This is a genomic window from Tardiphaga alba (genome assembly GCF_018279705.1).
In the GTDB taxonomy this organism is placed as follows: Bacteria; Pseudomonadota; Alphaproteobacteria; order Rhizobiales; family Xanthobacteraceae; genus Tardiphaga; species Tardiphaga alba.
This window is the reverse complement of sequence record NZ_CP036498.1, coordinates 1,228,017-1,342,303: the sequence shown is the minus strand read 5'-3', so window position 1 is coordinate 1,342,303 and position 114,287 is coordinate 1,228,017. Positions and strand designations below refer to the sequence as shown.

The following is a 114,287-nucleotide window of genomic DNA, read 5'->3' as shown; positions in this document are numbered from 1 at the left end:
TCCGTTATCAGATCACTGGTATCGACGCCGAGCCGTCCGGCGGCCATGGCGAGGCTGCGCGACTTGTTCCAGTCATTGTCACGGATCAGCGGGAGAAACCGGTCACTTCGCGCGCGCAGGAGATCGCTGTCGAGCCGCGCCACGACGGCGCCGATCGCCACGGTGTAGATGGAGTTGGCGCCCCGCGCCGCCATCTCGTCCAGTAGCATGTCGAGCTGGTCGGCCGCGACATCGCGATTGCGGTCCAGCACATTGGTGATGAAGCTGAATTCCTGCACGCGCCGATCCTTCAGCAGGCGCACCAGTGTCGCGCGGTCGGCGGCATCGAGCGGCGGACAGCCGTTGCGGCGAAACTGGCAGGGCGCGCGCATGGCATGCATCGCCCATTCGCGCACCAGTTCGTTCTGATTGTCGGTCAGCGCCGCATCGCCGCGATCGAGCACTGCATTGACGCGCTCCGCCGGGCCGAGTGCCGCGGGCGGCGCGGGCTGCTTGAGCCCGATCACCCTGAATGCATAGGCGACGGGATCGAACGCATTGAGCGTGTGCTCGACACGCCTGAACACCGGCGCCCCCACACACATGCCATGACATGGCGCCAGCATCACGAATAGCGGCGTCGCCCAATAGGAGAACGTCACTTCCGTGTTGCGCGTGGCGAGCGACCAACCGGACGGCGCAACGGTGGAGACCTCCATCACCGTCACGCGCTTGACGCCGGTGAATATCGTCGTCAGATCCTGCGCGGGATTTTTCGGCTCGTCGAATGTCTGGATGCGCCGCGCGATGCGCAGTGGCAGCTGCTCGTCGCCGGCCTGTCTGGCCACGAAGCAGGTGCCGGTACTGATGGCATCCTTGCTCTGCTGCAGGACCGGCTGCCCATCGACGAATGTGCTCGGGCAACTGCTCTGCTGTTCGAGCACATAATCGAGCCGCTCCGGCCGCGGCGCGCCGATGGCCCGTTCCCGCGTCACGCGCACGAGATCCACCTGGCTGCTCAACAGCAGCGACTGGCACAGCTCATCGCATGGCGCGCGGTGGACCGGCGTGTTGTTGCCGATAGCGACTGACGGCTCGCCGAACAGCTCGACCTGGCGCGGCGGCGACGGCAGCACGCGCTCGACATCCCCGGCGCGCAGGCCCTGCATGTTATAGGTCGTGATCACGCGCACCGCCTGCGGCAGCACGATGCCGATGAGCGGCACCAGCAGCGCCGCAATCACGATCCTGCGTTTGTTACCGGGATTGCGCGAATAGCATTGCAACGCCGGCAGCGCGGCGAGGACGAAAAGCAGCAGCGTATTCGCATAGATGAGCGGATACGCCAGGCCCAGGCTGAACAGCAGAAGGAAAAGATAGACTGCCGGAAACAGACTGGTCAGCAGGCAGAAGCCGATCAGGATCGCGAGGAAGACCTTGAATTTTGCGCTCATGGCCCTGCTGCGATCCATGTCCGGTGCTGTTATCGACGTTTTTATCAGAGGTGCACAACGTCACAGTTAATGCGCTGACGAACCATCGGAGACGGTGAACGACGCATTGCCGTTTGCAGCGAAACCCCTACACGCTGCGCGCGCTCTGCTTCCGCTGAAGCAGCCAGATGGCGGCGGCCCATAGCAGTTGGATGGCCAAGAGCAGCGGCCACAGAAACCAGCCCCACAGCCAGGCGACATTCGGCATCGTCTGCTTGGCGCCCAGCGGGGGATCGACCCACAGCTCGACGCGTTCGCCGATCAGCGGCGGCGCGACCGCGGCGATGTCGAGTTTGACGGTGTTGGCGCCGCGCTGGAGCAGAAGCCCGTTTTGGTCGGGCGGCCAGCGCCACACACCCGGCCTGATGGCGAGGCTGGCGGTGAGGTCGCGGAATGCGATGCCCGGCCCGCCCCCGCTCGTCGGCATCGCCTCATAGGGCACAGGCGCGCCTGATGCCAGGGAGGCGAGAATGCGGATGGCAGCGCCGGGATTGTCGAAAGTCAGGCGACCTGTTGCGGTCCCGTCCGATCGCGTCGTCCAGGCGCCCAGCTCCGGCCTGCGCGCATGGTCGCCCTGGAAGACGAGCCGCATGCGCAAGCGATCCTCGGCGAGCCGGAACACGCTTACCTCAGCAGACGTACCGGGCTCGAGCTTGATGCTGATCTTCGCGGTGTGGCTCGCCACCGACCCGGCCCCGACATAGAGGGCCAAGAGCGCGGTGACACAGAGACAGATGAGCAGGGATCGTCGCATTGCAGGGCCTCTGATCGCCATTCTCGACTTGGAGGCTGCAATGCCTGCGCGGCGAATGCGTGCCGACGTCACGGTGGGTGACGCCGGAAGTTACGATCGGAGAGTTACCAGCCCATCACCAGCGACCCTCGAGATTGATCGAAGGTGATGGCCATGGATGCAACGCCTATGCTGCCGCACGTTCGTGCTTGGACTCCCTGATCTCCTCAATGATCTTTTTCGAGAAGGCTTCGAGATCGCCGGGATTGCGCGAGGTGACGATGCCGCTATCGACCACCACCGCCTTGTCCTCCCACTTGGCGCCGGCATTGATCACGTCGGTCTTGATGGAATGATAGGACGTCATCTTGCGGTTGCTGGCGATGCCGGCCTCGACCAGCAGCCACGGCGCATGACAGATCGCCGCGATGGGCTTGCCGGCGGCGTAGAACGCCTTGATCAAGGTGAGCGCATCCGCGTTGGCGCGCAGGAGATCCGGATTGATCTGGCCGCCCGGCAGCACCAGCGCGTCGTAATCGGCATCGGTGGTGCCCGCGAGCGCGGCATCGACCTTCACCGCCTGCCCCCAGTCATCGCCGGACCAGCCGCGGATCACGCCCGCTTCCGGCGAGACCACATGCACTTCGGCGCCGGCCTCGGTGAGGCGATCGCGCGGCACTTCCAGTTCGGACTGCTCGAAACCATTGGTGGCGAGAATACAAACGCGCTTGCCGTTCAGCTTCGCTGACATCAGGAACTCCCTTGCTATATGTGATGCAAGGGCAATGATGCGCGCGATGCATCGTTCCGGAGGAACCGGGACGACGACGGCGCATCATCCCGTCATGCGCCGGCAAGCTGCCGCTTCGTCATCACATGTGCGGCGATGATGATCCACGGGATCACCAGCTCCGGCACCAGATAGGTGATCCACAATGCGTGCGGCTCGGGCAGGCCGACCTTGCTGATCGACAGCACGCGGCCGAGACCGCCGACAAAGATCGTCGCCGCCATCAGGAAGATGAGCGTGTCATGGGCGCGAATGGTGGACGCCGCCCACAGCGCCATCACGCCCGACATCAGATAGATGCCGCCCATGAAGCGATGCACATTGTCGAGCCGCGGCATCGTCTCGGGCTGGCCCAGATACATCTGCAGCGATCCGCCCAATACGCCGATGGCGCCGACGAGAAACAGGCAGACCTGCACCACGCGCTGGCTGAGCAGCATCGGTTCGGTCGATGGCATGGCAATGTCCCCGATCTGGAAATGGGCGATGGCAATGCCGTGACGCTAGCGCGGGGCGGGATGCAATTAAAGGGTGTATCGCGAATACGAAAAAACGGCAGACCTTGCGGTCCGCCGTTCTGGTCGTGGGATGAGGTATCAGGCGCGCGCGCTGGCGACTTTTTTCGCGGCGCGGCGCGGCTTTGCGGCCGGTTCGCTCGGGGCGGCGGCTTCGCGCTTGAGGCGCTCGGCACGCAGCCGCTCCATATTGGAATACAGCGCAGCCTGGGCACGATCGTGCTCGGCCATGGCCTGTTCGGCGTCCTTCTGACGCATCAGGTTACGTTCAGCTCGCTCAATGGGAGTGAGCCTGTGAGGTACGGCTTGCTGATCTGTCATGGGAAGTTAACGCGCGGGGCGCCGATGGGTTCCCGCGCGAGAAGATGGTGCACTTAAGGCATCAACGCGCGGAACGATGCCTTCGTTCACGTCGGAAGGCGACATCTCGCAACGCACCTCAACTTACTGAAAATGCTATAATATTTTCCATACAGAGCGCGGCATCCTGCAATATTTTGTTGCGCAACATGACCAAAACCTGTAGTTTCACGGCAGATCGCTGGTCATAGGGCGTGCGCACAGCCAGCCCCGTCTGATGGCAACATCAGAACTGCCTGAACAGGCAGGTAGCCGAAAGGTGAGGAGGTTCGCCCCGAGGCATCTTCGGATGTCGAACAGGCCCGAAAGGGCCTGTCTCTTTTTTGAATGCAGTCTTGCTTCATCACGGCGTCTTGCGCTTGGAATCGTAGATGCGCGGTGGCCGCTTTCCCTGTTGGGTTAGTACAATCAAGTTCTTGAATCTCACCTCTCCATAGGTCGCTGCAGTTTTATCAGCTGACCTGATGAAAGCCGTTCTGACCCGCATACGAAACCGCGCCCGCTCGTCCCCTTTCAGCTTCTCCAATGTGAACACGATGATGTAGTGGCTGTTCGGCCCGACATTCAGCTTCACCACGAGGTTGCGATCGCCTTCGCCGAGCCAGACCTTCCCGTTCACAGCTCGTTCGAGACACGTCCAGATCTGCTTTGACGCGTGATAGCGCTGCTCGGAAAAACGTCCGTCCTTCCGCGTGCCGGGACTAAACACCGGCCTGGTGTCGCCGGGCTTTGCGTCTTCCGTGAAGCAATGATCGGTGAACTGGACGAGAATGCTGTGCTTGGTGCCTCCGGCCTCGACATGAATAATCTTCTCGTCGAGATGACGGAGATCATATGTCTGACCGCCAGCCGTGAAGTTTTCCCAACCCACCGCCCCGCCCTGTTCGTCTGTCCGACAGGTTAGCTAGCGGTAGAACAGAACGGAAGATCCGTGTCTGCCGCGGTGCAAACGAAAACGGCGGACCGTGAGACCCGCCGTTTTGTGAGTAGTTTGTGCACTTGAAGGTGGGCACGGCGCAGGGGCGCCTTTGCCCACCCTACGTTTAGTTATCCAGGAACGAGCGCAGCTTCCGCGACCGCGACGGGTGCTTCAGCTTGCGCAGTGCCTTGGCTTCGATCTGGCGGATACGTTCGCGCGTCACCGAGAACTGCTGGCCGACTTCTTCCAGCGTGTGGTCGGTGTTCATGCCGATGCCGAAGCGCATGCGCAGCACGCGCTCTTCGCGTGGCGTGAGCGAGGCGAGCACGCGCGTGGTGGTCTCGCGCAGGTTCGACTGGATCGCCGCATCGATCGGCAGCACCGCATTCTTGTCCTCGATGAAATCGCCGAGATGCGAGTCTTCCTCGTCACCCACCGGGGTTTCGAGCGACAGCGGCTCTTTTGCAATTTTCAGAACCTTGCGGACCTTCTCCAGCGGCATGCCGAGCTTTTCGGCGAGCTCTTCCGGGGTCGGTTCGCGGCCGATCTCGTTGAGCATCTGGCGCGAGGTGCGGACGATCTTGTTGATCGTCTCGATCATGTGCACCGGAATACGGATGGTGCGGGCCTGGTCGGCGATCGAGCGGGTGATCGCCTGACGGATCCACCAGGTGGCATAGGTCGAGAACTTGTAGCCGCGGCGGTATTCGAACTTATCGACCGCCTTCATCAAACCGATATTGCCTTCCTGGATGAGATCGAGGAACTGCAGACCACGGTTGGTGTATTTCTTGGCGATGGAGATCACGAGGCGGAGATTGGCCTCGACCATTTCCTTCTTGGCCTGGCGCGCTTCGCGCTCGCCCTTCTGCACGCCGTGCACGATCTTGCGGAATTCGCCGATCTCGAGGCCGGTCAGTGCGGCAAGCTGCTGGATCTCGCCGCGCAGCTCTTTGATGCGGTCCTTCTCGATGGCGACGAAGTTCTTCCAGCCTTTTGCGGAGAGCTTCGAGACGCGATTGAGCCAGCGCGGATCGAGCTCCGAACCCTGATAGTTGCGCAGGAAGTCTTCGCGGCCGACGCCGTGGCTGTCGCCGAGACGCATCAGGCGGCCTTCGAACGAGACGAGGCGCTTGTTGATGTCGTAGAGCTGCTCGACGAGTGAATCGATACGCGCCTGGTTGAGGCGCAGCGACTTCACCTCGACGACGATTTCGTCCTTGAGCTTCTTGTATTTGCGCTCCTGCGACGGCGACAGCGACGGCCCCTGCGACGAGCTTTCCAGCTGGTTCGCGATGTCCTGTTCCTGCAGCTTGCGCAGCTTCTTGTATTCGGATGCGATCTTGTCGAAGGTCTCGACCACCTTCGGCTTCAGTTCGGCCTCGATGGCGGCAAGCGACATCTGGTTTTCGAACTCGTCGTCGTCCATGTCGCCGTCGGCGGCGCCTTCGGACGTGCTCTCACCGGCAGGCTGCGCCGCGGGCTGCGGACGGCCGCCCTGGGCGGGACGGAACGGCGTCGCCTGTGCAGGCGCCGATGGCGGCGCGGCCACAGCGGTCTCGCCGCCGTCCTCGCCACCTTCGCTGTCGCCGGTCGGGCCTGCGATCAGGGCCGGGTTCACGCCGCCCTTGCCTTCGGGGCCGGCGTAAGTCGCTTCGAGATCGATGATGTCGCGGAGGAAGATCTTGCCTTCGGCAAGTTCGTCGCGCCAGATGATGATGGCCTGGAAGGTCAGCGGGCTTTCGCAGAGGCCTGCGATCATCGCCTCGCGGCCGGCCTCGATGCGCTTGGCGATGGCGATTTCGCCTTCGCGCGACAACAGCTCGACGGTGCCCATCTCGCGCAGATACATGCGCACGGGATCGTCGGTGCGCTCGCCCGGCTCCGACTTCTTGACTTCGGTGACGGCCTTGGAGGTGACTTCGACGAGTTCGTTGTCGGTCTCGTCGTCCTCTTCCTGCTTCTCCTCGTCATCGCTGTCGTCGTTCTCGGCGACATTGATGCCCATCTCGGAGAGCATCGACATGATGTCTTCGATCTGTTCGGGCGAAGTCTGATCGGACGGCAGCACTTCATTGAGCTGATCGAACGTCACGAAGCCGCGCTTCTTGGCGTTCTTGATCATCTTCTTGACGGCAGCGTCGGACAAATCCAGCAAAGGCGACGGCGCGTCTGCAGCATCCTTCTCGGGCGCATCAGCTGCCGCGTCTTTTTCCTTGTCCTTGGTCTGCAGCGTCTTTGCCTTGGTGGCCATTCAATGCTCCTGAAACGCGCTCACGCCGGGGGCGTGTCATTGCCCCGCCATCTCATCTCGTGCCGATCGACTTGCGTTACAAATGACGCACAAAGGGCGGCGCTGGTCTTTCGCCACCCTCATCGTCATACCCGGTTTGTCGAACTCGGCTATTCAATCTCTGCTCAAGGCTTTACCCGTGAAGGGCTTAAGCCCGGATTAACCCTGTTTGTGCCGCCAAACCATGGTTTTGGCGAGTCTTTTTGCCCTTGGCAACCGCTCCGTCCGCAGCAAATGTTGATCACTGGCTGCGCTGGAACCGGCCTGACAACTCGCCAAATCCTTCGATCAGCGCCTCGGTCCCGTCCACCTCGGCAAGCCGTGCCTTCACGTCGCGGAGCCAACCATAATGGGTTTCACTGGCCTCCGCGCCCAAAGCGAGCTCGGCATCCTTCAGCTCCCTAAGTAGTGAATGGTACTGGCGATGCAAGGCGACGAGCTGCATCCAGGTGGCCAAAACATCCTCGCGCGCAGCGCCGGGCTGCGAGGCCCACACCGCCTGGACCGTGATTGCCTGCTCAACCTTTTGTAATTGCTCGGAAAAACCGGCCTTTACCAGGTCTTCACGCATTTCCGCGCTTTGCTCGGCTTCATCACCATGATGATGCTCGTGGGCGAAGGCAGCGATGATCCCTGCACGCAGGCGGTGCATTTCCGGATGCGCCAGTTCGAGGGCCGCGACCTCCTCCAGCCGGTCGTGCAGCAGCCAGGGGTGGTTGATCAGGCTCTGCAGGATCAGCGCCTCGCGCCGCGAAATGGCGCTGCGCTGGCCGCGCATGATTGAGGACGTGGCGAGCTGCGAGCTGACGGCCTGATAGGGCCCGCGGCCCAGAACCTGGCTCGCGGTCGGCGACAGGCCGCGATTGCCGGCACTGATTCGCGGCACGAAGGGCTGTCGCGGGGCGCGCTGGAAGCTGCCCTGCTGGCCACTGCGGTTGTTGCCTCCCCCGCTGCGGGCACCGCCGCCGAACTGGCGGTACAAACGCTCGGCGAGATCCTGGCGGTAGTATTTCTTCACGACATCGTCGCGGATGCCGTTGGAGATCTCACCGATCCGCGCCTCCAGTGCCGCGCGGCGCTCGGGCGTCGTGAAATCGCCGGCAGCGATCTCGCGGGCCCAGATCAGATCCGACAGCGTACCGGCCGCCGCGATGACATCCTCGATGGCGCCGCGGCCGCCGGAGCGGGCCAGATCGTCGGGGTCCTGCCCTTCCGGCAGCAGCGCAAAGCGCAGGCTCTTGCCGGGCTTGAGATGCGGCAGCGCCAGCTCGGCCGCGCGCCATGCCGCCTTCTGGCCGGCGCGATCGCCGTCGAAGCAGAGGATGGGCTCGTCCACCATCTTCCAGAGCAGTTGCAGCTGGTTCTCGGTGAGCGCGGTGCCGAGCGGCGCGACAGCGCCGGCAAAGCCGACGCCGACCATGGCGATGACGTCCACATAGCCTTCGACCACCACGATGGGCGCACCATCATGGGCGGCTTTGCGGGCCATCGGGAAATTGTAGAGATTGTCGCCCTTGTGGAAGAGCGGCGTCTCCGGCGAATTCAGGTATTTCGCCGGCACGTCCTTCTTCAGCGCACGGCCGCCAAAGGCGATGATGCGGCCGCGGGCATCGCTGATGGGAAACATCACGCGATCCCGGAAGCGATCATACGGCACCGGGATATCGTCGCCACCGATCAGCATGCCGGTCTCGACCATGTCGGACACAGGAATGCCGGCGGCGCCGAGATGCTCCTTCAGCGCGAAGCGATCCTCCGGCGCGTAACCCATGCGGAACTGGAGCTGCGTCTGCGGGCCGATGCCGCGATCGGCGAGATAGCCGCGCGCCTGCGCACCATGGCGCGAGGTCAGCGTGTCCTGGAAGAACTTTGCCGCGATCTCCATGACGTCATGCAGCGTCTTGCGACGCTGCTCCTGCCGCGCGGCATCGGGCGTCGCGGCGGGCACTGCCAGGCCGGCCATGGAGGCGAGGCGTTCGACCGCTTCGGGGAAGCTGACGCCCTCGGTCTCCATCACGAAATCAAAAATGTTGCCGTGCTTGCCGGTGGAGAAGTCGTGGTAAAATTGCTTCTGGTCGTTCACCGTGAAGGACGGCGTCTTCTCCTGATGGAACGGCGACAGCCCTTTCCACTCCCGCCCGGCCCTCTTCAGCTTGACGCGCTTGCTCACGACTTCCGAAACCGGAAGCCGGGCGCGCAGTTCTTCGAGAAAGTGGGGCGTGAAACGCATGGTTGCCCATGCATATAGGCGATCATTGCCCAATTGGCATCTATTGGCGAATGGCAACCGCTATTCACAGGGCGATCGACCAAAAGCGCCCTTGAAATCGGCCAAGTTCCGGGCTCAACAGAGCCGATGTTCACGACGTTCCGAGGTGGCCAGACCGGCACGTGGCGGGTGCTCTCCGTCGCGCCCGTGCGCGGCGAGACGCTGCCGCTCATGCCCGCATTGTCCGTCACCCATGCGGACACCATCTCGCTGCCGCCGGCGCCATCGAGCAGTTCATGGCGCCTGATCGGCGTCGCCAGCCATGTCCGCTATGTGGAGCGGCTGGAGAAGATCGCCCTCAACAAGGCGCAGGCCGGCCTCGGCCGCCCCGAAGCGAGTTGCGCCGCGCTGATCCCGATCCGCAAGAACAGCGCGTGGTGGCTGATGAGCCAGAACGAACGGCGACGCATCTTCGAGGACAAGTCGCGCCACATCGCCGACAGCCTGAAATACCTTCCGGCCATCGCGCGGCAGCTTTACCATTCACGCGATCTCGGCGGCCCGTTCGATTTCCTCACCTGGTTCGAATACGCGCCGGCCCATGCGGAGCGGTTTGAGGAACTGGTTGCGATGCTGCGCGAGAGCGAGGAATGGCAGTTCGTGGAGCGCGAGGTCGATGTACGGCTGGTAAAGGTAGTTTGACGAAACGTATATATATCTGTATATACAAAACTCGCGCACCCAGCAATCAACTTTGAATGGCAATAATCTAGATATACGCCCTATAGTTTCTTCGTCGCTGGGGTTATGTGCGATGACGGAGAACCTTTCGTACTTGTTTGCGGACATTCACGACTTCGATTGGGATCCGAAGAAGCGCAAGACGAATCTGACCGATCACAAAATCGACTTTGAGGATGTGTGGCAGATTTTAGAGGGACCTATTTTCACACGGAGATCGGATCGACATGGCGAAGTCAGGTACCAAATCTTCGGTTATCTCGAAGAGCGAGAAATCGCCGTCGCCTGCGCGATCCGCGGCTCGCTCTGTTGGATCATCTCAGCGCGGCGTGCGCGGCGAGATGAACGAAGAAAATATTACACCAGTGTCTAGGTACTCGCCTCGAAAGGGCAAAACCGACTGGGCTGCTCTCGATGCAATGACCGATGAAGAAATCACCGAAGCCGTTCGCAGAGACCCTGACGCTGTGCCGCTCGACCTCGACTGGTCGGATGGCGTGGTCGTAATGCCGATGAAGAAAATTCCGATTTCCATCCGCATCGACGAAGACGTGCTCGCCTTTTTCAAGAACGATGGCGAGGGCTATCAGGGGCGCATGAACGCCGTGCTGCGCTCCTATATGAACCAGACCAAGCCCAAAAAGTGCGTCTGACCAGCGTCTCCATCAGCACGAACATCCGACCTGCATAGCTCCCATCCAGGATGGCGGCTTACGGTACGGCCGGGCATGGGCCATATCGGCTCAAACGCCTCCCGCCTGAAAGTCTCCATGCCCTCCCCTGCCGAACACGACGCCCCTGACCAAGGTCCCGGCGGCTGGCTGATCCTCGCTTTTGCCATCGCCTGCGGCGTCACCGTCGCGAACATCTATTACGCGCAGCCCTTGGTCGGGCCGATCAGCGAGAGTTTTGGCATCGATCTCTCCAGCGCCGGCGTGATGCTGACCATGGTGATGCTGGGCTACGTCGCGGGCCTCATCTTCCTCGTGCCGCTCGGCGATCTCGTCGAGAACAAGACGCTGATCCTGGTCACGCTGGGTGCGCTTATCGTCAGCCTGCTGATCGCGGCCGCGGCGCCATCGGCCGGGATTTTCATTGCGTCGACGCTGCTGGTCGGCCTTACGGCCACGGGCACGCAGATGATCATGCCTGTCGTGGCGCATCTCGCACCCGCCCATCAACGCGGCCATATCGTCGGAACCGTGATGAGTGGGCTGCTGTTCGGCATCCTGCTGTCGCGGCCACTGGCGACCATGGTCGCGGGCTCGTTCGGCTGGCGCGCGGTGTTCGTGATGTCGGCGGCGCTGATGTGCGGCGTGCTGGTGCTGATGGCGTTCGCGCTACCGCGCCGCAAGCCGGAGCACAGCCTGAACTATGCGACGCTGATCCGCTCGCTCGGCCGCCTGATGCTGACCACGCGGGTACTGCAGCAGCGCTCGGCCTATCAATGCCTGCTCTACGGATCGTTCAGCCTGTTCTGGACGGCGATGCCGCTGGTGCTGGAAGAGGCTCCGTTCTCCTTCGGCCATATCGCCATGTCGGCCTTCCTGCTGTCGGGCGCGGGCGGCGCGTTCATCGCGCCCTATGCCGGACGTCTCGCCGATCGCGGCCGCGGCGATCTCGTTACCGTCACGGCGATGACGCTGGTGCTGGTGAGTTTTGTCGTCACCTGGATCGGCGGCCATGCAAGCGGCGGCACGGCGATCGCTTTGTTCGTGATCGCCGGAATCCTGATCGATGCGGGCACGCAGGGCAATGTGGTGGCGGGGCAGCGCGCGATCTATGCACTGGCGGCGGAGACGCGCAGCCGGTTCAACGCGCTGTTCCTCGCCTGCGCATTCTTCGGCGGCGCCGTCGGATCGGCCTTCAGCGGCTTCGCGGTGGCGCGCGGCGGCACGACTATGATCGCGCTGATCGGCATCGGCACATCGCTGCTGGCGCTGGTGCTGTTCGGACTGGAAGTGGCGAGCCGGAAGAAGGCCTGATCGTCAGGGCGCGAGGAAGCGGCCGGATGCGATGCGCTTCGTCTCGATCACCGGGCGATTGTAGATATAGGTCCAGGCCTGCGTGACACTGCCATCGCCTGATGTCACGGGCAGCAGCTCGCGCAGATAGAGCTGCGGTTGCTCCTGCTCCGGGCCAATCCCCTCATAGTCGTCGAGCACCGCGAGCAAGGTGTCGGGATCGCGCATCCGGAACAGGTCGCCATAAACGACATCATCTTCGGCGATCGCATGCAGCAGGCCCGGATAATGCGCGATCATGTAGAGCCTGCCACGGCACGATGCTTCGCCGAGGAAATCAGCGCCAGCGGCCAGCCGTTTCGACATCGGATGATCGAAGCCGCGCATCAGCGTGCCATAGACGAAAATCAATTCCGACATGATGCCCTTCAAACCGTGAAACGCTTAACCCGCAAACAAATAATGCGGGATATTACCGTCAAATGTTGCTGCCCTGAACATTCAAATACCCGATCGCCACGCTATATTGTTTGGGGAATCATGATCGCGATCACGAGACATGCTGTTGGATCACGCTGCCGCCCCTGAACTCAATCTCGATACCGACGAGGTCGATCCCGTTCACGACGTGAATCCGGGTAGCACGTCACCCTTCCTCTTCACCTGCGACCATTACGGCCGCATCATCCCGCGCATACTCGGCGATCTCGGCCTGCCCAGGGATGAACTCACGCGCCATATCGCCTGGGATATCGGCATTGCCGGCGTCGCCGAGCGTGTCGCGGCGGCGATGAACGCGCATCTCATCGCCCAGCGCTATTCGCGCCTGGTGATCGATTGCAACCGGCCACCGAAAGCGGTCAGTTCGATCCCGCTGATCAGCGAAGCCACTACAATTCCCGGCAATGACGGCCTCACGCAGGAGGCCAAGGCACGCCGTCGCGCACTGTTCTTCGATCCCTATCACCGCCGCATCGACGAAGTGATCGACGCACGGCGCGCAGCCGGGCAACCGACGATCCTGGTGTCACTGCACAGTTTCACGCCCGTCTATGCCGGCATCAAGCGCCCCTGGCACATCGGCACGCTGTATCAGCATGATCGCAGACTGCCACCGCTGTTGCTGCAGCACCTGCGTGCCGAGGGCGATCTGGTGGTGGGCGACAACGAGCCTTATGCCGTCTCGGATGCCACCGACTACACGATCCCCGTGCATGGCGAGCGACGCGGCCTGGTGAATACCGGGATCGAGATCCGTCAGGACCTGATCACCGAGGAAAGCGGCCAGGCGGAATGGGCGGAGCGCCTGGTGCGAATTTTCACCGAGATCGAGGCGACGCTGGTGACACCGCGAGCGTCACATCTCTGATCACCACGCTTTGCTGTCACCGCGCCCGCGTCAGCGCGAGCCACACGCCGCCGCCGATCATGAAGCCGCCGGAGATGCGCGACAGCAGCCGTGTACGCCTGGCCGAAAAGAACTTTCGTGCGCGGCCGGCAGCGACGGCATAGACGACATCGGTCACACCTGCCGCCACCATGAAGGTCGCGCCGAGAATGCCGACCTGCAGAAAGTGGTTCTGCTCGAGATTGACGAATTGCGGGATGAAAGCCCCGAAGAACACCAGCACTTTCGGATTGCTGAGCAGCACGCCGAGCCCCTGCAGCAAGAAGCCGCCGCGTGGCGGAAGCGGCGGCGTATCGGTATCGATCCCCTCAATGGGCGCGCGGACGAGCTTGATGCCGAGCCAGACCAGATAGGCGGCGCCAATGAAGCGCACCCAGTCGAACCAATAGCCCATGGTAGCCATCATGGTGGTGAGGCCGAAGCCGACAATGGCGATGACGACGGCAAGACCGATCTGCGTGCCCGCGATCGTCACCAGCGCAGCGCGCGTGCCATAGCGCAGGCCATTGGCGATCACCAGCGTGACATTCGGGCCGGGCAGCAGCGCCAGCGCAATGCAGGCGACCACGAAAGTGAGATAGACTTGCAGGGACATGGGCGTTTCCGTGAGGCGTCTTCTTTGATGAAGCGTATCAGACCTCACAAGTGACGCAAAACGACCTTGCCGGATCGGCCGTCATTTGCTTGCCTGCGCGGATGGCCGAAAGGATGGATGCGATGATCGATACCGCCAAATTCAAACCCGCCATCGTCTACACAATCTATATCGCGTCGACCCCGGAGAAAGTCTGGCAGGCGCTGACATCGGCGGAATTCAGCCGCGCCTATTTCCACGGGTTCGATGTCGTGGTCGAGGACAAGATCGGCGGGGCGTTTCGCGTGCTGATGCCGGATGGCTCGCTGCATATCGGTGGCGAAGTGATCGCGTATGATCCGCCGCGCACGCTCACTGTGACCTTCGATCTGAATTGGCCCGGCCTTGTCGACGCGCTCGGATCGACGCTGGTGACCTACGAGATCGAACAGGCCGGCGAAGCCGTGAAGCTCACGCTCACGCAATCGCAGGACCGCGAACTCAGTGACGACATCCTGTCCGGCGGACGCACCGGCTGGCCGGCGATCCTGTCGAACCTCAAGAGCCTGCTGGAAACCGGCAAGATCGCGAAGATCAAGATGGCGCCGCCGGAGCGCATGCTTGCGGCACTGAAGGCACTGGGGATCAAGCTGCCGGGCGCATGAAGTCGGCGGCCGCACATCCATTCTAAACAAGGCGATCCATCGACCAAGCACCTTGAATTTCACGCCCCGGCATGGTCTTCAGGCGTCTGTTCGGAACGGCGCGATGCGCCTTGCATACCCTTTGCCTACCCCTTGGCTCCCCCTTGGTAGAAGTGATCCATGGCCCGCAGGTTTTCCTCCGCCTATCAGTCGGAGCCGATGTCTATCCTGGCGCTGTGGGCCCGGCGGCTGGCGGTGTTTTCCGCCGTGGCGGCGGTGGTCTCGATCATCATCGTGCGGTTCGGGTTCCTCGAGGTGAAGCCGGCGCTGATGACGTTTGTCGGCGCGCTCGGCCTGGCCGGCCTGTCGATCCTGGTGGCGCTCGCCGGCTTTGCGGCGATCTGGCACAACGGCTCGCGCGGCATGAGCGCCATCCTGGTGGCGCTGCTGCTGGATGCGGTGATCCTCGCTTATCCCGGTTACCTCGCCTGGCAGTATAACAAGCTGCCGAAGATCCACGACATCAGCACCGACCCGATCGATCCGCCGCGCTTCGAGGCGCTGGCGCGGCTGCGCAGCGGAGACGGCACCAATTCCGCCGTCTATGCCGGCCTGTATTCCGCCGAGCAGCAGCGCATCGCGTACCCCGATATCGAGCCCATCGAACTCGAAGTGCCGGTGCAACGCGCCTATGAGGTGACGCTGGCGCTGGTCAACAAGCGCAAGTGGCTGGTGATCGACGAGCGCGCACCGCTGCCGCCGCGCCGAATGGGCCGCATCGAGGCGGTGGCGCGCACGCCGATCATGGGGTTTCGCGAAGACGTCTCGATCCGCTTCGTGGCGGATGGCGAAGGCTCGCGCGTCGATATCCGCTCATCCTCTCGCTATTTCGAAGGCGATTTCGGCAGCAACGCATCGCGCGTGGCGAAGCTGATCGAGGATATCAATACGGCCGTGGACAATGCACCGAAGCAGAAGGCAACCCCGGCGGCAAAGGGGGCGGTGAAGGGGAAGAAGTAGGCGGGGACGTTGCCAAATACCGCTAGCCAATCTAAACAAACAATCTTAGATTGCATTGATGGGGAAGGCTGCGCGGAACGAATTGAAGAAGCTGAAGGCCGGATGGTTTAATTCGGTATCGGTTGGGCTTATATCTGTTGGAGCGGTGGGGCCAATGGTTGCGCGTCTTATTGGAGCCCTCTCCTCTGCCACCGATGTTTCTGTGGTCTCGCTAATTGCGTTGGTTTGCCTGATCGGCAGCATCCTGTTTCATTTGGCCGGAAGGGCCGAAATCAGGGAGTTGGAAGATTGACGCTCCTCGACATCGCCGTAATTCTTTGGCCGCTGATTTGTACGATTCTGATGATCGCAATCGTGCGCTATGAATCTCCCAAACTGCGCGCCGAAACCGCCCGCGCGCGTGAGGCTGAACGAAAAGCCCGCGACCCGGCGCCTCACGCCACGCGATAGCTTCCGCCGATCACCGGATCGCCTTCCGTCAGCACCACGCCACGGGCAACCAGATCTTCCAGATGCGCGAGCACGGAATAGCCGGCAGCGCCTGAGAGGCGTGGATCGAGCCCGATATAGATCGCGCGCACGATGGTCGGGATATCGGCCTCGCCCTTGGCAAGCCGATGCAGGATCGAGGCCTCGCGGGCCTTGCGGTGGCGGATCAGGAAACGGACGAAGCGCTGGGCATCGGGAATGTCCGGGCCGTGGCCGGAGAAATACAGATCCTCGGGCCGCGCGGCGAGTTTCTCCAGCGAGGCCATGTAATCGATCATCGAGCCGTCGGGCGGCGCGACGATGGAGGTGGACCAGCCCATCACGTGATCGGCGACGAACAGATAGTTCTTTTCACGCCAGGAGAATGCCATGTGATTGGCGGTGTGGCCCGGCGTCGCCACGCCCTCCAGCGCCCAGCCATCGCCTTCGATGACGTCGCCGTCGCGCACCAGCACATCCGGCCTGAAGTCACGGTCGGCGCCGGATTCCGGCGAATGCTTCTCGCTCTCGAAACGCGGGCGCGAGGCGCGGTGCGGGCCTTCCGCATAAACGGTGGCGCCGGTGGCGGCCTTGATGCGTTTGGTGTTCGGCGAGTGGTCGCTATGGGTGTGAGTGACGATGATATGCGTCACAGTCTCGCCCTTCACCGCATCGAGCAGCGCCTGCGCATGCGCTTCATTGTCCGGACCGGGATCGATGATCGCGACATTGCCGGTGCCGACGATGTAGCTGTTGGTGCCGGTGAAGGTGAAAGGCGACGGATTGTTGCAGAGGACGCGGCGGACGCCGGGACGCACATGATCGACGACGCCGGGCTGCAGCGGATAGGTGCGGTTGAACGGGATGTCGTCGTTGTCGCTGCTGTCCTTGGCGCTCATGGTCGGTCCTTCCCAGGCGTGTTGTTGCCTTGATGACTAGCAAGACAATGCGCGAAAGCAAACGGTGCAGAAACGCGCCTGCCATGCGCTGAGTATCGCGATGGTACTCTTGTTTTCCCTCCCCCTGGCGGGGTCTGGCGGACGAATTCGTCCGCCATAGGTGGCCGGCCCACTTGGGACGGTCGGGTGGGGGTGCCCCACGGTATGACGTCACGTGGTGCACCCCCACCCGGCGCTACGCGCCACCCTCCCCACAAGGGGGAGGGACACCACAGGCAGCTGCGCAAAGTTACGTGCGCGCAAAAACAGAAATGCCCGGCGCAAGGCCGGGCATTTCGCAAAGCTAACAGAACTTCCGCTCAGCCGAATGCCTGGATGCCGGTGATGGCACGGCCGAGGATCAACGCGTGGACGTCATGCGTGCCCTCATAGGTGTTCACGGTTTCCAAGTTCTGCGCGTGGCGCATGACCTGATATTCGATCTGGATGCCGTTGCCGCCATGCATGTCGCGGGCGACGCGAGCGATGTCGAGGGCCTTGCCGCAATTGTTGCGCTTCACCACCGAGATCATGTCCGGATGGAAATTGCCCTCATCCATCAGGCGGCCGACGCGCAAGCTGCCCTGCAGGCCGAGCGAGATCTCGGTGAGCATGTCGGCGAGCTTCTTCTGCACCAGCTGGGTGGCGGCGAGCGGACGGTTGAACTGCTTGCGGTCCAGCGTGTACTGGCGGGCGCGGGCCATGCAGTCCTCGGCAGCGCCGAGCACGCCCCACGAGATGCCGTAGCGGGCGCGGTTGAGGCAACCGAACGGGCCCTTGAGGCCGGACACGTTGGGCAGCAGGTTCTCTTCCGGAACGATCACGCCATCCATGACGATTTCGCCGGTGATCGAGGCGCGCAAGCTGAGCTTGCCGCCAATCTTCGGCGCCGACAGGCCCTTCATGCCCTTTTCGAGCACGAAGCCGCGGATCTGGTTGTCATGGGCGGCGGACTTCGCCCACACCACGAACACGTCGGCGATCGGGGCGTTCGAGATCCACATCTTCGAGCCGGTCAGCTTGTAGCCGTCCGACACCTTCTCGGCGCGGGTCTTCATGCCGCCGGGATCGGAACCGGCATCGGGCTCGGTCAGGCCGAAGCAGCCGACCCACTCGCCAGTGGCGAGCTTGGGCAGATACTTCTTGCGCTGCTCTTCGCTGCCGTAAGCGTAGATCGGATACATCACCAGTGACGACTGTACCGAGTTCATCGAGCGGTAGCCGGAGTCGACGCGCTCGATTTCACGGGCGATCAGGCCGTAGGCGACATAGCTGGCATTGGCGCAGCCATAGTCTTCCGGCAGCGTCACGCCGATCAGGCCGAGCTCGCCCATCTCGTTGAAGATCTCACGGTCGGTGTGCTCGTTGAGATAAGCATTGGTGACGCGCGGCAGCAGCTTGTCCTGGGCATAAGCGCGCGCGGTGTCGCGGATCATGCGCTCGTCTTCGGTGAGCTGCCCATCGAGCAGGAACGCATCGTCCCACTGAAAATTCGCAGCGGGCTTGTCCTTACCCTTAACGCTCATCGAAGTCCCTTTCACATCGTGATTGATCGGACGCGCGGGCTTTTTGTTTCCTTGCCGGCGCGTGATGTCTCTCACACGAGCCAAAGCCGCCGGAGCGGCTTTGGCCTATGCGGAATGCGGCATTTTAGGTCTTGGACCTTTAGCCTTCAAGCTGTTCGTTGCAGGCGATCTCGATGCCGAAACCCGACAGGCCCTTATAGTCGTGGGCCGACGAGGTGAGATGGCGGATCGAGGTGACGCCGAGATCGCGCAAAATCTGCGCACCGACGCCGATTTCACGCCACTGCCGGTTGCGGTCGGCTTCCGACGATGTGGCGAGCGGCTCGACGGGAACGCCGGCGGCGCCATCGCGCAGATATACCAGCACACCGCTGCCGTTCTTCTTGAAGCGCTCCAGCACGACGTTCATCTTCGCCGGGCCGTTGAACGTATCGCGCGCGATATTCGGCTTGTGGAAGCGCACCAGCACATTCTTGCCGTCGCCGACGCTGCCATAAACGAAGGCGACGTGGTGGATCGGATCGAAGGGCGAACGGTAGGAGTAGCCCTGCAGGGAACCGATCGGGCTATCGGTGGTGAAGGTCGAGACGCGCTCGATCAGCTTCTCGCGCGCCTGACGATACGAGATCATGTCGGCGATGGTGACGTGCTTGAGCTTGTGCTTCGCCGCGAAGTCCACGACCTGCTGGCCTTTCATCACCGAGCCGTCGTCATTCATCAGCTCGCTGATGACGCCGACCGGCGCGAGATTGGACAGTTTGCAGAGATCGACGGCGGCTTCGGTATGGCCGGAGCGCATCAGCACGCCGCCATCCTTGGCGATCAGCGGGAAGATATGGCCGGGGCGCGCGAAGTCGTTGGCGCCGGCATTGGGATTGGTCAGTGCGCGGCAGCAGGAGGCGCGCTCCTCAGCGGAGATGCCGGTGCCGTTGTCCGGCTTGTAGTCGATCGACACCGTGAAGGCGGTGGTGTGATTGCTGTCGTTGTTGACGACCATCGGATCGAGCCGCAGCCGGCGGGCATCCTCGGTGGTGATGGGCGCGCAGACGATGCCGGAGGTGTGGCGGATGATGAAGGCCATCTTCTCGGCATTGCAGAACTGCGCGGCGACGATGAGGTCGCCTTCCCCCTCGCGATCATCGTCATCGGTGACCACGACCATTTCGCCGGCGGCGAAGGCTTGCAGAACGTCAGAAATCGGATCGGCCATCGGGATGCTCTCGCGTTTTGTGACAGGTGATATGGCGCAGAGCGGTGGGCGGTGCAACCCGGGGGAAACGGGGGGCGGTATGCGGGTTCGCAGTGCGGAATGGGCGGAAAGGGAAAAACAAACTACGGCAGCACTTCGCGGCGTTCGGCCAGTTGCGTATCCAGATCCGCGCGCTTGGCCTGCAACAGGCCTTGGTCCACCGCCTCGATGACCTCGTAGAGCGCATGGGCGTCGCTGAGGCGGGTGACGGTGACGTAATCCGCACCGGCGGCGTAGATATCGCCGACATCGCTCAGCATGTCCGCGGTCGAAATGACCTTGGCGGTCGGATTGATCGAACGGACGTGGCGAACCAGTTTCTCGTTATTGGCGCCCTTGAGCAGGGAATCCGGGACGCTGAGGATGATGATCTCGGCATTGCCGACGCCGGCATGGACCAGCGTGTCCACATTGCTGATATCGCCATAGACCACATGCAGTCCGCGCGTGGCCAGGGTCCGGTAAACGTTCGGGTTGAAATCGACCACGCTGATCTGGTCGAGCAGCGACTTGTTCTGCCGCTCGATCTCGCTCAGCAGCGCCGAGGCTGCGCGATAGAAACCCAGGATGACAATGCGGCGGGCCTGGCCGTGGACCTCGACCTGATCGCCCTCGCCGCCCTGCCCGTGATCGAGATCGCGCAGGCCGAAGCGTTTCAGCACCGGGATCGCCCAGCGGGTGATCTGGTCGCTCTGGACCATGGCGAAGGTCGACAGCACCGCAAGGATGACGAAGGCGAAGGACGCCGCGCTCGAACATTCCTTGGTGATGTGATTGGCCGCGATACCGGTCTGCAGCACCACCAGCGAAAATTCGCTGATCTGCGCCAGATTGAGCGCCGGCAGCAGGCTGGCGCGCAGGCCCTGCTTCATCAGATAGAGCGGCACGAAAGTGGTGACGAGGCGGCTGACGACCGTGAAGACCGCAACGAGAAGCGCCAGCTTGATGGTCGCCATATCCGGCACCGGGATGGTCATGCCGACGCCGACGAAGAACAGCGTAATGAAGAAGTCGCGCAGCGTGGTCACCTTGGCGGTGACGTCCAGCGCATAGGGGAACGTCGAAAGCGCGACGCCGGCCACCAGCGATCCCATCTCGCGCGACAGATGCAGGCGCTCGGCGATCTCGCCGATCAGGAAGCACCAGGCGAGCGCACCGAGCAGCACCAGTTCGGGCCGGCGCGCGATCTGATGGAACAGCGGCGGCAGCACATAGCGGCTGAGCGCGAAGGCGATCGCCACCAGCGCGCCGACCCGCAGGAACGACAGCAGCACGACGCCGATCTGCAGATTGTCGAGGCTCGGCTGGATCGCGAGGAACATGATGGCGAAAATGTCCTGGATCACCAGGACACCCAGCGTGATGCGGCCGGGCAGCGTGTCGAGCTCGCGCTTCTCGTACAGCACCTTGACGATCACCACCGTCGAGGACAGCGCGCAGGCCACGGCCAGATACAGCGCATCGAAGCCGCCGCCACCGAGCCTCAACCCTATCGCCATGAAGAAGGCGGCGCCGAATATGCAGCCGGCGACGAGCTGCGCCCCGGCCGCGATCAGGATGACCTTGCCAGCACGGATGATCTTTTTCAGATCGATCTCGAGGCCGATCATGAACAGCATAAAGATCAAGCCGAGCTCGGAGATGGTCGCGACCGACTCGTCCGACTTGACCAGCTTGATGCCGTAAGGTCCGATGATGAAGCCGGCGACCAGATAAGCGAGAATCAGGGGTTGCCGGAAGAAATGCGCCGCCAGCCCGATGGCCCATGCAAACAGGATACATAGGGTAATATCGCGGATAAGGTCGTGCATGCCCCTGCCAAATCTAGCTTTTCGGGCCGCACTGTAATGGTGCAGCGCGTGAGGGCAAAGCAGTAAATCCGGCTAATTCAACTTGAACATGCGGACCGTCCAACGAGGCGGGCTGTCACATAACAAAATGACCGAGGGAGACCACGTCCATGACATCTGCAAAGGCATCTGCGAAGGGATCGGCAAAGTTCGATTACGCACCATTGCTGCCTGCAGGCCTGCCGGCCGCCGCAGCCAGATGGACGGGCCTCGCCAGATACAGTTTCGTCGGCGGTAACAACGATGCCGAACAGGTGCCGGTGGCCGACCTGAAGGCAGCCGCAGAGGCGGCGCTGACCCGCGAGGGGCATACGCTGGCCACTTATGGGCTGGCGAGCGGACCTCAGGGCTATCTCCCCTTGCGCAACTTCATCGCCGACAAGCTGAAGCGCGATGCCGGCATCAATTGTACCTCCGACGAGATCCTGATGGTGTCGGGCTCGCTGCAGGCGCTCGACCTGGTCAACCAGGCGCTGCTCGCCCGCGGCGACACCGTGATCATCGAGCGCGACTGCTATCAGGGCTCGATCAACCGCCTGACCCGGATGGGCGTCAACATCGTCGGCATCCCGCTGGACGATGACGGCATGCGGATGGACGCGCTGGCCGAGGCGCTGGCGGATCTCAAGGCCAAGGGCATCCGGCCGAAATATATCTATACGATCCCGACGGTGCAGAACCCGACCGCCACCATCATGCCCGAGAGCAACCGCCGCATCTTGCTGGAGCTGTCGGCGGAATATGGCGTGCCGGTGTTCGAGGACGACTGCTATGCCGACCTGATCTGGGATCACAAGCGACCGCCGGCGATCCATGCACTGGATACGACCGGCTGCGTGATCCATATCGGCTCGTTCTCGAAGTCGGTCGCCCCTGCCCTGCGGGTCGGCTACATCGTGGCGCCGTGGGAGATCATGTCGCACATGCTGGCGCTGAAGACCGATGCGGGATCGGGCGCGCTGGAGCAGATGGTGCTGGCCGAATACAGCGCCGCGCATTTCGCCGCCCATGTGCCGAAGGCAACGCGCGGGCTGCGCGCCAAGCTCGACACGCTGATGGATGCGCTGAACGAACAGTTCGGCACCGCGGCGGAATTCGAGGAGCCGAAGGGCGGCATCTTCCTGTGGGTGAAACTGCCGGACAATGTGGATGCGATGCAGCTCTATCAGGCGGCGCTGAGGGCGGGCGTGTCGATCAATCCGGGACCGGAATGGTCGGTGGACAAGGCCTATGCGCATAGCCACATCCGCATCTGCTTTGCGAGCCCCTCCCATGAAGAGATCCGCGAGGGCATCGCGGTGCTGGCAGATGTATGCCGCAAGGAATTCGGCGTGCCGGAGCGGATCGCGAATGTGACGCAGGGGTAAAGGATAGCAAGCGCGCTGGTCTTAACCTCTCCCCGCCCTTCTGCGGGGAGAGGTCGCCGCGTCTTCGCGGCGGGTGAGGGGCATGGCACGCGATCAACTACTGACCTCACATCCTCGAATCTCTCTGGCGTCTCGCTAAATTAGCGACTGACACGACGTGCGTGCCACGCCCCTCACCCCGCCCTCTCCCCGTGCAGAACGGGGAGAGGGAGCGAGAGGCCAGCGTTTCAACTACGGCAGCGTTACGATCTCCACCCAGTTCGGATTCTTGCCCATCGGCATGTCCTGCAGCTTGCGCAGCGCGCCGGTCTTCTTGTCGATGGCGTAGCTGGTCATGCTGTTGGACAACTGCCCGACCGCGAGCAGATAACGCCCGGTGGATCGATGGCGAAGCCGCGCGGCTGCTTCTCCGTCGCATAGGAGCCGATCGACGATAGCGCGCCCGTCTTGGCATCGACGCGGAACGCCGCCAGCGTGCTGCTGGTGCGCTCGGACGCATAGAGATACTTGCCGTCCGGCGTCAGGTGGATATCGGCTGCCCACGGCTTGCCTTCAAAACCTTTCGGCAACGCGCTGGCGACCTGGGTTTCCTTCTTCAGTGTTCCTGACTTGGCGTCCCATGGAAACACATAGATCGCGGCATCGAGTTCGTTGAGCAGATAGACGAACTTCTTGTCCGGCGAGAATACGAGATGGCGCGGGCCGCCCTTGGGCTTGACGCTGACGGTCGGCGGCTCGTTGGGCGTGAGCTTGCCGGCCTTCGCATCGAGTTTCTGCTGATAGACGACGTCGCCGCCGAGGCTCGTATGCAGCACATAGCGATTGCTGGGATCGACGATGATGGCATGCGCATTCGGCTGCGTATCGACGATCTGGTTCGCTGCTGCGACGACGCCATTGGGGCCGATCGCATTCACCGTCACCTTGTTGCCGCCATAACTGGCGCCGAACAGGAAGCGGCCGGTGCGATCCACGGAAATATAGGCCATGGAATCGGCCAGCGGCCCCGGCCCGACCAGCTTCAGCTTTCCGGTCTTGGCGTCGATATCGAAGGTGACGGCCGTATAGGGCTCGTTGCGCAAGGCGGCATAGAGCCGATGCTTCTCCGGGCTGATCGCCAGCGGCAGCGAGCCGCCGGGCTTGGCCGGCCCCGGGACCTTCACCGTCTCGACGGCGGCGAGGTCGCCATTCGGCTTCAGTTCGAGAACACTGATGTCCTGGCTTTCGGAATTGCCGACATAGACGAAGGTGGCAGCGCTGGCGGATGACATCAGCGCTCCCCACGCCAGAGCAACTGCCATCCCCATACATACGCGCGATGAGACATTGGACATCGATCCCCCAATCTTGATTTGTAGTTGAGAGAATGATGATCCCGCTGCCCGCAATGTGCAAGCTGCATCGCGGCGAGATCAGAACGCGCCGGCGACCGTCACGCGCAGCGCCAGCGGTTCGACCGGATGCAGGATGCGATCCATGATGCCGGTCTGGCAGACGGCCGCGGGCGCGCTCGGCGCACCGCCGCCGGTGGGGAAACAGGCGGCGAACAGCGAGTCCGTTTTCAGCAGCGAGCCATAGGCATAGGTGATCTGGTCGGACCTGCTGTTGAGGATGTTGAAAGCGTCGAGCTGGACCCGCCAGCCATTGTCGATGCGATAGCCGACCTGACCGTTCAGGAGGCCGGTGGCCGGCGAGATGAAGGCCGCATCCTCGGTGAGTGGGCGCGGACCGAAATAGCGATAGCGCAGCGCACCGAACCAGCCTTTGGCTTCGCCCAGCCGGATGCCGGCGGAGGCGATCATGTTGGGCGCGCCGGGAATGAAGTTGCCGGGCGCGTTGCCAATCTGCGAGGCCGGATAGCCATCGAGCTCGGCATAGGCGGCGGCCTGATCGGCATTGCTGCCGCGGAAGCGCGCGCGGGTCATGGCGAGATCGGCCTCCAGGCTGAGCCACGACACCGGGCGATAGTCGTTGGTCCACTCAAAACCGATGCGGCGGCTTGGGCGGCTGCCTTCGGTGTCGCCGGCATCGCCGACGAACAGGATCTCGGACGCAGACTCCAGCGTGAACAAAGCGATCGAACTGGAGAGGCCGGGAATGAGTTTGGTACGCAGGCCGACTTCGGCGCCGCGGGTCTTCACGAGGAAGGGTGACGCATCCACCGGCGAGCCATCGGAGGGCGACTCCTTGATGGTCACACCGCGGGCGTCATTGCTGTGAAAGCCTTCGCCGGCATTGATGAACAGCTCCGTCTTCGCGAACGGGCCGACGACGAGGCCGGCCTTGGGGCTGCCGATGGTGGCATTCGCCGTGCCGGAATTGGCGGCATTGAACAGCGAATTGACCGAGGCGTTATAATAGTCGCCGCGCCAGCCGACATTGCTGCGCAGCCAGTCGGTCCACCATGTGGTGTTCTGCACGAAGATGCTGGCGCTGGCTTCCTTCACGAGATCGCTGCGCGTCGTGGAGGGGAATTCCCGGCGCACGGTGTTGCCGAGCGCCACGCGGATATCGTCGTAGCGGCTCTGCACGCCGATCTCGGTCTCGGTGCGAAAGCCGCCGACCGTGCCCTTGAATGTGTGCGACGCATTGATGCCGCCGAGCACGCGGTCGTCATATTGATGAAACTGGTCGCCATTGACGGGATCGCTGAGAAAGAACGTGAAGTTGTTCCACAGATTGAGCCTGCTCTTGATGGCGTAGAAATCGAGCTTGCTGGCGCCGGTGCTGTCGCTGTCGCGATAGCGGCCCGAGATCGAGAAGCGCTCGGCATTGCCGCCGTCACTGGGATCGAGCGCGCCATAGAGGCCGATCTGCCCGGAATTGATCGCGCGCAACGGCACCTGATCGGTGGAATTCCAGCGATTGGCATAGGCCATGCCGGTGAGGGAGAAGTTACTCTCCGGCGTGCCCTGGCTATAGCGCACCACCGCATTGAGCTTCTTGAGCTTGTCGGGATCATCCCATGGGCCGTTATAGATTTGGGCCTCGGCGGCGACGAGCAGGTTGCCATCGCCGGCTTTGCCCGATGTCACGCCGAACGCGCGATTGTAGCCAAAGCTGCCGGAGGTGATCGACGCCATGGTTTTTGCCACGCTGTCGATCAGGCTGACATGGATGGCGCCCACCGACGAGAAGTCGCCTTCATCGGCGTAATACGGCCCCTTGCGGACATTGACCACGCTGATCAGCTCCGGGATCAGGAAGTTCATGTCGGCATAGCCCTGGCCGTGGCCATGGGTGCGCATATTCACCGGCATGCCGTCGATGCTGATGGCGAGATCGGTGCCGTGATCGAGATTCACGCCGCGCAGAAAATACTGGTTGGCTTTGCCGTCGCCGGAATGCTGGGTGATGATCAGACCCGGCGCGACTTCGAGCGCTTCAGCCGGACGCGACAACGGACGCGCATTGACCTCGGCGCCACCGATATTCTTTTCACTGGCGGCGCTGACGGGAAGCTGCGCGACATTGGCGGCGGGATTGTTGCTGCCGATGCCGCTTGCGACCGCGACAGGCGCCGCCATGCGCGGCGTCACGCGGCGATGATTGGCCGATGAAGGTTGCCTGGCAGGCGTGGACACCCGCGGCTTCGGCGCATCGACTTCGACGGGAGACAGGATCGTGGCCGGCTGGGCCAGCGAGATCGCGGGCACGGCCAGCATCGCTGCCAGCGCGATTCCAGCCGATAAGAGGAGAGAGCGGTGCATCGGTCGGTCGGCCGGGCTATGCTGTGGTCAATGGGATCACACTGACATGCCAAGTATGATGAAATCAAACATTTATCATACTGCCCCGGGGGATAGATGCAGCGCATTACGATCACGCTCGACGATGATTTGATGGCGGAGCTGGATGCGCTCATCGCCGAGCGCGGCTATCAGAACCGCTCAGAGGCCATCCGCGACCTGACCCGCGCAGGCATGCAGCAGGCCGCACAGGAACAAGGCAAGTCCGGCGATTGCGTCGCGGCGCTGGTCTATGTCTATGACCACGCCCAGCGAGACCTGTCGCGCCGGCTGGTGGACACCTATCACCATCACCACGACCTCTCGCTGGCGACGCTGCATGTGCATCTCGACGGCGACAACTGCATGGAAGTGACGGCACTGCGCGGCTCAGGCCACGAGGTGCAGCATTTCGCGGATCACATCATCGCGGAGCGCGGCGTGAAATACGGCCGCGTGGTGATGATGCCAACGGGGAAGAAGGCAGCGGGAAAACGCAAACCGCATTCGCATAGGTGAAGCGCCGAAGCCAATGGTCTCCCTCCCCGGAGCGAAGCGAATGGGGAGGGTCGGCCGATAGGCCGGGGTGGGGTCTCTCACCACGTGACGTCAGCGTTTGTGGTGGCACCCCACCCGTCTCGAAGCTCGCTGAACGCTCGCTTCGATCCACCCTCCCCGCTGCGCGCGCATACGCGCGCTTGGGGAGGGAGAAGAAAGATCAATCCCAATCCGGTGCGAAAGCCGGGTTCACCAGCCGCTGGTCCTTCGGCAGGCCGGCGATCACCTTGCGGTCGTCGTCGTCCAGCGTGACCTTCAGCGCATCGAGATTGGCCTGCTGGCTTTCCCTGCGCGAGGCTTTCGGGATGGCGGCGACGCCGTCCTGGTCGAGCAGCCATTTCAACGCGACCTGCGCGGCCGACATGCCATGCTTGGCGCCAATGGCCTTCATCGCGTCATTGTCGGCGAGACGGCCCTGCCCCAGCGGGCAATAGGCCACCAGCGGGATCGACTTCGATCGCAGATAGGTCAGCAGTTTCGACTGGCTCAGCAACGCGTGATACTCGACCTGATTGCAGGCGACGGGCGCGCCGATCTCCTCCACCGCCTGCTTCATCAACGCCACCGGGAAATTCGCCACGCCGAGCGCGCGGATGCGGCCTTCGTCCTTGAACTTCACCAGCGTCTCGAAGATCGCCGGCAGGTTCATGCCCTTCGACGGCCAGTGCACGAGATAGAGATCGATGACATCGAGGCCGAGCTTTTTCTGGCTGGCATCGAATGCGCGCTTGATGGCGTCGGGGCAAGATTCTCGTGCCAGACTTTCGTGGTCACATGCAGATCGCCGCGCGACAGGCCGGCGGCCTTGATACCGGCGCCGACTTCGGCCTCGTTGCCATACATCTCCGCGGTGTCGATATGGCGATAGCCGAGCTTGAGCGCCATTTCGACGCCGCTGACGCAGGCATCACCCGTGAGCTTGAACGTGCCGAGACCGAGCTGCGGCAGTTTGATGCCCTGCGTTTCCAGAACTTTCATGCAATCTCCTGAATCTCTTGACCGAACACGACCTGTCCCGAAAACCGGTATCCGCTTTTCAGGGTCATGCTCCGGGGCAACCCGCCACAAGACGGCGCTGACGCGATCTGATACGCTGCCCGCACCGATACAGGAACTCACATCCCGGGGAGATGTTCAAGGTGGAGAAAGCGCTTCGCGCATGGCTGGATTCGCACGGCCTGCTCGCCATCACGACTGCCGTGCTCGGCATCATCGTCACGATCGCACTCGTGCTCGTCCTTGGCGGTTTCTGGCTGGCGCGCTAGGCGTCCCGCTCAATATCCCCGCATCCGGTCCACCGTATCCTTCGGCTTCACGCCGGCATGCACCGCATCGGCGGTGGCGCGGATGGTGCCGCCGATCGCCGACAGGGTGACGTCGCAGGCATCATGCGGCGTCACCACGATCTTCGGGTGGCCCCAGAACATGTGATCGCCACGCAGTGGCTCCACATCGAAGACGTCGATTGCCGCGCCGGAGAGCTGGCCGCTGTCGAGCGCCGCGATCAGGTCCTGCTCCACCAGATGCGGCCCGCGACCGACATGGACGAGATAGGCCCCGCGGCGCAACAGGGCGAACAAGGCGGCATCGAGAATGCCTCGGGTTTCCGTGGTCAGCGGCAGCAGGTTCACCAGGATTTCGGTGTCGTCCAGCATGCGCCGCAGACCGTCCGCCCCTTGAAAGCCGGTCACGCCTGCGCTGGTCGGCTTCTCGGTGCGGCTCCACACTTTCACGGGAAAGCCGAGCATCGCGAGATCGGACGCGACGCGTGCACCGATGGCGCCGTAGCCGAGAATGCCGACGGGAACATCCGCAGCGCTGCGCTTCGGCAGGCGTTGCCACACCTTGAAGCGCTGCTGCTGCAGATAGGCGCCCATCTGGCGCTGGTGACCGATCGCATGCCAGACCACGAAGCCCGACATCATCTCGGCCTGCGCCGGCTCGACCACGCGCACGATGTCGATGCCATCGCGCATGCTCGGGCAATGCAGCAGGCTGTCGGCGCCGGCCGCGATCGAGCACGCAGCCCTCACATTCGGATAGTGATCGAAGGCGTCCTGCTGCGGATGCCAGCCGACGGCCATCTGGACGTCGGCGGCATCGCTGCCGTCGAGATGATCGATGAAAGTCACGTGGCCTTCGAGCCGCGTGATCTCACTGGACAGATAATCGCGCAGATCGAGCGTGGTGCTGAGAAGAACGCAGCGAAGAGGCGTCAATGGCATAAAATATCAGGCAGCCTGTGATGGCGAGTGCTGACCGGGGACGGCGCTGAGCAGCTCGCGGGTATAGGGATGTTCGGGCGACGCGAATAGCTGGGCGGTCGGCTTCAATTCGACGATGGTGCCACGCTGCATCACCGCGATGCGATCGCAGATCTGCGCCGCGACGCGCAAGTCGTGGGTGATGAACAGCATCGACAGACCCAGGCGGGCCTTGAGGTCTTCGAGCAGTTTCAGCACCTGCGCCTGCACCGACACGTCGAGCGCGGAGACCGCTTCGTCCGCGACGATGATTTCCGGGTCCATGGCAAGCGCGCGGGCAATGCCGAGACGCTGGCGCTGGCCACCGGAGAATTCATGCGGATAGCGATCGAGCGCGCCGGCATCGAGACCGACCATGCCGAGCAATTCGCGCGCGCGCGCCATTGCCTTTTTCGGATCGGTGCCGTGGGAGATCGGACCATCGGTGATGATCTGGCCCACCTTGCGGCGCGGATTGAGCGACGCGAACGGATCCTGGAAGATCATCTGGATGCGGTGGCGTTGCTGGCGCAGTGCCTTGCCTTCCAGCGCGGTGAGATCCATGTCGCCGATGCGGACGGTGCCGCGATCGGCCTTGATCAGGCGCATCACCAGACGCGCGACGGAGGACTTGCCCGAACCGGACTCGCCGACGAGGCCGACGGTCTCGCCCTTGAGGATCGAGAAGGTCACTTCATTGGCGGCCTGGACACGGCGATCCGGCTTGAACCAGCCTTGCGGCGTCACATAGGTCTTGTCGAGACCGACGACCTCGACGGCCTTGTTCATCTCGTCCAGCGGGGCACGTTCCGGCGGATCCATCGAGGGTACGGCGGCGAGCAGCGCCTTGGTGTAGTCGTGCTGCGGATTCTTGAACACCGCATCGATGGAGCCTTCCTCGACGATCTTGCCGTAACGAAGCACGACGACGCGATCGGCGATATCGGCGACCACGCCGAAATCGTGAGTGATGAACATCACCGCCATGTTGCGGCTGCGCTGCAGGTTGCGGATCAGCTTGAGAATCTGCGCCTGCGTGGTGACGTCGAGCGCCGTGGTCGGTTCGTCGGCAACCAACACCGAGGGCTCGAGCGCGAGCGCCATGGCGATCATGGCGCGCTGGCGCTGGCCGCCCGAGAGCTGGTGCGGATAGGCGCGAATGATGCGCTCGGGATCGGGCAGCCCGACCTCTTTCGCCAGATTGAGCGCCTTGGCACGGCGTTCCTTCGGCGTCAGCAGATCATGCGCCTCGAACATCTCCATCATCTGGTCACCGATGCGCATCAACGGATTGAGCGCCGTCATCGGTTCCTGGAACACCATGGCGATGCCGCGGCCGCGCACATCGCGCCACTGGTCTTCACTGAACTTCAGCAGATTCTTGCCTTCGAAAGAGATTTCGCCGGCTTCGGTCTTCACCGTGTCCGGCAGCAGGCCCATGAGCGCATGCGCGCACATGGACTTGCCGGAACCGGACTCGCCGACGACACAGACGATCTCGCCGGGATAAGATCGATGGATACGCCTTCGACCGCATAGGCACGCTCGCCGCTCGAGGGCAGCGCGATCTTGAGGTTCTTGATGGAAACCGCGGGCGCTTTGGTCATCAGCGGCTATCCTTTGCCAGGCGCGGATTGAGCGCGTCGTTGAGGCCTTCGCCGATCAGATTCATGGCGAGCACCGAGAGCAGGATGGCGATGCCGGGGAATACGGTGATCCACCAGGCCTGACGGATGACGGTGCGGCCGGCGCCGACCATGTAGCCCCACGACATCAGGTTGGGATCGCCGAGACCGAGGAACGACAGCGAGGATTCCAGTAGGATCGCATTGGCGACCATCAGCGAGGCCAGCACGATGACCGGCGACAACGCGTTCGGCAGGATCTCGCGCCAGATGATCCAGCTATTGCTCTGTCCCGTGACCACCGCGGCTTGCACATATTCGCGCGTGCGCAGCGACAGCACCTCACCGCGCACCAGCCGCGCGACGGGCGGCCATGACACGATGGCGATGGAGCCGACGATGGAATAGATCGACGGCTGCAGGATCGCGACCAGCACGATGGCGAGCGCGAAGCTCGGGATCGTCTGGAAGAATTCGGTGCCGCGCATCATGATGTCGTCAACCTTGCCGCCGAAATAACCGGCGATGGCACCGACGGGCACACCGATGGTCAGCGCCACCGTGGTGGAGACGAGCCCGACCAGCAGCGACACACGCGCGCCATAGATCAGGCCGGCGAACACGTCGCGGCCGAGCGCGTCGGTGCCCAGCGTCACCATCGGATTGGTGAAGGGGGCAGGAACGGCCGCTGCACCATGCGCCATGGCGAATTCGGGAACATCATCGGCCCAAACACGGCAATGAAAACGGCGACGGTGAGCAGGATCAGACCGATCACGCCGCCGGGATTGCGCAGCATCAATTTCCAGAACTTCTTCATTTGGCAAACTCGATGCGCGGATCGACCAGACGATAGACGAGGTCGGTAACGAGGTTGAAAATCAGCACCATGGCCGAGCAGACCACGAAGACGCCGAGCAGAAGGTTGTAATCGCGTTGCAGCAGCGCCTCATAGAGCAGACGGCCGATGCCAGGCCATGCAAACACCGTCTCGGTGAGCACGGCACCGCCAACCAGCGTGCCCGAATGCACGCCGGCCAGCGTCACCACCGGCAGCAGCGCGTTGCGCAGTACGTGGCGGCGCTGGATGATGTTGTCACGCAGGCCCTTGGCACGCGCGGTCTTGACGAAATCGAGCCGCTTCACTTCGAGCATCGAGGCGCGGGTCATGCGCGTATAGGTCGCCATGAAGAACAGGCCGATGGTCATCGCCGGCATGATCAGATGCAGCGCGACGTCCTTCACATGCGCCCATCCGGTGTAATTGGCGCCCACGGTCTCGTAACCGAAACTGGGCAGCCAGCCGAGATAGACGGAGAACAACAGGATCGACATCAGCGCGACCCAGAAGATCGGCGTCGCATAGAACAGGAGCGCCGAGACAGTGATGGCGGTATCCGCCCATGTCCCCGCAAATCTCGCGGCCAATGTGCCGAAGGTGATGCCGAGGATCAGCGATATGGCGAAAGCGGTCAGCGTCAGCAGCAGCGTCGCCGGCAATCGCTCGGCGATCAGCTGGACACGGGCGCCTGCTGGCGGAACGAAAAGCCGAGATCGAGCTGCACCACGCCCTTCACATAGGTGAAGAGCTGCTCCGGCAGCGGCCGGTCGAGCGAGAATTTTTCGCGGAGCTGCTGGACGAACATCGGATCCGACGCACCGGCCTCGCCGGCCATCACCGAGGCGGGATCGCCGGGCGCGAGGCGGATCAGAAAGAAGTTCATCACGACGATCGCAAGCAGGACGAACACGCCCTTCACGATCCTCTGGGAAACGAATGACAGCATCGCAGATCCACCGCAGTCAGGAGAGGAAGCAAAAGAAAACCCGTGACGATCATTGCGATCGTCACGGGCACTGGGCGGTTCTACTTACTTGTCGATCCAGGCATCGCGGAAGCCGTCATTGACGCCGATGCCGGTGGTGATGAGGTTCTTCACCTTGCAGTTCATGATGGTCGGGAACTGCAGTTCGAGCAGCCAGGCGACAGGCACGTCCTCGACCAGGATCTTCTGGACCTTGTCGTACAGCTCCTTGCGCTTCGAATCCGGCGTCGCCACCGCGCCTTCCGCGAACAGCTTGTCGACTTCGGGGTTCGAATAGCCTTCGAGATTGTTGAAGAGCTGCCCCTTCACGATCTGGCTGGAGATGTAGTTGCGGGCCACGCCGAGGGCGGGATCACCATACTGATAGAGATAGGTGAAGGAGATATCGAAATCCCACTCACTGTTCTTCTGGTTCGAGCCCGGCACGTCTGTAGCGATGGTCTCGATGTTGAAGCCGACATCGACGAGATTCTGCTTCACGGCTTCACCCCAGCGCGACCAGGTCTCGCCGTAAGGCAGCGGCATGATGCGAATCTTCTCGCCCTTGTAACCGGCTTCCTTCAGCAACGCCTTGGCCTTGGCCGGGTCGTAGGGATATTTCGGCACGTCATCGGTGTAGAACTTGATGGTCGAGGCCGACGGGCCGGTCGCCACCTTGCCGAGGCCGTTCCAGATCACGTCCTTGGCGAATTCGCGGTCCACCGCATACATGATTGCCTGACGGACCTTCTTGTTAGCGAGGATCGGGTTGCGGTTGTTCAACCACATCCAGGCGAGCGGCGAGAAGAACTCCCAGCCTTCGCCGGTGACGCAGGTGTTCGGCAGTTTGCTGACGCGCGGCACGTCGAAATTCTCGATCGAACCGCCGGGAAGCACATCGACCTTGCCTGTTTCATAGGCAACCGAGCGCGCGGCCGCATCGGGAATGACCTGCCAGTAGATACCGTCGATATAGGGCTTGCCCTTGACGTGATAGTTCGGGTTCTTCACCAGCTGGATGAACGAGCCCTTCTTCCATTCCTTCAGCATGAAGGGCCGGTGCCGATCGGCGTGTTGTTCGCCGGATTGGTCTTGATATCGGTGCCTTCATAGATGTGCTTCGGGATCATCGGCATCGAGCCGACTTCGAAGATGCCGATGAACGGGCCGAACGGCTGCTTCAGTGTGAAGACGACGGTGTGATCGTCGGGCGCCTCGACCTTTTCGAGCTGCACGAGATTGCCGCGCGCACGGGCGTGGGTGACCTTCAGCGTCTCGATGGAGAACAGCACGTCGGCGGCGGTGAACGGCTTGCCGTCGTGCCAGGTGACGCCCTGCTTGAGCTTGAAGGTGTATGTCTTTGCGTCTTCGCTGATGGTCCAGCTCTCGGCGAGGCCGGGCTGCGGCTCCAGCTTCTTGGTGTAGCGGAGCAGGCCTTCATAGATATTGCCCGAGACCATCTGTGTCGGACCGTTCTGGATCAGCGCGAGCATCAGGCCCGGCGGCTCGGGCTGGATCACGGCATTGATGGTGCCGCCGAGTTTGGGCTCCTGCGCCAGAGCGAATGTGCTTGCGCTGCTGAGCGCGAGCGCCAATACAAGCTTCTTCAACATATCTTTCCCCCTGGTGCCTGCTGGCACTTGCCTTAGATTCGTTGACGACGTTCGGTGCTGGTCGGATCAGTTCTTGTAGTCGGCGTCCGTCCTATCGAGCATGCGCTTGAACGCATCCCACTCGCTGTCCGGCTTGCCCTGCCCATGCACCTTCTCGTAACCGCGGTCATACTGGCCTGCCGTGTGCGCGGCAATAGCATGCGATGGGCGAATGACTTCTGCACCGGTTGCAAGGATCGCGAGCTGCGCGCGGCAGGAGCGCTCCATGTTGAACATCAACTTGAAAGCTTCGCCCACCGAACGACCGCAGGTGAGCAAACCGTGATTGCGCAGGATCAGCACCATCTTGTCGCCGAGATCGGCCACGAGACGCTCGCGCTCGGAGAGATCCAACGCGATGCCTTCGAAGTCATGATAGGCGATGCGATCGGTGAACTGCATCGACCATTGGTTCAGCGGCATCAGGCCTTCCTTGAGGCATGATACGGCGACACCAGCAACGGTGTGCGTATGGAGCACGCAATTGGCATCGTGGCGTACGGCATGGACGGCGCTGTGAATGGTGAAGCCGGCCGGATTGATGCCGAGGCCGAGCGGATCATCGACAACCTTGCCGTCGGTATCGACGGTGACGAGATTTGACGCGGTCACTTCCTCAAAGCGCATGCCATAGGGATTGATGAGGAAGCGGTCCTTCGTGCCGGGAACGCGAACGGAAATATGCGTGTAGATGCTGTCGTCGAGACCGTGGCGATGGATCAGGCGATAGGCAGCGGCGAGATTGACACGAACCTGCTTCGCGGCATCCAGCGTCGGCGTCAGATTGGCATGCATATTCACAGACGTATTTCCCACCGTTCTAATTTGACGAAAGCAAACACAAACGCATGGCAGGCGGCAAGATTAAACTGTCGACAATCGACGCTTAATTCTTGTACACGGCATGAAACGGGTTCGTTTCCCCATGCGTTTGATGTCCCCTCCAGTTGGCCTGACGGCACTTACCGACACCGATCTCGTCGGTCAGGTGGCGCGCGTGTTGACGCAAGCAATCGTCAACGGACAGCTCCTGCCGGGAGCGAAAGTCGTCGAGGCCGGGATTGCGCGCGAGCTTGGAATTAGCAGGGCGCCGGTGCGTGAGGCCGCGCGATTGCTCGAGCAGCAAGGGCTGCTCGTCTCGCATCCGCGCCGCGGCTTCTTCGTCCGCAAGCTCGAGGCCCGAGACATCGACGAGATCTACGATCTGCGGATTTGCGTCGAGTGTCACGCCGCGATCCTTGCGGCAAAGAACCTCACCCCCGCAAACCGCGCTGCGCTGCGAAAGCAGATCGACGTGCTGCACGAAACCGCCGATCTGGAAGACCACGCCCGCCAGGTCGAGGAAGATTACAAATTTCATCGCATGGTGATCGAGATCGCCGGCAATGATCGCCTGCTGAAAGTGTTCGACGATCTGTCGTCCGAGCTGCGCATGGTGATTGGCCTGATCGGCCGGCTCTACGACGACCCGCATCGCATCGCGCAGACACATGAGGCTTTGCTCGACGTGCTCGAACAAGGCCACCCCGACGTCATCGCCGCCCGCTTCGATTATCACATCGCTGCAGCCTGGCGCGAAGTCGGCAAGCTGGTTCGCGAAATCCCGCCATCAACGAATGGAGCTGCCACGTGAAAGCCGTCACTTCCGACAAGCACAGCGCGCATGATCCGCAATTCTATCTGGTGCGCGGCCAGATCCGCAAAACCACCGAACAGCCGGAGCGCGCCGTGCGCCTGCTCAAGGGCTGAATGACGGCAAGCACACGCTGGTGGCGCCGACCGAATTCGGCCAGGGCCCGCGCGCGCGCGTGCATTCGCCGGAATATCTGCGCTTCCTGGAGACCGCCTGGGAAGAATGGATCAAGCTGCCGGATTACGGCACCGAGATGATCCCGAACATCCATCCCAATCGCGTACCGGGCAGCTATCCCAGCCACATCGTCGGAAAGCTCGGCTGGCACACGGTGGACACATCGGCGCCGATCAGCCCCGGCACCTGGGCCGGCGCCTGCGCGGCGACGGACATCGCCGTGACGGCCGCGCAGATGGTGATGGATGGCGAGGACGCCGTCTATGCGCTGTGCCGCCCGCCCGGCCATCACGCCTATCGCGATCTCGCCGGCGGCTTCTGCTTCATGAACAATTCGGCCATCGCCGCCGAGCACCTGCGCACCAAGCATGAGCGCGTCGCCATCCTCGATGTGGACGTGCATCACGGCAACGGCACCCAGGGCATCTTCTATGCGCGCCCGGACGTGCTCACCGTCTCGATCCATGCCGACCCGACCGGTTACTATCCGTTCGTCTGGGGCTATGCGGACGAGAAAGGCGAAGGCAACGGCCTCGGCGCCAATCTCAATATCCCGCTCGCCATCGGCACTGGGGACGACGGCTTTATCGATGCGCTCGCTGTCGCGGAGAAAACGATCAAATCCTTCGCGCCTACCGCGCTCGTCCTCGCGCTCGGCCTCGATGCATCCGAGCATGATCCGCTTGCGGCATTGAAGGTCACCACCCCGGGCTTCAACCGCATCGGCGCGGCCGTTGCACGCATCGGCCTGCCCACTGTCATCGTTCAGGAAGGCGGATATCTGTCCGACATCCTGGGCGCCAATCTCACCTCCACGCTCGCGGGGTTTGAATCCGCGCGCTAACCCTTTCCATCGTCATTGCGAGCCCTGACGAATTGCCGCGCAATTCGTTTGGGCGAAGCAATCCAGAAGGCAACAGGCGAGGACTGGATTGCTTCGTCGCTTCGCTCCTCGCAATGACGGTGAAAACATCTCCAACACCAAGAAAACTCGAAGGATCAAACTCGAATGGCTACCAATGCAGAAATCTTCGCGCGCCGCGAAGCCGCGGTACCCCGCGGCATCGGCCACTCCACACCGATCTCGGCACAGCGAGCGCTGAATGCCGAAGTCTGGGACGTCGAAGGCAAGCGCTACGTCGATTTCGCCGGCGGCATTGCGGTGCTCAACACCGGTCATTGCCATCCGCACGTCATGGCGGCCGTGAAGGCGCAAATGGAGAACTTCACGCACACCTGCTTCCAGGTGCTGCTGTATGAATCCTATGTCACCCTCGCCGAGCGCCTCAACAAGCTGGTCCCGATCGACGGCGACACCAAGACCGCCTTCTTCACCACCGGCGCCGAGGCCACCGAAAACGCCATCAAGATGGCCCGCGCCGCCACCGGCCGTGCCGGCGTGATCGCCTTCACCGGCGGCTTCCATGGCCGCACCCACATGACCATGACCATGACGGGCAAGGTGTTCCCCTACAAGAAGGGCTTTGGCGGTGCGATGCCGGAAGTCTGGCACGTGCCCTTCCCGGCCGCCCAGCTCGACGTCACGGTTGAAGAGTCGCTGAAGTATTTGAACTTCCTGTTCAGGGCCGACATCGACCCGGCCCGCGTGGCCGCCATCATCATCGAGCCCGTGCAGGGCGAAGGCGGCTTCCACCAGGCCCCGCCGGAACTGATGCGCGCGCTGCGCAAGATCTGCGACGAGAACGGCATCGTGCTGATCGCCGACGAAGTGCAGACCGGCTACGGCCGCACCGGCAAGATGTTCGCGATGGAACATTACGATGTGAAGCCTGATCTCATCACGGTGGCGAAGAGCCTCGCCGGCGGCTTCCCGCTGTCGGGCGTGATCGGCAAGGCCAAGATCATGGACGCTGCCGATCCGGGCGGCCTCGGCGGCACCTATGCCGGCAACCCGCTGGCGATTGCTGCGGCCATGGCCGTGCTCGATGTGTTCGAGAAGGAGAAGCTGGTGGACCGCGCCAACCATATCGGCGAGCGCATCACCACGCGCCTGAAGAAGATGCAGCAGCGCAACGACCTCGTGCCGATCGACAGCATCCGCAATGTCGGCGCCATGATCGCCTTCGACATCGTCAAGGAGCGTGGCGGCGATGCAGCCGATGCCGAGATGACCAAGAAGGTGACGCAGAAGGCTGTCGAGGAAGGCCTCGTGCTGCTGTCCTGCGGTGTCAACTTCAACACCATCCGCGTGCTCGTCCCGCTCACCGCCCAGGACGAGATCCTGGACGAAGGCATGGAAAAGCTCGAACGCGCGCTGACTGCCTAAACAAAACGCGCCGGCCGTAGTGTCCCCTCTCCCCACCGGGGAGAGGGGCAGGGTGAGGGGGCGCCACACACTCCGTTGGAGTGTAGCCCCTCACCCGCCGCTACGCGGCGACCTCTCCCCGGAGGGGAGAGGTGAAACAACGACCCAGCATTTTTTCAGAAGGACTCCCCACATGGCTCTCGATCCCGCCCTTCGCGACAAGATCATCGCCGCCGTCGACAAGGGTTTTGACGCCCAGGTCAAATTCACCCAGGACATGGTTCGCCACGAATCCACCCGCGGCAACGAACACACCATGCAGGACTTCATGTTCCGCGCCATGAAGGAGCGCGGCTACAGCATGGAGCGCTTCAACATGGACAAGGAAGCGCTGAAGCGTCATCCCGGCGCCGGCGCCTGGGATGAACTGCATTCGCAGGCTCCGATCGTCGTCGGCACCCATCGTCCGCGCAACGAAACCGGCCGCTCGCTGATCATGCAGGGCCATGTGGACGTGGTGCCGGAAGGCCCGCTCGACATGTGGGCGACCCCGCCCTACGACCCCGTGATCCAGGGCGACTGGATGCAGGGCCGCGGCGCCGGCGACATGAAGGCGGGCTGCGCTTCCAACATCTTCGCCCTCGACGCGCTGAAGAGCATCGGCCTGCAGCCGGCAGCCACCGTGTATCTGCAGTCGGTGGTGGAAGAAGAATCCACCGGCGACGGCGCCCTGATGACGCATTTGCGCGGCTACAAGGCCGATGCAGTGGTCGTCTCCGAGCCTTCGCATGAGACCATCACCCGCGCCAATATCGGCGTGGTCTGGTTCCAGGTGGAAGTGCGCGGCGTGCCGGTTCACGTGCAGCGCATGGGTACCGGCGCCAATGCCATCGACGGCGCCTATCGCGTGGTCGGCGAGCTGCGCAAGCTGGAAGCCGAGTGGAACGCCACCAAGGGCGAGCACGAGCACTTCAAGCACATCGAGAAGCCGGTCAACCTCAACATCGGCAAGATCGCCGGTGGTGACTGGGCCTCGTCGGTCCCGGCCTGGTGCAAGATCGATTTCCGTATCTCGCTGCTGCCCGGCAAGACCGCCGAAGCCGCGAAGAAGGAAATCGTGGACCGCGTCGCCGCCTTCTCGCGCCAGGACCCGTTCCTGTCGAATATCCCGCCGACCGTCACCTTCAACGGTTTCCAGGCCGAAGGCTACGAGCTGAAGCCCGGCTCGGATGCCGAGAACACGCTGGCCGCTGCGCATGAAATCGTGTTCGGGCAGAAGCCGAAGCCGGAAACGTCGTTGGCCTATCTCGACAGCCGCGTTTATGCGCTGTTCGACAATATCCCGACACTGAACTACGGCTGCATTTCGCGCGGCGTCCATGGCTTCGACGAAGGCGTCAACCTGCCCTCGCTGAAGAAGACAACGACGGCGCTGGCGCTGTTCATCGCCGAATGGTGCGGCGTGGAAGAGGTGAAGGCGTAAACGTCTTTCACCTAAGTGAGACAAAAACCGGGGACCGGCAAGTACACCTTGCCGGTCCCTTTTTAGTTCATAATTACTGTTATTGACGACAAACCGCACAGTGATACCCTCCAGTGAGAGAGGCACTTGCCATGGATGCGCGCACTTACGAACTTGATTTCTTTGAATGGACGCAGCAGCAAGCTGCGGCGCTCCGATCCCGGCCTCTCGACGTCAATGCGCTCGATACCGAACGGCTGGCGGAAGAGATCGAAGATATGGGGCGGGAGCAGATCCGAAGGACATCGAGCTTCCTTGTCCAGATGCTCGTCCATCTTTTTAAGCTGCATCTCGATCCAAAAGCGCCATCGGTCCAACGGTGGTTCAAGGAGGTCTTGCGCTTTCAAGCCGATGCCGTGCTCTCACTCTCTCCCGGCATAAAGCAGCGCCTCGATCTGGATACGATTTGGCGGCTTGCGAAACGACGTACAACAGCCGAACTGGCTCGGCACAATATCGTCGTCAAGAACCTGCCAGACGTCTGTCCACTCTCGCTCGACGCTATGTTGGATGTAGACTTCGATACCGAGAAAGCATTGCAGACGATCGCAGCAGCGATAACGTAAGATAAGTTGAGCGCGGCGATCCATCTTACGAAATGCTACCGCTGCCAGGCACAAATCCCGCCCGTGCGGCACGGCCACGTCTGTATGCGCGTGTCCGCCGCATTCGCATCCAGCGGATTGCTGCGCGGGCGCGCGACGCGGGCACGCGCCGGGGGCTGCGGGCGTGTCGCGGTGGCGCGCGGCGGCTTTGCCACTGGAACGGCTTTCTGCGCGGCAGGCTTGTCAGCCACCGCGTCGATCTTGGCGTCGATCTTGGCATCGATCTCGTTCTTCGCATCGGCGCGCGCCGTGATCGGGTAGGCCTCGAATTGCGCGCCGGGCCCGAGCGGCTTCGGAGAAAGCAATGCCGCCCGAAGATCGAGCGTCAGGTAATCGCCGGGCTTGTAGCTGTTTGCGGCAACCGCATCTGCCTGCGCGGCCCCGCTGCCCAGCAAAGCAATGCCGGCTATCGCAGCAGCCAAATATCTCAACGTCATCTACGCCTCCTGAGGCCGCATGCCGGCTTCTGGAAATGACAATGCTTCCAATCTAAGGACGAATAACCGGGAAGCCAGCCCGTCCGTTCCCCGAAAACCGCTGCGGCGCAGGCATTTCCAACGGTAAGCCTAACCGTCCCCAGCGCAACCGCCGATTGATCTAGAGCAATGCGACCGGGCCCATCCGGGCTGATCCTGCCAGCAACACACAGCAGGAGATCGCGATGACAACCGCTCAACAATATCCTGTGGTCAGCTACCTGATCGATCAGTTCGGCGCCTGGGTTCAGCAGCGCCGCCAACTCAACGAACTTTCCGGGCTCGACCACGGCGAATTCACCCGCATGGCGCATGAACTGGGCCTCGCCCCCGGCGACCTCACGGACCTCGTACGCCGCGGCGTCGATGGCGCGGAAGAGTTGCCGCAGATGCTGCGCGCGCTCGGCTTCACGGAAGAGGCCATCACCAGGATTGCACCGCCGCAAATGATGGAAATGCGCCATGCCTGTGCCGGCTGCACCCATAAGCAGGCCTGCCACGTCGATCTGGCGGCGAAGACGGCCGCAGCGCACTATGAGGACTATTGCGCCAACGCCAACGAGCTCACGCTGATGCGGACAAAACGCGACCGCGCAGCAAATTATTCTCCGACCCTCGCCGAATTATTCAAAAGGCCGGCCTAGTAAGCCTAATCGGTTAGGTTAAGATTTGAACCAAGTTGCAGCAATGCGGCGCTAATATACCGTCGATCCCGTGTCGTGCAGCGCGGATGCGGAAGTCGCTTTCCCTTCCCGAATTTTAATGCCCGGCACGGGACCGCCGTTTTTACCTGCGTCGGCGGTCCCACCCCTCGGGGTGTTTCAAACAGAAATTCAAACATCGTTCGCATCGACCGCTCAGCAGGCATGTTGCAGTTGCGCGCGACGAGTCCACAGACATTGATCGCGCGATCGATCTTCACATCGACCACCAACCATCGCGTTGCAACAGAAGCTTTACTCACAAAGCAATGCGAACAACCCATCCGCATTGCACGATCGCGCGCGATCTTTCTTGACTCTCTCACAGCACTTGGCAGTCTGCTCTCATACAAAAAGCATCGGGCAACGACCCAGATGTATTCTAGGGAGAGATACCATGAACTCATTTCTGAGGCCGCTTGCGGCTGCCAGTGTGATTGTTGCTGGCGCCCTTGCTTCCACTACGCCAGTCTCGGCGCAGCAGCCGATCAAGATCGGCCTTCCCACATCGATCCAGCTACAGGTCGGCCGCGACACCCAGAACGCGGCGAAGATGGCCATCGAGGAAATCAATGCGAAGGGCGGATTGCTCGGCCGCAAGCTTGAGATCGTCGTCGCCGACGAGACCGAGAATCCCGAACAGGGCATCGCCGCCATCAAGAAGCTGACCGCCGACGAGAAAGTCGACGTGCTGATCGGCGGCTATACATCGGGCGTGACTCTGGCGCAGCTGCCGCATATCGCCAACGCCAAGACGATCTATCTCGGCGTCGGCGCCGCCTCTCCGGCCATCACCGCCAAGGTGAAAACGGATTACGAGAACTATAAATACATCTTCCGAGTGTCACCGATCCACGCCGGCCATCAGGCCCGCGCGCTGGTGGACTTCATCAACGGCAAGCTCAAAGGCGAGATGGGCCTGAAGAAGGTCGCCATTGTCGGCGAGAATGCCAAATGGGTGCAGGATCTGGTGCCGATCCTGAAGAAGGGCGCCATCGAAGGCGGCACCGAAATCCCACTGTCGGAATTCTTCGACACCTCGACCTCGGACTTTTCGCCGCTCTTCGCCAAGGTGAAGAATTCCGGTGCGCAGTATCTGATCGTGATCCTGTCGCATGCCTCAAGCGACATCTTCGTCAAGCAGTGGCATGACGCCCAGGTGCCGATCCCGATCGGCGGCATCGACGTGAAGAGCCAGGACGCCGACTTCTTCACCCGCGTCAGCGGCAAGGCGCTCGCCGAAACCGTCGGCTTGTTCGCCACCCGTGCCGAACTGACGCCGAAGACCATTCCGTTCTGGGATGAGTTCGTGAAGCGTTTTGGTACCGCCCCAGTCTATACCGGCGTTGGCACCTACGATGCGGTTCACGTCTATGCCGAGGCAGTGAAGCGCGCCAATTCGGTCGAACCGGCCGCCGTCATCAAGGAATTGGAAAAGACAGACTATGTCGGCATCGCCGGCAAGATCCAGTTCGACGAAGTGCACGACGTGAAACAGGGCCCCGGCCTGCAGAACCTGCTGTTCGCACAGTGGCAGAAGGATGGTGCTCGCGTCGTGGTCTGGCCGAAGGAATCGGCCAAGGGGCCAATGATCCCCCGCCGTGGATGAACTGACCTGTTGATCGCGGTCGGGTGATCACACCTGACCGCCCTGCCACCGCACGACCGGCGACTTCTCGCCGGTCGGAAAACGGAGGCGCAAACCCATAGAAGTTTGCCCTTCGCCGTCCGGTCCTCAACAGCGGGTTCTCATGCTCCAGATCTTGATTTACGGCGCCGTGTCGAGCGCCATCTATGCCATGCTGGCTGTCGGCTTCACGCTCATCTTTGGTGTCGCTCGCATCCTCAATCTCGCCCATGGCTCGTTCTATGCGCTCGGCGCCTATTCGGCCTATGTCTTCACGTCGCTGCTCGGCTTCCCACTGCTGATCGCAGCGCCACTTGCGGTGCTGCTGGTCGCGGGCTTCGGCGTGCTAATGGAACGTTTTCTGGTACGTCCACTGCGCGCCTCTCAACTCGCTGTGTTGATGATCACGCTGGCCGTGTCGCTCGCTGTCGAGCAGGCGCTGTTCATCACCTTCGGCTCCGAATATCGCAACGTCCCCTCCTTCGTCGCCGACAAGCTGACCATCGGCGGCGTCGACATCGGCGGACAGCGCCTGCTCGCACTGGTCATGGGCGTCCTCGTGCTGCTGCTGCTGTGGCTGTTCATCCAGCGCACCCGGCTGGGCGCGGCGATCCTCGCAGTGTCGCAGGATCCGGAAGCCGCGCAGTATATGGGCATCCCGACCAATCGCATCTTCTCCATCGTGATGGCGATCTCGGCCGGCACTGCCGCGCTGGCGGGCATTCTGGTGTCGCCCTTTCTCACCGTGCAGCCGACCATGGGCCTGCTGCCGATGGTGAAAGCCTTCGCCATCGTCATCGTCGGTGGGCTCGGCTCGATCCCGGGCAGCATCATCGCCTCGCTGATCCTCGGTTATTCCGAGACCATCGTTGCCTATCTCATCTCCACATCATGGACGGAGCTGGTGTCGCTGGTCGCCGTCGTGATCACCTTGATGATCCGGCCGGCAGGCATCCTCGGGCGACGGGCGGCATTCTGACATGAAGCGCATCGCCCCCATCGACATCATCGGCGGCATCATTATCGTCGCCATCCTCGCGGCCATCCCGGCCATCACCGGCAGCAACTATCTTACAGGCGTTCTGACGGTCTGCGTGATCTACGGCATCTGGGCCGCGAGCTGGGATTTCATGTCCGGCCTCACCGGCCGCGAGAATTTCGGTCACTCGCTGTTCATTGGCGCGGGCGCCTATACCGCGGGCTTCCTGTCATCTATCTGGGCCGCCAATCCGTGGTACAGCCTGCCGCTCGGCGTGGTCGTGGCCGTTGCCTTTGCCGTCCTGGTGGGCTTTCCCACCTTGCGTTTGCGTGGTCCCTATTTCGCGCTGGCGATGCTCTCCACCTCCGCAATCCTGCAGCGTCTGTGTTTGATCTTCTGGGAGCAGACTGGCGGCGAGGAAGGTATCTACGGCCTCGATCCTCTGATGAAGTCTGCGCTGCATTATTACTGGTTCGCGCTCGGCATTCTCGTCGTCTCCGTGATTGTGCTGACACTGCTGGCGCAATCGCATTGGGGCCTGCTGCTGCGTGCCATCCGCGGCGACGAAGCGACCTGCCAGGCCGCCGGCATCAATGTCACCTTCTACAAGATTGCGTCATTGATGATCTCGGCCGGCTTTGCCGGGCTTGGTGGCGCGCTTTATGCGCATTACCAGTTGCAGGTGTCCCCACCGCTGTTCTCCGTGGTCGTCTCCATCACCGTGATCATCATGGTCTATGTCGGCGGCATCGGCTCGATCTATGGCGCCGCAGTTGCCGCGATCCTACTGACGCTGCTCACCGAGATGCTGCGCGGCTTCGGCGAATACCGGCTCTGGATCTACACACTGACGCTGATGCTGATCCTGTTCTTCCTGCCCAACGGGCTGATCGCGCCGCTCTGGCGTCGGATGACGGAGCGCCTGCGATGAGCGACCTTCTCGAAGTGCAAGACTTACTTAAAGTAAGTGGCGTCACCAAACGCTTCGGTGGCCTCACTGCCGTCAAGAATGCCAGCTTCACCCTCAAAAAGGGGGACTTTACCGGCATTCTCGGCCCCAACGGCGCCGGCAAGACGACCTTGTTCAACATCCTCACCGGCTTCATGCCGCCGACATCGGGGACCATCCATTTCAACGGTGAGCTGGTGCGCGAGCTCGCCCCCTACAAGGTGGTCAATCGCGGCATGGCCCGCACCTTCCAGCTGACGCGCCCGTTCATCGGCATGAACCTGCTCGAAAACGTCCTGGTCGCCTGCATGTCGCCACGCGCCAGCATCGACAAGGACAAGGAGGAGCGCGCGCGCCACCTTCTTGCACAGGTCGGCCTCGGCGGTCGCGACAAGGAGCCGGTGGAGACCCTGCCTTACGGCGATCTCCGCCGCCTCGAAATCGCACGCGCCCTGGCGACGCGACCCGACCTTCTGCTGCTCGACGAACCCTTCGCCGGGCTCGGCAGCAGCGAGATCGAACAACTGGCGCAACTGATCCGCCGCCTGCATCGCGAGGAGAACCTCACCATCCTCCTAATCGAGCACAAGCTGCGTGAATTCATGGCGCTGGTGTCGCGCGTCATCGCCATGAATTTCGGTGAGATTATCGCCGTCGGACCGCCAGAGGAAATCGTGAAGAACGAAAAGGTCATCGAGGCCTATATCGGCAAGACGGAGGAAGCCCATGCCTCTGCTTGACGTGAAGGACCTCAAGGTCAGCTATGGCAAGGCGCTGGCGATCGAATCCGTCTCCATCACGGTGGAGAAAGGCGAGCTGATCGGCGTGCTCGGCCCGAACGGCGCCGGAAAGACCACGCTGCTCAAGGCCATCTCGCGCTCCATCGCCGCGCAGGGCACGCTGAATTTCAAGGATGCCTCACTGCATCCGATCGAACCCTATAACGTCGTCGCCAAGGGCATCTGCCACTGTCCGGAAGGGCGAAAACTGTTCTCCGAACTGTCGGTGCTGAAGAACCTGCAGCTCGGCGCCTATCTGCGCAAGAACAAGGCCGATATCGACAACGATCTGGAGCGCGTCTTCACCCTGTTTCCGGTTTTGCGCGAGCGGCAATGGCAGCAATCGAGCACACTATCCGGCGGCGAACAGCAGATGGTGGCCATCGGCCGCGCGCTGATGGGGCGCCCGGAGCTGCTGCTGCTGGATGAGCCGTCGGTCGGCATCGCCCCGCGCCTGAAAGGCCTGATCTTCGATGCCATCACGCAGATCCGGAAGGACGGCACGGCGATCCTGATCGTCGAACAGGACGCGACGTCGACACTGCGTATCGCGGACCGCGTCTATGTGCTCGAGCACGGCCGCACGGTTCGCGAAGGCACCGCGCAGGAAATCGCCAGCGACAAATACATCCAGCAGATTTATCTGGGGGTGTAAGGTCGTACCCGACCTCGTCGAACGCAACGCCACCTCTAGCGTCATTGCGAAGAGCCCTTGCGACGAAGCAATCCAGTCTTATTCGACGATCAAGACTGGATTGCCGCGTCGCTTCGCTCCTCGCAATGACGGAGGAGCCGGTGCGTAAATTCGCTTACGACTTCCGCGTATACAGATGGAAGCCGCCATAGATGCCCGAGCGATCCTGCGCGAGGCCCATGGCGCTGCGGGCATCGTCGCGCTGCCAGGTATCGCGGAGCGGTGCATGGACCTCGTCGTCGAGCGGCGATTCCACGCCGGCGGTGCGGAAGATGACACGGATATCGTCGCTGCCGGCGCGATCGATGGCATCCCACAGCGCGCGAATTTCATCCGGCGCCATCCAGTCCTGCGAATCCAGCAGCACGACCGCATCGATCTGGCGCGCCGGCAGGCTTTCGAGGAACACACGCAGATTGGCATGCACCGGCGTCACCAGGCCAGCCCGATCAACCGTGCCGGCGTAACGGCTCTGCTGCAGATAAAGCGGCAGGCAGGTGTCGCCGGGGCCGACATAGCTGCGGCTCAGCGCCTGCCAGGCGAAATAGTTGTTGGCGTTCGGGTGCACGTCGATCAGCGCCATCGTGCGCTGATACAACACTTCGTTGAGCGGCTGATCGCCGGCCAGCAATGTACGCTGCTGCGGTGGGATTCCTAGGCTGAACACCAGTGCCGGCGTCCGTGTCAGCAGCTTGGCGAACCAGGAGTGATACACGCTGTGCAGCTTCTCCAGCGCCTGTTTGCGCTTGGGCGAGCCTTTCTCGCATTTCAGCAGCGCATCGAGATCGACACCGGCGACTTTCGCGATCATGTGGCCGAAGCCGATGAAGCGACCGAGCGCACCGTGACGATAGAAGCCGTTGTTGAAATAGTTCGAGCGCGGACCGCCGAGGCCGAAGAAGGTGCGCTCATCCCAATAGCTGCGGGCGGCGTCATCGAGATAGGGACGCAGGCGCTCACGATAGAGCTGGGCGTTCGCCTTGGAATTGCCTTCGCCGAAGAAATTCCAGAAGTCCTGATAGTTCGGCAGCGCGCGCAGGCCGGCCAGCTTCAGCTTGAGCAGCGAAAGATGCGCCTCGTTCAAATCGACCGCATAGACATGCGCCGGCTTCGCCGCGAGATAGGACAGCGCGTTGCAGCCGCCGCTGGAAATGGTGACGATCGATGCGCCGGGCTTGAGCTGCATGGCAGCGAGATCGGCCTCGGGATCTTCCCAGATCTGGGTATAGACGAGACGGCGAAACCAGAAGGCAAACAGGGAATCCCACACCGTCGCTTCCTCGCGACCACGGCTGTTGCGGACGGCATCTGCGATCAGTTGCGTATTCATAGAGTTCCCTTGGAATGTCCCTGGCCGTGAATCGACAATCTGAAATTTTTATCAACCGCAGACTGCGGTTTTGCGACAGTCGTTCTCCGATCACCGGCTTTCTCGTCATAAAGCCACTGTCACATCGCCGTCGTGATGGAATGAAAAGGATGCGATTCAATCCGACATGCGACGAGGTGTACCGTGACGATTGTCTCCGAAGCCGAAGCAAGGCCCGACGCGACATGGCGTGCCGACGCCACCCACCGCATGAACCGGATGTATCGCTGGCAGCGCTTCATCTATGATGCCACGCGCCGCTACTACCTGCTCGGCCGAGACCAGCTGATCGCCGAGCTGAAGCCCGCACCAGGCGCCCATGTGCTGGAGATCGGCTGCGGTACCGGCCGCAATCTCATTCAGTCGGCCAAGCGGTATCCGTCCGCGCGCTTCTTCGGCATCGACGTCTCGACGGAAATGCTGACCACCGCCCTCGCCGCCATTAAGCGCCACCGCCTCGATAGCAGCATCCGTGTCGCACATGGCGATGCCACCGATTTCGATCCTGCCAAGATTTTCACCATCGACGCGCCCGATCACATCGTCATCTCCTATGCGCTGTCGATGATCCCGGACTGGAAAGGCGTGCTGAACGAAGCCGTCACGCGCCTGAAACCAGGCGGACAGCTGCATATCGTCGATTTCGGCAATCAGGAGCGCCTGCCCGCCAGCGCACGCCGCCTGTTGCTGCATTGGTTGACGCTGTTCGATGTCACGCCGCGCCGCGAGCTGCAGGACGCGCTGGTCACATTGGCCGAGCGCCATCAGGCACAGCTGACATTCAAGCGCCCGTTCCGCGGTTACGCGCAATCGGCCGTGCTGACGCTGAAGAAATAGCGAGCCGTAGGGCGGATGAGCCAAAGGCGTAATCCGCCGGCCGAGGCTGTGCGGCGAAGAACGGCGGATTACGCTTCGCTCATCCGCCCTACGCTTCCAATCGTTTCTGCTTCACCAGATTGCGATAGGCCTCGACGCCGCCGAACAGCGCCAGCGAGAGCACGAACGGGATCAGGTGATAGAACAGGCGGAACAGCAGCAGCACCGCGAGCAACTCCTCCGTATGCGCGCCGCCAAGCCCGATCAGGATCGTGGCATCGAATACGCCGATGCCGGCCGGCGCGTGACTTGCGAAGCCGAGCAGCGTCGCCGCGATAAACACCACGACCACCTGCGCCACGCCGACATTCATCGTCTCGGGGATCAGCACATACATCGACAGCGCGGCGGCGCCGAGATCGATCAGGCCGATGCCGATCTGCAGGAAGACATTGCGCCCGCTCGGCACCGGCACCGACCACTTGCCGCCGCCCAGCGTGCGCGTGCCGTTCCATGTCCAGAACACATAGCCGACGATACCGACGAGGATCGCGATGGCGAGGGCGCGGTTGATCTCCGGCGCGAGCTGATCGATCTGGCTGATTGCGTCGGGCGCGTAGAGCGTGCTCAGACCCAGCGCGGTGAGATTGCCGAGCCAGAATGTCAGCCCGGTCAGAAAGCAGATCCGCGCAACGCCGCCGGGGCCGATGCCATGCGGTGCATAGATCCGATAGCGCACCGCTGACGACACGAGCAGGACCGCGCCGGTTCCGTGCGCGATGGGATAGCTGGTGAAATTGGCCAGCGCCGCTACGCGATAGGGGAGATCATCGCGCCCGATCATCTTCAGCGCGAGCCAGTCATATAAGGTGAGGCTGCCATAGGAGATCGCCACCAGCCCGAGTGACAAGGCGACCGCCATGGGCTCCACCATGCGCATCGCCGCCAGCACCTTGTCGAGATCGACACCTTTCAGCGCCTTGCTCAATGCGAGGAAGGCGACAACCGCAATCGCCAGGCTGACGATGATGCCGAGCAGCCGGAGAGTGAGGCGGTGACGCATCACCTCGATGATATTTCCAAACACGGGTGGCACACCGCTCCACTTTTCTCTAGATAGGGGCACGATGTGATTCGGCCCGCAGTAAGCGCGCTTGTGTGACACGTCGATATGACAGCCGCGCAAAAGCAGCGCCCAGGCGTCACCAAACAAAAATCGGTGCACTCCAAATTCGGCCGTAAGGCTGTCGCAAGAGATTCATGCGAATTCCGTAACTGGAACCGCGTTCATTTTTCGTTTTTTGATTTTGTAAAGCAGGACACCATGTCGACCGAGACGGACTTTCAGCTCACCACCAATCAATGGGACACGTTGCGGGCGCTACGCCCCACCGATGCACCTGTCGGTCGGCTGAACCGCTATGTGCTCGACCAGCTGATCGAACTCGGCCTGGTGGCCATGACCGGCGACGTGCCTGCCCTGACCGCCACCGGCCGCGCCGTCGTGCTGCGCGGCTGCCCGCGACTGTGGGACCTGGCGGCCTGAGGCCGCCTCTGTCGAGAACGGCGGCTAGTCTTTCGCGATCTTGAGCGAAAAACGCAGATTGATCGGCTGCAACATCTCGGGCGGCGGCGCTTCGCCGATATTGCCGCGGGTCAGGACGGTGCGCAGATCGCTGTTGGCGCGCTCGTCATTCAGTGGTGCGGACGACACTTTCTCGACGCTGCCGTCCGGATTGAGCCAGGCTTTGACGATCAGCGAGTCCGGCGCGCCGTTGGCCGTTCCGCCGGTCTCTTTCAGCCAGCCGCGGAAACGGTTGGCGACCGCTTCATCGGCGCCGATCCATTCCTCGAAGCGATATTTTACCAGCTTTGCGAACTGCCCCCAGGCAGGCGGCGCAGCATCCGGACTGCGATAGTCGAGCCCTTGCGCAACGACCGGCGTCGCGGCAATCGTAATGAGACCAAGCGAAGCCAGCAGCGCACGTAGCCTGCCAGACTTCTGTGTTAAGTGGGACGATGCTTTCGACTGTGCCATCGCAACATGCTCCTCTAGTTCAGACAAACGATGCCTGCTGAAATGCTGGCAGCGCGATGGGCGCGCGATGCCGATCCGCTGATCTGCGGCCGGTCGTCTTCCTGCAGGCGAATATTGTTCGATGCCAGGAACGCCTTGGCACCTGCAGCACCCACGGCCAGCACGCGATTCACGTTGGTCTTGCGGCTGATGACGCCTTCGACCAGACCGCGTGAATCCAGCACAGGGGCGCCACTGGCGCCGTAGGTCACGGGAGAGGTGATGGCGATATGACCGGCCTCGTCACCGCCGGCGGTCTTCCCCACCGATGCGTTCGCAAGCATTCCGCCGCGGGTCACCGTGGTCGGCAGATTTGTGTAGTCAGCCGCAAAGACCATATCGTTCACCGCCGAAGTGACGTTGCGGGGGAACACGGCTGCAAGACCGCGTGTCTTTGGCGTGTGCAAGAGCGCGAGATCATATGGCGTCGAGACGGCGACCAGCTTCGCTGTCATGCTCCGCCCCTCCTTGTGCACGACGATGCGACTGCAGCTCTGCACGACGTGACGCGCTGTCAGGATGTGTCCGCGATCGTCGACGAAAAAGCCGGTACCCGCGCGTTCACCTCGTTCAGCCGGCGGCAGGTCAGCTCGGGTCAGCGGTTTTGGTGGAACCAGCGCCGGAATATCCGTACGCGTCGGCAGCAGGAATTGCGCCGCTGCCGGCGTCGCCGCGGAGATGGAGATCGCCACAGCTGTCAGCGCGCACACGGACCGCCACTGGTAGAGCTTTGGCAAACCCGCGCAGATCTGATCGTTCGATGGCGCTAGACAGATCGTCGAGATCACGGAAGACATAATGGGACTAGCGCCGCGGATTGCCGTTAAAGGTCGGCTGCGGCGGGCGGAATGGCACGATGGAACGCCCGAAATTCTGGCCGTATTGCTGCTGCACCGCCGGAATGTTGACGATGCCGAGCTTGGTGTCGGACGAGCGCGCATCGAGCGGCGGGAGGTTCAGGCTGGGATTGACCTTGTCCACATCGCGCTTCAGCGTCTCGTTGAGGCAGCCATAGCTGCGCGCGCCACCAGCCTCGACATCGACGCAACGCTGGTGCTGTTGCTGGCGCGAAGGCACGGCCGCGCCGCCAGATCCGCCGATGATCAGTTCGGGCTTCGGCGGCGCATCATGCGGCGTCACCGAGATCGGTGGCAGATCCCGTGCCAGGGCCGATGGTATGGCAACGATCATCATCACGCCGACAAGCCGGACAAACATGATGCATCACTTTCCGGGAATTTTGGGACTGTAGACCTGAATGGCGACCTGAGCGAGGCGATTGTTCAAAGCGTTGAAATCGACACGGCCACCGCCGCCCAAAGTCAGGCATCGCTTGCGGCAGCTGGCCATCGCCAATGCGCTGCCGCCGGGCCGAAAGCCGAAGGTCGCGACGGGCACGGTGCCGCTGACCGGATAGCCCATGGCCACCAGTCGCGCGCGCGCCTTGATGCAATAATCGACGGACAGTTGCGAGAAGCGGGTTTCACCATGACCGGCGCGATACTTCATCAGCGCCGTGCACAGATCGCCCCCGGCCCTGCTCCAGGCCTGCGAGAGATACAGCACGCCGTATTTGATGTTGATCTCGGGTGCTGCGAATTCTTCCATCGATCCGGTATAGCCGAGCATGCGCGCTGTCGGCGGCATCACTTGCATCAGGCCGATCTCGCCATCGGCGCCAATCCGGGTCGGCACATAGCCACTTTCCACACCCATCACAGCTTCGGCCACATCGGCCGGCAAATTGGTGTGGCGCACTTCGCGTTCGATCAGAGCCCGATAGAGCGCGCGCGGGTTTGCAGCGCGGATCGGGGATGGGGTCATCGGTGATGCCGGCGGCGCATCCGCTTTGGCGCGCTCCGCCGGCTTGCTGCCTTCGGCAGAGACTTGCGGAGCCTCGGCAACGACCGAGGCCACGCGGATCTTGTCGCCGGGCTCGGCGCTCGCCACTGATGCCCAGACGGCCAGCAAACCGGCAGTGCATGACAGCGCAACGCGCGCATGACGCGCGTTACGGCAATCACGGGATGCTGCACGGCTTGCATTTATCACGACGGACCTATCAGGCAACCTTGGCTTCGGCAGGCACCTCATCCGGCGCCGCCGGAGCGACTGCGGCCGGGGTCTGCGCCGTGACCTTCTGCAGTTCTTCGCGCAGATAGGGCACCAGTGCCTGAACCAGATGATCCCAGATCTCGACCTGCGCGCGCACATAATTGGGCGCGACGCCGCCGATCACGGAGACGTCCATGGTCATGGCGAGGAAGCCCGGCACCAGCTGCAGCCGGCCGAAGCGACGCAGCGCGTTCCAACGATTGACGATATCGAGCGGAAGCTCGCCTTCGACATTCAGCCAGGCGCTGAAGGTGAAGTCGACAAAGCTCTTGTCATCGGCGGCGAGCCGGTTACCGGGGCGGACATCGAAGGCAAAGCCAGCGGTCGACGAGCGCAGCAGCGAGACATTGGCTGCCGCATCCGAGACGAGCTCAACGCGGTAGCCCGAGCCCTGCATGATGTCGCGCAGCGATTCCAGCGTCAGGCTGGCGAGATTGGTATCGGACATACTGATACTCCTTAGTTCTTCTTGCCGTCGAGGAGCTTGGTGAGAGCCAGCTCGTTGATGATCGGCGGTTTCTGCTTCAAAAGTTCTGCGAGATAATTCTGCCGCAACACGGCCGCGCGCTGGGTTCGCATCTGCTGAACCAGTTGTTCGCGAACTTCCGGCAGAGTGCGCGTATAAGCCGCTTTTGTGTCGATTAGACGAATGAAGTGAATGCCGTCGTCGAGCGTGATCGGATCCGATACACCACCCTTCGCAAGACCAGCGATCTGCGTACGGATTTCCGGACGGATCTGATCTTCCGGCAACAGGCCGAGATCACCGCCGCGCTCGGCGCTTTCCTTCGCTGCACTCTCGGTGCGCGCGATGGCTGCAAAGTCCGCTCCTGGCGCCTTCAGCTTCCGCTGGACGTCGTCTGCCTTCTTCTTCGCCGCATCAACCGTTGCCTTATCTGCATCCTTGGGCACGGGGACATAAATCTGGGCTAGCTGATACTGGCGCGGCACCTGGAACGAGGCACGGTTGGCGTCATAGACCTTCTGCAGATCGTCCTCGCCCGGGAAATTCGCCGGCGGATTGGACACCGACTGCAGATAGATCTCGACGAGCGCGTTTTCACGGACCTTTTCGAGCTGAGCTTCGATCTGCGGCTGCTTGTCGTATTTCTTTGCGACGAGTTCCTGCATCACCAGACGATTCGACAACATGATGCGCACGGCCTGGCTGAGCAAAGCCGGATCCTGCGCCACAGCGGCTTGATCGCGCGGACCGAGCGCGGCGATGAAGGCGCGCATGTCGTCGGCAGTAACATCGCTATTGCCGATCCGAGCGACGACTTCACCCGACGATTTGGCAGCAGCGACCGCGCTGGCCGCTGGCGCAGCCGGAGCTGCAGCGGCAGGCGCCGCCGGACGCACCGGCTGCCTGGCCGGAGCCGGAGGAGCCTGAGCGACGCGCGGCTGGCCCGGCTGCATCGCCGTCTGCGCGAGAGAAGGCGACACGAGCGCCGACGCGACGGCCAGACCGGCCACCGTCGCCAACGCGATGGAGGAACGTTGAGACATTACTGGATAACCTTTTGCTCGAGCAGTTTGTCGTCGTAGTCCTGAAGGATGTTCTGGACTTCGACACGACGTGCACCGATCAGCGGTTCATTGATGACGGCGATGTCACCGAACGAGACGCCTTCATAGCGGCGCAGCAATTCACGACCGACCTTCATGAGCTGGCCATTCTTGGCGACGCAGCTCTTGGTGCTTGCTTTATAGGCGGTCGCCTCTCCCTCGAACTTGGCACGCTCCGCATCCTTGGCGCGCGCCACCGTGGCGGCTTCTTCATAGGCCGCCTTCCACTTTTCCAGCGTCTGGTTTCGATCTTCCAGGCGCTGGTTGAATTCATCCACCGCCTCGCGATGGGTCTTCTCGACTTCCTTGACCTGCGCCTTGGCGGCAGCGATCTGCGCCGTCAGCGCAGCCTTTTCGCGCTCGGCATCCGCCACCTTGCTTTGCAGGGATGCCCGCTGATCTTCCAGCGAGCGGGTTTGCGCAGTCAGGCTGCGCAGTGCTTCACGCAGCTTGTCGGTCTCCGACTGGGCATGCGCACCGGTGCTGACAAGCGAGGCCATGACCGCAACAATGGGGAACAGTTGTTTGCGCATGATCAGAACTTCGCGTTCAGGTCGAGATGGACAACATCGACGGCATACGGGTTTCCGGCGATGTTGTTGGCGCTCATGTAACGGAGCGTCGCCCAGACATTGTCGGAGAGGCCGACATTGCCGCCGATGAAATAGCCCTTGAGGTTGGTACCGCCGAGGCCGAAGTCCGGATCGACGAAAGCGTCGATCATGGCGTCGGATTCGAGGTACTTGTAGCCAGCGTGGACATTCCAATCCCACAATTTCCTGACCTGCTTGTGACCGACGGTCACGCGGGTCATCCAGCCTTGATTGCCGCCATTGAAGGGACCCGTGCTGCCGTCCGATGTCGGCGCAGTGTTGTTCGAGAGCGCACCGCCATTGCAGCAAGCCGTCGGCAGCGCGAGCATCGCATTGCGATCGAACGCAGTGTTGTTGACGTATTCAGCATCGATCACGACATGGACCGGATGGAAATCGCCGAGGTCGAGCTGACCGCTGACGACAACCGGACGGAACTGGCTGGCCAGACCGAAATACTGATAGGCAGGCTGGAACGTTCCCACCGGCATGACTTCAGGAATGATGTTCCGCAGCGTTTTGTAGGTATTGCCCTTCTGCGCGAAGGACGGTCGAGTGATATCCGTATTACAGATGTCCGCCGTTGCGAGGACCGAGCACGGCGAAGATACCCGACCCTGCGTGTCGGTGAAATCGTAATAGGCAACAGCAACGCGGAAGCTGGACTGCGGATCGAACTTCACGCCGACGCCGGCCTGCGCGCCATACATCCACTTGTCGTTGCTGGGGAACTTACCTGGCAAGCCATTCTTCAGATCGTTCGCATCGATATTGTAGCCGAAGTTCAAATCGGTGTTGTAGGTCGGGAAAGCACCCGCCACCAGGAACGGCGTGATGCCCGGCGACACTTCGTGCTTCAGCTGGGCCGCAAAACCGTCAAAGCCGAGATCGCGATACCAGACGAGATCCGTCGGCGACCAGAACGGATTGTCGAAGCGACCGACCGAGAAGCTGAAATCCTCGGAAGGCTGGTAACGCAAATAGGCGCGATCGATCCACAGCGCATATTTGGAGAAATTGCCGCCGCTGCCGCCCATGGTCTGGTTCAGCGTCACCGGCGAACCGCTATCGCCGCTGGCGAAGCGGAATCCACCGACGAAATTGTCGGCGATATCCACGTCCGCGCCGACGCGAACGCGGAAGCGCGCGCGCTGGCGGTTCTCGCTCGTATTGTAGGTCGGCGCCCAATAGAAATTGGTATTGTCGGATAGATCGTACGGATTGCCGGTATTAATCGCATTGTAGTTGATCTGGCGCGGATCGTTTCCGGTCGGGAAGAACTGCCCTTCATAACGGGCGCGCAGATCGCCGTAGAAACGGATGCGCTGGGCCCATTCCGGATATTTGCCAGGCGACGCCCAGTTTTCGCTATGCGCACGGGCCATCACTTCCTTGCGGATATCCTCGCGCAACTGGCGCTTCACGATCTCAGGCACATAGGTCACGTGCTTGGTGCCGGGGGGCGATGCGGCTGCTGCGGCGGCGGCAGCCGTTTTCGCAGCTTCCTCGGCGCGCGCGGACGCACCCTTGGCAGCTTCCCGCTGCACATAGGATTCATCTTCGGCCTGCTTGATCAGGGCTGTTCCCTGTTCCTCGGTGATGACACCCTGCTTGATCAGCAGGTTGACGAGGCTGGTTGTCGAGTTCGGCGCGACCGGCTTGGCGCGGGACACCGTGGGGCGCTTGGACGCGGCCTTCCCCTCGTCTTGCGCCAGAGCGGGCACAGCGAGCGTCAATGCGCACATCGACACTGCAAGCGGCCATACGCGCCGGGCGGTATCGGTCTTTCTGTCAAACATCGGTCTCAAGTCCCCTACTCGTCGAAGTGATGCTTGCGCGGCCATTCTGGCCGGGCGAATTAGGTTGGCTTACGTCCGGTTGCACGAATGTTGATCGGCATCGGCATATCGTTGGGCGGCGGCTCGCGCAGCGTGAGCCGCCCGATGACGTCGTTGCGGATGGCGGCATCGACTTCCGCGCTGCCGCTGGAATTCACGAGCTCGACGCGGTTGATGCGGCCGGTATTGTCGGCCCAGATGCGAAACTGCAGCTGCATCACCGCATTCTTGGTGCGCTCATTGGCGCGGATTGCCGCTTCGATCTGCGTCTGTACGATCGAGGCGTACCAGCCCCAGCGGCTGCCACCGCCACCACGACCGCCATAGGGGCTGCCGCCGGGCTTGCCGATGAGACCGAAATTGTCGCCTGGGCCAGCCGGCGCTGAATCAAGCGCCAACGGTCCGGGCGGCTCTTCGGTCTTTGCGTCCTTCACGGGATCGTCCGCCGGCTTCTCAACCGGCTTGTCCTCGACCCGCTCCTGCTCGACCATCTTCGGTTCTTCGGTCACCTTCTGCTGCTCGATCATCTTCTGCTCGGGCGGCGGAGGTGGTGGCGGCGGCGGCACGATATTGACCACCGTCAGTTCGCGAACCTGCTTCGGTGCCGGAGCGCCATCGCCGCTCATCAGCACGAACCAGCCGCCGACAAACAGCAGCGCGATGACCGCAACGGCGCCGCCGTAACGCAGATAGACGCCGCGATTGCTCGATGCCTCGGTGGAAACAGCCTGTTCGCGGGCAGACTTTTTGGCAGGCTTTTTCACGATGCGGCCTCCAGCCCGGCGTCATCGGACAGCTTCTCGACAACGTATTGCAGGACGAATTTGACCACTGCGTCGAAGTCCGTCGTCTCGATGATCATGCGCGTGCCGCTCGGCGCTTCGATCACCAGATAGAATTCCGCACACGACGCGTCGAATTCCACATAGGCGCCGTCATCGATCGAGAGCCGCAATTGCGGACAATGCGACAGCACCAGCGACAGACGCTCGCAACGCGGCACCAGCTCATCCACGCGGCGGCGCAAGAGATCTGCAAGCCGCACCAGCAGCGCTTCCCCGCGCAACGGGAACGGCAGAACGACACCTTGTTCCTGGGCTGCACCGACGGCCGCAACGGCCGCCGGCTCGGTGACACCCCAGATCTCGGACTGATCCGGCGTTCGGGATGCGGCACGGCGCAGCCAGGACCACAGGACTGCAAATGCGCCCTTGGTATCGTCGTGCATGTGGCTGGCGATCGACATCGTTGCGTTACTTCACGAGTGGCTTGGTGGCGAGACCGACCTGCGACAGGCCGATACGGCCGAGCAGATCGAGAACGTCCATGACGCTCTGGTACTGGGTCTGCGCGTCACCGCGCAGCACCACGGGGAAATCCGGCGTCAGCGCCTTCTGCTGCACCAGACGCTGCTCGAGTTCGGGCAGCGTCACCGGGATGGTGTCGAGGAAGAGCTTGCCGTCGTTGGAGACGGTGATCGCCTTCGTCGTCGGCGTGGCCAGGCTTGGCGCGGCGGATGCCTTGGGCAGATTGACCTTCTGCCCTTGCACCGTCGCGGTGGTCATCACGATGAAGATGATGAGCAGCACGTAAGCGAGATCCAGCATCGGCGTGATGTTGATGTCGTCGTACGGCTTGCCTTTGCTCTGGAGCTGCATCGCGGCTTACTCCGCCGCCTGGCGATGATCAACGATCGCTTCGGTGGAGTAGAACTCGGCCATCTTGGTCACGAATTCGTCGATGAACACCTGCATGTCGGTGGTCAGTTCGCCGATGCGCGTCACCAGATAGTTGTAGGCAAACAGCGCGGGGATCGCGACCAAGAGGCCGGCAACGGTCGCCACAAGAGCGGCGGCGATGCCAGGTGCGATGGCGTTGACATTGACGTCGCCGCTTTCCGCGATGGCCGCGAAGGTGATCATGACGCCGACCACGGTGCCAAGCAGACCAAGGAACGGACCGCCGGAGATCGAGATGGTGAGCACCACCATCATCTTGTTGAGGCGCTGGCTTTCCTTCACGAACACGCTGTCGAGTGCCGCACGGATCGCCGAGATCGATGCGCCATTCAGGCGGATCATCTCGTTATTGGCGAAGCGATGGCTGATCTGCTCGGCGCCCACGTGGTAGATGCGGTAGAGCGACGATGCACGAACCATCTGCGCTTCTTCCTCGCCAAGCTTGCTACCGAGGACCGCTGCGTTTTCATCCGCTTCGCCACGATCGAGCGCAGTCAGGTTGTCGGCGAGCTTGCGGAAGCTCTTCATGAAACGGTCGTTGGCACCGGCCTGCTTCTTCATGTAGCTGACGCGATCGTAAGTGACGATCCAGCTCGCCGCAGCCATGACGATCAGCATGACGATCACGATCCAGCCGTCGATGGTCACCGACTTCAGGATGATGGCGAAATGACCCGACATCCAGCTTGCGGTTTCTTCATCATTGCTGAACGCGATCAGCTTGGTCGGATCGCTGCCCTGTTCGGTCGATGCGAATTTGATGAAGCCCGGCGAACGCGCGATCTTGGAGATCTGCAGTTCGTCGATGTCGCCGACGAAACCAGCCATCGCCGCGACAGCGACAGGGGCTGCGGCCGCGTCCACGGCAGGGGCGGTTCCGTCGGCAACAGGAGCCGCTGCATCAGCAGCGGGCGCGACTGGGGCAGCAGCGGCCGGCGGCGGGGCATCGCCGCCGAGACGCGCGACACCCGTCAGCGCTGGAAGGGAAGCATTGAGGGTCGCGTAAGGCGCGCCATCCAGATAGATCGTGACCGTGCCGCTGGCAGCGACGACCGCGAGGTGATGCCAGGAATTGGCAGCCACCGGCGCACCAACGCCGCTGCGCTGCGTGCCTGCAGCATTGCTCACTTCGATAAAGGGCGAACCGTTGTCGAAGCCGATCACCATGCCATTGCCGCCATCGCGACGGCTGAACAGCGCCGAATTCGGCACCATCGCAGCTGGTTTGACCCAGGCCGACCAGGTGAAAGGTGCACCGTCAGCCATGCCGAGCGATGGCGAGGCCGGCAGCGTCACGATGTTGCGACCATCGAGGCGCAGACCGTTGCCGATCAGCGAACCGTCAGCCGCCTGGCCGACGCTCTGCGCATTGTTCGCCCAGACCGAGGAGTCGATCGCCGGCGTACCACGCTCGTTGAAGTGATAGACCAGCGCGGTATCGGCGTCGTAGGTGCCCTTGGCGTCATTGGCCGCCGCGGCTTTCTTGTTGCCGTAGTAGAGCCAGAAGTCCGACTTCGCGCCCGATGCCACGTTCGGCAGCGACACCCAGACAAGCGCCTCGCCCAGCAGCGAGTCCCACTTTTCGATATGATGCTTCAGCGGCGTCTTGTCGTCAGTGGCGACGAAGCGGAGATCGCTGCCGTCTTCCTTGGCGAGGCTGAAGCGGAAGTTTCCGGCATGCAGGCGCACCAACGTCGGCACGGTACCGATCGGATCGGTGATGTTGGCCCCGGTGGCGCTGACATCGATATTGATCTTCTTGCGCAGCTGCCATTCGTCGTTCCACCACGCATTCGCCGTGGCCGGAAACAGCGTCATGGCTGCGGTGAAGCCGAGCGCAAGCCCGGCAGCCGCATTTGTCATTTTCCGGCGCAGGCTCGAGCCTTTGCTCATGTGTCCGCTCCCCATCGTCATCAGAATTCACCCCAGATACGGAAATTCACGCGACCGGTACCGGCATGCGTGTAGGCTTGGCTCACCATCGGCACCGAATAGGCGACCATGCCGTTGACACCTTCGAAGAACTTGAAACGCGTGCCGGCGCCGTAGCTCCAGACATCGAACGTCGATTGCTGTTCCGTGAGCGGCCGCTGCACGCGGACATGGCCGCCATCGACGAAGCCAAAGAATCGCCATTCGTTGAACGTCGTGAAGCGCGGCGCACCCTCGCCGGTCTCGTCCTTCATCTCCTTCTGCAGCATCGAGCCGACATCAGGAGACCGGATTTCAACATTGCCGACGACGCCGTCGTCGCCGAGCACTTCAGATTCGAGATAGCCGCGGACGGTATCGAGACCACCGATGCTGAACTGCTCGCTCGACACCTGCGGTCCGTCTGAAATCTGCCCCTGCACCTTTGCCCAGAACTGGAAGCCCTCGGGCAATTCATGCGTATGAGCGAGATCGACATTCAGATGCGAGAAGCTGCCTGACGCGTAAGCACGCTTGTCATCGAACCGGCGCCAGTCGTCCCCAGCCGGTCGCATGGCTGCGGTGACCGACGCATTGAGCTGCGTAAGCGATTTTTCGCCCTGGAAGGTCGCGCCATAGCTGGCCACCACAGGCACGTAAGTGATCGGCGTCCCATAACCGTTTCCGGAAAGGTCACGCATCGTCTGGTCGAAGTGCTTGTAGTCAGCACCAACCGAGAAGGTGTGGAAGAAGTTCTCGCGCGCCGGCAACGTCATCACGGCGCGGGCACCGATGATCTGGCCGGGACCGACCACATTCATGCCGCCGACCGTGGCGACGTCGCTGCTCGACTTCACGCCATAGACCAGGACATTGAGCCAGTCCACGTCCTCAAGGCGCGCCATATAGGAAGCGGAGAACACTTCGGCGTCGTTCGGATTTTCAGGTGCGACCTGATAGGTGAAGCTGAACGAATGGCCGCGCTGCCACAGATTGTCGTAGCGAACGGTGCCGATCAGGCGCGACGCCGTCGTATTCGGCGAACGCCGGTTGTTGAGTTCGATGCTGCCATGAAACGGCGCCTTGTCTTCCACATTCAGATCGACGTCGACGGTACCTGGCGCAATGCCCGCGCGCAGCGCCGGGGTGACGCGCCGATCGGGCCACTGGTTGAGACCGACGATATCCTTCGTCACGTCGTTGAAATTTGGCACGACACCCTGCTTCAGCGACGGCGCACGATCCTTGATCTTGTCGAGATCGAAATAGCGCGAGTTCTTCACGCGCAACTGCCCGACCTTCATCTCGGTGACCTTGAGGATCACACGACCGGTGAGCGCATTCTGTTGCGGGACCGAGACGCTGACGGTCTGCAACCCCTTGTCGTGATAGGCCTTCTCCAGCGCCGCGCGCGCTTTTTCGACGTCGTCGGCAGTGCGGCTCGGGCCAAGAAAAGGATAGATCGCTTCTTCGATATCGATCTGCGGCAGCTTGTCTGCGCCCTGAACGGCAAAATCATCGATATCAAAACGCTGCAACGGCTCGGCAGGTGCGGCCGGCGCCTGGGCCGAATCCGCATTGGGCTTGGCGGCAACCTTCGCATCCTGCGAAGAATTTTCGGCGACCTGCTTGCTCGGCGCAGCGTCAGCGGATGAGAGCGAACCACATGCACCGATGCTGGCGAGGATCAGAGCCGCCGGCGCAGACGATTGCAGAAGACGCCGCTTCGGAACGGCCGCACCGGTGTCATCGCGAAGAATAGAAAGCATTTATACAGCCCACAAAAGGGCTCGCTGGGCGCGAGCAATGCGCTCACGACCAGGTCCCTATGTCATGAAGACGGTTGGGCAGCTTTCAACCCGCAAAAGAAAATTAAGAAAAACATGAAGACCGAATCAGCAAGCAGCATCGACCATTGCATGGCAAGAACATCCCGCAGGCGAGATGGCTCTACTTTCAGCGATGTGAGTTGCTATTTGTCAGCCAAGCAGAACGAGGCCGCCCAGCAGGGAGCGAACCTTCACGGCATACAATTGACGAACCTGCGCGACGAAATCGTCGAGCTTGTCGGTGTGGAAGGTGCCGTTGATGAGACGCCGCCCGAGTTCGCTATCGGTAATCACGATCTTGCCGGGACGATAGCGATTGATCTCGCTGATCACCGCAGCCAGCGGCTTGTCCTTGAAGATCAGGAGTTTTTCACGCCACGCCGACAGACTGCCGGGATCGGTGATGGCGACCGGACGCCCAAGCGGATCGGTCGCCGAGTAAGAGACCTGCTGGCCGGCCGTGAGTTCCACGCTGCGGCCGCCATGTGTGACGGTGATGGAGCCTGCAAGACAGGTCGCAAGCACGCTGCCATCGATACAGCGGATATTGAGCTCGCCCATCGCCGACGCGATCTTGCCAGCCGCGGCGACCACGACCAGCGGTTCGCTCTGCTGCCGTTTCGCGGTGATCACGGCCTCGCCGTTGATCAGCTCGACACTCGGATTGATACCGCTACCACGCACCGCAATGCTGGTCTGCGTGTTGAGCTTCAGCGACACATTCTCCGCCAGCGCCACATCGAGCTGCTCACCCTTGCCGGTCCGATAATCCGCCGACATTTCCGCAAGTGATGGCCACATCTCAAGCGGCGGCTTGATCGCCAGATAGCCGACCGCGGATGCCGCGATGGCGCCACCGATCAGCGAGCGTCGATTGACCAGCCGACGCACAGGCGACCGCGCTGCCAGAGAACGCACTTTGTCACGCTCGAGCTCCGCCCCCATCGCGCCGAGATCGCGATACAGCCGCGCGGCTTGCCGGAAAGCATCTTCATGCGACGGACTTTGCGCGCGCCAACGCTGCAGGCGATCGGCATCGTCCGTCGTCGCACTGCCGGAGCGCAGCAACGCGACCCAATCGATCGCCCGTTCGAGCAGATTGCTGTCATCGACGGGCTCAGCCACGGCGCCGCATCCCGTGCGCATGCGTGTCCGAACCAACCGACGAGGCGGGAACAACGGGAGTCCGGACCATAAAAATGATGTGAGTCATCGATGTCGCGGAGCTTCTAATCGGTTGAATCGAGAATGATGAAGACCCTCTAGATATCTAGACGGTCGGGGCCCGGCTAACCCGCAGCCGAATCATGATTTAATGACACAAATTTTCCCGACCCGATAGATTCCGAGCGGACTTCCAAGGCAAGCGGCACCGACCAAGCGCAATCAGCGCTGACTGCTATCGGCCAGTAAGTATTCACTCTAGAAACGCCTAGCGCGGGCGTGGTCCGCCCGTACGTCTTATCAAAGTGCGATCCAGCCTCTGTGCGCAGTGCTTCAACGCATTGCGCAGATCGATCTCGACAGTCCGGAGGCTCACTCCGAGCTGCGCAGCAATCTGCTGATCCGCCATTTTCTTGATGACGGCGAGAACGAAAACCTGGCGAGCACGCGCCGGCAGTTCCGCCAAAGCACGATCGAGCGCCTGGATATCCTGACGGCCTTCGACAATCGCCGACGCATCCGGACTGTCATCGGGAACATCGAGCAAGGCATCGACCGCATCGAGACTGAGATGGCGCTGCTCGACACGCCGGCGATCGGTCGCGACGTTCAACGCCATACGGAATAAGTAATCTTTTGGACTGCTGATTGCGGTGGCGTTGGTCATCCGCTCGACGCGCAAAAAGGTGTCCTGCAGAGCTTCGCCTGCCAGCTCCGAGTTCCCGAGACGACGCGTCAAACGCTTGAAAAGGCCGGTGTAATCGGCCGCAAGGACATCACGCAATGTCGTACGATCTACGCCACTCAACGGTCACAGCCCTTATGCATCAACCGGTTACACCTTCAAACAGGCACGGTGTTACCGGTCAGAGATGACAGATTAATTACGGAACGATCGCATCTCGCATCAGCGAGCATGAATATCGTCAGCGCGCGCGAAAGGTCACAGGCACCGACACCGTGAGGATATCCGGCATGTCAGCGGGGATTTTCGGGAGCGGCTGTGCACGCCGGATCGTTTCGATAGCGGCCTGATCCAGGATCGGTTGTCCGGAGCTCGATTTGATCTCGACACGCGCAACAGTCCCGTCGCGCCGCATGGCAAACACCACAAACACCGTGTCTTCGTGGCCGTCACGGCGCGCCGTCGCCGGATAGGATTGATAGCGCTCGATATGCGTCAGCAGAACGCGTTGAAAGCGCGACGCTGTGCCGACCGGCATCGGACGGCTCTGTCCACCACCCGCCGGCTTCTGTTCAGGCACTGCGGCCGGGCGCGGTGACGGCGCCGGTTGCGGCTGCGGCGCGGTCTCCTGCTCAACAGGCGCGAGACTTTGTTCGACGATCTTCGGTTCGACCTGAAAATCTGCAATGGGCGGGCTCTGCTGGAGCGCGGCCTGCTTGAACTCGGTGGCCGGCACGGGCGCCGGGATCAGTTCGACCTGGATCGTGGAGTTGCCGGTCTTCAGCGCCGGCCCGACCGGCAGTTGATGCAACCAATAGACGCCGACGGCGACAAGGACCGGAACGATCACCGTGCTGCCGATCAGCAGGCGCCCGGTCGCGGACATGCCCGTATCGGCCTCATCATGGAAATCGAATGCGGGCGCCTTGTTCGGCTCATGCCCGTATCGATCGAATGTTGCTGGTTGCGTTTCGGCCATCGCTATCGGACCGTAATCATGACCATGACGGGCTGCGGCGTATGCGCTGGCGGCGCCTGGCTGACCTGCAAACCATCCAGCAGTCGTCCGATCGCATCATCGCGCTCATGATCGCCGGACGAGCGAAACAGCTCGGTCCGCCGGATCGTGCGCGGACCATCGATCCATAGCTTGATCCCGGCGCTGTAGACACCGTTGCGCGTTTTGGACTCCTTGCGGAGTGCCTGTTGAATGTCGGCTTGAATGACACCGCTGTAAGCGCGCAATTGCGACGCGTCCGTCGTTGGCCTCTGCTTGCGCACGAGCAGTGTATCGAGCGCCAGATCGGCCTGATCGAATACGGCCATGGGTGGCGCGTCGGGATCCGCGATGGCCGGCACCAATGTGATGGAGTTCGCGCGCGTGTAGCGGATCATCAACCCGGTATCGGCAATCAGCAGGCGCAGCGCAGCATCCCGGGTCATTTCGCCCGTGATCGCAGGCGCATCGCGATCATTGGTGGCGCCACTCTCATAGAGCAATTGCACGCCGGTGACCCTGCTATATGTCTGCAAGGCCGACGCCAGCGGTTGACCTGGAATATTGAATTGCATCGGCGCGAAGTCGCGAGCGTCGTCGCTGGCCCTGATCGCCGACGCCAGGGCCGCGGACATGATCGACAGCAGGACGGCAATTTTGAGCGCAGCCTGGCACCAGCGGCTGAAGTCGCGGCCACGCATCGGGCGTCGGACCACGGCCTGCATGTCATCGCGTCGTTGGGCTACGGTACACATCGCGCATATCGAGTTCGGCAGTCATTGAATTCCACAGTCTTGGCCAACCAGCGGTCGCGCAGCCTACGATTGCTGCGGAAGCCATTGCAGAACCAACAATTTTCGGCCGATCTATTCCACCCGATCGATGACGTCAGGATGACAGTCCTGCAACAGCAGCGAAATCGCCAGCGTTGGGCGATCGGGCGTGCCTGGTGCGGTTGAAAGCAAACGAATGAAGCATCGAACGGTCGCGCGCATGGGCACGCCACAAGCGGTCGATTGGAGGATTGCTGGTTTGAAAGGAGTCCTGGAATCCGCTCCAGACGGGATCGCCATTTTCCGGACATTTTGCACGGCGCGTCGCGCCGGTCTAGGTCGGAACCCCCGTCGCCAGATTCGCTGGCGACTCGCCTGAAGTCCGGAAAACTTCAATGATTTCATGGTCGGAGTGGCAGGATTCGAACCTGCGACCCCTGCGTCCCGAACGCAGTGCTCTACCGGGCTGAGCCACACTCCGACAAGAGCCGGCTGTATAGCGACGGGTTTCGCAGACCGCAAGAACCCCTGTATGAAGCAGACGACATTTTTATTAAGGACCAGCCATGCAAGTGGCCCTCACCGCCCGGATTGCCGACACCACCGACCGCGCCATTGCGGAGGCGGCCGGCTGCCTGCGCGCGGGTGGCCTGGTGGCGTTTCCGACCGAGACGGTCTACGGGCTCGGCGCCGATGCGGCCAATCCGCGGGCGGTGGCAGGCATCTACGAGGCCAAGGGCCGGCCGAGCTTCAATCCGCTGATCGCCCATGTGGCGGACCTCGCTGCGGCCAGGCAGATCGCGCGCTTCGATGCGCGTGCGCTGGCGCTGGCCGAGGCGTTCTGGCCGGGGCCGTTGACGCTGGTGCTGCCCAAATTGGAAAACTGCCCGGTGTCGGATCTGGCCACGGCCGGGCTCGATACGGTGGCGATCCGGGTGCCGGATCATCCGGTCGCCCATGCCCTGCTGCAGGCCTTTGGCGGCGCCGTGGTGGCGCCCTCGGCCAATATCTCCGGCCATGTGTCGCCGACCACGGCGGCCCATGTGAAAGCCGATCTCGACGGCCGGATCGACATGATCGTCGATGGTGGGCCGGTGGAGGTGGGCGTCGAATCCACCATCGTCGGCTGCTTTGAACAGCCGATGCTGCTGCGGCCCGGCGGGCTGCCGCGCGAAGCCATCGAGCGGGTGCTCGGCGTGGCACTGGCACGGCCGCCGGAAGAGCCGGCAACTGACAATCATCAACCGCTCGCTCCGGGCATGCTGGCCTCACATTACGCGCCGCGCACGCCGGTGCGACTGATGGCCGGCCATGTGGAGCCCGGCGAGGCCCTGCTCGCATTCGGCGCGGCCACGCTCACCGGGATCGAGCACGCCGCGGCCGTGATGAACCTGTCGAAAGACGGCGATCTCGGGGAAGCCGCGGCCAATCTTTTCGGTTATCTTCGCGCGCTCGATGCCGTGGGCGCCGCCGCCATCGCAGTGATGCCGGTGCCGCATCACGGCCTCGGCGAAGCCATCAACGACCGGCTGCGCCGCGCCGCCGTGTAACCGGATTCAAGATCAAGAAACGCGTTAGGGACTGTCCATGAATTTCGTACCCCCGAAGCCGGCGCCGCTCTCGCCCGACACCATTGCCCGCTTCCGTTCCATCGTCGGCGACAAATACGCGATCACCGACCAGGCCGACGTGCATGCCTATGTCACCGAGGATCGCAACCTATTCACCGGCACCTCGCCGCTGGTGCTGCGCCCCGGCTCGACCGCGGAAGTCGCCGCGATCTGCAAGCTCGCCACCGAGACCCGCACCGCCATCGTGCCGCAAGGCGGCAACACCGGCCTGGTCGGCGGCCAGACGCCCTATGGCGGTGAAGTCGTGCTGTCGATGCGCCGTATGGACAAGGTCCGCGAGATCGACACCTCGTCGAACACCATGACTGCCGAAGCCGGTCTCGTGCTGCAGATCGCCCAGCAGCGCGCCGCCGAGGCCGATCGCCTGTTCCCGCTTTCGCTCGGCTCGGAAGGCAGCTGCACCATCGGCGGCAATCTCTCCAGCAATGCCGGCGGCACCACTGCATTGGCTTACGGCGTCGCCCGCGAAATGGCGCTCGGCCTCGAAGTCGTGCTGGCCGATGGCCGCATTCTCAATGGCTTGTCGAAGCTGAAGAAGGACAATACCGGCTACGACCTGCGCAACATTTTTATCGGCGCGGAAGGCACGCTTGGCATCATCACCGCGGCGACGCTGAAACTGTTTCCGAAGCCACGTGCCGTAGAGACCGCATTTGTCGGGTTGAAGTCGCCGGAAGATGCATTGAAGCTGCTCGGCATCTCGCGCTCCCAGGCCGGCGGCAATCTCACGAGCTTCGAACTGATCGCGCATATCGCCGTGGATTTCAGCGTGCGCCATGGCATCGGCATCCGCGATCCGCTCACCAGCAAACATGACTGGTACGTGCTGATGGAATTGTCGTCCGGCCGCGACGATGCGCGCGCGACGCTGGAGTCGATTCTCGAGCAGGGTTTCGAAGAGGGCATCGTTGACGACGCCGCTATTGCCGAGAACATTTCGCAGCGCCAGGCATTCTGGAAATTGCGCGAAGAAATCTCGCCGGCGCAGAAGCCCGAAGGCGGCTCGATCAAGCACGATATCTCGGTGCCGGTCGCAGCCGTGCCGGCCTTTATCGCCGAAGCCAATGCAGCCGTTGCCAAAGTGATGCCCGGCGCGCGCCCGGTGCCGTTCGGCCATCTCGGCGATGGCAACATCCACTACAATGTCAGCCAGCCGTCCGAGACGCTCGGCGACAAAGCCGGCCGCGAAAACTTCCTCGCGCGCTGGCACGATGTCAGCGACGTCGTGTTCGAAGTGGTGCTGCGTATGGGCGGCTCGATTTCCGCCGAACACGGCATCGGCCAGCTCAAGGCGGCCGATCTGCCGGGCGTGAAGGATCCTGTCGCCATGGAGCTGATGCGTGGCTTCAAGGCGATGCTCGACCCGCTCAACATTCTCAATCCGGGCAAGGTACTGCTGCCGGTGAAGCCATGAAGGTGACACCGCTCGTCGACGCCGACATTCCCGCCGTCGTCGATCTCTGGCAGCGCTGCAATCTGGCGCGGCCCTGGAACGATTCCGCCGCCGACATTGCGCTCGCACGTCGCGACGAGAATTCCGACGTGCTGGTCGGACGCGACGGCGATGCCATCGTGGCGTCCGTGCTGGTCGGCCATGATGGCCATCGCGGTTGGGTCTATTACGTCGCGGTCGATCCCGACCATCAAGGCAAGGACCTGGGCCGCGGTATCATGCAGGCCGCCGAAGGTTGGTTGCGCGCAAAAGGCATCGAAAAGCTGATGCTGCTCGTGCGCTCCGACAATACCAAGGTGCAGAAGTTCTACGAGCAGCTCGGTTATGCCGAGCAGGACCGCGTGATCTACGCAAAGTGGCTCGATGGACGGCCGGCCACGCCGTGAGCGTCTAGAACAGCGACCCCTGCCCGTCATCGTTCGACGCTGCAGCGACCTTGCGAACCGCTTTCTGCCGCGGCTTGTCGGCCTCCGCCATGTCCTCATCCGAAATGGGAAGGAGTAGTTGCGGCTCATCGATCGCGACCCTGCCGACCGCGGACGACACCGGATGCCATGCGAATGTCCCGTCGGACGGCGGCTTGAGCAATGTCATCACGTCGGCCGCGCTATCGCTTCGGCAATCGAGCCACTGGCCAAATTGATCAGCCTCAATCGTCACCGGGACGCGATGATGCAGCACCGACATGCCGGTGCTTGCTTCCGCGGTGATGATGGCGACGCTGTCCATCTCCTCACCATTGGGGCCCATCCATGTTTCGGCGAGGCCCGCGAAACCGATCGGGCCACCCGCGCGCGGATAAATAAAATACGGTTGTTTCCGTTCACCGCGACTTTGCCACTCGTAATAGCCGTCTGCCGGAATCAGGCAGCGGCGACGGCGAATCGCGTATTTGAAGGCCGGCTTTTCTTGAATGGTTTCGGAACGTGCATTAATCAGCAATGTAAACTTACGCGGGTCCTTCACCCAGGACGGCAACAAGCCCCAGCGCATCAACCGAAAATGGCGAATCTCGTTTTCGACGATGACGACAGGAATTGGCTGCGTCGGCGCGATGTTGTGACGTGGCGGGAAATTCGGCTGTGCTGTGTAGCCAAATACCCGTCGCAACGCTTCTGGCGCAGATGTAATGACGAACCGACCACACATTTCAATCGCAAGCCCTGACTCTTCAGGCGGTTTTAACCGAAACCGCTAACAGTGCGAAACATGAGCATGACGGCCCTTCAACCGGCGCAACAGGATTGGGACAGCGCAGGCACGGGTCTACCGGCGTCTGCCGAAGTGCTGGCCGCTGCCAACATCAATCCCCGCACCGGCCTCGCTACCGATTATCTGAATCACTTCAATGAAGCGATCATGCTTCTCGAACTGATTCCGGACATGCCGGACTGTTACGAGCTCTTCCTCGAATGGCAGCCGCTCAGCTATGCCGAGCACTTCATCAAATCCAACTTCACCGGACGCGATCTCGCCATCGCAGCCTATGAGGCAGCGCAGCCCGCGGTTCGCGCCGAATTCGATGGCATCGTCGCCAACATGACGCAGATCCTGACCACGGTCGGCGACGCCATGCGTCAGGTGCAGCAGGACGCGACACGCGCCAAACTCGCCGAACAGGCGGCCGGCTGGGTCAAGCCGATGGTCGGCAGCGCCGGCGGCGTTATCAACGGCCGCGACCAGGAATCCGACGTCGACAGCATCATGGCGCAATGACCTGTGCGTGACTTGTCCGTCGCGACTTGCTAGCAATGATCGCGTGACCATCGCTCAGCCCACCCATCCCCAACTCGCCACCAGCGCCGCGATCTTCCGCGACGGCAAGGTGCTGCTGGTGCGCCGTGCCCGCTCGCCCGCCAAGGGGGTTTATTCGCTTCCCGGTGGAAGGGTCGAATTCGGCGAATCGCTTGCCGTGGCGCTCGCCCGCGAGGTGATGGAGGAGACCGGCCTCGTCATCGACCTCGTCGGCCTCTCCGGTTTCCGCGAGGTATTGCCGAACGCGCAGGTGGCCGGACACTATCTGATCATGTCCTTTGCGGCGCGCTGGGTGGAAGGCGAGCCCGAACTGAACGATGAGCTGGACGACTTCCAGTGGGTCGCGCCTGCGGATATCGGCCAGTACAAAACCACCGATGGACTGGCCGCAATCCTGGCCATGGCCGAAGATCTGGTGGGCGGCTGATCGGGCCGAAACGGCCCTCTGCCTTGCTTCGAACGCGTTGACGGGGCATATCAGCCCGGTCCCTGGATCCATCATGCGCAAGCAATTCCTCGCCATCCTGATCGTCGCAGCAGCGACCGCAGCGCTTCCCGCCCGCGCGCAGGACGGCGCCGCGCCGTTCGATGGCGAACTGCAGCGGATGTCCGAGATTCTTGGCGCCCTGCACTATCTGCGCGGCATCTGCGGCAACAACGAAGGCAACAAATGGCGCGCCGAAATGCAGGCGCTCGTGGATGCCGAGACTCCTTCGGGCGAACGCCGCGCCCGGATGATTGCCGCCTTCAACCGCGGCTATAACGGTTTCCAGCAGACCTACCGCACCTGTACACCGGCTGCGAATACGGCGATCCGTCGCCATGTCGAGGAAGGCGCGCGGATCTCACGCGACCTCACCGCGAGATATGCCAACTGATGCGCAACATCGACACCATCTTCTTCGATCTCGACGGCACGCTGAGCGATCCCAAGATCGGCATCACCGGCTCGATCCAGTATGCCCTCGGCAAACTCGATATTCCCGTGCCGACGCAGGACGAACTGACCTGGTGCATCGGCCCGCCGCTGCGCGCCAGTTTCGTGTCGCTGCTCGGCGGTGAAGAACATGCCGACCGCGGCGTCGAACTCTACCGCGAACGTTTCGGCACCGTCGGCCTGTTCGAGAACACGCTATATGACGGCATCCCGGCCGTGCTGGAGACGCTGCACGCATCCGGCCGCCCGCTGTTCGTCGCCACCAGCAAGCCGCATGTTTTCGCCGACCGCATCATCGACCATTTCGGGCTACGCTCTTATTTTACGCGCGTGTTCGGCTCGGAGCTGGATGGCACGCGCGTCGATAAAAGTGACCTGCTGCGCTACGCGCTCAATGAGACGGACACCGATCCCGCGCGCGCGATCATGATCGGCGACCGCAAGCATGACGTGATCGGCGCCGCCAATAACGGCATCGCGGCGATCGGCGCCTTGTATGGCTATGGCGGACGCAGCGAACTAACGGAAGCCGGCGCCAAGCACCTGGTGGCGGCGCCTGGAGAGATTCCGGCGCTAATCGACTAGCTCCAACCGTAGGATGGGTTTCGCTACGACGCTTCGCGCCTGCGCTCTACCCATCCTACAGCCTCAGTGCTTGTTGGCCCCCATATAGCCGAACAAAAATCCCGCCACCTTGCGCTTCTGGATCTCCTCGCTGCCTTCGGTGATGCGATAGCGGCGGTGGTGGCGATAGATGTGTTCGAACGCCTTGTGGCGCGAATAGCCCATGCCGCCATGCACCTGCATCGCGCGATCTGCGGATTCACAGCACAGCCGGTTGGCCCAGTAGTTACACATGGACACCTTGTCCGACAGCGTATGCTCGACCTGCGCCTGGGTGAGCTGATCCATCTCCCACGCCGTCTTGCGGATCAGAAGGCGCAGCATCTCGGCCTGCGTCGCCAACTCCACCAGCGGAAACTGGATGCCCTGGTTGCGTGCGAGATCTTCGCCGAAAGGCTTTCGTTCGCGCGCATATTTCACGCTTTCATTGATGCAATAGACCGCCGCCCCAACGAACTAGCAGCCTGGCGAATACGGTTCTCGTGCACGAAACACTGCGCCAGCGACAGACCGCGGCCGATCTCGCCGAACAACGCATCCTCCGGGACGAACACATCGGTGAACGACACGCGCGGATGATCCGTCGGCATGTTGAAGGTCCACAGATATTCCTCGACCTTCACGCCGTCAGCCTTTGCCGGCACGAGGAAACAGGTGATGCCGCGCGCATCGCCATCCTTGCCCGACGTGCGTGCGAACAGCGCGCAATGCGTGGCCACATGCATGCCCGTGGTCCACATCTTCTCGCCATTGATCAGCCAGCCCTTGACGCCATCGCGCGTGGCTTCGACAGCCCTCGTCTCCATATGCGTGGCATCGGATCCATGCTCCGGTTCTGTCAGACCGAAGGTGATGCGATATTTGCCGGTGATCGAGCCCTCGATCATCTCTTTCTGGTCGTCACGGCCATAGCTATCCAGCATCGTCACCAGCGGCAGATTGCCGACGATGGAATGTTCGTTCTGCAGATCATTGTGGAGGCCGAGGCCCTTGGTGGCGAAATGCTCGCGGATCACCGCCATCCAGAGATTGCTGCCATCCTTGCCACCATAGCGCTTGGGGATTGCGAAGCGCAGATGGCCGGCGGCGTCGGCGCGGTTCTTTGCTTCGCGCAGCAGCTTTTCCCAATCATGACGCGGCAGACCGCCATTGTCGAAATCGGTGCGCGCCCATTCGCGGCGGTGATCGAAGAAGCGGATATTGTCATCCTGTTCTTCAAGCGGCTTGATCTCGCGGAGAATGAAGGAATCCAGTTCGGCGAGATAGGCGACCAGATCGGCCGGCAAGGAGAAATCCACGGCGCTGCTCCCGATGTTTTTCGAGCTTTGTTGCTCTTGTTAATCGGGCGATTAAGATGGCATCGTGTGGCCAAGTCAAGCGCGGGCACGCCGCGCGAAAATTCTGCGCAACGAAAAACACCGCACTCACAACCGGGAGGCCGCCATGGCTCTGCAATTCTCCACCGTCACCCGCAAGGGCCCGATCACCATCGTCACGCTGTCGCGCCCCGAAGTGTACAACGCACTGCACACCGATGCGCATAACGAGCTGCATGAGGTGTTCAACGAATTTGCGAACGATCCGGACCAGTGGGTCGCCGTCGTCACCGGCGCCGGCGACAAGGCATTCTGCGCCGGCAATGACCTGAAATGGCAGGCGGCCGGCGGCAAGCGCGGCTGGAACACATCGGGTTTCGCCGGCCTGACCGCGCGCTTCGATTGCGACAAGCCGATCATCGCCGCCGTCAACGGCGTCGCCATGGGCGGCGGGTTTGAAATCGCGCTGGCCTGCGACCTCATCATCGCCGCGGAGAACGCGACCTTCGCACTGCCCGAGCCGCGCGTCGGCCTCGCCGCATTGGCCGGCGGCCTGCAGCGCCTGCCGCGCCAGATCGGCATGAAGCGCGCCATGGGCATGATCCTCACCGCACGTCACGTGAAAGCGCAGGAGGGCTATGAGCTCGGCTTCGTCAATGAAGTGGTGCCGCAGGGCGAGGCGCTGAATGCCGCTCTGCGCTGGGCCGAGACGATTTGCCAGAACTCGCCGATGTCAATCCGCGCCTCCAAGCAGGCCATCCAGAAGGGTATGGCGGTCTCGCTTGAACAGGCAATCACCGAACAGCGGGACTATCCCGCCGTGAAAGCGATGGCGGCGTCGGAAGACTATGTCGAAGGCCCAAAGGCGTTTTCGGAGAAGCGCAAGCCGAACTGGAAGGGGAAGTAGTACGCTTACTCGTCATTGCGAGGAGCGAAGCGACGAAGCAATCCAGTCTGTTCGCATGGCTCTGGATTGCTTCGTTCGCAATGACGACTACTTCTCTGCCTCGCGTTTATACGCGGCATAATTCGGCTGATCGACCTTGAGCTTCGCCAGGGTCGCCTGCCACAGATGCTCCTGCACACCGGGCGTGGCGAGATCGATCTCGCCGCTGCGGATGCGATCGGCGAGACGCAGGTTGAGCTCTTTCAGCCCGCCGTCGCCGAGCAACGTTTTCAAGCTTTCCAGCTCTGTTGTTTCGCTCGTATCTGTCAATTGCCGCGTCACCAGTTCCAGCGCATTGATTGCCACGCGTAGCTTAAAGCCGGCATGCCCGGAAATCTGCGGCGCGATATCGTTGCGGAGAAAATCCGCGACAGCCTTCACCAGTTCATCCGGCCTCGGTTCATCTTGCATCTCATGACCTCCGCGGCGCCAGGAGCCTGAGCAGATCGATCTCCGTCTCCGAGGATCGCCGCCCGATCATCGCACGCTCCATGGAATGATCCGGCCCGATGCGAAACCGCTGCATCATGCCAACGCACATCACGCCCCAACGCAGCGTGCCCATCACTTCCCAGAACTTTACACGTTGAGGATCGACCTTGATGCCGCTTGCCGTTTCGTAGCCGGTAAACAGATCATCATAAGCGCCGAAACCGCCGACAGGCTTGTCGATCCCGCCAAAGCGCCAGGAGTTGACGCAGATCCAGCCGAGATCCTCCATGGGATCGCCGAGATGCGCGAGCTCCCAATCGAGCACGGCGCGCACGCCGTCGGCGCCGATCATCAGATTGCCGTGGCGGAAATCTCCATGCACGAGCGTGACACGCTCGGGCGGCCCGGGATCGTGATCGCGCAGCCAGCGCAGAGCGAGTTCGAAGACCGGGCGCGGCCAGCCGAAATTGTCGATCTCCTGCTGCAGTTCGGAGATTTCCGTTGCGGCATCCATCCGACGCAGCTGCGGCAAACCAGAAGCAGGCAAACCATGGATGCCGGCGAGAATCTCTCCGCATTGCTGCGCCAGTTTTGGTCGCGCGGCGGCGAATTCATCGTCGCGGAGAATTTTTCGCGGGATCGTTTCACCGGCGACACGCTGCATGATGAAACCGGTGCCGAGATCATCCGCCGGCTGCAAAACATGCAGCACCTTTGGCGACGGCACGCCTGCGTCATGCGCCAGTTGCATCAGCACGGCTTCGGCATCGAGTCCTGCCGCACGGCCGGGCGCAGCGCCATAGCCGGGTGGCGCACGGCGCAGGATCGCGCCGATGACGCCACCGGGATGCATGATGTCGAAAGACCACGTTTCCTGGCTGGCGCCACCGGACAAACGTTTTGCATCCGCCACGCCGGTGGCGCCGGAGCACCACGACGCGACGCTGCGCGACAGCAGCTCAGCGACTGAAGCTGAGCTCAAGACTTATTTTCCCGTGAATTTCGCGGGGCGCTTTTCGAGGAAGGCGGTGACGCCTTCCTTGAAGTCTGGCGAATTGCCGGCGATGCGCTGCGACTTCACTTCGAGATTGATCTGATCCTCGAACGTATTGTCCTGGCTCTCCCAATATAGCGTGCGGATCAGCGACAATGCCAATGTCGGGCCATTGGCGAGATCATGCGCGAGCTTCATCGCTTCTTCCATCAGCACCGCATCGTCATGGACGCGATTGATGAGGCCCCATTCGAGCGCCTTTTCGGCTGGCAGCTTTTCGCCGAGCAGCGACAGTTCCACCGAGCGTGCCTTGCCGATCAGGCGCGGCAGGATCCAGGTCGAACCGCAATCCGGCACCAGACCGATGCGGCGGAACGCCTGCAGGAAGTAGGACGACTTTGCACACAGAATGAGATCGCCCATCAGCGCGAAGCTCATGCCGGCGCCGGCTGCCGGTCCGTTCACTGCTGTAATGATCGGGCAATGCAGGTTCTGCAATCGGCGCAGGAACGGATGGAAGGCTGTCTCCAGCGTTGCGCCGGCGCTGTTGCGCTTCGTCACGCCATTGTTGCGGCCCTGCAGATTGGCGCCGGTGCAGAACGCACGGCCGGCGCCGGTGATGACCAGGCAGCGCACATCGTCGCGGCGCTCGTCGATTTCCGTCATCGCTTCGGCGAGACCGCCGAGCATGTCGACGGAGACGGCGTTCATCACCTCCTGATGATCGAGCTTGAGGATGGCGACCTGGCCGTCGAAATCGAGCGTCACGTGTTTGAACTGCATTGTTTCCTCGCGATGGACCCGCGCTTTATTCCGCGGTGTGGGAGCTATTGAATACTGGCGAGCATATTTGATTTTTCGGACGCGCTTGTCCATGCTTCCGATTGGAAAGCTGATCAACCAGGGATGCAGGCTTAACCTGCGCCAGACGAGGAAACACCGATGAGCAATATCTTCGACCTCTCCGGCCGCGTGGCCGTCGTCACCGGCGGCAATGGTGGTATCGGTCTCGGCATCGCCCAGGCGCTGGCCGCGGCCGGCTGCAATGTGTCGATCTGGAGCCGCAACGCCGAGAAGAACAAGGCCGCCGCCGCGAGTCTCGACGGCCTCGCCGGAAAGGTGCAAACGCAGATCTGCGATGTCACCGATACCGCCTCGGTGAAGTCAGCCATGGACGCCACGCTGAAGACATTCGGTCGCGTCGATGGCTGCTTCGCCAATGCCGGCATCGGCGGCGGCGGACGGCACAATTTTATCGATCGCACCGAAGAACAATGGCGCACCATGTTCGCGACCAATCTGGATGGCGTCTTCCACGCGTTCCAGGTGGCCGCGCGCCACATGACCGAACGCGCCGAAGCCGGCGACAAGTTCGGCCGGCTGGTGGCGACATCGAGCCTCGCCTCGATCTTCGGCACCGCGCGCAACGAGCATTATGCGGCGACCAAAGCGGCGATCAATGCGCTGGTGCGCGCACTGGCCGTGGAACTGGCGCGACAGGGCGTCACCGCGAATGCGATCCTTCCGGGCTGGATCAAGAGTGACATGACCGCGGGCATCATGGGCAATGACAAGTTCGTCGCCAATGTGATGCCGCGCATTCCCGTGCGCCGCTTCGGCGAGCCCTCGGATTTCGGCGGCATCGCCGTCTACCTGATGAGCAAGGCGTCGTCCTATCACACCGCGGATACGTTCGTGATCGACGGCGGCTATACGGCGTTTTAGTCGTCATTGCGAGCGCAGCGAAGCAATCCAGTTCTTTCTTCACTTGGCTTGCTGGATTGCTTCGTCGCTTCGCTCCTCGCAATGACGGTGATCACGCGCTCGCCTTCTCCCGCTGCTCCTCGCCCACTCCCATCTCAAACCCCTCATACCCCTTCGCCGCCACCTCGTCGCAGATTTTTCGGTAAACGCCGACGCCGCCGATATAGGGCATGAAGATGCGGGGCTTGCCGGGGATGTTGGCGCCCATGTACCAGGAATTCGCCTGCGGATAGAGCGTCGCGGCGGCGACCTCATTGACGTGATCGACCCATTTGTCCTCGGCCGCGCGCGTTGCTTCGATGGTCTCCACACCACGCTTGCGCATCGCTGAGACGCAATCAGTGATCCAGTCCACATGCTGCTCGATGGACACCAGCATGTTCGACAGCACCGACGGCGAGCCCGGGCCGGTAATGATGAACAAGTTCGGGAAGCCCGCGCTCATGAGGCCGAGATAGGTGCGCGGCCCTTCCGCCCATTTGTCGTTCAGCGTCTGGCCGTTGCGGCCACGAATCTCGATCTTGGCGACCGAGCCAGTCATCGCATCGAAGCCGGTGGCAAGCACGAGGGCATCCACCTCATAATCCTTGCCGCCCGTACGCACGGCATGGGGCAAGACTTCCTCGATGGGATGGGTCTTGATGTCGACCAGTTTCACATTCGGACGGTTGAAGGTCGTGTAGTAGTCGGTATCGACGCAGATTCGTTTGGTGCCGACGGGATGGCTGTTCGGCTGCAGGAGACGTGCCGTCTCCGGGTCCTTGACGATATCGGCGATCTTGTCGCGGATGAAGCCGGCAGCCGTATCATTCGCCGCGAGATCGAGACCGAGATTGTTGTAGACGCCCATGAAAGTGAGGCCGCCCGAGGTCCAGCGTGCTTCGTATTTCTCGCTGCGTATCGCTTCGGAATCGTCGAGTGCACCGCTATCCGGCACAGGCTGAAAGATGCCGTTCTTCATCTCCTCGCGCGCCACGCGGCGGATTTCTGCGTAGTTATCGCGAAAGCCTTTACGCTCGGCATCAGTGAGTTTGGCGTTGCGCGCGGGCACGCTGAAATTTGCGGTACGCTGAAAGACGTAAAGCTGATCGGCCTGATCGGCGATGAGCGGGATCGACTGGATCGCGGATGAGCCGGTACCGATGACGCCGACGCGAAGGCCGGTGAAATCCACCTCCTCATGCGGCCAGCTTCCGGTGTGATAGACCTTGCCCTTGAAATCCTTCAGGCCCTTGAAATCGGGCGAGCGCGCATTGGACAGGCAGCCGGTGGCGAGCACGACATGCTGCGCATTGGTGCTGACGCCATCCGATGTCGTCACCGTCCAGCTATTTTTACGCTCATCGAAAACCGCTGACTCGACGCGCGTGTTGAACGTGATGTCTCGGCGCAGGTCGTAGCGCTCGGCGACATGGCCGGCATAACGCAAAATTTCCGGCTGTGGTGCGTAGCGTTCGCTCCAGTCCCAGGTCTGCTGCAGTTCCTCATCGAAAGAGAATGAATACTGCATGCTCTCGACATCGCAGCGCGCGCCGGGATAGCGATTCCAATACCAGGTGCCACCGACATCGCCGCCCTGCTCGAAGACTTTGACGCTGAGGCCGAGACCGCGGAGCTTGTGCAAGAGATAGAGCCCGGAAAATCCGGCACCGACCACGACCACATCGGCCGGTGCATTTGCGCTTCGGGTTTGGACGGATTGCGGCTGCGCTGCGGCCATGAGTTCACTCCCGGATTTTTTGCTTTGCTTGTTGCTGACAGCATTTCCCGTAGGGCGTGAAAGCGCAAGGGTGAAATCGGGAGGCTGACGCGTGGAATTTTGTGGGGCGGAATGAGCTCAGTTGTCATCGCCCGCGAAAGCGGGCGATCCAGTAGACACCGTCAGCCGAGTTTCATCACTGCTGCCGCCGTGTACTGGATCACCCGCTTTCGCGGGTGATGACAGTTGAGAATACGGCGCCTCTTGCGTCCCCGCCCCCTTCCGCTAGCCTCTCTCACGCAATGCCGCCACATGAAGCGGCTTCAATGATGTTTCTGGGAGCCACGCCATGAAATCCCCGATCTGCAGTATGTTGGGAATTGAATTTCCCTTGCTCGCTTTCAGCCACTGCCGCGATGTCGTTGCCGCCGTCAGCCGTGCCGGCGGCTTTGGCGTGCTCGGCGCCACCGCACATTCTCCGGAAACGCTGGAGCAGGAGCTGAAATGGATCGACGATCATGTCGACGGCAAGCCTTACGGCATCGATGTGCTGATCCCGGAAAACATTTCCACCGCTGGCGAAAAGGACGTCACCTGGAAATCGCTGGAACGCCGCATCACGCCGGAGCATCGTGATTTCACGAAAACTCTGCTGAAGAAATATGGCGTGGATCTCAGGATCACCGAAGTCCCGGCCGATCAGCCGCAACCTTTCGATGGCGAGACAGCACTGCGGCTGCTCGATGTCTCATTCCGGCATCCCATTCGCCTGATCGCCAATGCGCTCGGCGTGCCGCCGAAAGCGATGATCGAGATGGGCAAGGCGCATGGCGTGCCCGTGGCCGCGCTGGTCGGCGCGAAGGAACATGCGATCCGCCAGGTCGCCGCGGGCGTCGATATTCTTGTCGCGCAAGGCACCGAGGCCGGCGGCCATTGCGGCGAGGTCTCGACCATGGTGCTGGTGCCGGAGGTGATCAAGGCCATCAAGCCGATCCGCAGTGTGCCGGTGCTGGCGGCGGGCGGCATCATGACCGGCAAGCAGATGGCCGCATGCATGGCGATGGGCGCGGCCGGTGCGTGGACCGGCTCGGTGTGGCTCGCGACAACCGAGTCCGAGACATCGGAGATCTTTCGCGAGAAGATGATTGCGGCGTCATCGCGCGACGCGATCCGCTCCAAGGGGCGCACCGGCAAGCCGGCGCGGCAGCTCCGCTCGGTGTGGACCGATGCGTGGGATCGCGGGCCGGACAGCCCCGGCGCGCTGCCGATGCCGCTGCAGAGCCTGATCAGCCGCGACGCCTTCGCGTCCATCGATCGTTCCGCTGCAGCCGGCAATGCGCAGGCGCGTGATCTGGTCAGCTATTTCGTCGGCCAGGGCGTCGGACTGATTGACAGCGTCAGGTCGGCGGGGGCAGTTGTGCAGGAATTCAAGGAGGACTTTGCCGAGGCGGCGGAGCACCTCTCCGTGCTGGTTTCGGAATAAAGGCAAGAGCAATAACAATGACCAAGCAAACTGAAGATCGCATCCCCGTCATCGTCGGCGTCGGTGAGTTCTCCGATCACCCGAAGGAACTGACGCAAGGACTCGAGCCGCTCGACCTGATGATGGAAGCGCTGAAGCGCGCCGAGCAGGATGCGGGCGGCCAACTGTTGAAAGATATCGACTCGCTCGACATCGTAAATTTTCTGAGCTGGCGTTATACGGCACCGGAAAAGCAGCTCAGCGAGAAACTCGGTATCGCGCCAAAACACGCTTATTACGGCCCGGTCGGCGGCGAGAGTCCGATCCGCTACATCCATGAAGCAGCGCAGCGCATTGCGCGCGGCGAGAGCCAAGTGGCCGCGATCACCGGCGCGGAATCGCAAGGCACGGCGACCAAAGCCGAGCGCGCGAAAGTCGAGCTGCCATGGACGCCGTTTGCGCATGATGCGCCGGAGCCGCTGCGTGGTTCCAACTATCAGAAGCCGATGGCGGTGAAGCTCGGCGTCAACAAGCCGGTGACGGTGTATCCATTCTATGAAGCCGCATCCGCCGCGCATTGGGGCCAGACGCCACGCGAGGCGCATCGCGAGAGCGGCGAGCTCTGGTCGCGCTATGCCGGCGTGGCCGCCACCAATCCGGAAGCGTGGAACAAGACGGCCTTTACGCCGGACGAGATCACCACACCGACGGCGGACAACCGTCTGATCGCCTGGCCCTACACGAAGCTGATGGTCGCCAATCCGATGGTGAACCAGTCATCGGCGATCCTCGTCGCCAGCCTCGCCAAGGCGCGCGCGGCGGGCGTGCCGGAAGATCGCATGGTGCATATCGTCGGCGGCGCTTCGGCGGAGGAGCCGCGCGATTATCTCGACCGTGACCAGTATGTGGAGAGCCACGCCCAGAATGCGGTGCTGAAAGCCGTGATGGCGCTGGTCGGAGGCTCGGGCAAGGCGTTCGATGCGATCGAGCTCTATAGCTGCTTCCCCTGCGTGCCGAAGATGGCCCGGCGCACGCTTGGCCTTGGCGCAGACGTGATGCCGACGGTGGCGGGCGGCCTCACCTTCTTCGGCGCGCCGCTGAACGATTATATGGCGCACGCCGCCTGCGCGATGGTGCGCAAGATTCGCGCGGGCACGAAGACGGGCCTGCTCTATGCGCAAGGCGGCTTCGTCACCAAGCATCATGCGCTGGTGGTGTCGAAGGAGATGCCCGCGGAGCCTATCGCGCAGAGCGTCAACGTGCAGGCGGAAGCGGACCGTGCGCGCGGGCCGGTGCCGAATTATGTCACCGAGGCGTCGGGGATTGGCACCGTGGAGAGCTTTACGGTGATCTATGGCCGCGGCGGCGAGATCGAGCATGGCGTGGTGATTATTCGCACGGCCGCAAATGAGCGAGCACTGGCAAGGGTGCCGGCCAATGACGCGGGCACGCTGGCGATGCTGATGGATCAGGACAAGACGCCGGTGGGGGCGAAGGGCAAGGTCAGCACCGCAGGGGATGGGGTGCTGGAGTGGAAGGTGGGGTAGTTCTTCTCCCTCCCCAAGTGCGGCGTAGCCGCGCGCAGCGGGGAGGGTGGATCGACGTGAGCGTTCAGCGAGCGTCGAGACGGGTGGGGTCTATCCCACACTCTGACGTCACGTGGGGATAGACCCCACCCGGCGCTACGCGCCACCCTCCCCGCTGCGCCGCTACGCGGCTTGGGGGAGGGAGACCACTCCTACCCCTTCACTTCCTTCTTCTCCGTCTCCGCCGTCGGCTTGCCGTCCTTGGCAGCGGGGCCGCCGGTGACGCGGACCTTGTCGCCGTCGTTCAGGCCATCCGGCGGCGCGGTGACGATGCGGTCGTCAGCGGTGATACCCGAGCCGATCTCGATCTCGCGGCCGAGGTCGCGGGCGATGGTGATGCTCTTGAACAGGATGCGGTCATCCGGCGTCACGGTGGCGACGCGAAGCCCCTTCTGGCCGAAGATCAGGGCGCTGGCCGGCACATGCAGCGGCGCGGCGGTGCCGGTGAGCGCGAGTTTCACATTGGCGAAACCGCCGGGCATCAGCTTGCCGTCGGGATTGTCGAGGCGAAGCTGCATGCGCGTGGTGCCGGAGCCGATATCCACCGCGCGCGAGGAGGCTTCCACCGTGGCCTCGAACACCTCGTTCGGGTGATCCGGCACGGTGATGGTCGCCTTGGTGCCGATCTGGACCGCGGGCGCAAAGTTCTGCGGCACTTCCACATAAACGCGCAGCTTGCTGACGTCGGAGATCACGAACATCGCAGCACCCGTGCCGGTGCCGCCGGAGATCAGCGCACCGACATCGGTATTGCGCTGGGTGACGATGCCGTCGAAGGGCACGGTGATCTTCTTGTAGTCGGCCAGCGCCTCGAGGCGCTGCACATTGGCCTCGCCGGACTTCACGGCGGCGCGCTTGTTGTTGAGGTCCGCGGTGCGCTCGTCGATCTCTTGGGCGGAGACGAAATTCGAGGCCACCAGCGTCTTGCGGCGGTTCAGCGTGGCTTCGGACAGCTTGGCGCTGGACTGCTGACTGACGAGATCGGCGCGGGCCTGCAGCAGCTGCTGGTCGAGATCAGGCGCATCGATTTCAGCGATCACCTGCCCGGCCTTCACCTGCGCGCCCATATCGGCATCCCAGCTCTTCAGATAGCCGGAGACGCGACCGAAGATCGGCGCGCGGGAATAGGCCTCCAGGCGGCCAGGAAGGTCCAGGGTGGGCTTCAACGGCCGGCTGCCTGGCAGCGCCACGGCGACCGTCGGAATCGCCTGCTCAGCCGTCCAGGTCTTGAGTTCCGTATCCGTCTTGGCCCGGGCCATGATGCCGGTGACGACCACGCTGCCAGCGACGACGAGGCCGACCACACCGGCGACGCCGAGCTTGCGGCGGGAGACCGGGGCAGTCTGCTGGTCAGAGGGCGTCTTCTCAGTGGACATGCGAAGGCTCCGAAGCGGCCGGATGGGCCGAAGTCTGGTGATCGGATTGTTGTTTTTTGTGCACAAGGCTGAACACGACCGGCACGAACATCAATGTAGCGATGGTCGCAAAAATCAAGCCGCCAATGACCGCGCGACCAAGCGGCGCATTCTGCTCGCCGCCTTCGCCGAGGCCAAAAGCCATGGGCGCCATGCCGATGATCATGGCCAGCGCCGTCATCAGAACCGGGCGGAACCGGGTAAAGCCGGCTTCCAGCGCCGCCTTGATGGGATCGCCATGCACGGCATAACGCTCACGGGCGAAGGATATCACCAGTACGGAGTTCGCGGTAGCGACGCCCATACACATGATCGCGCCGGTGAGGGCGGGAACCGACAGTGTCGTTTCCGTGGTGAACAACATCCAGACGATACCGGCAAGTGCCGCCGGTAGCGCGGTGATGATCACGAACGGATCCGACCACGACTGGAAGTTCACCACGATCAGGAAGTAGATCAGCACGACCGCACCGAGCAGGCCGAACAGCAGCCCCGCGAAGGACGAGTTCATGGTCTCGACCTGGCCGAGCAGCGCCACGGTGGACCCACGTGGCAGTTCGGCCTTGGTTTCCTCAATGGCCTTATAGATGTCGTTGGAAACCGAGCCGAGATCGCGGCCCTGGGTCGTCGCATAGATTTGGATCATGGTCTGGATGTCGTATTGCGACACCACGGCATTGGTGGAGGTGCGCTTGATATCCGCGATGCCGCCAAGGATCGGCGAGCCCTGGGCGCTGGCCGATGTGATCGGCAGCGTCTGCAGCGCATTCAGCGAATCCATCTTGTATTGCGGCGTCTGCATCACGATCGAATAGGAGATGCCGTTGTCGGGATTGAGATAGTAGGTCGGCGCCACCTGCGAGGAACCGGCGAGATTGACCACCAGGCTGTTGGTCACATCACGCTCGGTCAACCCAACATATTGCGCGCGGGTGCGATCGACATCGATGTTGAAGCCGGGATTGTTCGGCGATTGCTGGATGCGCGCATCCGCAATGCCCGGGATCATCTTTACCTTGGCAAGCAACTTGTTGGCGTAAGCATAGTTCTCCACCGTGCGGTTGCCGCGGATCTGCAGGTCGATCGGCGCCGGCGCGCCGAAGTTCAGGATCTGGCTGACGATGTCGGCGGGCAGGAAGGCGAAGCTGGTGCCCGGGAATTCTCGTGGCAGTCTTTCGCGCAACTGCTTCACATCTTCCTCGGTCGGCCGGTGGCCGTCACGCAGCTTGATCTGGATGTCGCCATCCGCGCTGCCGAGCACGCCGGTGTTGTTATAGGTGAGGTTGATGCCCGAGACCGGTAGACCGATATTGTCGGTCATCGTCTCGATCTCGTTCGGTGGAATGATGCCGCGGATCGCCTTCTGGATATCGGCCAGCTGATTGGCGGTCTCTTCCACGCGGGTGCCGACCTGCACGCGCACATGCATCAGGATGCTGCCGGCATCGACCTGCGGGAAGAAGTTGCGGCCGAGGAACGGCACCAGCAGGAATGACGCTCCGACGACCAACAAGAAACCTGTGACGAAGATCGGACGTCGCCCCAGCGCGAGATGCAACAGGCCGTGATAGCCTGCGCGAAACTTCTCGAACCGGTTCTCGAAGCCGCGCTGGAACATGACCAGTGGATTGCGTGTCGGCGGCTTCTCGCCTTCATGATGCACATGCGGCTTGAGCAGATACATCGCCATGGTCGGCACCAGCGTGCGCGACAGGATGAACGACCAGATCATGGCGAACATCACCGCCATGGCCATGGGCACGAACAGGAACTTTGCGATGCCGTTGAGGAAGAACATCGGCACGAAGACGATACAGATACAGAGCAGAGAGACGAAAGCCGGCGTCACGATCTGCGCGGCGCCATCCATGATGGATGTCTCGACATCCTTGCCCTGTTCGAGATGGTAATTGATGTTTTCGATGGTCACCGTGGCGTCATCGACGAGAATGCCCACCGCGAGCGCCAGCCCCCCAGCGTCATGATGTTCAGCGTCTCGCCGAACATCGACAGCATGATGATGGCGCCGAGCACGGCGAGCGGGATCGACACCGCGATGATCACCGTCGAACGCCAGCTGCCGAGGAACAGCAGGATCATGATCGAGGTGAGCGCAGCGGCGATGACGCCTTCATGCGCCACACCCGAGATCGCGCCGGCGACGAACATCGACTGGTCGCCGATATAGGCGATCTTCAGCGCGTCCGGCAGCGCGGGGCGCACTTCCTCCACCTTCTTCTTCAGGCCGGCGATGATATCGAGCGTGGAGACCGAGCCCGCCTTCAGCACCTGCATCAGCACCGACCGATTGCCATCCACATGAACGATATTGGTCTGCGGCGAGTTGCCGTCGCGCACGGTGGCGACGTCGCCGACATAGACCATGGCGCCATTGACCTGCCGGATCGGCAGATTGGCCAGTTCCTCGATCTTGAGCGGCGCGTTGTTGAGATTGATGGTGTATTCGAACTGGCCAATCTTCTGGGTGCCGACCGGCGTGATCAGGTTCTGCGCGGCCAGCGCGTTGGCGACATCCTGCCCCGACAGCCCGCGCGCCTGCAGCGCTGCGGGATTGAGATCGATGGTCACCTGGCGCTGCTTGCCGCCGAACGGGAACGGGATCGCGGCGCCGGGCACCGTCACCAGCGCGGTGCGCAGCTGATTGAAGCCGATATCCTGCAGCTGCTGTTCGTTGAGCCCGTCACCCGAGAGCGCGAGATTGATGATCGGCACCGTGGAGGCCGAGTAGTTCATGATCAGCGGCGGCGTGGCACCCGGCGGCAGCTGCCTCAGCAGGGTTTGCGAGATCGCAGTGACCTGCGCATTGGCTGTGCGGATATCGACATTCGGTTGGAAGAAGATTTTGACGATGCCGAAGCCGTTATAGGAATTGGAGACGATGTGCTCGATGTCGTTCACCGTCGTCGTCAGCGAACGCTGGAACGGCGTGGTGATACGGCCGGCCATCTGGTCGGGCGGCAGGCCTGTATAGGACCAGACCACGCCGATGACGGGAATGCGGATTTCCGGGAAAATGTCCGTGGGTGTGCGAAGTGCAGCAAGCGGCCCGACGATCAGAAGCAGCAAGGCCAACACGACGAATGTGTAGGGCCTGGTCAGAGCAATGCGCACCAACGAGATCATGTATCGACGGTCTCCGAGCCGCGCGCTGCTGCGGTGCAGCGTAATTCCGGCCACGTGATTTAGCTCAACTTCAACAGATTGGCTATGGAACGAAGGCTCATGGGCCTTCACTTCGCCGCTATTGTTAATTGTTTGAAGCGCCAACGTGGCGCCGGCACAACAGTTTTATGCTTAAAAAGACGAGGTTTTCATCATCGTCATCGCGCTGTCGTCACGGCAGCAAGATGAACTATTTGTAATGCGCTCGGGAAAGGCAGTGGCCTGCTCATTCAGGCAGCCCTCCGCTCGTTCCATAGGCGCGAATTACCAAAGGCTACGGCATCAGCTTCAGGGCATCCGCAAAGAAATCCGGGCCGCCGAAATTGCCGGATTTCAGCGCCAGCACCATGTCGCCCTGCCCAGCACCAACCGCGCGCAGCACGGGCACGCCGGCCGCGATTTCGGCGCCAACGAGAAAGCCGGGAATGCCCAGCCTGTCGACCACCGCGCCGGACGTCTCGCCACCGGCCACAATGAGGCGGCGGACACCTGCCCCCACCAGCGCCTCGGCGAGATCGGCCATCGCCTGCTCGATGGCATGGCCAGCCGCGTCGCGGCCGTGCCGCTTCTGGAGCTGCGTCACCTGATCCGTCGTCGAACTGCTCGCGATCAGGATGGGCCCCTTGCCGAGATGCTCCTTAGCCCAGGCCATGGCACGCTGGACCTCCTCCTTGCCGACAACCACTTTCTCGGGATCGAGATGCAGGACCGGCATGGCGTGTTCGGCCTTCGCGATCTGCTGCAAAGTGGCTTGCGAGCAACTGCCGGCGAGACAGGCGGCAGCTCCGCCAACCGGCTTTTCTGCCAGCGAGGTGGCGGCATCCGCGTTCACGCGACCGGACGCGACCAACCCGCGCGCGAGGCCAAGCCCGAGGCCGGATGCGCCGACGGATACGCGATGATCGAGCGCAACGGTGCCGATGGTTTCCAGATCTTTCGCGAACACGGCGTCAATCACAGCCGCCCCAAAGCCATTCTCCGACAAGCCATCGAGATGCGAGCGCACGACATCGGCGCCGCTCGCAACGATGCCGAGATCGACCAGGCCGATATTGGTCTCGCTCTGCCGCGCCAGCACGCGCACGAGATTGGAATCGTGCATGGGATTGAGCGGATGATCCTTCAGCGGACTCTCGTTCAGCGGCACAGTGCCGACGAACAGATTGCCCTGATAAACCGTGCGACCGGTCTCCGGAAACGCCGGCGTGACCAGCACGATGTTGTCGCCAGCATCGGTGCGCAGCGCATCCATGACAGGGCCGATATTGCCCTTGTCGGTGGAGTCGAAGGTCGAGCAGATCTTGAACAGCACATGCGACGCGCCGCGGCTGCGCAGCCATTTGTCGGCCGCGCGCGATTTCTCGACGGCAGCGCCTGCTGCGATCGAGCGGCTTTTCAGCGACACGACGACGGCATCGACATCCGGCAGCTTCAGATCATCGGCCGGAATGCCGATCGTCTGCACGGTCCGCAAACCATTGCGCGTCAGCGTATTGGCGAGATCGGAGGCGCCAGTGTAATCGTCGGCGATGCAGCCCAGCACGAGCGTCATACTTTCACTCCCGCATAGGGCTTGAACCAGCCGAGACCGGCCACCGTGTCGCCGGCCGGGCGATATTCGCAACCGACATAATTGTCGTAACCGAGCCGATCGAGTTCGGCGAACAGGAACGGATAGTTCAGTTCCTCGCCGGCAGGCTCATTGCGCGAGGGCACACCGGCGATCTGGATATGGCCAATCATCGGCATCATCTCGCGCAGCCGCATGGTGACGTCGCCATGCAGGATCTGGCAGTGATAGATATCGAATTGCAGGCCGACATTGGGAATGCCGAGCTCGGTGATGATGTCGCGTGCGAACATGAAATCGTTGAGGAAATAGCCGGGCACGTCACGGCCGTTGATCGGCTCGATGACGATGTCGATGCCGTGATCGCCGACGAAATCCGCCGCCCATTCGATCGACTTCTTGAACGCGTCCACCGCTTTTGGATCGTGGCGATCGGCAATGCCGGCCATCATGTGCAGGCGGCGCACGCCGGTGGCTTCCGCATAGGGCAAGGCCGTATGCAGGCTCTGGCGCAGATCGTCGAATTTTTCCGGACGCGCGGCAAAGCCTTTTTCACCGGCATTCCAGTCACCGGGCGGAAGGTTGAACAGCACCTGCTTCAGGCCATTGCGTTCGAGGCGTTGAGCCACCTCTTCTGGCTTGTGCTCGTAGGGGAAGAGAAATTCGACGGCGGTAAAGCCGGCTTTGGCGGCGGCATCGAAGCGATCAAGGAATGGATGCTCATTGAACATCATGCTGAGATTGGCGGCGAAACGGGGCATTTTATAGTGTCCTTTCAGCCGTCATTGCGAGGAGCGAAGCGACGAAGCAATCCAGCTCTTGACCTGAAGAAAGACTGGATTGCTTCGCTCCGCTCGCAATGACGATCAAATGTTACGGCAGTTTTGCCCCGGTCACTTGCGCATACATGCGCGCCACCGATGCATCGTCGTCGCGCCCCATGCCGGCGGCGGAGGTCATCAGGAACATCTGCAGCGCTGCGGCCGAGACCGGCACGGGGAATTTTGCCGTGCGCGCCATGTCCTGAATGATGCCGAGATCCTTGACGAAAATATCGACGGCACTGCGCGGTGTGTAATCGCCGTCCAGCACATGCGGCATGCGGTTCTCGAACATCCAGGAATTGCCGGCGGAGGCTGTGATCACCTCGTAGACCTTGCGGATGTCGAGACCCTGCTTTGCAGCGAAAGCGATCGCCTCGGAGGCCGCAGCAATATGCACGCCGGCGAGCAACTGATTGATCATCTTGAACGCCGCGCCCTGGCCTGCGGCATCACCGAGTTCGTAAAGCTTTGCCGACATCGCATCGAGAGCCGGACGCGCCTTGGCAAAAGCGGCGGCGCTGCCGGAGGCGAGAATAGTGAGTTCTCCCTGCGCTGCACGCTGTGCGCCACCTGAAATGGGAGCATCGAGATAATGGCGGCCTGTGGCTTCGAGCTGCTTGGCGAGGCGCCGCGCAACGTCGGGATCCATCGTGGCCGACGAGATGAACACAGCATCCTTGGCAAGAGTTTCGGCGACGCCGTCATTACCGAACAGGATCGTCTCGGTCTGCGCGGCGTTGACCACCACGCTCACCACGATATCGGCCGTCTTGGCCGCTTCCGCCGGGCTCGTCGCGCCCTGCCCGCCTTCTGCGACGAAGCGCTGCACGGCTTCGGCAGTGACGTCGCATCCGGTCACGGTGAAATCCGCGCGATGGAGCGACAGCGCCATGCCGTAGCCCATGGAGCCGAGGCCAATAACGGCGATACGCGGTTTATCGGATGCAGGTGACATCGGGCCAGTTCCTCGGCATTTCCACGCGGCCGCTCTGATTGCGGCCTTGTCCTCTCGGTAACACGGCTTGGCCTGCCTGCCAAAGCATGGGACAAGCCGGAACGAGGAAATGCCATGAATGACACACAGCTGCGTGACGACATCTGCCGGCTCGGCCGCTCGCTGTTCGAGCGCGGCCTGACGCCCGGCTCCTCCGGCAATATCAGCGTGCGCTGCGAAGACGGCGGCTGGCTGGTGACGCCCACCAATGCCTCGCTCGGCTGGCTCGATCCCGCAAAACTGTCACGGCTGGATGCCACGGGTCGGCTGATCTCCGGCGACAAGCCGACCAAGGAAGTGCCGCTTCATACAGCGCTCTACGAGACCCGCGGCACCGCGCAGGCCATCGTGCATCTGCATTCCACGCATTCGGTGGCCGTCTCGATGCTTGCCGAGGTCAATCCGCGCGCGGTGCTGCCGCCGATGACGCCCTATTACATGATGAAATGCGGCGTGACGGCGCTGGTGCCCTATTATCGGCCGGGCGATCCGGCGGTTGCCGATGCGATCAAGGGACTGGCGGGGAAGTATTCATCGGTGCTGCTCGCCAATCACGGCCCGGTCGTCGCCGGCGACAGTCTCGAAGCGGCGGTTTATGCGATGGAGGAGTTGGAGGAGACAGCGAAGCTGTATCTCCTCCTGCGCGGGCTGAATCCACGGCATCTCTCGCCGGAGCAGGTGAACGATCTCGTGAAGACGTTCGGGCTGACGGTGCCGGAGCATGATTGGCACGATCACTGATCGTGCCCTGACTCACAGCCCCAGATACGCCTTCCTTACATCCGGATTGCTCGCGATCTCCGAGGCCTTGCCCTGCATCAGCACGCGGCCGGTCTGCAGGATATAGGCGCGGTCGGCGATCTCCAGCACTTCGGCCATGCGCTGCTCGACGATCAGCACGGTCATGCCGGTATCGCGGATCTTCTTCACGGCCTGGAAGATTTCGTCCACCAGTTTCGGCATGATGCCCTGCGAGGGCTCATCGAGCATCAGAAGGCGCGGACGCGTCATCAGCGCGCGGCTGATGGCCAGCATCTGCTGCTCACCGCCGGATAGCGTCTCGGCGCGCTGCTCAAGACGTTCCGATAGACGCGGAAACAACTCGAACACAAATTTCAACGGTTCTTCGCGATCGGCCTGGCTGCGATACATGTAGCTGCCGAGCTTGAGATTGTCCTGCACCGACAGGCGCGGGAATAGCCGGCGATTCTCCGGCACATAGGCGATGCCGCGCGCGGTGATCAGATGCTGCGCCATGCCGTTGATCTGCTGGCCATCGAAGGTGACCGTACCCGAACGCGGGCGCTCGGCCCCCGCGATGGACTTGATCAGCGTCGATTTGCCGGCGCCGTTGGCGCCGCAGACGGCGACGACCTCGCCTTTGGCGACGTCGATGGTGACGTCCGAAATGGCGACCAGCCCCTGATAGGCGGTGGTGACGTCACGCACCGACAGCATGGCGATCCCCGAGATATGCACTGATGACTTCTGGATGCCGGACGACATCCGCGGGTTTACCTTCGACGAGCTTCTTGCCGAGATTAAGCACGATGGCGCGATCGACCAGCGGCATCACGATTTCCATGACGTGTTCGACCATCAGCACGGTGACGCCGGTCTCGCGCACCTTTCGCACCAAGGCGACGCCAGACTGCGCCTCCAGCGGCGTGAGGCCGGTGAGGCATTCGTCGAGCATCAGGAGCTTGGGCTCTGTCGCCAGCGCGCGGGCGACTTCGAGGCGGCGTTTCTCGGACGGGATGAGTTCGCGTGCCAGCTTGTCCGCGCGCGGACCAAGACCGCAGAATTCCAGAACTTCATGCGCCTTGCGGCGCGCGTCCTTCATCTTGTCGTTGCGGATCAGCGCGCCGACGATGACATTGTCGATCACGGTCATCGTCTCGAAGCTCTTCACCACCTGAAAGGTGCGCGCGATGCCGAGTGCGCAGCGCTCGGCGGCAGGCATGCGGGTGACATCCTTGCCGTCGAACCAGATCGAGCCCTGGGTTGGCGGGAGCACGCCGGCGATCAGGTTGAACAAGGTCGACTTGCCGGCCCCGTTCGGGCCAATCAGGCCGACGATCTCGCCTGCGCCCACCGAGATCGACACATCGCTATTGGCAACTAGGCCGCCGAAGCGCTGCCAGACGCCGCGGGTTTCCAAGAGATGCGCACTCATTGCGGCACTCCTTTCGAAGCGGGTCGTCGCGAGAACAGGCCGATCAGGCCATCCGGCCGCGCGAGCGAGATCAGCACGATCACCGCGCCATAGAGGATGAGATCGACACCACGACCGGAGCCACCGATGAAGGAGCGCGTGAGCTCCGTCATCGGGATCAGGATGACAGCGCCGAGCACGGGCCCCCATAGCGTGCCGATGCCACCGAGCACCGCAGGCAGCGCCATCAGCAGCGAGAACTGGAACGTCATCACGCTTTCAGGATCGATATAGGAGACGAACTGGGCGTAGAACGCGCCGCCGATGGCAGTGAGGAAAGCGGAGACAGCGGCGGCGCCCATCTTGGAATTGAACACGACCACGCCAAGGCTCTCGGCCGCATCGGGATTGTCCTTCACCGCACGCCACCAGAAGCCCCATTTGGAATCTTCCAGCCACCAGGTGATCAGCCAGGCAACACAGCAGAACACCAGCGCGAAGTAATAGAAGGGCAGCTTGCTGCGCGTGAACTGGAATTTTGCCCATGAATCGCCGCGCACCGGGATGTCGATGCCAAGTGCTGCGCCGGCATAATCCCAGTTGTGGAACAGCAGAAAGCCGATTTCGGCGATGACGATGGTGGCAATGACGAAGTAGTGGCCGCGCAGGCGGAAGGTGGGATAGCCGAGCGCGAGGGCAATCACCGAGGAGATCGCGCCGCCAGCCAGCATGCCGAACCAGGGCAGCACGCCGAACTTGGTGAACAGCAGTGCGGTCGTATAGGCACCGAGGCCGAAATACAGCGCGTGGCCGAGGGAGATCTGGCCGCAATAACCGCTGAGGATGTTCCAGGCCTGCGACAGCGCCGCATACATCAAGGTCAGCACCATGATGTTCTGCACATAGACGTCCTTGACGAAGAACGGCACGCAGGCGGCGATGGCGGCAAGGAAGCCGGCAAGGATGAGGTCGCGGCGGCGGCGTTGGGTGAAGCTGTCCATCAGATCGATCCGAACAGGCCGCGCGGCCGAATGAAGACCACGAGGAGATAGACGGCATAGATGCCGACCGATTTCAGCGAAGGCGGCAGGATCATCGCCGTGGTCGCCTCGACCAGACCGACGATGATGCCGCCGGCAAAGGCGCCGAACACGCTGCCGAAGCCGCCGAGCGCCACGGTGACATAGGCGATCAGCGCAAAGGACGCGCCGACATCGGGATAGATGTAGAAGAAGATCGCCATCACGCCGCCGGCGAGACCGATCAGCGCCGAGCCAAGGCCCCATCCGAGCGCAAACACTTTGTTCTTGTCGATGCCGACCAGTGCCACCGCGCCGGCATCCTCACGCGTCGCTTCCAGCGCACGGCCGAAATCGGTCTTCTTCATGAAGAAGTAGAGTGCACCGAAGGCAGCGATGGAAATCAGCGCGCCAACGAGCTGCGGTACCGGCAGGAACACACCGAACACCGAGATCGTCTTGCCGCCCAGCATCGAGGCCGGAATGCTGCGATAATCCGGCGTGAAGAAGAACTGCGCCAGGCCGCGCATCAGGATGGCGAGGCCGAAAGTCGCGAAGATCTGCACCATGCCGATATTGGCTTTGGCCCGCATCGCGAAGCGTATGATGATGAGATAGATTACCGCGCCGAACACGAACATGCCGGCTGCGACGATGGGGATCGACAACAGGGGATCGACCGCCCAGAACATGAAGAGGAAGAAGGTGAGGTACATCGCCAACATCAGGAATTCGCCATGGGCGAAGTTGGTGACGTCCATCAAGCCGAAGATCAGCGCGAGGCCGACGGCCAGCAGGCCGTAAAGCAGCCCCATCAGCAATCCGCTGGCAAGGCTCTGGATGATGGTCGCGGCGGTCAAAATGCGATCCTCTCAATCATTGTAGCGCAAAGGCAGCGGTGGCCTCCCTCCCCAAGCGCAGCGCAGTGGGGAGGGTCGGCCGATAGGCCGGGGTGGGGTGGGGTGTTTCCGCGAGTGACGGAGCTTGTGGCACCCCCACCCGGCCGGCCTTCGGCCGTCCACCCTCCCCACCTAGCGAAGCTTCGCTTCGCGCGGGGAGGGTTAGCGAGCGCCGCCCTTACGGCATCGGCCAGATCGCATCCGCCACGGCGGCCTGCGGCGGGAAGATGGTGACGAACTTGCCGCCGTTATATTGCAGCAGCACCGGGTCAGCGTTGTTGTTCTGCCCCATCTCGTCGAACTTCACCCTCGCCCATGGCATGATCGTGCTTTCGCCCGGCATGTCGGTGGCGACCAGCGCCTCACGGATCTTCTCGCCGTCGGTGGACTTGGCGCGATTGATGGCATCGGCCATCACGATCAGGCCCATGAACTGGCGCGACGAGTAATCGTTGAAATCCTTCCCGGACTTCTCCTTGAACATGTCGTTGATCTTGCCCACCATCGGACGCTTGGCCGCGAGATCGATGGAGAACGAGCCACGCGAGATGACGCCCGGGATCTTGTCGCCGACGGCATCATACAGCGCCTTCTCGGAGAAACCGGCGTCCTGGGCCACGATGTTCTTGGCCTTGTAGCCGAGCTCACCCATGGTCTTGATCAGCAGAATGCCGTCGGTGGTGTAGCTCGACGGCATCAGAACGTCCGCATTGGCGGCCTTGAGCTGCTGCACTTCGGCGGTGAGCGAGGGCGAATTGGCGCGATACTTGATGTCGGCGACGATCTTGTAGCCGCGATCGGCGGCGAGCTTGAGCTGGGCATTCGCCGAGTCCGTGCCGAAGATCGTGTCCTCGTGGAACAGCGCCAGCGTTTCGATCTTCTGGCCCTTCTTTTTCAAGGCATCGAAGAAGTCGAACATCGCCGTCGAGAACATCTCGTCGTGCGGCGCTGCGCGGAAGTAATATTTCAAGCCACGGCGATGCAGGCTGGGCGACGAGTTGTCTGCCGACAAGAACGGGATCTGGTAACGCTCGCAGATCTGACTGACGGTGACGGCGACGGCGCTCTGATAGGTGCCGACGATGGCCGACACCTTTTCCTGGGTGATCAGGCGTTCGGCTTCGGCGCGGCCCTTTTGCGGGTCGGCCTGATGGTCGGCGAACACCAAACGCACCTTTGCGCCGCCGAGACCCGTAAAGCCCTCGCCCCGCGCCATCGGCAGATCGAAATCATAATTTTTGTTGATGATGTCGGCTGCGGTCTCAAACGCCTTCTGCGCATCGACACCGATCTGCGCGCTGGCGCCCGACAGCGGATAGATCACGCCGATCACGACTTCCTTGGCTTGCGCGCGAACCGGCGTCGCAAGCGGAAGCAGCGCGGCGGAGGCAGCGCCTCCAAGCAGAACATCACGGCGAGAAATCGTCATCTGGGTGTCCTTTGTGATCGGCAGCTATCGATAGGAACTAATCGAGGTTACGGTAAAGCTCGAAAGATCGGCAAGCTGCTTCTTATAAAACAGCAAGTTGCTTATTCTTGAGGTCGGTGATCAGCATGACGCCCGGCGCATGCGTGATGGCGAACGGCACTTTCGCAGCTGCGATAACCGCTTGCGGCGTGACCCCGCAGGCCCAGAACACCGGGATCTCGTCGTCATTGATGGCAACCGCATCACCGTAATCCGGCTTGCTGATATCCTTGATGCCGATGGACCCGGGCAAGCCGAGATGTACCGGCGCGCCATGCACCGACGGAAAGCGTGACGTGATCTGCACGGCGCGGATCGCATCGGCCGGCTTCAGCGGGCGCATCGAGACGACCATCGGACCGGCGAAGGGACCAGCGGATTTGCAGGCGATATTGGTGCGATACATCGGCACCAGCACATCCTGCTCGATGTGACGGATCGGCAGATCCTCGGCCATCATCGGCTCCTCGAACGAATAGGAACAGCCGATCACGAACGATACGAGATCGTCGCGCCAGTATTTGTTCACCTCCGCCGGTCGATCGATCGCCTCGCCGTCCTTCCAGACGACATATTGCGGAATGTCGGTGCGGATATCGAGATCGAGACCGAGCGCAGGGATGTGGGGATCGCCCACGTCAGACATGCCAATGATCGGACACGGCTTTGGATTGAGCTGGCAGAAGCGATGAAAGGCCGAGGCCTGCGCCTCGGGCAGGATGACGAGATTGCCTTGCACATAGCCCGGCGCCACCCCGGCCGTGCTCGCATATTTGCCCGCACGATAGGCGCGTCGCGCGACTGCACTAGGCAGATCGCCGGTGTCGGCTTCGTCACGATCGAGCTTCGCCGGATTGCCCATAGCACCCTGCCTCAATAATCGCCTTGCCTGCGTTTTGGCCTCGACTTAGTGGGACATAGCGCTAGGATAATGTCTAATCGTGTTTTCTGATCGCCTCCGATAAATTGAAATTATCTAAAAGGATGACGTTGGGAGATGGCTGACTTCAAGGCACTGGAGACGTTTCTCTGGGTGGTCAATCTTGGCAGCTTTCGCGGTGCAGCGCAGAAGCTCCATACAACGCAGCCGGCGATCTCGCAGCGCATCGCGCAGCTCGAACACGAAGTCGGCGTCCGTCTGCTGCAACGCGATCGGCGCATTGCCTCTCCAACGCCCGCTGGCCGGCAGATGCTTGTCTACGCGGAAAAGCTGATCGGACTGCGCTCGGAGATGATGGCCGCTATGGGCGACCGCTCCGCCATGCGTGGAGTGCTTCGGCTCGGCGTCGCCGAGACCATCGTTCACACCTGGCTGTCGAAACTGATCAAACAGGTCAACGAAGCCTATCCGAACCTGTCGCTGGAGATCGAGGTCGATATCACGCCGAACCTGCGCGCACGTCTGCTGGCGCAGGAGATCGAGCTTGCTTTCGTCGTCGGCCCGCTCGCGGCATCGGACGTCCAAAATAAAGTTCTGTGCGACTATCAGATCGGCTTTCTTGCCAGCCCATCACTCGGGCTCGGCACGGAGACATTGTCCGTCGAAGATCTCGCCAAGCATCCCATCATCACCTTCCCGCGCAAGACGCGACCATATGAGATCGTGCGTTCGATTTTCAATCGCCCGTCGCTGCCGCCGATACGCCTGCATGCGAGCGCGTCGCTCGCGACTGTGATCCATATGGCGATCGAGGGCCTAGGCATAGCGGTGATCCCGACGGCGATTGTGCAGAACGAGCTCGCTGACGGCCGGCTGCAATTGCTCGACACCAATGTGCCGATCCAGCCGCTGACCTTCGCAGCAAGCTGGCTCGCTTCGCCGGATACGGTGGCCATCGAACTCGTCGCCAGCCTCGCTGCACAGCTTGCACAGGAGAGTGCAGCAACAAGCACTGCTCCGCATATCAGCCCATTGGTTGACGTGATGGCCCCGGCGGGTCATTGAAACAGACCTCATTCCACCAAGCGAAACTCCCAGGACGGACGGCATGACCAAGCTCGGCGACAATCTCAAGATCAATTCCGCACGGCTCTGGGACGCGATCAACGAGACCGCGAAATTCGGTGGCACACCGAAAGGCGGTGTGCGCCGCCTGACGCTTGGTGCCGAAGACAAGCAGGTGCGCGACTGGTTTCGCAAGGCATGCGAGGATGCCGGGCTCGAGGTGAAGATCGACGCGCTCGGCTCCATGTTCGCACTGCGCAAGGGTCGCGACATGTCGAAGGCGCCGATCGGCGTCGGCTCGCATCTCGACACCCAGCCCACCGGCGGCAAGTTCGATGGCATTCTCGGCGTGCTTGGTGCGCTGGAGATGGTGCGCACGCTGGACGATGCGGGAATTGAGACCGAAACGCCGATCTGCATCGCCAACTGGACCAATGAAGAAGGATCGCGCTTTGCGCCAGCGATGATGGCCTCGGCCGCCTATGCCGGCGATTTCACCGTCGATGACATCCTGTCACGCAAGGACATCGACGGCGTCACCGTCGGCGAGGCGCTCGACTCCATCGGCTATCGCGGCGATGTCGCCGTTGGCACACAGAAATTCTCCGGCTTTGTCGAATTGCATATCGAACAGGGCCCGGTCCTCGAAGCCGAGGGCAAGACCATCGGCGTCGTCGATACCGGCCAGGGCGTGCTGTGGTTCGACGGCAAGATCACCGGCTTCGAGAGCCATGCCGGCACCACGCCGATGCATCTCCGCAAGGACGCGCTGGGCACGCTTGCGGAAATCGTCCTGGCCACCGAGCGTGTGGTCACCGAGATCGGCGCACTCGGCACCATCGGCGAGGCCGTGATCGCGAGCCCGTCACGCAATGTGATCCCCGGTGAGATCGCTTTCACCATGGATATGCGCAGCGCCGATGCCGGCAAGCTCGACGCCATCGAAAAGGGCGTGCGCGAGGCGATCACGGCAATTGCGGCCAAGCGCAAGGTCGAGGTGAGTTTCGACAAGGTCTGGCACAAGCCGCCGACGCACTTCAACAAGGACTTCGTCAACGCCGTCGAGAATGCCGCGACGGAGCTCGGCTACTCGCATCGCCGCATCACGTCGGGCGCGGGCCACGACGCCTGCAATCTCAACAATGTCATGCCCACCGCGATGGTGTTCATCCCGAGCAAGGACGGCATCAGCCATAACGAGCTGGAATCTTCCACCCAGGATGATTGCGCCGCCGGCGCCAATGTTCTGATGCACACCGTGCTGGCACTCGCCGGCGTTTCGTCCAAATAGATCGAGGGGCTATCCATGCGCGGTGTATTCGTCGATGCCAGCGAGGAGTTGGCGAAGATCCTGGAACGGCTGACGCAGCCGGGTGACATCGCGATCAGGATCAATCGTGATGAGGACATCAAATCCGCCGACCTGCCCAAGGTGCTGGACGGCGCCGAGATCGCCATCGTCGATCACACCTATGTGCCGACCGATGTGGCCAGGCAGTGCACCGGCCTGAAGCATATCGTGTTTCTCGGCACCGGCGCGCGCAGCTACATGCATCTGGAGGAGCTCGCTGAACTCGGCATCGAGGTGCATCTGATCCGCGGCTATGGCGACACCGCTGTCGCCGAATGCGCCATCGCGCATATGTGGGCCGCCGCACGCGGCCTTGCCGAGCAGGACCGCGAAATGCGGGCCGGCAACTGGCTGCGCGATGAAGGCATGGAGCTGACCGGCAAGACCATCGGCCTGATCGGCTTCGGCGGCATTGCCGCGGAAGTCGCGCGCATCACGCTGGGTTCGGGCATGAAGGTGCTCGCCTGGAACCGCTCGCCGAAGTCGCATCCCGGCGTCGAATTCACCGATATGGAAACGGTGCTGGCCAAGAGCGACGTGATTTCACTGCATCTGCTGCTGAATGACGAAACGCGCGGCATGATCACCCGCGAGCGCATCGGCCAGATGAAGAAAGGCGCGATCCTGATCAACACCGCGCGCGGCGCGATCGTCGATCAGGACGCGATGATTGATGCATTGCGGTCAGGCCAGTTGCGCCATGCCGGCCTCGACGTGTTCGAGATCGAGCCGCTACCTGCCGGCCATGTACTGACGAAAATTCCGAACGTGACGCTGTCGGCGCATTCCGCGTTCCGGACACCGGAAGCGAGCATCAATCTGATCGATGCAGCGTGGAAGCATTGCAGAAGGATTGCGGGATAAGCGCAGTCGTCATTGCGAGGAGCGCAGCGACGAAGCAATCCAGTTCTTTGCCTGAGGCTTTCTGGATTGCTTCGCTGCGCTCGCAATGACGGCGGAGAGATTGTTACTCAATCATCTCAGCCACAGCCTTACCGCACGCGGTCGTATCCGCCTGACCACCAAGGTCGCGCGTGCGCAGTGTGCGCTCCGCCAGCGTGCGTTCGATCGCCTTGACGATGGAATCAGCCGCTTCCTTCTCGCCGAGATGCTCCAGCATCATCGCGCCCGACCAGATCATGCCGATCGGGTTGGCAATGCCCTGCCCCGCAATATCCGGCGCCGAACCATGCACGGGCTCGAACACCGACGGGAAATCGCCGGCCGGATTGATGTTGCCCGACGGCGCGATGCCGATGGTGCCCGTACAGGCGGGACCAAGATCCGACAGGATGTCGCCGAACAGGTTGGATGCCACCACGACGTCAAACCGATCCGGATTCATCACGAAATGCGCGGTGAGAATGTCGATGTGATACTGGTCCCACTTCACGTCGGGATAGTTCTCGCCCATCGCCTTCACGCGCTCGTCCCAATACGGCATGGTGATCGCAATGCCGTTGGACTTGGTGGCCGAGGTCAGGTGCTTCTTCGGCCGCGACTGGGCGAGATCGAAGGCGAATTTCAGGATGCGATCGACACCGGTGCGGGTCATCACCGTCTGCTGGGTGACGAATTCACGATCGGTATCCGGGAAGCTTCGGCCGCCAACTGCCGAATATTCGCCTTCGGTGTTTTCACGGACCACCCAGAAATCGATGTCGCCGGGCTTGCGGCCGACCAGCGGGCACGGCACGCCGGGCATCAGGCGCACGGGGCGCAGGTTCACATACTGATCGAATTCGCGGCGGAACTTGATCAGAGAGCCCCACAGCGAGATGTGATCCGGAATCTTCGCCGGCAGGCCGACCGCGCCAAAATAGATCGCGTCATGCTTGCCGATCTGGGCTTTCCAGTCGTCCGGCATCATCTGGCCGTGCTTCTCGTAATAATCGTAGGACGAGAAATCGTAGTGATCGAATTTCACCTTCACGCGGTGCTTCTTGGCGACCGCTTCGAGCACGCGCAGGCCTTCCGGCATCACTTCCTTGCCGATGCCGTCGCCGGGGATGACTGCAATCCGATATTCTTTGCTCACGTGAGGTTTCCTTCGCCGTTTGAATTGCCGGCAGGTTTGGACCAAAGCCGGCGCGCGATCAACGCTGCAGTGCAATGTTGACCGCATTTGGTGCAGCAGAATAACTCGAAGCCGTAGCCTGGATGGAGCTAACGGGTCGCGCAAAGCGCGCCCGATGATAAACTCCGCGCAATCCGGGATTCAGAGGTTCAGCAATTCGCCGGTCCCGCATTACGCTTCGCTCCATGCGGGCTACAAGGAACGTCCATGGATCTTCATCTGCGCGGCAAGCGCGTCCTGATCACCGGCGCCTCCAAGGGGATTGGCGCCGCTGCGGCCGAAGCCTTTGCCGAGGAAGGCGCCCATATCCGCCTCGCCGCCCGCAACGTCGAGAAGATGCAGGCGCTGGCCGACAGCCTGCGGTCGCGTCATCAGGTCGATGTGACAATCCATGCCACCGACCTGCGTAATGCCGAAGATCTGGCCGCGCTGGCGGCGGCGTCTAGCGATATCGACATCCTCGTCAACAATGCCGGCGACATTCCCGGCGGCACGCTGGACAAAGTGGACGAGCCGACCTGGCGGCATGCCTGGGAGCTGAAAGTGTTCGGCTTCATCAATCTGACACGGCTGGTCTATGCGCAGATGAAAGCCCGTGGCGGTGGCATCATCGTCAATGACATCGGCGCGGCCGGCGAGAAGTTCGATGCCAATTACATCTGCGGCAGCGCCGGCAATGCAGCGCTGATGGCCTTCACCCGCGCCCTCGGCGGCAAGAGCCTGAAAGACAATATTCGCGTCGTCGGCATCAATCCCGGCCCGGTGGCCACAGACCGGTATCTCACGCGGATGCAGGCGCAAGCCAAGGCGCAACTCGGTGATGAAAGCCGCTATCGCGAACTCGAGAAGAATCTTCCGCTCGGCCGCGCCGCCAAGCCGCGCGAGATCGCCGACCTGATGGCGTTTCTGGCATCGGATCGCGCGGGATATACGTCGGGCGTGATCTATACGGTGGATGGCGGCTATAGCGCGGGATTCAGTAGTTAGCCGTCATTGCGAGGAGCAAAGCGACGAAGCAATCCAGCTCTTGGCTTCTGGATTGCTTCGCCCTGGGAAAGTTGCGAAGGGCAACTTTCCCAGGGCTCGCAATGACGGAGAAATTAACTCAACGCCCCCGCATGCACCCACCACAGCGGATGCGCGAGCTGGATGGCATGCGCGGCACGCTGCGCATCCGTGTCGTTGTCAAATAGTGCAAAGCATGTCGCGCCGGAGCCAGACATGCGGGCGAGACGAACGCCTTGGGTCGCGCCAAGCGCAGCAAGCACGTCGCCGATAACAGGCTCGACCTTCAGCGCGGGTGCTTCGAGATCATTGGTGCCGGCACTGACCGCGGCAATCCAGTCATCAACCGACGCGCCTTCCGCCGGCCATGAGCGGGCCTTCAACACATCGGCGGGGCCAACGCGCAACTGGCCGTTCTTTAAGCCGAGTTCCTGAAATACATCCTTGGTCGCCACCGGGACGCGCGGATTGACCATGACGCAGGGAAGACGCGGCAGGCTGAGCTGCAGCAGGTTTTCGCCGACACCGGTCATGACACAGGCATGCGACTGCACGCAGACCGGCACATCGGCGCCGGTCAGGCGCGCGACGTCCATCACGCGGGGATCGTCGAGTTCGAGATTGTTGGCACGCACCAGAAGACGGAGCGCTGCGGCAGCATCCGCCGAACCACCGCCGATGCCGGCAGCCACCGGCAAATGCTTGTCGAGCGCAAAGGTCCCGAAAGAGAGACCTTCGACTTGCTCGCCGAGCAGCCGCGCCGCTTTGATTACGAGATTATCGGCGTTGTCGCCGCATTCCCGCGCGCGTGGCCCGGTCGCGGTGAGCGCAAGATCGCCGCCCGGTGCAAATGTCAGCTTGTCGGCACAATCGGCGAACACCACCACGCTTTCCAGATCGTGATAGCCGTCGGCCCGCCGCCCGATGACGCGGAGGGTCAGATTGACCTTGGCCCGCGCCTGTTCCTCCAGGGAAGACACGTCTTCCCGGGAAGATGTATCTTCCCGAGCAGGCTGCCCAGTGCCCGCCGATGCCCCGTCATAGAATTAGCCGCCTTTGTCGCTGTCTTTCTTCACCTCCGGCTTGTCGGCCGAAGCCGCTGCCGGGGTTGTCTCGTTCAATGTGCAGCCTTCCGGCTTCTCGCCGCCATCAGGCACGCATTTATCCATCTTGGCCTGGATCTTCGGCAGCTCGTCCGCTTCCGGCTTCAGGTCCTTGGCGTGCTGCCACTGGAACCTGGCTTCGAATTTGCGCCCAACGCGCCAATAGGCATCGCCGAGATGGTCGTTGATGGTCGGATCTTCCGGCTTCAGATCGATGGCACGTTCGAGATGCTTGGTGGCGTCCTCGTAATTGCCGATGCGATAGTAAGCCCAGCCGAGCGAATCCACGATGTAGCCGTCATCCGGACGCTGCTCGACCGCGCGCTTGATCATCTTCATGGCGTCGTCGAGATTGATGCCCTGGTCGATCCAGGAATAGCCGAGATAGTTCAGCACATGCGGCTGCTCCGGCTGCAGCTCGAGCGCCTTCTTCATATCGACTTCGGCCTTGGCCCACTGCTTGGAGCGCTCGAGGCAGATGCCGCGGAAATAGTAGTAAACCCAGTTCGGTTTATCCTGGTTGGCTGCGACGACGTCGATGCCCTTGGTGTAGGTCTCCGCGCAATCAGCGAACTTCTTGCGGCCGCGCTCGATATTGCCGAGCGCCATGATGGCTTCGAGATCCTTCGGATCGCTGGCAGTAACGTCCTTCAGGATCTTGATACCCTCGTCGCTGCGATCGGCGGCATCGAGATTGGTGGCCTGCTGGATCATCGCATTGCGCTTGAGCGCCGAATTCGCCGGCATGCGCTCATAGACCTTGATGGCCATCTTGGGCTTCTTCACGGACTCATAGAGATCCGCGAGCGACAGCAGCGCCAGCGAGTGATCCGGCTTCAGATAGAGCGCGAGCTGAAGATAGACCAGCGCGAGGTCTTCGCCGCCGCGGCGGGTCAGCGACGCGCCGATGCCGTACAAAGCTTCCGCGGCGCCAGCCTGCGGGCTGTCCACCAGCGCTGGCAGCTTCTTGCCGGCCTTGGTCTCGCGGATGCCTTCGAGCACCAGCGGGTGGCGCGCCAGCTTCTTATTGAAGGTCTCATAGACGGCGAGCGCCGCAGCGTCGTCCTTGTTGCGTGAGGTCCAGCGGCCATAGGCATCGACCACGCGCAGCGCGGAATCATCGAGCTTTAAGGCGCGTTCATATCGCGCGCCGGCATCTTTCTGCTTGCCCGCGAGATCGAAGATCAGGCCGGCATGCAGATCCTTGAAGATCGGATACCAATCCGGTCCGGCAAGCTTGTCGATATTGGCGATGGCCGCCTTGGTGTCGCCCGCACCATAGCTGGCCCAAGCGCCGAGCAGGGTTGCGACCAGATCGGTGATCGGACCGCGGACCGACTGATTGATGTTGGTCTGCGCGGTCGCATATTTCTTCGTCTTGAGATCGCGCACGCCGACCACGAGACGGGCCACGCGGTTCGACTTATCGATGGTCAGGATGCGTTCGGCGAGCTTCACGGCTTCGTCGATGTCGCCATCGGCGAGCGACGAGATGAAGGCGCGATCGAGCAATTCGTTATTCTTGGGATCGGTGCGCAGAGCAGAGCGGTAAAACGCCGCAGCCGACGAGGCATCGCGTTCCACGCTGGCATGACGCGCAGCCAGGTAGCTGCCGGCCGTCGTCATCTGCTTCAGATCCTTCGCCGTCGGGAACGTCGCCGAATTATCGGCGAGATGATCCGGGGTCTGGGCGAAGGACTGCGCCGGCAAGGCCAGCACGGCGAATGCAGCGGCAGCGAGCGTCAAGCGGTTGAAACGGGAGGACAACATCAAGTTCGCCTAGCTCCGAAAATTGGGTAGTTGCGGGCGGAAAGTCGGGCACAAACGCGATCTGAATTGCGAGACAGGCCCGAATGCGCTGCCAACCCGGCAACATAGCGCAGTGCGACAATGCCGCTTTTGGCCGGCATTCGCAAGGATCGCGGGCGCAGATGCACCAAGGGAGCCTGTCAGGTTCGGGCGACCGGATTGCGCCTTATACGCCTGCAAACGCTTTCAGTGTGGCGGGATCGTGACGGGGCGGGTCACACGGCGGTGATGGGCTTTTCAACCTCGCCCCGCTTGCGGGGAGAGGGCGCCGCGGCGGAGCGAAGCGTAGCCGTGGCGGGTGAGGGGGACTCTCCACATGCTCCGAGCCCGCGGAGGCTCCCCCTCACCCGCTCGCCACATGCTGCGCATGTGACGAACGAACTCTCCCCGCAAGCGGGGAGAGGTTAAAAACTCACATCGCCTCGTAGTTCGGACCGCCGCCACCTTCCGGCGGCACCCAGGTGATGTTCCCGTTCGGATCCTTGATGTCGCAGGTTTTACAGTGGACGCAGTTCTGCGCATTGATCTGGAAGCGCGGTTCCTGCCCCTCGCCCACCCACTCATACACGCCCGCCGGGCAATAGCGGTTCGACGGGCCGGCGAAGACGTCATGTTCCGACGACTTCTGCAGCGCCATGTCCGCAACCTTCAGATGGATCGGCTGGTCTTCCTCATGATTGGTGTTCGACATGAACACCGAGGACAGGCGATCGAAGGTGATCTTGCCGTCCGGCTTCGGATACGGGATCGGCTTATATTCTTTCGCCGGCTTCAGCGTCTTGCGATCCGGCTTGGCGTGCTTTTGCGTACCGAACAACGAGAAGCCGAGCGTGTTGCACCACATGTCGAAGCCGGCGAACAGCATGCCGATGCGGTTGCCGAATTTCGACAGGAAGGGTTTCACGTTGCGGACCTTGTAGAGGTCCTGGCCGACCGACGAGCTGCGCCAGCCGTTTTCGTATTCGATCAATTCATCATTGGCGCGGCCGGCCGCGAGCGCGGCAGCAACATGCTCGGCGGCCTGCATGCCGGTGCCCATGGCGTTATGCACGCCCTTGATGCGCGGCACGTTGACGAAGCCCGCAGCGCAGCCGATCAGCGCGCCGCCGGGGAATACGAGCTTCGGCACCGACTGATAGCCACCCTCGGTGATCGCGCGCGAACCATAGGCCAGGCGCTTTGCGCCGACGAAGGTATCGCGGATCATCGGATGAGTCTTCATCCGCTGGAATTCCTCGAACGGATAGAGATACGGATTCTCGTAGTTCAGATGAACGACGAAGCCGACGGCCACGAGATTGTCGTCGTAGTGGTAGAGGAACGAGCCGCCACCGACATTGTCCGGAAGTGGCCAGCCCATCGTGTGCTTCACCAAACCCTTTTGGTGCTTGGCGGGATCGATCTGCCAGATTTCCTTGAGGCCGATACCGAATTTCGGCGGCTCGCAATCCTTGTCCAGCGCGAATTTTGCGATGACCTGCTTGGTCAGCGAACCACGCGCGCCTTCGGCAAACAGCGTGTATTTGCCGAGCAGCTCCATGCCGCGCGTGAACGAATCCTTCGGCTTGCCGTCGCGGCCGATGCCCATGTCGCCGGTGGCAATACCGCGCACCGCGCCATTGTCGTCATACAGCGTCTCGGTCGCGGCAAAACCCGGATAGATTTCGACGCCGAGCGCTTCCGCCTTGCCGCCGAGCCAGCGCGTCACCATGCCGAGCGAGGTGATGTAGCAGTGGTGGTTGTTCATCAACGGTGGATTGATGAAATTCGGCAGGCTGATGCCGCCGGTTTCGGTGGTCAGGATGAACTGGTCGTCCTTGACCTGGGTCTTCAGCGGGCAATCCGCGTCTTCGCGCCAATCCGGGATCAGCTTGTCGAGATTGACGGGATCGATCACGGCGCCGGACAGGATGTGAGCACCGACTTCGGAACCCTTCTCCACCACCACGATGGACAGGTCCGCATTGAGCTGCTTCAGCCGGATGGCCGCCGACAGACCGGATGGGCCGGCGCCGACGATCACGACGTCGAATTCCATACTCTCGCGCGGCGGAAGTTCTTCAGTGCTCATAATCTTGATCTCAGACCCGTTTCCAACCCGTTCAGAACGCTTCTAAGGGCTGTTGTTTCCGATTTTTGACGGAAGAACAACCACCGAAATGCACAGGGAGCACTTCCACGGGTGGCGATCCCGGCCGGATGCTGGCATACCTGAAGCCGTCGCCATGATGCTTGAACCCGCCCCCACCGTCGCGCAACTGCTCGCCTTCTATCTGGAGGCTGGGGTCGATTGCGCGCTGATGGACGAGCCGGTGAACCGGCTGCTGGACGAGGATATTGGCCTCCACGCGCCTGCCGAGGCCGCGCCGAAACGCCCCCCGCTGACTGGCATGCCAACCCCGGCGCCGCGGCCTGCGCCCACCCGGACCGAAGTGGCCCCCGATGTCGCCGTGGCCGCCGCGCGCGAGGCGGCGCGCACCGCACCGACCCTAGACGCCCTGCGCGGCATGCTGGAGGCTTTTGACGGCTGCGCACTAAAAGGGACCGCGACCCGGCTCGTATTCGCCGATGGCAACCCGCAGGCGCGCATCATGTTTGTCGGCGAGGCGCCCGGCCGTGACGAGGATATCGAAGGCCTGCCTTTCGTCGGCCGCTCCGGCAAGCTGCTGGATTTGATGCTGAAGGCGATCGGGCTGGATCGCACGTCGGTCTACATCGCCAATGTCATCCCGTGGCGTCCGCCGGGCAATCGCACGCCGACGCCGCAGGAAACCCAGATCTGCCTGCCCTTCATCCAGCGCCAGATCGAGCTGGTGAATCCGGATATCCTGGTGACGTTGGGAAATCCCTCGACGCAGACGCTGCTGCAGACCCGCGACGGCATCATGAAGTCGCGCGGCCGCTGGGCTGACTACGACACGGGCACGCGGAAGATTCGGGCGATCGCCACCTTCCATCCGGCCTATCTGCTGCGCTCGCCATCCTATAAGCGGCTGACCTGGATGGATCTGCGTTCGGTTGCAAAGGCGCTGGAGACGGCGACGTAAAACTACGGCCCCTTCGGCCTGACAATCGCCCAGCCCACCCGCAGCACCGGACGATTGCCGTTGATCAGCCGATCGAATGCGCGCGGCACTTCGGGAACGAGGCCGGGAAAACGCTGGACGAGATCCGCGGGCGGCGTGCCGATGGTATCGGCCGCACGCCAGACCACCACGCCACCCGTCTCCATGAACTTCGCTGAGGTGATCCATGGCGTGCGGTCAGGCTGCGCGTCATTCAGCACGTGCGGGCGCGAAGCGCTCATGCCGATCAGCGCCGCCAGTTGCGGATCGCCCGCGACGGAGGTGAGCTTCTGCCCGGTGCGACGCTCGAAATTCTCGCCGAAGAAGCGCCCGATCTCGCGCGCCGGAAGCGCGGTGCGATCTTCCGGACCGTCGATCCATGGAAAAACCACGATATTGGCAAGCACGGCCAATACGGGCGCGACGATTGCCGCGGCCCAGACTTTTCGCAGGACACGCTGGCGCCGCAGCATGATCAGATTGCCGCACGCCACCACCACGGCCAGGCCCGACATCACCAGCGCAATGCCGGTGCCGCCGACGACATTCGCGCGGCCGTAAAGTGCTGCAAACAGGCTGCCGAGCAGCGCCGGGGCGAGTGCGAAGACATACACATAAGCCCGCGCCGTCCCATCCACCGGCGGGCGGAAAATCACCGGCGCATCCTCGGTGCGCGGCACAAGGCGACGCCAGTTCATTACGGTCAGGACGAACACGCCGGCGGCGGCTGCGATGAGCCAGACCAGCAGGATGCCCCATTGCTCGGCCTTGCCGGCGAGGTCGGTCAGCACCGGTGGCGGCGGCAGCACGCTCGTGCCCGAACGGATCACCCACACGGCGTAAGGCAGCACCAGCGCAGCGATGACGATCAGCGCGAAAAGCGGATCGAAAGATGCGAGATTGCGCCGGCCGCGTGTGGTGGCGAGGCCGAACAGCAGCGGCAGCGGCAGGAGCCACATCGCCTGCGGCGTGGTCAGCAGCAGCAGGCCGGCTTCGATGGACAGCGCAAACCAGGCACTGCGGCGCCCCTGCCCAATCGCCAGCCAGGCATGCAGCAGGAACATCGCCCAGAGTGGACGCGCCAGAACCAGCGGTCCGAATTCGATGCCGGGTGTGCTGAAAGCCGTCACCGTCATGGTCAGCAATACAGCGATCACCGCCTGCGGCGCACCGACGATGTGGCGACCGAGCTGATAGGCCGCCCGGAACATCAGAACTGCGCAGATCTGTGCCAGCAGATAGACACCGAAAATGTGGTTGCCGGCAGCGCGGAAAGCGATATCCGCCAGCCAATAGGCCAGCGGCGGGCCGAATTCAGTCCCGACCTGATATTCCCGGCCATAGGCCAGCACGGTGGCGAGATCACCGGGCGGCCCGCGATAAAGCAGCAGCGGCACGACAAGCCAGAGCAGCGCCTGGCACAGCACCACGATCCAGAACACCAGCCGCGGCCGGGCGCGGATCAGTTCGACGATCAGGGAAGTGAAGCGCATGAACGTCTGGACCGGCCCGCGAATGAAAGAAGCCCACAGGTGATACGGCGGGCAGCCTTTTGAGGCAACCGCAGCCGATCAGGCGGAGAGGTCGAGGGTCGCCTGCACCGTCACGACCTCGCTCTCGACCACGATCGTTTCGCGGCGAAGGCGGGCAGCCACCACCGGGGCGAACAGGCTGCGATGATGGATGCTGGGGCCGAGTTCGTGCAAAGCCTTGAGATGCTGCGGCACGCCATAGCCCTTGTGCACCTCGAACCCATAGCCGGGGCATTCCTCGGCGAGACGGCACATCAGCCGGTCGCGCGAGACTTTTGCGATGATGGAGGCGGCCGCGATGGACAGCACCTGCGCATCGCCGCCGATGACTGCTTCGCAGGTCGCCGGCGTATCGATCTTGTCGCGACCATCGACGAAGACATGTTTCGGCGCCTCCGGCAGCGAGGCGACCGCACGCGCCAGTGCCCACAGCGAGGCACGCAGGATATTGTCGCGGTCGATCCGCGCCGGTGAGGCATAGGCGACCGCAAAGAAGGACGTCGCGCAGATTTCCTCGAACAGCGCGTCGCGCTTGGCTTCGGTCAGCTTCTTGGAGTCGTCGAGCCCTTTGGGGATGCGCTTGGGATCGAGAATCACCGCGGCGGCCACGACGGGACCGGCCAACGGCCCGCGACCGGCCTCATCGCAACCCGCCACCGGCCAGATGCCCTGCTTCAGCAGCGCACGCTCGCGCTTGAAGCTGGGCGGCCCGGCAATCGCGGGTTCTTGCGGGGCTTGGCGGCTGCCTTGGGCGACTTCGCCGGCTTGGTCCTGGTATCCCGAATCATAGGCGGATCGTGCGCAAGCCGGCCCGATGGCGCAACCGGGAACCCGGACGCGTGCCCGTTATTCCGGGGCGCTCAGTCGTAGCCTGCATGAAGCGAAGCGAAATGCAGGGACCGGCAGATGAATTGAAACGCCGGTCCCCGGATTTCGCTTCGCTCCATCCGGGCTACAAAGGACCTAATCCGCCAGATGCACCCGGCGGTCGTCGCCAACCTCGATGCCCGGCGCCACCACCACATCCCAGGCATGGCCATCGGGATCGGCGAAATAACCGGAATAGCCACCATATTCCGTCTTGTGCGCCGGCTTGATCAGGGTCGCCCCGCAGGAGACGGCGAAGGCCAGCACGGCGTCGACCTCTTCGGGCGAGCTGCAGTTCCAGCCCATCGTGGTGCCGCGAAACGCCTGCGGCCGCGGCTGGTCGGGCAGCTTGGCGTCATCGGCCAGTTGGTCCCATGGAAATAGCGCCAGCAAGCTGGCGCCGGTGTCGTAGAAAGCGATGGCCTCGCCGGTTTCCTTCGCCTTTCGCGCAAAACCGAGTGCTTCATAGAAGGCGATGCTGCGGCGGATATCGTGGACGCCGAGGGTCACCGCAGTCAGGCGCGGCACCAGTTTGGGTCGATTGTTATTCGTCATTTGCGACTCTCCGGATCACGCGACGCAAAAAGCGGAGAAGGGGTCGCCGACCGGCTCTGGTTTCCGGTCGGCGCCCCTCCCCCGAGTTGCTCCCAAGATTGCGAGACCTTCAGGAGTTAGAACAAATTCAGCTGCTGCCCGGCGCCCGCGGGCTTTGCGAAATGATCGAGTGTCAGCTTCGAGCGCTTCTTGTTAAGGCCGAGCTTGCTGCAGGCGATCTCGAAACGGCGGCCGATCATCCAGGCCATCGGCCCCGTGCCCTTCATCCGCGTGCCCCATTGCGAGTCGTAGTCGCGGCCATCACGCATTTCGCGGATCAGCGTGAAAACATGACGATAGCGATCCGGGTAATTCGCCATCAGCCATTCGCGAAACAGGTCCCGGACTTCCAGCGGCAGACGCAGCAACACATAGCTGGCTTCCTTGACACCCGCATGAGCGGCGGCATCGAGAATGCGTTCGATTTCGCTGTCATTCAGCGCCGGGATCACCGGGGCCACCATCACCGTGGTGGGAATGCCGGCATCGGATAGCAGCTTCAGCGCTTCCAGCCGCTTCGACGGCGTCGAGGCGCGCGGCTCCATGGCACGCGCCAGCTTCGCATCGAGCGAGGTCACCGACAGCGCGACCTTGGCAAGGTTGCGCTTGGCCATCCGCGCGAGGATGTCGATGTCGCGCACCACCAGGGCCGATTTGGTGACGATGCCGACGGGATGGCCGGTTTTCTCCAGCACTTCGAGAATGCCGCGCATCACTTTGCGCTCACGCTCGATCGGCTGATACGGATCGGTATTGGTGCCGATCGCGATCATCTTCGGCTCGTATTCGGCGGACGACAGCTCCTTCTCGAGCAGCGCCGGCGCATCCGGCTTCACGAACAGCTTGGATTCGAAATCCAGCCCCGGCGACAGGCCGAGATAGGCATGGGTCGGCCGCGCGAAACAGTAGACGCAGCCATGCTCGCAGCCGCGATAGGGATTGATCGACCGGTCGAAGCCGATATCCGGTGACTCGTTGCGCGTGATGACTTTTCGGGCCGTGTCCGTCGCCACCGTCGTCTTGAACGGCGGCAGGTCATCAAGGCTCTGCCAGCCATCGTCGAAGGCGACGCGGGCCTCCTTCTCGTAACGGCCACTGTCATTGGATTGGGCGCCACGACCGCGCCGCCGCTGGCGGTCGATCGCAACCTCGATCGCCGGAAACGGCGATGGCATTCCCGCGATTTCGGACGGCGCGGAAGCAGTCGGCATCTGAAGGGCTGCGGCGTTCTGATTCATGAGGCCACGCTAGCAGCTTCAAGGAACATATCAAGAACAAAGACGCAGCCAGGCGGTTTTCCCCACACGTGCCGTCTTAGCCATGAATAGCATTGGCAGCTGTATTCAATATGACGACATGATAACGCAGCCGCACGGGTTTTGAGGTATTATCCACATCCATGCTGAGCGTGATCATCCCCACCAATGGTGTCGAACAGCCCGCCGTCGCCACACTGGCGGCGCTGGTGCCGGGCGCCGCTGCGGGCGTGATCCGAGAAGTGCTGCTGGTCGATCGGGCCGGCACCGACGTGATCGAACGCGTGGCCGATGTGGCTGGTTGCGATTTCCTGACATCGACTGGCTCCCGGGCTGCCGCGATGGCCGTTGGCGCCAAAGCTGCACGCTCGTCGTGGCTGATGTTTCTCCATGCCGGCGCCGTGCTCGACGCCGGATGGATCGAGGAAACCCAGCAATTCGTCCAGCGCGTCTCGACCAGCGATCGGCCCCGCGCCGGCATCTTTCGCTACGCCCGCTCGCCCTATGACGAAGCCGGCTTTCGTGACGGGGTGAAGCACCTGCTCCGCAAGGTCAGTGGTCCCAAGGCGGACCAGGGCCTCCTGATCGCACGGGACCATTATGAACGGCTTGGCGGCCATGCCGACACCCGCGGCGCGGAAGCCCGCTTGCTGCGCCAGCTCGGCCGGGCCGAACGCACCATGCTGCGCAGCCGGATCATGATGGTGGCGTGAGGCAAAACCCAGCTGTCATTGCCCGCAAAGGCGGGCAATCCAGTACGCCGGCCTCCCAATCAAATCGCTAGCGGCAGTGTCTACTGGATCCCCCGCCTGCGCGGGGGATGACAGCTGCGATCTACCCAAGCCATACACTTGCCAAAGTCAATTATTTAATTGACATTGGCAACCATGTCGCAAGCCCCTGATCCCGTTGCCGCCGTCCGCGCCTTCAACCGCTTCTACACGCGGCATCTCGGCGTGCTGGACCAACAGCTGCTGGAAAGCCCCTATTCGCTCACGGAAGCGCGGGTGCTCTATGAGCTCG

At 62.3% G+C, this 114,287-nt stretch carries 102 protein-coding genes, 1 tRNA gene and 10 pseudogenes (2 of these 113 cut by a window edge); 44 read left to right on the top strand and 69 right to left on the bottom strand.

Going from position 1 to position 114,287, the window contains the following annotated elements:
- The 8 genes from RPMA_RS06350 to dnaG all read right to left on the bottom strand — a co-directional run.
- A protein-coding gene (locus RPMA_RS06350) for a hypothetical protein (RefSeq protein WP_211912028.1) crosses the window boundary here: on the bottom strand, positions 1–1,433 show its 5' portion. Its footprint begins 289 nt before the window's first position; the window shows 1,433 of its 1,722 coding nt (coding positions 1–1,433); its start codon is at positions 1,431–1,433; its stop codon lies beyond the left edge, outside the window.
- A gap of 127 nt (positions 1,434–1,560) precedes the next feature.
- Positions 1,561–2,226: a hypothetical protein gene (locus RPMA_RS06345; protein ID WP_211912027.1), complete on the bottom strand. Its 666-nt coding sequence runs from the start codon at positions 2,224–2,226 to the stop codon at positions 1,561–1,563.
- A gap of 166 nt (positions 2,227–2,392) precedes the next feature.
- Positions 2,393–2,956 carry a type 1 glutamine amidotransferase domain-containing protein gene (locus RPMA_RS06340; RefSeq protein ID WP_211912026.1) on the bottom strand — a complete coding sequence of 188 codons (564 nt, stop codon included), beginning with the start codon at positions 2,954–2,956 and terminating at the stop codon, positions 2,393–2,395.
- A gap of 92 nt (positions 2,957–3,048) precedes the next feature.
- Positions 3,049–3,453 carry a DUF4345 domain-containing protein gene (locus tag RPMA_RS06335; RefSeq protein ID WP_211912025.1) on the bottom strand — a complete coding sequence of 135 codons (405 nt, stop codon included), beginning with the start codon at positions 3,451–3,453 and terminating at the stop codon, positions 3,049–3,051.
- A gap of 138 nt (positions 3,454–3,591) precedes the next feature.
- Positions 3,592–3,768 carry a hypothetical protein gene (locus tag RPMA_RS06330; RefSeq protein WP_328516560.1) on the bottom strand — a complete coding sequence of 59 codons (177 nt, stop codon included), beginning with the start codon at positions 3,766–3,768 and terminating at the stop codon, positions 3,592–3,594.
- A 445-nt stretch (positions 3,769–4,213) separates the two neighbouring features.
- A complete protein-coding gene (locus RPMA_RS06325; RefSeq protein WP_211912023.1) occupies positions 4,214–4,741 on the bottom strand; it encodes a hypothetical protein in 528 nt (175 codons plus the stop codon).
- A gap of 172 nt (positions 4,742–4,913) precedes the next feature.
- Positions 4,914–7,043 (bottom strand): RNA polymerase sigma factor RpoD, encoded by a 2,130-nt coding sequence (gene rpoD, locus RPMA_RS06320; RefSeq protein ID WP_211912022.1) that lies wholly within the window; start codon positions 7,041–7,043, stop codon positions 4,914–4,916.
- 280 nt (positions 7,044–7,323) lie between these two features.
- Positions 7,324–9,312: a DNA primase gene (gene dnaG / locus RPMA_RS06315; RefSeq protein WP_211912021.1), complete on the bottom strand. Its 1,989-nt coding sequence runs from the start codon at positions 9,310–9,312 to the stop codon at positions 7,324–7,326.
- 126 nt (positions 9,313–9,438) lie between these two features.
- Here dnaG and RPMA_RS06310 point away from each other — a divergent pair, with 126 nt between their 5' ends.
- The 4 genes from RPMA_RS06310 to RPMA_RS06295 all read left to right on the top strand — a co-directional run bounded on the left by RPMA_RS06310 (position 9,439) and on the right by RPMA_RS06295 (position 12,017).
- The gene (locus tag RPMA_RS06310; RefSeq protein ID WP_211912020.1) at positions 9,439–9,993 is read left to right on the top strand and encodes a chlorite dismutase family protein; all 555 of its coding nucleotides are present in this window, start codon (positions 9,439–9,441) and stop codon (positions 9,991–9,993) included.
- A 112-nt stretch (positions 9,994–10,105) separates the two neighbouring features.
- On the top strand, positions 10,106–10,405 hold the full coding sequence (locus tag RPMA_RS28520) for a BrnT family toxin (protein WP_211912019.1): 300 nt from the start codon (positions 10,106–10,108) through the stop codon (positions 10,403–10,405).
- Positions 10,374–10,685: a BrnA antitoxin family protein gene (locus RPMA_RS27960; protein ID WP_408056511.1), complete on the top strand. Its 312-nt coding sequence runs from the start codon at positions 10,374–10,376 to the stop codon at positions 10,683–10,685. The genes RPMA_RS28520 and RPMA_RS27960 overlap by 32 nt, the downstream gene beginning before the upstream one ends.
- Positions 10,686–10,802: 117 nt before the next feature.
- Positions 10,803–12,017: an MFS transporter gene (locus RPMA_RS06295; protein WP_211912018.1), complete on the top strand. Its 1,215-nt coding sequence runs from the start codon at positions 10,803–10,805 to the stop codon at positions 12,015–12,017.
- Between the two features lie 3 nt (positions 12,018–12,020).
- Here the strand turns inward: RPMA_RS06295 and RPMA_RS06290 are convergent, their stop codons facing one another.
- Entirely contained in the window at positions 12,021–12,416 is a 396-nt protein-coding gene (locus RPMA_RS06290; protein ID WP_408056510.1) for a gamma-glutamylcyclotransferase family protein, read from the bottom strand.
- A gap of 139 nt (positions 12,417–12,555) precedes the next feature.
- Between RPMA_RS06290 and RPMA_RS06285 the strand changes: the two genes are divergently transcribed.
- Positions 12,556–13,365, top strand: a complete 810-nt coding sequence (locus RPMA_RS06285) for an N-formylglutamate amidohydrolase (protein ID WP_211912017.1) — start codon at positions 12,556–12,558, stop codon at positions 13,363–13,365.
- A 16-nt stretch (positions 13,366–13,381) separates the two neighbouring features.
- On the opposite strand, the gene RPMA_RS06280 is transcribed toward RPMA_RS06285, so the two are convergent.
- Complete coding sequence (locus RPMA_RS06280) at positions 13,382–13,999, bottom strand: LysE family translocator (RefSeq protein WP_211912016.1); 618 nt, start codon at positions 13,997–13,999, stop codon at positions 13,382–13,384.
- Between the two features lie 122 nt (positions 14,000–14,121).
- Between RPMA_RS06280 and RPMA_RS06275 the strand changes: the two genes are divergently transcribed.
- The 4 genes from RPMA_RS06275 to RPMA_RS06260 all read left to right on the top strand — a co-directional run bounded on the left by RPMA_RS06275 (position 14,122) and on the right by RPMA_RS06260 (position 16,092).
- Positions 14,122–14,643, top strand: a complete 522-nt coding sequence (locus tag RPMA_RS06275; RefSeq protein WP_408056509.1) for an SRPBCC family protein — start codon at positions 14,122–14,124, stop codon at positions 14,641–14,643.
- Positions 14,644–14,802: 159 nt separating this feature from the next.
- Entirely contained in the window at positions 14,803–15,642 is an 840-nt protein-coding gene (locus RPMA_RS06270; RefSeq protein WP_211912015.1) for a DUF1499 domain-containing protein, read from the top strand.
- Between the two features lie 58 nt (positions 15,643–15,700).
- On the top strand, positions 15,701–15,934 hold the full coding sequence (locus RPMA_RS06265; RefSeq protein ID WP_211912014.1) for a hypothetical protein: 234 nt from the start codon (positions 15,701–15,703) through the stop codon (positions 15,932–15,934).
- Positions 15,931–16,092 carry a hypothetical protein gene (locus RPMA_RS06260; RefSeq protein ID WP_211912013.1) on the top strand — a complete coding sequence of 54 codons (162 nt, stop codon included), beginning with the start codon at positions 15,931–15,933 and terminating at the stop codon, positions 16,090–16,092. Before RPMA_RS06265 ends, RPMA_RS06260 begins: the two co-directional genes overlap by 4 nt.
- Here the strand turns inward: RPMA_RS06260 and RPMA_RS06255 are convergent.
- The 4 genes from RPMA_RS06255 to RPMA_RS06240 form a co-directional block, all read right to left on the bottom strand.
- A complete protein-coding gene (locus tag RPMA_RS06255; protein ID WP_211912012.1) occupies positions 16,077–17,009 on the bottom strand; it encodes an MBL fold metallo-hydrolase in 933 nt (310 codons plus the stop codon). The two genes, RPMA_RS06260 and RPMA_RS06255, sit on opposite strands and share 16 nt — an antisense overlap.
- A 359-nt stretch (positions 17,010–17,368) precedes the next feature.
- Positions 17,369–18,574, bottom strand: a complete 1,206-nt coding sequence (locus RPMA_RS06250; RefSeq protein WP_211912011.1) for an acyl-CoA dehydrogenase — start codon at positions 18,572–18,574, stop codon at positions 17,369–17,371.
- A 139-nt stretch (positions 18,575–18,713) separates the two neighbouring features.
- Positions 18,714–19,784 (bottom strand): 3,4-dihydroxy-2-butanone-4-phosphate synthase, encoded by a 1,071-nt coding sequence (gene ribB, locus RPMA_RS06245; protein ID WP_211912010.1) that lies wholly within the window; start codon positions 19,782–19,784, stop codon positions 18,714–18,716.
- A gap of 122 nt (positions 19,785–19,906) precedes the next feature.
- Positions 19,907–21,634, bottom strand: a complete 1,728-nt coding sequence (locus tag RPMA_RS06240; RefSeq protein ID WP_211912009.1) for a cation:proton antiporter — start codon at positions 21,632–21,634, stop codon at positions 19,907–19,909.
- Positions 21,635–21,783: 149 nt separating this feature from the next.
- On the opposite strand from RPMA_RS06240, the gene RPMA_RS06235 reads away from it, so the two are divergent.
- A complete protein-coding gene (locus RPMA_RS06235) occupies positions 21,784–23,040 on the top strand; it encodes an aminotransferase-like domain-containing protein (RefSeq protein ID WP_211912008.1) in 1,257 nt (418 codons plus the stop codon).
- A 231-nt stretch (positions 23,041–23,271) separates the two neighbouring features.
- Here RPMA_RS06235 and RPMA_RS06230 read toward each other — a convergent pair.
- Positions 23,272–24,311 (bottom strand): annotated as a pseudogene (locus tag RPMA_RS06230) (lactonase family protein).
- A gap of 141 nt (positions 24,312–24,452) precedes the next feature.
- Positions 24,453–26,750, bottom strand: coding sequence for a TonB-dependent receptor (locus RPMA_RS06225; RefSeq protein WP_211912007.1), 2,298 nt, complete (start codon positions 26,748–26,750; stop codon positions 24,453–24,455).
- 96 nt (positions 26,751–26,846) lie between these two features.
- On the opposite strand from RPMA_RS06225, the gene nikR reads away from it, so the two are divergent.
- Entirely contained in the window at positions 26,847–27,287 is a 441-nt protein-coding gene (gene nikR / locus RPMA_RS06220; RefSeq protein ID WP_211912006.1) for a nickel-responsive transcriptional regulator NikR, read from the top strand.
- A gap of 199 nt (positions 27,288–27,486) precedes the next feature.
- Here nikR and RPMA_RS06215 read toward each other — a convergent pair.
- Positions 27,487–28,304: pseudogene (locus tag RPMA_RS06215) on the bottom strand (aldo/keto reductase).
- 161 nt (positions 28,305–28,465) lie between these two features.
- Between RPMA_RS06215 and RPMA_RS28225 the strand changes: the two are divergent.
- On the top strand, positions 28,466–28,591 hold the full coding sequence (locus RPMA_RS28225) for a hypothetical protein (protein WP_256438206.1): 126 nt from the start codon (positions 28,466–28,468) through the stop codon (positions 28,589–28,591).
- Positions 28,592–28,600: 9 nt separating this feature from the next.
- Here the strand turns inward: RPMA_RS28225 and RPMA_RS06210 are convergent, their stop codons facing one another.
- From RPMA_RS06210 to RPMA_RS06185, 6 genes and pseudogenes are all read right to left on the bottom strand, one after another.
- Positions 28,601–29,551, bottom strand: coding sequence for a 2-hydroxyacid dehydrogenase (locus tag RPMA_RS06210; protein WP_211912005.1), 951 nt, complete (start codon positions 29,549–29,551; stop codon positions 28,601–28,603).
- A 6-nt stretch (positions 29,552–29,557) separates the two neighbouring features.
- Positions 29,558–31,176 (bottom strand): annotated as a pseudogene (locus RPMA_RS06205) (ABC transporter ATP-binding protein).
- Positions 31,176–32,014 (bottom strand): annotated as a pseudogene (locus tag RPMA_RS06200) (ABC transporter permease). The pseudogenes RPMA_RS06205 and RPMA_RS06200 overlap by 1 nt, the downstream one beginning before the upstream one ends.
- Positions 32,011–32,981, bottom strand: a pseudogene (locus tag RPMA_RS06195) (ABC transporter permease). The pseudogenes RPMA_RS06200 and RPMA_RS06195 overlap by 4 nt, the downstream one beginning before the upstream one ends.
- 84 nt (positions 32,982–33,065) lie before the next feature.
- Positions 33,066–34,612: pseudogene (locus RPMA_RS06190) on the bottom strand (ABC transporter substrate-binding protein).
- Positions 34,613–34,678: 66 nt separating this feature from the next.
- Entirely contained in the window at positions 34,679–35,446 is a 768-nt protein-coding gene (locus RPMA_RS06185; protein ID WP_211913473.1) for a class II aldolase/adducin family protein, read from the bottom strand.
- Between the two features lie 139 nt (positions 35,447–35,585).
- On the opposite strand from RPMA_RS06185, the gene RPMA_RS06180 reads away from it, so the two are divergent.
- The 5 genes and pseudogenes from RPMA_RS06180 (at position 35,586) to RPMA_RS06160 (ending at position 40,815) form a co-directional block, all read left to right on the top strand.
- Complete coding sequence (locus RPMA_RS06180; protein WP_249225571.1) at positions 35,586–36,284, top strand: GntR family transcriptional regulator; 699 nt, start codon at positions 35,586–35,588, stop codon at positions 36,282–36,284.
- A pseudogene (locus tag RPMA_RS06175) lies at positions 36,281–37,305 on the top strand (histone deacetylase family protein). Before RPMA_RS06180 ends, RPMA_RS06175 begins: the two are co-directional and overlap by 4 nt.
- 165 nt (positions 37,306–37,470) lie before the next feature.
- Positions 37,471–38,748: a 4-aminobutyrate--2-oxoglutarate transaminase gene (gene gabT / locus RPMA_RS06170; RefSeq protein WP_211912003.1), complete on the top strand. Its 1,278-nt coding sequence runs from the start codon at positions 37,471–37,473 to the stop codon at positions 38,746–38,748.
- Between the two features lie 172 nt (positions 38,749–38,920).
- Positions 38,921–40,210, top strand: coding sequence for an ArgE/DapE family deacylase (locus RPMA_RS06165; RefSeq protein ID WP_211912002.1), 1,290 nt, complete (start codon positions 38,921–38,923; stop codon positions 40,208–40,210).
- Between the two features lie 131 nt (positions 40,211–40,341).
- Positions 40,342–40,815 (top strand): DUF29 domain-containing protein, encoded by a 474-nt coding sequence (locus RPMA_RS06160; protein ID WP_211912001.1) that lies wholly within the window; start codon positions 40,342–40,344, stop codon positions 40,813–40,815.
- 35 nt (positions 40,816–40,850) lie between these two features.
- Here RPMA_RS06160 and RPMA_RS06155 read toward each other — a convergent pair whose 3' ends face one another.
- The gene (locus tag RPMA_RS06155) at positions 40,851–41,291 is read right to left on the bottom strand and encodes a hypothetical protein (RefSeq protein ID WP_211912000.1); all 441 of its coding nucleotides are present in this window, start codon (positions 41,289–41,291) and stop codon (positions 40,851–40,853) included.
- Between the two features lie 224 nt (positions 41,292–41,515).
- Here RPMA_RS06155 and RPMA_RS06150 point away from each other — a divergent pair, with 224 nt between their 5' ends.
- The 6 genes from RPMA_RS06150 (at position 41,516) to RPMA_RS06125 (ending at position 47,020) form a co-directional block, all read left to right on the top strand.
- On the top strand, positions 41,516–41,974 hold the full coding sequence (locus RPMA_RS06150; protein ID WP_211911999.1) for a DUF6455 family protein: 459 nt from the start codon (positions 41,516–41,518) through the stop codon (positions 41,972–41,974).
- A 454-nt stretch (positions 41,975–42,428) separates the two neighbouring features.
- Positions 42,429–43,640: an ABC transporter substrate-binding protein gene (locus RPMA_RS06145; RefSeq protein WP_249225570.1), complete on the top strand. Its 1,212-nt coding sequence runs from the start codon at positions 42,429–42,431 to the stop codon at positions 43,638–43,640.
- A 142-nt stretch (positions 43,641–43,782) separates the two neighbouring features.
- Entirely contained in the window at positions 43,783–44,637 is an 855-nt protein-coding gene (locus tag RPMA_RS06140; protein ID WP_211911998.1) for a branched-chain amino acid ABC transporter permease, read from the top strand.
- A 1-nt stretch (position 44,638) separates the two neighbouring features.
- Complete coding sequence (locus tag RPMA_RS06135; RefSeq protein ID WP_211911997.1) at positions 44,639–45,568, top strand: branched-chain amino acid ABC transporter permease; 930 nt, start codon at positions 44,639–44,641, stop codon at positions 45,566–45,568.
- A complete protein-coding gene (locus RPMA_RS06130; protein WP_249225569.1) occupies positions 45,565–46,326 on the top strand; it encodes an ABC transporter ATP-binding protein in 762 nt (253 codons plus the stop codon). The genes RPMA_RS06135 and RPMA_RS06130 overlap by 4 nt, the downstream gene beginning before the upstream one ends.
- Positions 46,313–47,020: an ABC transporter ATP-binding protein gene (locus tag RPMA_RS06125; protein WP_211911996.1), complete on the top strand. Its 708-nt coding sequence runs from the start codon at positions 46,313–46,315 to the stop codon at positions 47,018–47,020. The genes RPMA_RS06130 and RPMA_RS06125 overlap by 14 nt, the downstream gene beginning before the upstream one ends.
- 154 nt (positions 47,021–47,174) lie before the next feature.
- On the opposite strand, the gene RPMA_RS06120 is transcribed toward RPMA_RS06125, so the two are convergent.
- A complete protein-coding gene (locus RPMA_RS06120; protein WP_211911995.1) occupies positions 47,175–48,389 on the bottom strand; it encodes a DUF3419 family protein in 1,215 nt (404 codons plus the stop codon).
- A 183-nt stretch (positions 48,390–48,572) separates the two neighbouring features.
- Between RPMA_RS06120 and RPMA_RS06115 the strand changes: the two genes are divergently transcribed.
- Positions 48,573–49,265: a class I SAM-dependent methyltransferase gene (locus RPMA_RS06115; protein WP_408056508.1), complete on the top strand. Its 693-nt coding sequence runs from the start codon at positions 48,573–48,575 to the stop codon at positions 49,263–49,265.
- Between the two features lie 88 nt (positions 49,266–49,353).
- On the opposite strand, the gene RPMA_RS06110 is transcribed toward RPMA_RS06115, so the two are convergent.
- Entirely contained in the window at positions 49,354–50,331 is a 978-nt protein-coding gene (locus tag RPMA_RS06110; protein WP_249225568.1) for a putative bifunctional lysylphosphatidylglycerol flippase/synthetase, read from the bottom strand.
- Positions 50,332–50,568: 237 nt separating this feature from the next.
- Here RPMA_RS06110 and RPMA_RS06105 point away from each other — a divergent pair, with 237 nt between their 5' ends.
- The gene (locus RPMA_RS06105; RefSeq protein ID WP_211911994.1) at positions 50,569–50,790 is read left to right on the top strand and encodes a hypothetical protein; all 222 of its coding nucleotides are present in this window, start codon (positions 50,569–50,571) and stop codon (positions 50,788–50,790) included.
- Positions 50,791–50,814: 24 nt separating this feature from the next.
- Here the strand turns inward: RPMA_RS06105 and RPMA_RS06100 are convergent, their stop codons facing one another.
- From RPMA_RS06100 to RPMA_RS06015, 18 genes are all read right to left on the bottom strand, one after another.
- Positions 50,815–51,282, bottom strand: coding sequence for a hypothetical protein (locus tag RPMA_RS06100; RefSeq protein WP_249225567.1), 468 nt, complete (start codon positions 51,280–51,282; stop codon positions 50,815–50,817).
- A 14-nt stretch (positions 51,283–51,296) separates the two neighbouring features.
- Positions 51,297–52,031 (bottom strand): S1 family peptidase, encoded by a 735-nt coding sequence (locus RPMA_RS06095; RefSeq protein ID WP_249225566.1) that lies wholly within the window; start codon positions 52,029–52,031, stop codon positions 51,297–51,299.
- A gap of 94 nt (positions 52,032–52,125) precedes the next feature.
- Complete coding sequence (locus tag RPMA_RS06090) at positions 52,126–52,539, bottom strand: hypothetical protein (protein ID WP_211911992.1); 414 nt, start codon at positions 52,537–52,539, stop codon at positions 52,126–52,128.
- Positions 52,540–52,545: 6 nt separating this feature from the next.
- A complete protein-coding gene (locus RPMA_RS06085) occupies positions 52,546–53,292 on the bottom strand; it encodes a lytic transglycosylase domain-containing protein (protein ID WP_249225565.1) in 747 nt (248 codons plus the stop codon).
- A gap of 91 nt (positions 53,293–53,383) precedes the next feature.
- Positions 53,384–53,884: a YbjN domain-containing protein gene (locus tag RPMA_RS06080; protein ID WP_211911991.1), complete on the bottom strand. Its 501-nt coding sequence runs from the start codon at positions 53,882–53,884 to the stop codon at positions 53,384–53,386.
- 11 nt (positions 53,885–53,895) lie between these two features.
- Complete coding sequence (locus RPMA_RS06075) at positions 53,896–54,945, bottom strand: peptidylprolyl isomerase (RefSeq protein WP_211911990.1); 1,050 nt, start codon at positions 54,943–54,945, stop codon at positions 53,896–53,898.
- A complete protein-coding gene (locus RPMA_RS06070) occupies positions 54,945–55,538 on the bottom strand; it encodes a hypothetical protein (protein ID WP_211911989.1) in 594 nt (197 codons plus the stop codon). Before RPMA_RS06070 ends, RPMA_RS06075 begins: the two co-directional genes overlap by 1 nt.
- A 2-nt stretch (positions 55,539–55,540) precedes the next feature.
- A complete protein-coding gene (locus RPMA_RS06065) occupies positions 55,541–57,442 on the bottom strand; it encodes a putative porin (RefSeq protein WP_328516559.1) in 1,902 nt (633 codons plus the stop codon).
- Between the two features lie 14 nt (positions 57,443–57,456).
- Positions 57,457–58,200 carry a TonB C-terminal domain-containing protein gene (locus RPMA_RS06060; protein WP_249225564.1) on the bottom strand — a complete coding sequence of 248 codons (744 nt, stop codon included), beginning with the start codon at positions 58,198–58,200 and terminating at the stop codon, positions 57,457–57,459.
- A complete protein-coding gene (locus RPMA_RS06055) occupies positions 58,197–58,682 on the bottom strand; it encodes a hypothetical protein (protein ID WP_249225563.1) in 486 nt (161 codons plus the stop codon). Before RPMA_RS06055 ends, RPMA_RS06060 begins: the two co-directional genes overlap by 4 nt.
- Before the next feature lie 7 nt (positions 58,683–58,689).
- Complete coding sequence (locus tag RPMA_RS06050; protein WP_211911988.1) at positions 58,690–59,094, bottom strand: ExbD/TolR family protein; 405 nt, start codon at positions 59,092–59,094, stop codon at positions 58,690–58,692.
- A 6-nt stretch (positions 59,095–59,100) separates the two neighbouring features.
- Positions 59,101–61,068 (bottom strand): DUF2341 domain-containing protein, encoded by a 1,968-nt coding sequence (locus RPMA_RS06045; RefSeq protein WP_211911987.1) that lies wholly within the window; start codon positions 61,066–61,068, stop codon positions 59,101–59,103.
- A 20-nt stretch (positions 61,069–61,088) separates the two neighbouring features.
- Entirely contained in the window at positions 61,089–62,855 is a 1,767-nt protein-coding gene (locus RPMA_RS06040; protein ID WP_211911986.1) for a ShlB/FhaC/HecB family hemolysin secretion/activation protein, read from the bottom strand.
- A 210-nt stretch (positions 62,856–63,065) separates the two neighbouring features.
- Positions 63,066–64,040, bottom strand: coding sequence for a FecR family protein (locus tag RPMA_RS06035; protein ID WP_211911985.1), 975 nt, complete (start codon positions 64,038–64,040; stop codon positions 63,066–63,068).
- Between the two features lie 307 nt (positions 64,041–64,347).
- Positions 64,348–64,863: an RNA polymerase sigma factor gene (locus tag RPMA_RS06030; protein ID WP_249225562.1), complete on the bottom strand. Its 516-nt coding sequence runs from the start codon at positions 64,861–64,863 to the stop codon at positions 64,348–64,350.
- 142 nt (positions 64,864–65,005) lie between these two features.
- Positions 65,006–65,743 carry an energy transducer TonB family protein gene (locus RPMA_RS06025; protein ID WP_211911983.1) on the bottom strand — a complete coding sequence of 246 codons (738 nt, stop codon included), beginning with the start codon at positions 65,741–65,743 and terminating at the stop codon, positions 65,006–65,008.
- Between the two features lie 2 nt (positions 65,744–65,745).
- Positions 65,746–66,486 carry an STN domain-containing protein gene (locus tag RPMA_RS06020; RefSeq protein ID WP_211911982.1) on the bottom strand — a complete coding sequence of 247 codons (741 nt, stop codon included), beginning with the start codon at positions 66,484–66,486 and terminating at the stop codon, positions 65,746–65,748.
- A gap of 452 nt (positions 66,487–66,938) precedes the next feature.
- Positions 66,939–67,015: transfer RNA gene (locus tag RPMA_RS06015), tRNA-Pro, on the bottom strand.
- An 85-nt stretch (positions 67,016–67,100) separates the two neighbouring features.
- On the opposite strand from RPMA_RS06015, the gene RPMA_RS06010 reads away from it, so the two are divergent.
- From RPMA_RS06010 to RPMA_RS06000, 3 genes are read left to right on the top strand one after another with little or no spacing between them, the layout of a single operon-like run.
- The gene (locus RPMA_RS06010) at positions 67,101–68,084 is read left to right on the top strand and encodes an L-threonylcarbamoyladenylate synthase (protein WP_211911981.1); all 984 of its coding nucleotides are present in this window, start codon (positions 67,101–67,103) and stop codon (positions 68,082–68,084) included.
- Positions 68,085–68,121: 37 nt separating this feature from the next.
- Entirely contained in the window at positions 68,122–69,579 is a 1,458-nt protein-coding gene (locus tag RPMA_RS06005; protein ID WP_211911980.1) for an FAD-binding oxidoreductase, read from the top strand.
- Positions 69,576–70,004, top strand: a complete 429-nt coding sequence (locus tag RPMA_RS06000; protein WP_211911979.1) for a GNAT family acetyltransferase — start codon at positions 69,576–69,578, stop codon at positions 70,002–70,004. Before RPMA_RS06005 ends, RPMA_RS06000 begins: the two co-directional genes overlap by 4 nt.
- A 4-nt stretch (positions 70,005–70,008) precedes the next feature.
- Here RPMA_RS06000 and RPMA_RS05995 read toward each other — a convergent pair whose 3' ends face one another.
- Complete coding sequence (locus tag RPMA_RS05995) at positions 70,009–70,767, bottom strand: SOS response-associated peptidase (RefSeq protein ID WP_211911978.1); 759 nt, start codon at positions 70,765–70,767, stop codon at positions 70,009–70,011.
- A 60-nt stretch (positions 70,768–70,827) separates the two neighbouring features.
- Here RPMA_RS05995 and RPMA_RS05990 point away from each other — a divergent pair, with 60 nt between their 5' ends.
- From RPMA_RS05990 to RPMA_RS05975, 4 genes are all read left to right on the top strand, one after another.
- A complete protein-coding gene (locus tag RPMA_RS05990; RefSeq protein ID WP_211911977.1) occupies positions 70,828–71,334 on the top strand; it encodes a hypothetical protein in 507 nt (168 codons plus the stop codon).
- A gap of 43 nt (positions 71,335–71,377) precedes the next feature.
- Positions 71,378–71,800 carry an NUDIX hydrolase gene (locus RPMA_RS05985; protein WP_211911976.1) on the top strand — a complete coding sequence of 141 codons (423 nt, stop codon included), beginning with the start codon at positions 71,378–71,380 and terminating at the stop codon, positions 71,798–71,800.
- A gap of 73 nt (positions 71,801–71,873) precedes the next feature.
- Complete coding sequence (locus RPMA_RS05980) at positions 71,874–72,251, top strand: TIGR02301 family protein (RefSeq protein WP_211911975.1); 378 nt, start codon at positions 71,874–71,876, stop codon at positions 72,249–72,251.
- An 8-nt stretch (positions 72,252–72,259) separates the two neighbouring features.
- Positions 72,260–72,895: an HAD family hydrolase gene (locus RPMA_RS05975; RefSeq protein ID WP_211913450.1), complete on the top strand. Its 636-nt coding sequence runs from the start codon at positions 72,260–72,262 to the stop codon at positions 72,893–72,895.
- Positions 72,896–72,958: 63 nt separating this feature from the next.
- Here the strand turns inward: RPMA_RS05975 and RPMA_RS05970 are convergent.
- Positions 72,959–74,232 (bottom strand): annotated as a pseudogene (locus RPMA_RS05970) (acyl-CoA dehydrogenase family protein).
- Between the two features lie 145 nt (positions 74,233–74,377).
- On the opposite strand from RPMA_RS05970, the gene RPMA_RS05965 reads away from it, so the two are divergent.
- Complete coding sequence (locus RPMA_RS05965; protein WP_211911974.1) at positions 74,378–75,157, top strand: enoyl-CoA hydratase-related protein; 780 nt, start codon at positions 74,378–74,380, stop codon at positions 75,155–75,157.
- Positions 75,158–75,244: 87 nt separating this feature from the next.
- Here the strand turns inward: RPMA_RS05965 and RPMA_RS05960 are convergent, their stop codons facing one another.
- From RPMA_RS05960 to RPMA_RS05950, 3 genes are read right to left on the bottom strand one after another with little or no spacing between them, the layout of a single operon-like run.
- Positions 75,245–75,607: a DUF6285 domain-containing protein gene (locus tag RPMA_RS05960; protein ID WP_211911973.1), complete on the bottom strand. Its 363-nt coding sequence runs from the start codon at positions 75,605–75,607 to the stop codon at positions 75,245–75,247.
- A gap of 1 nt (position 75,608) precedes the next feature.
- Positions 75,609–76,610: a phosphotransferase family protein gene (locus tag RPMA_RS05955; RefSeq protein ID WP_211911972.1), complete on the bottom strand. Its 1,002-nt coding sequence runs from the start codon at positions 76,608–76,610 to the stop codon at positions 75,609–75,611.
- Positions 76,611–76,613: 3 nt separating this feature from the next.
- Positions 76,614–77,405, bottom strand: coding sequence for an enoyl-CoA hydratase/isomerase (locus RPMA_RS05950; protein WP_211911971.1), 792 nt, complete (start codon positions 77,403–77,405; stop codon positions 76,614–76,616).
- A 159-nt stretch (positions 77,406–77,564) separates the two neighbouring features.
- On the opposite strand from RPMA_RS05950, the gene RPMA_RS05945 reads away from it, so the two are divergent.
- Positions 77,565–78,347, top strand: coding sequence for an SDR family NAD(P)-dependent oxidoreductase (locus RPMA_RS05945; RefSeq protein WP_211911970.1), 783 nt, complete (start codon positions 77,565–77,567; stop codon positions 78,345–78,347).
- Positions 78,348–78,438: 91 nt separating this feature from the next.
- Here RPMA_RS05945 and RPMA_RS05940 read toward each other — a convergent pair whose 3' ends face one another.
- Positions 78,439–80,106, bottom strand: a complete 1,668-nt coding sequence (locus RPMA_RS05940; RefSeq protein WP_211911969.1) for a flavin-containing monooxygenase — start codon at positions 80,104–80,106, stop codon at positions 78,439–78,441.
- 328 nt (positions 80,107–80,434) lie between these two features.
- On the opposite strand from RPMA_RS05940, the gene RPMA_RS05935 reads away from it, so the two are divergent.
- Both RPMA_RS05935 and RPMA_RS05930 read left to right on the top strand, forming a co-directional pair.
- Positions 80,435–81,568, top strand: coding sequence for a nitronate monooxygenase (locus RPMA_RS05935; RefSeq protein ID WP_211911968.1), 1,134 nt, complete (start codon positions 80,435–80,437; stop codon positions 81,566–81,568).
- Positions 81,569–81,585: 17 nt separating this feature from the next.
- Positions 81,586–83,094 carry an acetyl-CoA acetyltransferase gene (locus tag RPMA_RS05930; RefSeq protein ID WP_211911967.1) on the top strand — a complete coding sequence of 503 codons (1,509 nt, stop codon included), beginning with the start codon at positions 81,586–81,588 and terminating at the stop codon, positions 83,092–83,094.
- Between the two features lie 191 nt (positions 83,095–83,285).
- Here RPMA_RS05930 and RPMA_RS05925 read toward each other — a convergent pair whose 3' ends face one another.
- The 5 genes and pseudogenes from RPMA_RS05925 to ltnD form a co-directional block, all read right to left on the bottom strand.
- Positions 83,286–84,509, bottom strand: a complete 1,224-nt coding sequence (locus RPMA_RS05925; protein ID WP_211911966.1) for an efflux RND transporter periplasmic adaptor subunit — start codon at positions 84,507–84,509, stop codon at positions 83,286–83,288.
- A pseudogene (locus RPMA_RS05920) lies at positions 84,499–87,692 on the bottom strand (efflux RND transporter permease subunit). Before RPMA_RS05920 ends, RPMA_RS05925 begins: the two are co-directional and overlap by 11 nt.
- Before the next feature lie 313 nt (positions 87,693–88,005).
- Entirely contained in the window at positions 88,006–89,283 is a 1,278-nt protein-coding gene (gene otnK, locus RPMA_RS05915; RefSeq protein WP_211911965.1) for a 3-oxo-tetronate kinase, read from the bottom strand.
- Positions 89,280–90,062 (bottom strand): 2-oxo-tetronate isomerase, encoded by a 783-nt coding sequence (gene otnI, locus RPMA_RS05910; protein WP_211911964.1) that lies wholly within the window; start codon positions 90,060–90,062, stop codon positions 89,280–89,282. The genes otnK and otnI overlap by 4 nt, the downstream gene beginning before the upstream one ends.
- A gap of 112 nt (positions 90,063–90,174) precedes the next feature.
- Positions 90,175–91,080, bottom strand: coding sequence for an L-threonate dehydrogenase (gene ltnD, locus RPMA_RS05905; RefSeq protein ID WP_211911963.1), 906 nt, complete (start codon positions 91,078–91,080; stop codon positions 90,175–90,177).
- Between the two features lie 114 nt (positions 91,081–91,194).
- On the opposite strand from ltnD, the gene otnC reads away from it, so the two are divergent.
- The gene (gene otnC, locus RPMA_RS05900; RefSeq protein ID WP_211911962.1) at positions 91,195–91,860 is read left to right on the top strand and encodes a 3-oxo-tetronate 4-phosphate decarboxylase; all 666 of its coding nucleotides are present in this window, start codon (positions 91,195–91,197) and stop codon (positions 91,858–91,860) included.
- 12 nt (positions 91,861–91,872) lie between these two features.
- On the opposite strand, the gene RPMA_RS05895 is transcribed toward otnC, so the two are convergent.
- The 6 genes from RPMA_RS05895 to RPMA_RS05870 form a co-directional block, all read right to left on the bottom strand.
- The gene (locus RPMA_RS05895) at positions 91,873–92,577 is read right to left on the bottom strand and encodes an ABC transporter ATP-binding protein (RefSeq protein ID WP_211913448.1); all 705 of its coding nucleotides are present in this window, start codon (positions 92,575–92,577) and stop codon (positions 91,873–91,875) included.
- Complete coding sequence (locus tag RPMA_RS05890) at positions 92,561–93,295, bottom strand: ABC transporter ATP-binding protein (RefSeq protein WP_211911961.1); 735 nt, start codon at positions 93,293–93,295, stop codon at positions 92,561–92,563. Before RPMA_RS05890 ends, RPMA_RS05895 begins: the two co-directional genes overlap by 17 nt.
- Positions 93,292–94,275, bottom strand: coding sequence for a branched-chain amino acid ABC transporter permease (locus RPMA_RS05885; RefSeq protein ID WP_211911960.1), 984 nt, complete (start codon positions 94,273–94,275; stop codon positions 93,292–93,294). The genes RPMA_RS05890 and RPMA_RS05885 overlap by 4 nt, the downstream gene beginning before the upstream one ends.
- Entirely contained in the window at positions 94,275–95,108 is an 834-nt protein-coding gene (locus tag RPMA_RS05880) for a branched-chain amino acid ABC transporter permease (RefSeq protein ID WP_233026452.1), read from the bottom strand. Before RPMA_RS05880 ends, RPMA_RS05885 begins: the two co-directional genes overlap by 1 nt.
- 262 nt (positions 95,109–95,370) lie before the next feature.
- On the bottom strand, positions 95,371–96,621 hold the full coding sequence (locus RPMA_RS05875) for an ABC transporter substrate-binding protein (RefSeq protein WP_211911958.1): 1,251 nt from the start codon (positions 96,619–96,621) through the stop codon (positions 95,371–95,373).
- An 82-nt stretch (positions 96,622–96,703) separates the two neighbouring features.
- Positions 96,704–97,522 carry a putative hydro-lyase gene (locus tag RPMA_RS05870; RefSeq protein WP_211911957.1) on the bottom strand — a complete coding sequence of 273 codons (819 nt, stop codon included), beginning with the start codon at positions 97,520–97,522 and terminating at the stop codon, positions 96,704–96,706.
- 135 nt (positions 97,523–97,657) lie between these two features.
- Here RPMA_RS05870 and RPMA_RS05865 point away from each other — a divergent pair, with 135 nt between their 5' ends.
- Genes RPMA_RS05865 through RPMA_RS05855 form a run of 3 tightly spaced genes read left to right on the top strand, consistent with a single transcriptional unit; the run spans position 97,658 to position 100,820 of the window.
- Positions 97,658–98,605 carry a LysR family transcriptional regulator gene (locus RPMA_RS05865; RefSeq protein ID WP_211911956.1) on the top strand — a complete coding sequence of 316 codons (948 nt, stop codon included), beginning with the start codon at positions 97,658–97,660 and terminating at the stop codon, positions 98,603–98,605.
- Between the two features lie 43 nt (positions 98,606–98,648).
- A complete protein-coding gene (locus tag RPMA_RS05860) occupies positions 98,649–99,896 on the top strand; it encodes a Zn-dependent hydrolase (protein WP_211911955.1) in 1,248 nt (415 codons plus the stop codon).
- 15 nt (positions 99,897–99,911) lie between these two features.
- Positions 99,912–100,820 carry an NAD(P)-dependent oxidoreductase gene (locus RPMA_RS05855; RefSeq protein ID WP_211911954.1) on the top strand — a complete coding sequence of 303 codons (909 nt, stop codon included), beginning with the start codon at positions 99,912–99,914 and terminating at the stop codon, positions 100,818–100,820.
- 103 nt (positions 100,821–100,923) lie between these two features.
- On the opposite strand, the gene RPMA_RS05850 is transcribed toward RPMA_RS05855, so the two are convergent.
- A complete protein-coding gene (locus RPMA_RS05850; protein ID WP_305849011.1) occupies positions 100,924–101,937 on the bottom strand; it encodes a tartrate dehydrogenase in 1,014 nt (337 codons plus the stop codon).
- 303 nt (positions 101,938–102,240) lie between these two features.
- Here RPMA_RS05850 and RPMA_RS05845 point away from each other — a divergent pair, with 303 nt between their 5' ends.
- Positions 102,241–103,020: an SDR family oxidoreductase gene (locus RPMA_RS05845; RefSeq protein WP_211911952.1), complete on the top strand. Its 780-nt coding sequence runs from the start codon at positions 102,241–102,243 to the stop codon at positions 103,018–103,020.
- Between the two features lie 113 nt (positions 103,021–103,133).
- Here the strand turns inward: RPMA_RS05845 and RPMA_RS05840 are convergent, their stop codons facing one another.
- The 3 genes from RPMA_RS05840 to RPMA_RS05830 form a co-directional block, all read right to left on the bottom strand.
- A complete protein-coding gene (locus tag RPMA_RS05840; protein ID WP_211911951.1) occupies positions 103,134–104,018 on the bottom strand; it encodes a 4-(cytidine 5'-diphospho)-2-C-methyl-D-erythritol kinase in 885 nt (294 codons plus the stop codon).
- A 66-nt stretch (positions 104,019–104,084) separates the two neighbouring features.
- Positions 104,085–105,911 (bottom strand): tetratricopeptide repeat protein, encoded by a 1,827-nt coding sequence (locus RPMA_RS05835; RefSeq protein ID WP_211911950.1) that lies wholly within the window; start codon positions 105,909–105,911, stop codon positions 104,085–104,087.
- 451 nt (positions 105,912–106,362) lie between these two features.
- On the bottom strand, positions 106,363–108,021 hold the full coding sequence (locus RPMA_RS05830) for an electron transfer flavoprotein-ubiquinone oxidoreductase (protein ID WP_211911949.1): 1,659 nt from the start codon (positions 108,019–108,021) through the stop codon (positions 106,363–106,365).
- A gap of 154 nt (positions 108,022–108,175) precedes the next feature.
- Between RPMA_RS05830 and RPMA_RS05825 the strand changes: the two genes are divergently transcribed.
- Positions 108,176–108,997 (top strand): uracil-DNA glycosylase, encoded by an 822-nt coding sequence (locus tag RPMA_RS05825; RefSeq protein ID WP_211911948.1) that lies wholly within the window; start codon positions 108,176–108,178, stop codon positions 108,995–108,997.
- 2 nt (positions 108,998–108,999) lie between these two features.
- Here the strand turns inward: RPMA_RS05825 and RPMA_RS05820 are convergent, their stop codons facing one another.
- The 4 genes and pseudogenes from RPMA_RS05820 to RPMA_RS05805 all read right to left on the bottom strand — a co-directional run bounded on the left by RPMA_RS05820 (position 109,000) and on the right by RPMA_RS05805 (position 113,246).
- Positions 109,000–110,508 carry a glycosyltransferase family 39 protein gene (locus RPMA_RS05820; RefSeq protein WP_211911947.1) on the bottom strand — a complete coding sequence of 503 codons (1,509 nt, stop codon included), beginning with the start codon at positions 110,506–110,508 and terminating at the stop codon, positions 109,000–109,002.
- A gap of 78 nt (positions 110,509–110,586) precedes the next feature.
- A pseudogene (locus RPMA_RS05815) lies at positions 110,587–111,335 on the bottom strand (ribonuclease HII).
- 175 nt (positions 111,336–111,510) lie between these two features.
- On the bottom strand, positions 111,511–111,969 hold the full coding sequence (locus tag RPMA_RS05810; RefSeq protein ID WP_211911946.1) for a VOC family protein: 459 nt from the start codon (positions 111,967–111,969) through the stop codon (positions 111,511–111,513).
- A gap of 116 nt (positions 111,970–112,085) precedes the next feature.
- The gene (locus tag RPMA_RS05805; protein WP_211911945.1) at positions 112,086–113,246 is read right to left on the bottom strand and encodes a PA0069 family radical SAM protein; all 1,161 of its coding nucleotides are present in this window, start codon (positions 113,244–113,246) and stop codon (positions 112,086–112,088) included.
- Positions 113,247–113,407: 161 nt separating this feature from the next.
- On the opposite strand from RPMA_RS05805, the gene RPMA_RS05800 reads away from it, so the two are divergent.
- Positions 113,408–113,977 carry a glycosyltransferase family protein gene (locus RPMA_RS05800; RefSeq protein ID WP_211911944.1) on the top strand — a complete coding sequence of 190 codons (570 nt, stop codon included), beginning with the start codon at positions 113,408–113,410 and terminating at the stop codon, positions 113,975–113,977.
- A 174-nt stretch (positions 113,978–114,151) separates the two neighbouring features.
- Positions 114,152–114,287 carry the 5' end (the start) of a bifunctional helix-turn-helix transcriptional regulator/GNAT family N-acetyltransferase gene (locus RPMA_RS05795; RefSeq protein WP_211911943.1) on the top strand. Its footprint extends 779 nt past the window's final position, so the window shows 136 of its 915 coding nt (coding positions 1–136); the start codon lies at positions 114,152–114,154; the stop codon falls past the right edge of the window.

What these genes read in the sequence shown, in the direction of transcription:
- RPMA_RS06180 (WP_249225571.1), top strand. Translation starts at nt 35,586, where the DNA reads ATGTCCCCTCCAGTTGGCCTGACGGCACTTACCGACACCGATCTCGTC.
- RPMA_RS06275 (WP_408056509.1), top strand. Translation starts at nt 14,122, where the DNA reads ATGATCGATACCGCCAAATTCAAACCCGCCATCGTCTACACAATCTAT.
- rpoD (WP_211912022.1), bottom strand. Translation starts at nt 7,043, where the DNA reads ATGGCCACCAAGGCAAAGACGCTGCAGACCAAGGACAAGGAAAAAGAC.
- otnI (WP_211911964.1), bottom strand. Translation starts at nt 90,062, where the DNA reads ATGCCCCGTTTCGCCGCCAATCTCAGCATGATGTTCAATGAGCATCCA.
- RPMA_RS06270 (WP_211912015.1), top strand. Translation starts at nt 14,803, where the DNA reads ATGGCCCGCAGGTTTTCCTCCGCCTATCAGTCGGAGCCGATGTCTATC.
- RPMA_RS05810 (WP_211911946.1), bottom strand. Translation starts at nt 111,969, where the DNA reads ATGACGAATAACAATCGACCCAAACTGGTGCCGCGCCTGACTGCGGTG.
- RPMA_RS05875 (WP_211911958.1), bottom strand. Translation starts at nt 96,621, where the DNA reads ATGACGATTTCTCGCCGTGATGTTCTGCTTGGAGGCGCTGCCTCCGCC.
- RPMA_RS06000 (WP_211911979.1), top strand. Translation starts at nt 69,576, where the DNA reads ATGAAGGTGACACCGCTCGTCGACGCCGACATTCCCGCCGTCGTCGAT.
- RPMA_RS06265 (WP_211912014.1), top strand. Translation starts at nt 15,701, where the DNA reads ATGGGGAAGGCTGCGCGGAACGAATTGAAGAAGCTGAAGGCCGGATGG.
- RPMA_RS06235 (WP_211912008.1), top strand. Translation starts at nt 21,784, where the DNA reads ATGACATCTGCAAAGGCATCTGCGAAGGGATCGGCAAAGTTCGATTAC.
- RPMA_RS06310 (WP_211912020.1), top strand. Translation starts at nt 9,439, where the DNA reads ATGTTCACGACGTTCCGAGGTGGCCAGACCGGCACGTGGCGGGTGCTC.
- RPMA_RS06165 (WP_211912002.1), top strand. Translation starts at nt 38,921, where the DNA reads ATGGCTCTCGATCCCGCCCTTCGCGACAAGATCATCGCCGCCGTCGAC.
- RPMA_RS05860 (WP_211911955.1), top strand. Translation starts at nt 98,649, where the DNA reads ATGACCAAGCTCGGCGACAATCTCAAGATCAATTCCGCACGGCTCTGG.
- RPMA_RS06135 (WP_211911997.1), top strand. Translation starts at nt 44,639, where the DNA reads ATGAAGCGCATCGCCCCCATCGACATCATCGGCGGCATCATTATCGTC.
- RPMA_RS05825 (WP_211911948.1), top strand. Translation starts at nt 108,176, where the DNA reads ATGATGCTTGAACCCGCCCCCACCGTCGCGCAACTGCTCGCCTTCTAT.
- RPMA_RS05830 (WP_211911949.1), bottom strand. Translation starts at nt 108,021, where the DNA reads ATGAGCACTGAAGAACTTCCGCCGCGCGAGAGTATGGAATTCGACGTC.
- RPMA_RS06140 (WP_211911998.1), top strand. Translation starts at nt 43,783, where the DNA reads ATGCTCCAGATCTTGATTTACGGCGCCGTGTCGAGCGCCATCTATGCC.
- RPMA_RS05980 (WP_211911975.1), top strand. Translation starts at nt 71,874, where the DNA reads ATGCGCAAGCAATTCCTCGCCATCCTGATCGTCGCAGCAGCGACCGCA.
- RPMA_RS05835 (WP_211911950.1), bottom strand. Translation starts at nt 105,911, where the DNA reads ATGTTGTCCTCCCGTTTCAACCGCTTGACGCTCGCTGCCGCTGCATTC.
- RPMA_RS06050 (WP_211911988.1), bottom strand. Translation starts at nt 59,094, where the DNA reads ATGCAGCTCCAGAGCAAAGGCAAGCCGTACGACGACATCAACATCACG.
- RPMA_RS05845 (WP_211911952.1), top strand. Translation starts at nt 102,241, where the DNA reads ATGGATCTTCATCTGCGCGGCAAGCGCGTCCTGATCACCGGCGCCTCC.
- RPMA_RS06225 (WP_211912007.1), bottom strand. Translation starts at nt 26,750, where the DNA reads ATGCACCGCTCTCTCCTCTTATCGGCTGGAATCGCGCTGGCAGCGATG.
- RPMA_RS06155 (WP_211912000.1), bottom strand. Translation starts at nt 41,291, where the DNA reads ATGACGTTGAGATATTTGGCTGCTGCGATAGCCGGCATTGCTTTGCTG.
- RPMA_RS06330 (WP_328516560.1), bottom strand. Translation starts at nt 3,768, where the DNA reads ATGCGTCAGAAGGACGCCGAACAGGCCATGGCCGAGCACGATCGTGCC.
- RPMA_RS06160 (WP_211912001.1), top strand. Translation starts at nt 40,342, where the DNA reads ATGGATGCGCGCACTTACGAACTTGATTTCTTTGAATGGACGCAGCAG.
- RPMA_RS06335 (WP_211912025.1), bottom strand. Translation starts at nt 3,453, where the DNA reads ATGCCATCGACCGAACCGATGCTGCTCAGCCAGCGCGTGGTGCAGGTC.
- RPMA_RS05990 (WP_211911977.1), top strand. Translation starts at nt 70,828, where the DNA reads ATGAGCATGACGGCCCTTCAACCGGCGCAACAGGATTGGGACAGCGCA.
- RPMA_RS05940 (WP_211911969.1), bottom strand. Translation starts at nt 80,106, where the DNA reads ATGGCCGCAGCGCAGCCGCAATCCGTCCAAACCCGAAGCGCAAATGCA.
- RPMA_RS06075 (WP_211911990.1), bottom strand. Translation starts at nt 54,945, where the DNA reads ATGTCTCAACGTTCCTCCATCGCGTTGGCGACGGTGGCCGGTCTGGCC.
- RPMA_RS06010 (WP_211911981.1), top strand. Translation starts at nt 67,101, where the DNA reads ATGCAAGTGGCCCTCACCGCCCGGATTGCCGACACCACCGACCGCGCC.
- RPMA_RS05880 (WP_233026452.1), bottom strand. Translation starts at nt 95,108, where the DNA reads ATGGGGCTGCTTTACGGCCTGCTGGCCGTCGGCCTCGCGCTGATCTTC.
- RPMA_RS06045 (WP_211911987.1), bottom strand. Translation starts at nt 61,068, where the DNA reads ATGAGCAAAGGCTCGAGCCTGCGCCGGAAAATGACAAATGCGGCTGCC.
- nikR (WP_211912006.1), top strand. Translation starts at nt 26,847, where the DNA reads ATGCAGCGCATTACGATCACGCTCGACGATGATTTGATGGCGGAGCTG.
- RPMA_RS05855 (WP_211911954.1), top strand. Translation starts at nt 99,912, where the DNA reads ATGCGCGGTGTATTCGTCGATGCCAGCGAGGAGTTGGCGAAGATCCTG.
- ribB (WP_211912010.1), bottom strand. Translation starts at nt 19,784, where the DNA reads ATGGCCGATCCGATTTCTGACGTTCTGCAAGCCTTCGCCGCCGGCGAA.
- RPMA_RS06340 (WP_211912026.1), bottom strand. Translation starts at nt 2,956, where the DNA reads ATGTCAGCGAAGCTGAACGGCAAGCGCGTTTGTATTCTCGCCACCAAT.
- RPMA_RS05945 (WP_211911970.1), top strand. Translation starts at nt 77,565, where the DNA reads ATGAGCAATATCTTCGACCTCTCCGGCCGCGTGGCCGTCGTCACCGGC.
- RPMA_RS06125 (WP_211911996.1), top strand. Translation starts at nt 46,313, where the DNA reads ATGCCTCTGCTTGACGTGAAGGACCTCAAGGTCAGCTATGGCAAGGCG.
- RPMA_RS06285 (WP_211912017.1), top strand. Translation starts at nt 12,556, where the DNA reads ATGCTGTTGGATCACGCTGCCGCCCCTGAACTCAATCTCGATACCGAC.
- RPMA_RS05950 (WP_211911971.1), bottom strand. Translation starts at nt 77,405, where the DNA reads ATGCAGTTCAAACACGTGACGCTCGATTTCGACGGCCAGGTCGCCATC.
- RPMA_RS06240 (WP_211912009.1), bottom strand. Translation starts at nt 21,634, where the DNA reads ATGCACGACCTTATCCGCGATATTACCCTATGTATCCTGTTTGCATGG.
- RPMA_RS05965 (WP_211911974.1), top strand. Translation starts at nt 74,378, where the DNA reads ATGGCTCTGCAATTCTCCACCGTCACCCGCAAGGGCCCGATCACCATC.
- RPMA_RS06020 (WP_211911982.1), bottom strand. Translation starts at nt 66,486, where the DNA reads ATGCAGGCCGTGGTCCGACGCCCGATGCGTGGCCGCGACTTCAGCCGC.
- RPMA_RS06040 (WP_211911986.1), bottom strand. Translation starts at nt 62,855, where the DNA reads ATGCTTTCTATTCTTCGCGATGACACCGGTGCGGCCGTTCCGAAGCGG.
- RPMA_RS27960 (WP_408056511.1), top strand. Translation starts at nt 10,374, where the DNA reads ATGAACGAAGAAAATATTACACCAGTGTCTAGGTACTCGCCTCGAAAG.
- RPMA_RS06295 (WP_211912018.1), top strand. Translation starts at nt 10,803, where the DNA reads ATGCCCTCCCCTGCCGAACACGACGCCCCTGACCAAGGTCCCGGCGGC.
- RPMA_RS06250 (WP_211912011.1), bottom strand. Translation starts at nt 18,574, where the DNA reads ATGAGCGTTAAGGGTAAGGACAAGCCCGCTGCGAATTTTCAGTGGGAC.
- RPMA_RS05935 (WP_211911968.1), top strand. Translation starts at nt 80,435, where the DNA reads ATGAAATCCCCGATCTGCAGTATGTTGGGAATTGAATTTCCCTTGCTC.
- RPMA_RS28520 (WP_211912019.1), top strand. Translation starts at nt 10,106, where the DNA reads ATGACGGAGAACCTTTCGTACTTGTTTGCGGACATTCACGACTTCGAT.
- RPMA_RS05890 (WP_211911961.1), bottom strand. Translation starts at nt 93,295, where the DNA reads ATGAGTGCGCATCTCTTGGAAACCCGCGGCGTCTGGCAGCGCTTCGGC.
- RPMA_RS06290 (WP_408056510.1), bottom strand. Translation starts at nt 12,416, where the DNA reads ATGTCGGAATTGATTTTCGTCTATGGCACGCTGATGCGCGGCTTCGAT.
- RPMA_RS06105 (WP_211911994.1), top strand. Translation starts at nt 50,569, where the DNA reads ATGTCGACCGAGACGGACTTTCAGCTCACCACCAATCAATGGGACACG.
- RPMA_RS06130 (WP_249225569.1), top strand. Translation starts at nt 45,565, where the DNA reads ATGAGCGACCTTCTCGAAGTGCAAGACTTACTTAAAGTAAGTGGCGTC.
- ltnD (WP_211911963.1), bottom strand. Translation starts at nt 91,080, where the DNA reads ATGTCACCTGCATCCGATAAACCGCGTATCGCCGTTATTGGCCTCGGC.
- RPMA_RS05885 (WP_211911960.1), bottom strand. Translation starts at nt 94,275, where the DNA reads ATGGACAGCTTCACCCAACGCCGCCGCCGCGACCTCATCCTTGCCGGC.
- RPMA_RS06120 (WP_211911995.1), bottom strand. Translation starts at nt 48,389, where the DNA reads ATGAATACGCAACTGATCGCAGATGCCGTCCGCAACAGCCGTGGTCGC.
- RPMA_RS06100 (WP_249225567.1), bottom strand. Translation starts at nt 51,282, where the DNA reads ATGGCACAGTCGAAAGCATCGTCCCACTTAACACAGAAGTCTGGCAGG.
- RPMA_RS05870 (WP_211911957.1), bottom strand. Translation starts at nt 97,522, where the DNA reads ATGGGCAATCCGGCGAAGCTCGATCGTGACGAAGCCGACACCGGCGAT.
- RPMA_RS06065 (WP_328516559.1), bottom strand. Translation starts at nt 57,442, where the DNA reads ATGGCCGCGCAAGCATCACTTCGACGAGTAGGGGACTTGAGACCGATG.
- RPMA_RS06145 (WP_249225570.1), top strand. Translation starts at nt 42,429, where the DNA reads ATGAACTCATTTCTGAGGCCGCTTGCGGCTGCCAGTGTGATTGTTGCT.
- RPMA_RS06080 (WP_211911991.1), bottom strand. Translation starts at nt 53,884, where the DNA reads ATGTCCGATACCAATCTCGCCAGCCTGACGCTGGAATCGCTGCGCGAC.
- RPMA_RS06255 (WP_211912012.1), bottom strand. Translation starts at nt 17,009, where the DNA reads ATGAGCGCCAAGGACAGCAGCGACAACGACGACATCCCGTTCAACCGC.
- RPMA_RS06005 (WP_211911980.1), top strand. Translation starts at nt 68,122, where the DNA reads ATGAATTTCGTACCCCCGAAGCCGGCGCCGCTCTCGCCCGACACCATT.
- otnC (WP_211911962.1), top strand. Translation starts at nt 91,195, where the DNA reads ATGAATGACACACAGCTGCGTGACGACATCTGCCGGCTCGGCCGCTCG.
- RPMA_RS06185 (WP_211913473.1), bottom strand. Translation starts at nt 35,446, where the DNA reads ATGCATGCCAATCTGACGCCGACGCTGGATGCCGCGAAGCAGGTTCGT.
- RPMA_RS05805 (WP_211911945.1), bottom strand. Translation starts at nt 113,246, where the DNA reads ATGAATCAGAACGCCGCAGCCCTTCAGATGCCGACTGCTTCCGCGCCG.
- RPMA_RS06025 (WP_211911983.1), bottom strand. Translation starts at nt 65,743, where the DNA reads ATGGCCGAAACGCAACCAGCAACATTCGATCGATACGGGCATGAGCCG.
- RPMA_RS05930 (WP_211911967.1), top strand. Translation starts at nt 81,586, where the DNA reads ATGACCAAGCAAACTGAAGATCGCATCCCCGTCATCGTCGGCGTCGGT.
- RPMA_RS05960 (WP_211911973.1), bottom strand. Translation starts at nt 75,607, where the DNA reads ATGCAAGATGAACCGAGGCCGGATGAACTGGTGAAGGCTGTCGCGGAT.
- RPMA_RS05820 (WP_211911947.1), bottom strand. Translation starts at nt 110,508, where the DNA reads ATGCGCTTCACTTCCCTGATCGTCGAACTGATCCGCGCCCGGCCGCGG.
- RPMA_RS05925 (WP_211911966.1), bottom strand. Translation starts at nt 84,509, where the DNA reads ATGTCCACTGAGAAGACGCCCTCTGACCAGCAGACTGCCCCGGTCTCC.
- dnaG (WP_211912021.1), bottom strand. Translation starts at nt 9,312, where the DNA reads ATGCGTTTCACGCCCCACTTTCTCGAAGAACTGCGCGCCCGGCTTCCG.
- RPMA_RS05865 (WP_211911956.1), top strand. Translation starts at nt 97,658, where the DNA reads ATGGCTGACTTCAAGGCACTGGAGACGTTTCTCTGGGTGGTCAATCTT.
- RPMA_RS05995 (WP_211911978.1), bottom strand. Translation starts at nt 70,767, where the DNA reads ATGTGTGGTCGGTTCGTCATTACATCTGCGCCAGAAGCGTTGCGACGG.
- RPMA_RS06280 (WP_211912016.1), bottom strand. Translation starts at nt 13,999, where the DNA reads ATGTCCCTGCAAGTCTATCTCACTTTCGTGGTCGCCTGCATTGCGCTG.
- RPMA_RS06070 (WP_211911989.1), bottom strand. Translation starts at nt 55,538, where the DNA reads ATGCGCAAACAACTGTTCCCCATTGTTGCGGTCATGGCCTCGCTTGTC.
- RPMA_RS06090 (WP_211911992.1), bottom strand. Translation starts at nt 52,539, where the DNA reads ATGTTTGTCCGGCTTGTCGGCGTGATGATGATCGTTGCCATACCATCG.
- RPMA_RS05850 (WP_305849011.1), bottom strand. Translation starts at nt 101,937, where the DNA reads ATGCCGGAAGGCCTGCGCGTGCTCGAAGCGGTCGCCAAGAAGCACCGC.
- RPMA_RS06345 (WP_211912027.1), bottom strand. Translation starts at nt 2,226, where the DNA reads ATGCGACGATCCCTGCTCATCTGTCTCTGTGTCACCGCGCTCTTGGCC.
- gabT (WP_211912003.1), top strand. Translation starts at nt 37,471, where the DNA reads ATGGCTACCAATGCAGAAATCTTCGCGCGCCGCGAAGCCGCGGTACCC.
- RPMA_RS05895 (WP_211913448.1), bottom strand. Translation starts at nt 92,577, where the DNA reads ATGCTGTCGGTGCGTGACGTCACCACCGCCTATCAGGGGCTGGTCGCC.
- RPMA_RS06210 (WP_211912005.1), bottom strand. Translation starts at nt 29,551, where the DNA reads ATGCCATTGACGCCTCTTCGCTGCGTTCTTCTCAGCACCACGCTCGAT.
- otnK (WP_211911965.1), bottom strand. Translation starts at nt 89,283, where the DNA reads ATGACGCTCGTGCTGGGCTGCATCGCCGACGATTACACTGGCGCCTCC.
- RPMA_RS05800 (WP_211911944.1), top strand. Translation starts at nt 113,408, where the DNA reads ATGCTGAGCGTGATCATCCCCACCAATGGTGTCGAACAGCCCGCCGTC.
- RPMA_RS06055 (WP_249225563.1), bottom strand. Translation starts at nt 58,682, where the DNA reads ATGTCGATCGCCAGCCACATGCACGACGATACCAAGGGCGCATTTGCA.
- RPMA_RS06150 (WP_211911999.1), top strand. Translation starts at nt 41,516, where the DNA reads ATGACAACCGCTCAACAATATCCTGTGGTCAGCTACCTGATCGATCAG.